99 protein-coding genes, 1 tRNA gene and 2 rRNA genes are annotated in these 114,358 nt (G+C 69.5%); 45 read left to right on the forward strand and 57 right to left on the reverse strand.

Annotation, left to right across the window (positions count from 1 at the left end; all coding sequences use genetic code 11):
* From rrf (QHF84_RS37395) to QHF84_RS37405, 3 genes are all read left to right on the forward strand, one after another.
* A 5S ribosomal RNA gene (rrf, locus tag QHF84_RS37395) occupies positions 1-88 on the forward strand; the annotation flags it as partial.
* A gap of 143 nt (positions 89-231) precedes the next feature.
* Positions 232-348 (forward strand): 5S ribosomal RNA (gene rrf, locus QHF84_RS37400).
* Positions 349-660: 312 nt separating this feature from the next.
* Entirely contained in the window at positions 661-2,946 is a 2,286-nt protein-coding gene (locus tag QHF84_RS37405) for a transglycosylase domain-containing protein (protein ID WP_281318326.1), read from the forward strand.
* On the opposite strand, the gene tadA is transcribed toward QHF84_RS37405, so the two are convergent.
* From tadA to QHF84_RS37420, 3 genes are all read right to left on the reverse strand, one after another.
* Positions 2,943-3,479, reverse strand: coding sequence for a tRNA adenosine(34) deaminase TadA (gene tadA, locus QHF84_RS37410; protein ID WP_281318327.1), 537 nt, complete (start codon positions 3,477-3,479; stop codon positions 2,943-2,945). The two genes, QHF84_RS37405 and tadA, sit on opposite strands and share 4 nt — an antisense overlap.
* Before the next feature lie 66 nt (positions 3,480-3,545).
* Positions 3,546-3,622, reverse strand: a tRNA-Arg gene (locus QHF84_RS37415).
* A 652-nt stretch (positions 3,623-4,274) separates the two neighbouring features.
* Positions 4,275-4,808: a hypothetical protein gene (locus tag QHF84_RS37420; protein WP_281318328.1), complete on the reverse strand. Its 534-nt coding sequence runs from the start codon at positions 4,806-4,808 to the stop codon at positions 4,275-4,277.
* An 82-nt stretch (positions 4,809-4,890) separates the two neighbouring features.
* Here QHF84_RS37420 and QHF84_RS37425 point away from each other — a divergent pair, with 82 nt between their 5' ends.
* The 4 genes from QHF84_RS37425 to QHF84_RS37440 are packed head-to-tail and all read left to right on the forward strand — an operon-like array spanning position 4,891 to position 11,206.
* Complete coding sequence (locus tag QHF84_RS37425; protein ID WP_281318329.1) at positions 4,891-5,712, forward strand: redoxin domain-containing protein; 822 nt, start codon at positions 4,891-4,893, stop codon at positions 5,710-5,712.
* 10 nt (positions 5,713-5,722) lie between these two features.
* Positions 5,723-7,123 (forward strand): VWA domain-containing protein, encoded by a 1,401-nt coding sequence (locus QHF84_RS37430; protein WP_281318330.1) that lies wholly within the window; start codon positions 5,723-5,725, stop codon positions 7,121-7,123.
* Positions 7,124-7,141: 18 nt separating this feature from the next.
* On the forward strand, positions 7,142-8,677 hold the full coding sequence (locus tag QHF84_RS37435) for an acyl-CoA carboxylase subunit beta (RefSeq protein WP_281318331.1): 1,536 nt from the start codon (positions 7,142-7,144) through the stop codon (positions 8,675-8,677).
* Positions 8,678-8,698: 21 nt separating this feature from the next.
* Positions 8,699-11,206 (forward strand): S8 family serine peptidase, encoded by a 2,508-nt coding sequence (locus QHF84_RS37440; protein WP_281318332.1) that lies wholly within the window; start codon positions 8,699-8,701, stop codon positions 11,204-11,206.
* Here the strand turns inward: QHF84_RS37440 and QHF84_RS37445 are convergent.
* On the reverse strand, positions 11,171-12,106 hold the full coding sequence (locus QHF84_RS37445; protein ID WP_281318333.1) for a CAP domain-containing protein: 936 nt from the start codon (positions 12,104-12,106) through the stop codon (positions 11,171-11,173). The two genes, QHF84_RS37440 and QHF84_RS37445, sit on opposite strands and share 36 nt — an antisense overlap.
* A gap of 148 nt (positions 12,107-12,254) precedes the next feature.
* Here QHF84_RS37445 and nagZ point away from each other — a divergent pair, with 148 nt between their 5' ends.
* Both nagZ and hutI read left to right on the forward strand, forming a co-directional pair.
* Complete coding sequence (gene nagZ, locus QHF84_RS37450; protein ID WP_281318334.1) at positions 12,255-13,364, forward strand: beta-N-acetylhexosaminidase; 1,110 nt, start codon at positions 12,255-12,257, stop codon at positions 13,362-13,364.
* Positions 13,365-13,366: 2 nt separating this feature from the next.
* Positions 13,367-14,620 (forward strand): imidazolonepropionase, encoded by a 1,254-nt coding sequence (hutI, locus tag QHF84_RS37455; protein ID WP_281318335.1) that lies wholly within the window; start codon positions 13,367-13,369, stop codon positions 14,618-14,620.
* Here the strand turns inward: hutI and QHF84_RS37460 are convergent, their stop codons facing one another.
* From QHF84_RS37460 to QHF84_RS37475, 4 genes are all read right to left on the reverse strand, one after another.
* On the reverse strand, positions 14,621-15,976 hold the full coding sequence (locus QHF84_RS37460; protein WP_281318336.1) for a sigma 54-interacting transcriptional regulator: 1,356 nt from the start codon (positions 15,974-15,976) through the stop codon (positions 14,621-14,623).
* Positions 15,977-16,085: 109 nt separating this feature from the next.
* A complete protein-coding gene (locus QHF84_RS37465; protein WP_281318337.1) occupies positions 16,086-17,945 on the reverse strand; it encodes an acyl-CoA dehydrogenase in 1,860 nt (619 codons plus the stop codon).
* A gap of 205 nt (positions 17,946-18,150) precedes the next feature.
* Positions 18,151-19,557, reverse strand: a complete 1,407-nt coding sequence (locus QHF84_RS37470) for a HAMP domain-containing sensor histidine kinase (RefSeq protein ID WP_281318338.1) — start codon at positions 19,555-19,557, stop codon at positions 18,151-18,153.
* Positions 19,554-20,225 carry a response regulator transcription factor gene (locus QHF84_RS37475; protein WP_281318339.1) on the reverse strand — a complete coding sequence of 224 codons (672 nt, stop codon included), beginning with the start codon at positions 20,223-20,225 and terminating at the stop codon, positions 19,554-19,556. The genes QHF84_RS37470 and QHF84_RS37475 overlap by 4 nt, the downstream gene beginning before the upstream one ends.
* Before the next feature lie 214 nt (positions 20,226-20,439).
* On the opposite strand from QHF84_RS37475, the gene QHF84_RS37480 reads away from it, so the two are divergent.
* Genes QHF84_RS37480 through QHF84_RS37490 form a run of 3 tightly spaced genes read left to right on the forward strand, consistent with a single transcriptional unit; the run spans position 20,440 to position 26,039 of the window.
* Complete coding sequence (locus tag QHF84_RS37480) at positions 20,440-21,765, forward strand: TolC family protein (protein WP_281318340.1); 1,326 nt, start codon at positions 20,440-20,442, stop codon at positions 21,763-21,765.
* Complete coding sequence (locus QHF84_RS37485; RefSeq protein WP_281318341.1) at positions 21,762-22,907, forward strand: efflux RND transporter periplasmic adaptor subunit; 1,146 nt, start codon at positions 21,762-21,764, stop codon at positions 22,905-22,907. Before QHF84_RS37480 ends, QHF84_RS37485 begins: the two co-directional genes overlap by 4 nt.
* 3 nt (positions 22,908-22,910) lie before the next feature.
* Positions 22,911-26,039 (forward strand): CusA/CzcA family heavy metal efflux RND transporter, encoded by a 3,129-nt coding sequence (locus QHF84_RS37490; protein WP_281318342.1) that lies wholly within the window; start codon positions 22,911-22,913, stop codon positions 26,037-26,039.
* Positions 26,040-26,059: 20 nt separating this feature from the next.
* Here QHF84_RS37490 and QHF84_RS37495 read toward each other — a convergent pair whose 3' ends face one another.
* Positions 26,060-27,676, reverse strand: a complete 1,617-nt coding sequence (locus QHF84_RS37495) for a RecQ family ATP-dependent DNA helicase (RefSeq protein WP_281318343.1) — start codon at positions 27,674-27,676, stop codon at positions 26,060-26,062.
* A 139-nt stretch (positions 27,677-27,815) separates the two neighbouring features.
* Between QHF84_RS37495 and QHF84_RS37500 the strand changes: the two genes are divergently transcribed.
* The 5 genes from QHF84_RS37500 to QHF84_RS37520 all read left to right on the forward strand — a co-directional run bounded on the left by QHF84_RS37500 (position 27,816) and on the right by QHF84_RS37520 (position 35,661).
* Positions 27,816-29,282 carry an amidase gene (locus QHF84_RS37500; protein ID WP_281318344.1) on the forward strand — a complete coding sequence of 489 codons (1,467 nt, stop codon included), beginning with the start codon at positions 27,816-27,818 and terminating at the stop codon, positions 29,280-29,282.
* Positions 29,279-29,953 (forward strand): YqiA/YcfP family alpha/beta fold hydrolase, encoded by a 675-nt coding sequence (locus tag QHF84_RS37505; RefSeq protein WP_281318345.1) that lies wholly within the window; start codon positions 29,279-29,281, stop codon positions 29,951-29,953. The genes QHF84_RS37500 and QHF84_RS37505 overlap by 4 nt, the downstream gene beginning before the upstream one ends.
* A gap of 174 nt (positions 29,954-30,127) precedes the next feature.
* The gene (locus QHF84_RS37510; protein ID WP_281318346.1) at positions 30,128-31,717 is read left to right on the forward strand and encodes a PAS domain-containing protein; all 1,590 of its coding nucleotides are present in this window, start codon (positions 30,128-30,130) and stop codon (positions 31,715-31,717) included.
* A 111-nt stretch (positions 31,718-31,828) separates the two neighbouring features.
* A complete protein-coding gene (locus QHF84_RS37515; RefSeq protein ID WP_281318347.1) occupies positions 31,829-33,415 on the forward strand; it encodes an Ig-like domain-containing protein in 1,587 nt (528 codons plus the stop codon).
* Entirely contained in the window at positions 33,412-35,661 is a 2,250-nt protein-coding gene (locus QHF84_RS37520; protein WP_281318348.1) for a hypothetical protein, read from the forward strand. Before QHF84_RS37515 ends, QHF84_RS37520 begins: the two co-directional genes overlap by 4 nt.
* Before the next feature lie 85 nt (positions 35,662-35,746).
* On the opposite strand, the gene QHF84_RS37525 is transcribed toward QHF84_RS37520, so the two are convergent.
* The 16 genes from QHF84_RS37525 to rpmH all read right to left on the reverse strand — a co-directional run bounded on the left by QHF84_RS37525 (position 35,747) and on the right by rpmH (position 54,334).
* Positions 35,747-35,950, reverse strand: coding sequence for a KGG domain-containing protein (locus QHF84_RS37525; RefSeq protein ID WP_281318349.1), 204 nt, complete (start codon positions 35,948-35,950; stop codon positions 35,747-35,749).
* Between the two features lie 215 nt (positions 35,951-36,165).
* The gene (locus tag QHF84_RS37530) at positions 36,166-36,873 is read right to left on the reverse strand and encodes an STAS domain-containing protein (protein ID WP_281318350.1); all 708 of its coding nucleotides are present in this window, start codon (positions 36,871-36,873) and stop codon (positions 36,166-36,168) included.
* A 10-nt stretch (positions 36,874-36,883) separates the two neighbouring features.
* Positions 36,884-37,453, reverse strand: coding sequence for a hypothetical protein (locus QHF84_RS37535; RefSeq protein ID WP_281318351.1), 570 nt, complete (start codon positions 37,451-37,453; stop codon positions 36,884-36,886).
* Positions 37,454-37,513: 60 nt separating this feature from the next.
* Positions 37,514-37,744 (reverse strand): hypothetical protein, encoded by a 231-nt coding sequence (locus QHF84_RS37540; protein WP_281318352.1) that lies wholly within the window; start codon positions 37,742-37,744, stop codon positions 37,514-37,516.
* A gap of 2 nt (positions 37,745-37,746) precedes the next feature.
* On the reverse strand, positions 37,747-38,820 hold the full coding sequence (locus QHF84_RS37545; protein ID WP_281318353.1) for a hypothetical protein: 1,074 nt from the start codon (positions 38,818-38,820) through the stop codon (positions 37,747-37,749).
* Positions 38,821-38,845: 25 nt separating this feature from the next.
* A complete protein-coding gene (locus QHF84_RS37550; protein WP_281318354.1) occupies positions 38,846-41,548 on the reverse strand; it encodes a TonB-dependent receptor in 2,703 nt (900 codons plus the stop codon).
* 4 nt (positions 41,549-41,552) lie between these two features.
* Positions 41,553-44,621 (reverse strand): FHA domain-containing protein, encoded by a 3,069-nt coding sequence (locus QHF84_RS37555; RefSeq protein WP_281318355.1) that lies wholly within the window; start codon positions 44,619-44,621, stop codon positions 41,553-41,555.
* A gap of 106 nt (positions 44,622-44,727) precedes the next feature.
* Complete coding sequence (locus QHF84_RS37560) at positions 44,728-46,107, reverse strand: protein phosphatase 2C domain-containing protein (protein WP_281318356.1); 1,380 nt, start codon at positions 46,105-46,107, stop codon at positions 44,728-44,730.
* Positions 46,108-46,158: 51 nt separating this feature from the next.
* Positions 46,159-48,408 carry an FHA domain-containing protein gene (locus QHF84_RS37565; protein ID WP_281318357.1) on the reverse strand — a complete coding sequence of 750 codons (2,250 nt, stop codon included), beginning with the start codon at positions 48,406-48,408 and terminating at the stop codon, positions 46,159-46,161.
* A 256-nt stretch (positions 48,409-48,664) separates the two neighbouring features.
* Positions 48,665-49,924, reverse strand: a complete 1,260-nt coding sequence (locus QHF84_RS37570; protein WP_281318358.1) for an FHA domain-containing protein — start codon at positions 49,922-49,924, stop codon at positions 48,665-48,667.
* 357 nt (positions 49,925-50,281) lie between these two features.
* Positions 50,282-50,638 carry a 50S ribosomal protein L19 gene (gene rplS, locus QHF84_RS37575; RefSeq protein WP_272422627.1) on the reverse strand — a complete coding sequence of 119 codons (357 nt, stop codon included), beginning with the start codon at positions 50,636-50,638 and terminating at the stop codon, positions 50,282-50,284.
* 176 nt (positions 50,639-50,814) lie between these two features.
* Positions 50,815-51,393 (reverse strand): R3H domain-containing nucleic acid-binding protein, encoded by a 579-nt coding sequence (locus QHF84_RS37580; RefSeq protein ID WP_272422626.1) that lies wholly within the window; start codon positions 51,391-51,393, stop codon positions 50,815-50,817.
* Entirely contained in the window at positions 51,380-53,149 is a 1,770-nt protein-coding gene (gene yidC / locus QHF84_RS37585) for a membrane protein insertase YidC (protein WP_281318359.1), read from the reverse strand. The genes QHF84_RS37580 and yidC overlap by 14 nt, the downstream gene beginning before the upstream one ends.
* A 112-nt stretch (positions 53,150-53,261) precedes the next feature.
* Complete coding sequence (gene yidD / locus QHF84_RS37590) at positions 53,262-53,621, reverse strand: membrane protein insertion efficiency factor YidD (RefSeq protein WP_276073558.1); 360 nt, start codon at positions 53,619-53,621, stop codon at positions 53,262-53,264.
* Between the two features lie 121 nt (positions 53,622-53,742).
* Positions 53,743-54,180 carry a ribonuclease P protein component gene (rnpA, locus tag QHF84_RS37595; RefSeq protein ID WP_281318360.1) on the reverse strand — a complete coding sequence of 146 codons (438 nt, stop codon included), beginning with the start codon at positions 54,178-54,180 and terminating at the stop codon, positions 53,743-53,745.
* Between the two features lie 4 nt (positions 54,181-54,184).
* Complete coding sequence (gene rpmH / locus QHF84_RS37600; protein ID WP_281318361.1) at positions 54,185-54,334, reverse strand: 50S ribosomal protein L34; 150 nt, start codon at positions 54,332-54,334, stop codon at positions 54,185-54,187.
* A gap of 305 nt (positions 54,335-54,639) precedes the next feature.
* Between rpmH and QHF84_RS37605 the strand changes: the two genes are divergently transcribed.
* From QHF84_RS37605 to QHF84_RS37615, 3 genes are read left to right on the forward strand one after another with little or no spacing between them, the layout of a single operon-like run.
* Positions 54,640-56,457, forward strand: a complete 1,818-nt coding sequence (locus QHF84_RS37605; protein WP_281318362.1) for an OmpA family protein — start codon at positions 54,640-54,642, stop codon at positions 56,455-56,457.
* Positions 56,435-56,746 carry a hypothetical protein gene (locus QHF84_RS37610; RefSeq protein WP_281318363.1) on the forward strand — a complete coding sequence of 104 codons (312 nt, stop codon included), beginning with the start codon at positions 56,435-56,437 and terminating at the stop codon, positions 56,744-56,746. Before QHF84_RS37605 ends, QHF84_RS37610 begins: the two co-directional genes overlap by 23 nt.
* Positions 56,747-56,798: 52 nt before the next feature.
* A complete protein-coding gene (locus QHF84_RS37615) occupies positions 56,799-57,455 on the forward strand; it encodes a PEGA domain-containing protein (RefSeq protein ID WP_281318364.1) in 657 nt (218 codons plus the stop codon).
* Between the two features lie 3 nt (positions 57,456-57,458).
* Here the strand turns inward: QHF84_RS37615 and QHF84_RS37620 are convergent, their stop codons facing one another.
* The 8 genes from QHF84_RS37620 to QHF84_RS37655 all read right to left on the reverse strand — a co-directional run bounded on the left by QHF84_RS37620 (position 57,459) and on the right by QHF84_RS37655 (position 69,017).
* Positions 57,459-59,543 carry a thioredoxin domain-containing protein gene (locus QHF84_RS37620; protein ID WP_281318365.1) on the reverse strand — a complete coding sequence of 695 codons (2,085 nt, stop codon included), beginning with the start codon at positions 59,541-59,543 and terminating at the stop codon, positions 57,459-57,461.
* A 53-nt stretch (positions 59,544-59,596) separates the two neighbouring features.
* Positions 59,597-60,838 (reverse strand): beta-ketoacyl-[acyl-carrier-protein] synthase family protein, encoded by a 1,242-nt coding sequence (locus QHF84_RS37625; protein ID WP_281318366.1) that lies wholly within the window; start codon positions 60,836-60,838, stop codon positions 59,597-59,599.
* A gap of 9 nt (positions 60,839-60,847) precedes the next feature.
* Positions 60,848-61,099, reverse strand: a complete 252-nt coding sequence (locus QHF84_RS37630) for an acyl carrier protein (protein WP_272422618.1) — start codon at positions 61,097-61,099, stop codon at positions 60,848-60,850.
* Between the two features lie 3 nt (positions 61,100-61,102).
* The gene (locus tag QHF84_RS37635; RefSeq protein ID WP_281318367.1) at positions 61,103-61,987 is read right to left on the reverse strand and encodes a class I SAM-dependent methyltransferase; all 885 of its coding nucleotides are present in this window, start codon (positions 61,985-61,987) and stop codon (positions 61,103-61,105) included.
* The gene (locus QHF84_RS37640; RefSeq protein WP_281318368.1) at positions 61,987-63,753 is read right to left on the reverse strand and encodes a fatty acyl-AMP ligase; all 1,767 of its coding nucleotides are present in this window, start codon (positions 63,751-63,753) and stop codon (positions 61,987-61,989) included. Before QHF84_RS37640 ends, QHF84_RS37635 begins: the two co-directional genes overlap by 1 nt.
* Before the next feature lie 206 nt (positions 63,754-63,959).
* Positions 63,960-67,340 (reverse strand): hypothetical protein, encoded by a 3,381-nt coding sequence (locus tag QHF84_RS37645; RefSeq protein ID WP_281318369.1) that lies wholly within the window; start codon positions 67,338-67,340, stop codon positions 63,960-63,962.
* Positions 67,337-68,506, reverse strand: a complete 1,170-nt coding sequence (locus QHF84_RS37650; protein WP_281318437.1) for a hypothetical protein — start codon at positions 68,504-68,506, stop codon at positions 67,337-67,339. Before QHF84_RS37650 ends, QHF84_RS37645 begins: the two co-directional genes overlap by 4 nt.
* A 73-nt stretch (positions 68,507-68,579) precedes the next feature.
* The gene (locus QHF84_RS37655; protein ID WP_281318370.1) at positions 68,580-69,017 is read right to left on the reverse strand and encodes a hypothetical protein; all 438 of its coding nucleotides are present in this window, start codon (positions 69,015-69,017) and stop codon (positions 68,580-68,582) included.
* A 289-nt stretch (positions 69,018-69,306) separates the two neighbouring features.
* Between QHF84_RS37655 and QHF84_RS37660 the strand changes: the two genes are divergently transcribed.
* From QHF84_RS37660 to QHF84_RS37670, 3 genes are read left to right on the forward strand one after another with little or no spacing between them, the layout of a single operon-like run.
* On the forward strand, positions 69,307-70,326 hold the full coding sequence (locus QHF84_RS37660) for an MBL fold metallo-hydrolase (protein ID WP_281318371.1): 1,020 nt from the start codon (positions 69,307-69,309) through the stop codon (positions 70,324-70,326).
* A 52-nt stretch (positions 70,327-70,378) separates the two neighbouring features.
* The gene (locus tag QHF84_RS37665; RefSeq protein ID WP_281318372.1) at positions 70,379-71,923 is read left to right on the forward strand and encodes a benzoate-CoA ligase family protein; all 1,545 of its coding nucleotides are present in this window, start codon (positions 70,379-70,381) and stop codon (positions 71,921-71,923) included.
* Positions 71,924-71,972: 49 nt separating this feature from the next.
* The gene (locus QHF84_RS37670) at positions 71,973-72,866 is read left to right on the forward strand and encodes a hypothetical protein (RefSeq protein WP_281318373.1); all 894 of its coding nucleotides are present in this window, start codon (positions 71,973-71,975) and stop codon (positions 72,864-72,866) included.
* Positions 72,867-72,869: 3 nt separating this feature from the next.
* Here QHF84_RS37670 and QHF84_RS37675 read toward each other — a convergent pair whose 3' ends face one another.
* A complete protein-coding gene (locus QHF84_RS37675; protein ID WP_281318374.1) occupies positions 72,870-73,649 on the reverse strand; it encodes a hypothetical protein in 780 nt (259 codons plus the stop codon).
* 106 nt (positions 73,650-73,755) lie between these two features.
* Between QHF84_RS37675 and QHF84_RS37680 the strand changes: the two genes are divergently transcribed.
* Positions 73,756-74,604 carry a metallophosphoesterase gene (locus QHF84_RS37680; protein WP_281318375.1) on the forward strand — a complete coding sequence of 283 codons (849 nt, stop codon included), beginning with the start codon at positions 73,756-73,758 and terminating at the stop codon, positions 74,602-74,604.
* Positions 74,605-74,620: 16 nt separating this feature from the next.
* Here QHF84_RS37680 and QHF84_RS37685 read toward each other — a convergent pair whose 3' ends face one another.
* The 4 genes from QHF84_RS37685 to QHF84_RS37700 form a co-directional block, all read right to left on the reverse strand.
* Positions 74,621-75,361 carry a TPM domain-containing protein gene (locus QHF84_RS37685; protein ID WP_281318376.1) on the reverse strand — a complete coding sequence of 247 codons (741 nt, stop codon included), beginning with the start codon at positions 75,359-75,361 and terminating at the stop codon, positions 74,621-74,623.
* A gap of 9 nt (positions 75,362-75,370) precedes the next feature.
* Entirely contained in the window at positions 75,371-75,994 is a 624-nt protein-coding gene (locus QHF84_RS37690) for a LemA family protein (protein WP_281318377.1), read from the reverse strand.
* Between the two features lie 81 nt (positions 75,995-76,075).
* A complete protein-coding gene (locus tag QHF84_RS37695; protein WP_281318378.1) occupies positions 76,076-78,790 on the reverse strand; it encodes an MYXO-CTERM sorting domain-containing protein in 2,715 nt (904 codons plus the stop codon).
* 48 nt (positions 78,791-78,838) lie between these two features.
* Positions 78,839-79,963 carry a glycosyltransferase gene (locus tag QHF84_RS37700; protein ID WP_281318379.1) on the reverse strand — a complete coding sequence of 375 codons (1,125 nt, stop codon included), beginning with the start codon at positions 79,961-79,963 and terminating at the stop codon, positions 78,839-78,841.
* A 107-nt stretch (positions 79,964-80,070) separates the two neighbouring features.
* On the opposite strand from QHF84_RS37700, the gene QHF84_RS37705 reads away from it, so the two are divergent.
* The 8 genes from QHF84_RS37705 to QHF84_RS37740 are packed head-to-tail and all read left to right on the forward strand — an operon-like array spanning position 80,071 to position 86,819.
* Positions 80,071-80,427 carry a hypothetical protein gene (locus QHF84_RS37705; RefSeq protein WP_281318380.1) on the forward strand — a complete coding sequence of 119 codons (357 nt, stop codon included), beginning with the start codon at positions 80,071-80,073 and terminating at the stop codon, positions 80,425-80,427.
* Positions 80,424-81,602: an FtsX-like permease family protein gene (locus QHF84_RS37710; protein WP_281318381.1), complete on the forward strand. Its 1,179-nt coding sequence runs from the start codon at positions 80,424-80,426 to the stop codon at positions 81,600-81,602. Before QHF84_RS37705 ends, QHF84_RS37710 begins: the two co-directional genes overlap by 4 nt.
* A 2-nt stretch (positions 81,603-81,604) precedes the next feature.
* Positions 81,605-82,285 (forward strand): ABC transporter ATP-binding protein, encoded by a 681-nt coding sequence (locus tag QHF84_RS37715; protein ID WP_281318382.1) that lies wholly within the window; start codon positions 81,605-81,607, stop codon positions 82,283-82,285.
* Positions 82,282-83,379, forward strand: coding sequence for a hypothetical protein (locus QHF84_RS37720; RefSeq protein ID WP_281318383.1), 1,098 nt, complete (start codon positions 82,282-82,284; stop codon positions 83,377-83,379). Before QHF84_RS37715 ends, QHF84_RS37720 begins: the two co-directional genes overlap by 4 nt.
* Positions 83,376-84,089 (forward strand): SDR family oxidoreductase, encoded by a 714-nt coding sequence (locus tag QHF84_RS37725; RefSeq protein WP_281318384.1) that lies wholly within the window; start codon positions 83,376-83,378, stop codon positions 84,087-84,089. Before QHF84_RS37720 ends, QHF84_RS37725 begins: the two co-directional genes overlap by 4 nt.
* Positions 84,086-84,646 carry a hypothetical protein gene (locus QHF84_RS37730; RefSeq protein ID WP_281318385.1) on the forward strand — a complete coding sequence of 187 codons (561 nt, stop codon included), beginning with the start codon at positions 84,086-84,088 and terminating at the stop codon, positions 84,644-84,646. The genes QHF84_RS37725 and QHF84_RS37730 overlap by 4 nt, the downstream gene beginning before the upstream one ends.
* Positions 84,619-86,079, forward strand: a complete 1,461-nt coding sequence (locus tag QHF84_RS37735) for a radical SAM protein (RefSeq protein ID WP_281318386.1) — start codon at positions 84,619-84,621, stop codon at positions 86,077-86,079. The genes QHF84_RS37730 and QHF84_RS37735 overlap by 28 nt, the downstream gene beginning before the upstream one ends.
* Complete coding sequence (locus QHF84_RS37740; RefSeq protein ID WP_281318387.1) at positions 86,076-86,819, forward strand: SDR family oxidoreductase; 744 nt, start codon at positions 86,076-86,078, stop codon at positions 86,817-86,819. The genes QHF84_RS37735 and QHF84_RS37740 overlap by 4 nt, the downstream gene beginning before the upstream one ends.
* Before the next feature lie 13 nt (positions 86,820-86,832).
* On the opposite strand, the gene QHF84_RS37745 is transcribed toward QHF84_RS37740, so the two are convergent.
* Genes QHF84_RS37745 through QHF84_RS37765 form a run of 5 tightly spaced genes read right to left on the reverse strand, consistent with a single transcriptional unit; the run spans position 86,833 to position 90,421 of the window.
* Complete coding sequence (locus tag QHF84_RS37745; RefSeq protein ID WP_281318388.1) at positions 86,833-87,237, reverse strand: phosphopantetheine-binding protein; 405 nt, start codon at positions 87,235-87,237, stop codon at positions 86,833-86,835.
* A 19-nt stretch (positions 87,238-87,256) separates the two neighbouring features.
* Positions 87,257-88,213, reverse strand: coding sequence for an aldo/keto reductase (locus QHF84_RS37750; protein ID WP_281318389.1), 957 nt, complete (start codon positions 88,211-88,213; stop codon positions 87,257-87,259).
* Positions 88,179-88,550 carry a divalent-cation tolerance protein CutA gene (gene cutA / locus QHF84_RS37755; protein WP_281318390.1) on the reverse strand — a complete coding sequence of 124 codons (372 nt, stop codon included), beginning with the start codon at positions 88,548-88,550 and terminating at the stop codon, positions 88,179-88,181. Before cutA ends, QHF84_RS37750 begins: the two co-directional genes overlap by 35 nt.
* 3 nt (positions 88,551-88,553) lie before the next feature.
* Positions 88,554-89,420, reverse strand: coding sequence for a hypothetical protein (locus QHF84_RS37760; protein ID WP_281318391.1), 867 nt, complete (start codon positions 89,418-89,420; stop codon positions 88,554-88,556).
* Between the two features lie 2 nt (positions 89,421-89,422).
* The gene (locus QHF84_RS37765) at positions 89,423-90,421 is read right to left on the reverse strand and encodes an aldo/keto reductase (RefSeq protein ID WP_281318392.1); all 999 of its coding nucleotides are present in this window, start codon (positions 90,419-90,421) and stop codon (positions 89,423-89,425) included.
* 91 nt (positions 90,422-90,512) lie between these two features.
* On the opposite strand from QHF84_RS37765, the gene QHF84_RS37770 reads away from it, so the two are divergent.
* The gene (locus QHF84_RS37770) at positions 90,513-91,055 is read left to right on the forward strand and encodes a GNAT family N-acetyltransferase (protein ID WP_281318393.1); all 543 of its coding nucleotides are present in this window, start codon (positions 90,513-90,515) and stop codon (positions 91,053-91,055) included.
* Between the two features lie 3 nt (positions 91,056-91,058).
* Here QHF84_RS37770 and QHF84_RS37775 read toward each other — a convergent pair whose 3' ends face one another.
* Positions 91,059-92,423, reverse strand: a complete 1,365-nt coding sequence (locus QHF84_RS37775; protein WP_281318394.1) for a M20/M25/M40 family metallo-hydrolase — start codon at positions 92,421-92,423, stop codon at positions 91,059-91,061.
* A gap of 111 nt (positions 92,424-92,534) precedes the next feature.
* On the opposite strand from QHF84_RS37775, the gene QHF84_RS37780 reads away from it, so the two are divergent.
* From QHF84_RS37780 to QHF84_RS37805, 6 genes are read left to right on the forward strand one after another with little or no spacing between them, the layout of a single operon-like run.
* Positions 92,535-93,104 (forward strand): hypothetical protein, encoded by a 570-nt coding sequence (locus tag QHF84_RS37780; RefSeq protein WP_281318395.1) that lies wholly within the window; start codon positions 92,535-92,537, stop codon positions 93,102-93,104.
* Between the two features lie 20 nt (positions 93,105-93,124).
* Entirely contained in the window at positions 93,125-93,331 is a 207-nt protein-coding gene (locus QHF84_RS37785; protein ID WP_281318396.1) for a hypothetical protein, read from the forward strand.
* Positions 93,328-93,840 carry a 4-vinyl reductase gene (locus QHF84_RS37790; RefSeq protein WP_281318397.1) on the forward strand — a complete coding sequence of 171 codons (513 nt, stop codon included), beginning with the start codon at positions 93,328-93,330 and terminating at the stop codon, positions 93,838-93,840. Before QHF84_RS37785 ends, QHF84_RS37790 begins: the two co-directional genes overlap by 4 nt.
* Positions 93,840-94,493, forward strand: coding sequence for a V4R domain-containing protein (locus tag QHF84_RS37795; protein ID WP_281318398.1), 654 nt, complete (start codon positions 93,840-93,842; stop codon positions 94,491-94,493). Before QHF84_RS37790 ends, QHF84_RS37795 begins: the two co-directional genes overlap by 1 nt.
* The gene (locus QHF84_RS37800) at positions 94,490-94,873 is read left to right on the forward strand and encodes a hypothetical protein (RefSeq protein ID WP_281318399.1); all 384 of its coding nucleotides are present in this window, start codon (positions 94,490-94,492) and stop codon (positions 94,871-94,873) included. The genes QHF84_RS37795 and QHF84_RS37800 overlap by 4 nt, the downstream gene beginning before the upstream one ends.
* A gap of 18 nt (positions 94,874-94,891) precedes the next feature.
* Positions 94,892-95,806, forward strand: a complete 915-nt coding sequence (locus QHF84_RS37805) for an STAS domain-containing protein (protein WP_281318400.1) — start codon at positions 94,892-94,894, stop codon at positions 95,804-95,806.
* A gap of 17 nt (positions 95,807-95,823) precedes the next feature.
* Here QHF84_RS37805 and QHF84_RS37810 read toward each other — a convergent pair whose 3' ends face one another.
* Complete coding sequence (locus QHF84_RS37810; RefSeq protein ID WP_281318401.1) at positions 95,824-97,971, reverse strand: ATP-binding protein; 2,148 nt, start codon at positions 97,969-97,971, stop codon at positions 95,824-95,826.
* A gap of 299 nt (positions 97,972-98,270) precedes the next feature.
* On the opposite strand from QHF84_RS37810, the gene QHF84_RS37815 reads away from it, so the two are divergent.
* Positions 98,271-98,642, forward strand: a complete 372-nt coding sequence (locus QHF84_RS37815) for a hypothetical protein (RefSeq protein WP_281318402.1) — start codon at positions 98,271-98,273, stop codon at positions 98,640-98,642.
* A 58-nt stretch (positions 98,643-98,700) separates the two neighbouring features.
* Positions 98,701-99,549 (forward strand): response regulator, encoded by an 849-nt coding sequence (locus tag QHF84_RS37820; RefSeq protein ID WP_281318403.1) that lies wholly within the window; start codon positions 98,701-98,703, stop codon positions 99,547-99,549.
* A 6-nt stretch (positions 99,550-99,555) separates the two neighbouring features.
* Here the strand turns inward: QHF84_RS37820 and QHF84_RS37825 are convergent, their stop codons facing one another.
* Genes QHF84_RS37825 through fabZ form a run of 7 tightly spaced genes read right to left on the reverse strand, consistent with a single transcriptional unit; the run spans position 99,556 to position 106,155 of the window.
* Positions 99,556-100,251, reverse strand: a complete 696-nt coding sequence (locus QHF84_RS37825; protein ID WP_348652913.1) for a nitroreductase family protein — start codon at positions 100,249-100,251, stop codon at positions 99,556-99,558.
* Positions 100,218-100,973: a 3-oxoacyl-ACP reductase FabG gene (gene fabG, locus QHF84_RS37830; RefSeq protein WP_281318405.1), complete on the reverse strand. Its 756-nt coding sequence runs from the start codon at positions 100,971-100,973 to the stop codon at positions 100,218-100,220. Before fabG ends, QHF84_RS37825 begins: the two co-directional genes overlap by 34 nt.
* On the reverse strand, positions 100,970-102,160 hold the full coding sequence (locus tag QHF84_RS37835; RefSeq protein ID WP_281318406.1) for a beta-ketoacyl synthase N-terminal-like domain-containing protein: 1,191 nt from the start codon (positions 102,158-102,160) through the stop codon (positions 100,970-100,972). The genes fabG and QHF84_RS37835 overlap by 4 nt, the downstream gene beginning before the upstream one ends.
* Positions 102,157-103,434, reverse strand: a complete 1,278-nt coding sequence (locus QHF84_RS37840; protein WP_281318407.1) for a beta-ketoacyl-[acyl-carrier-protein] synthase family protein — start codon at positions 103,432-103,434, stop codon at positions 102,157-102,159. The genes QHF84_RS37835 and QHF84_RS37840 overlap by 4 nt, the downstream gene beginning before the upstream one ends.
* A complete protein-coding gene (locus tag QHF84_RS37845) occupies positions 103,434-104,468 on the reverse strand; it encodes a beta-ketoacyl synthase N-terminal-like domain-containing protein (protein ID WP_281318408.1) in 1,035 nt (344 codons plus the stop codon). Before QHF84_RS37845 ends, QHF84_RS37840 begins: the two co-directional genes overlap by 1 nt.
* Before the next feature lie 20 nt (positions 104,469-104,488).
* A complete protein-coding gene (locus tag QHF84_RS37850) occupies positions 104,489-105,691 on the reverse strand; it encodes a beta-ketoacyl-[acyl-carrier-protein] synthase family protein (protein ID WP_281318409.1) in 1,203 nt (400 codons plus the stop codon).
* Positions 105,688-106,155: a 3-hydroxyacyl-ACP dehydratase FabZ gene (gene fabZ / locus QHF84_RS37855; protein WP_281318410.1), complete on the reverse strand. Its 468-nt coding sequence runs from the start codon at positions 106,153-106,155 to the stop codon at positions 105,688-105,690. The genes QHF84_RS37850 and fabZ overlap by 4 nt, the downstream gene beginning before the upstream one ends.
* A gap of 305 nt (positions 106,156-106,460) precedes the next feature.
* On the opposite strand from fabZ, the gene QHF84_RS37860 reads away from it, so the two are divergent.
* Positions 106,461-107,954: a radical SAM protein gene (locus tag QHF84_RS37860; protein WP_281318411.1), complete on the forward strand. Its 1,494-nt coding sequence runs from the start codon at positions 106,461-106,463 to the stop codon at positions 107,952-107,954.
* Entirely contained in the window at positions 107,951-108,694 is a 744-nt protein-coding gene (locus QHF84_RS37865) for a 3-oxoacyl-ACP reductase family protein (RefSeq protein WP_281318412.1), read from the forward strand. The genes QHF84_RS37860 and QHF84_RS37865 overlap by 4 nt, the downstream gene beginning before the upstream one ends.
* On the opposite strand, the gene QHF84_RS37870 is transcribed toward QHF84_RS37865, so the two are convergent.
* Positions 108,695-109,552 carry an STAS domain-containing protein gene (locus QHF84_RS37870; RefSeq protein ID WP_281318413.1) on the reverse strand — a complete coding sequence of 286 codons (858 nt, stop codon included), beginning with the start codon at positions 109,550-109,552 and terminating at the stop codon, positions 108,695-108,697.
* Positions 109,553-109,602: 50 nt separating this feature from the next.
* On the opposite strand from QHF84_RS37870, the gene QHF84_RS37875 reads away from it, so the two are divergent.
* Together QHF84_RS37875 and QHF84_RS37880 are read left to right on the forward strand one after the other, a co-directional pair.
* On the forward strand, positions 109,603-110,157 hold the full coding sequence (locus QHF84_RS37875; RefSeq protein WP_281318414.1) for a hypothetical protein: 555 nt from the start codon (positions 109,603-109,605) through the stop codon (positions 110,155-110,157).
* 27 nt (positions 110,158-110,184) lie between these two features.
* Positions 110,185-111,231: an arginase family protein gene (locus QHF84_RS37880; protein WP_281318415.1), complete on the forward strand. Its 1,047-nt coding sequence runs from the start codon at positions 110,185-110,187 to the stop codon at positions 111,229-111,231.
* 159 nt (positions 111,232-111,390) lie between these two features.
* Here the strand turns inward: QHF84_RS37880 and QHF84_RS37885 are convergent, their stop codons facing one another.
* The 4 genes from QHF84_RS37885 to QHF84_RS37900 are packed head-to-tail and all read right to left on the reverse strand — an operon-like array spanning position 111,391 to position 114,195.
* A complete protein-coding gene (locus tag QHF84_RS37885) occupies positions 111,391-112,137 on the reverse strand; it encodes a hypothetical protein (protein ID WP_281318416.1) in 747 nt (248 codons plus the stop codon).
* Between the two features lie 45 nt (positions 112,138-112,182).
* Positions 112,183-113,355 carry an iron-containing alcohol dehydrogenase gene (locus QHF84_RS37890; protein WP_281318417.1) on the reverse strand — a complete coding sequence of 391 codons (1,173 nt, stop codon included), beginning with the start codon at positions 113,353-113,355 and terminating at the stop codon, positions 112,183-112,185.
* A gap of 18 nt (positions 113,356-113,373) precedes the next feature.
* Positions 113,374-113,676 carry an antibiotic biosynthesis monooxygenase gene (locus tag QHF84_RS37895; protein WP_281318418.1) on the reverse strand — a complete coding sequence of 101 codons (303 nt, stop codon included), beginning with the start codon at positions 113,674-113,676 and terminating at the stop codon, positions 113,374-113,376.
* A 12-nt stretch (positions 113,677-113,688) separates the two neighbouring features.
* Positions 113,689-114,195 (reverse strand): hypothetical protein, encoded by a 507-nt coding sequence (locus QHF84_RS37900; RefSeq protein ID WP_281318419.1) that lies wholly within the window; start codon positions 114,193-114,195, stop codon positions 113,689-113,691.
* Positions 114,196-114,358 lie beyond the last annotated feature (163 nt).

The following is a 114,358-nucleotide window of genomic DNA, read 5'->3' on the forward strand; positions in this document are numbered from 1 at the left end:
CGATCCCATCCCGAACTCGGAAGTTAAGCTCCTTGGAGCCGATGGTACTGCTGGGGCGACTCAGTGGGAGAGTAGGACGCCGCCGGGTCTTTTTCTAAAGCCTGCAAGCTTTCGCTTGCAGGCTTTTCTTTTTTTGCAACCCTCTGCATCCGCCGTTGAGCGTCTGATGCCATAAGGGTGCGACCATGAAGACAACCCCACCGTAACGGGGCCTTCGTGGACAGTAAGTTTTCCGGTGGTGATATCGAGGAGGCCACACCCGATCCCATCCCGAACTCGGAAGTTAAGCTCCTTGGAGCCGATGGTACTGCTGGGGCGACTCAGTGGGAGAGTAGGACGCCGCCGGGTCTTTTCTAAAGCCTGCAAGCTTTCGCTTGCAGGCTTTTCTTTTTCCATCCTCCCGCATCCGCCGTCGGGCCTCGTCCGCGCGTCCGATGCCCGGCTGCCGCGGCCTCGGGCCAGCCGGCCCATCCGTCCGCACGCCGCCTGGCCGCGGCTCGGCGCGCTCCGTCGATCTGCAGCTCGGCTCGCTGATTTATTTTCCTGCGGACAGGCGTTGCTACCCTAGGCAAGGGTTTCGTGGCTTCACGGCGCGTCAAGCTGGCACTGGCAGGAGGCGCGGTCGCAACGCTGGCGGCCGTCGTTTCCTTCGGTCCGATCGTGCGCCATGAGGCCGCGCGGGCCGCGGAACGGTACGGAGCCGTCGTCGCCATCGACGAGGTTCGTCCCTCGCTGCACGGCGTGAAGTTACGCGGCGTGGAGGTCTCGCTTGCCGAGGTCCCCAGCGCGCACCTGCGGTTCGAGACCGTCGACGTCGCGGTCGGCTGGAGCGGCAAGAAGGTCACCCTGCAAGGAGGCGACGTCTCGGCTGTGGGGCCGCGTGAGGTCGTGCTCCGCGAAGCCGAGCAGTGGCAGAAGCGGTACCTCGCGAAGTCCTCCGCCGGAGGCGGGGAGAGCTCGAGCTCGGGCCGGACGGACGCCGAGTTCGAGGGGCTGCGGATCGCCTGGCAGGACCGCAAGGACGTACCGACCGAGTCGGTCCGCGCGAGTGACGTGAACTTCGCCCGCCAGGAGGGCAAGGTCGGGCTCTCGGCGGCCGAGGCGACGATCACCGTCGGCCCCGTGTCCGTGGCCGTACAGGGCGGACATCTCACGCTGATCAAGCAGCAGGAAGGTGGCTACCGTGTCGCCGCCCTTTCAGCGCGTTCGCTCGACGCGACCCTGACGCTGCCCGCTCCGCTCGAAGAAGCGAAGCCCGTCGAGGGCGCGTCCACGACGCCGAACGAGCCGCCGCCCCGCCAGCCGCGTGATCCTGCTCCCAAGCAAACCAAGGCCTCGCCGCGAGGCGCCGCCGTGCGGGCCCAGCTCGTCCGAGGCGCGACCTTGCTCGATACCGTCCTCGAACAGGGGGCGAAGGTCGAGCTCGACAGCCTTCACGCGCAGGTCCGTCGCGGGCGCGACACGCTGAACCTCGGCCCCGGGTCCCTCGTGGTTCGCCGCGACGCAGGCCGCATGCTCGTCGAGCTCTCGCCGCGCGCGCACGCTGAAAAAGAAGAGCAAGCGCTCACCTTCTCGCTGAGCGTGCCGCTCGGCGAAGCCGACGGCGAGATCGTCGCCGATGTGAAGGGCGGTCCCCTGTACCTGTCCACGCTGGGCATCCGCGACGGGGATTTCGGCCTCTTCGACGTGGCCAAGACATCCCTGACGACGCGCTCGCACCTCGTCCTCTCCGCCGACGGCAAACAGCTCCGCGTGGACGGCGACGGGCGCATGCAGAACCTCTCGCTCCGCAGCGACGCGCTTTCCGACGAGCCGATTGCGGGCCTCGAGATCGCCTTCCGGCTCCGTGGCGAGACCGCGCTCGACGGCTCGTCCATCCGCGTCGACGAGGGCGAGGTCGATCTCGGCGCCGTCCGTCTGCTCGCGCACGGACGTTACGATCGCGTGGGCGAGGGCCATCGCGTCCGCGCCGAGTTCGACGTACCGCTCACGGCTTGCCAGTCGATCCTCGACGCCGCGCCGCGTGGGCTCGTGCCGAAGATCGCGGGCATGCGCATGGCCGGCTCGTTGGCGGTCAAAGGGCATGCTCGCTTCGATACGGCGCGGCTCGATCGCGACTTCGACGTCGCGTGGGATCTCTCGAACACCTGCCGCATCACCGAGGTGCCGCCCGAGATCGACGCGGCGCGGTGGCGCAAGCCGTTCCGCCGCTCGGTGCTCGGCCCGGCCGGCGAGCGTGTCGAGATCGAGAGCGGTCCCGGCACGCCCGGCTGGGTGCCCTACAGCGTCATCTCCCGCTTCATGGAGACGGCCGTGCTCACCACGGAAGACAGCGGCTTCCGGCGGCACAGCGGCTTCGACAACGAGGCCATCCGGAACTCCATCCGGGAGAACCTGCGCAAAGGCCGCTTCGTGCGCGGGGCGAGCACGCTCAGTATGCAGCTCGCGAAAAACCTCTACCTCGACCGCGTGAAAAACCTCTCGCGCAAGCTCCAGGAGGCCGTGCTCACGACCTACCTCGAGCAGGAGCTCACGAAGGAGCAGATCCTCGAGCTCTACCTGAACGTCGTCGAGTTCGGCCCGATGATCTACGGGATCGGCCCGGCCGCGCGGTACTACTTCAACACGTCCGCTTCCGACCTCTCGCTCGGGCAGGCGCTCTACATCTCGTCGATCCTGCCGAACCCGAAGCAGCAGCACTTCGCGATCGGCGGCGCCGTGAGCCCGGGCTGGATGAACTACCTGCGCAAGCTCATGGACGTCGCGCATCGCCGGAAGTGGGTCAGCGACGAGGAGCTCGAAGAGGGGCTACGCGAGACCGTCGTCCGCGGGCAGCCCGCACCGGAGCGCGCCGCGCGTTCGCAAGAGCCCTCGGGGAGCGAGGGGCAGCCTTCGGGCGAGGGCAACGGCGACGCGCCGGAGCCGCCGGCGCCGCCCGAGGACTAGCGCCCGGGGTCGGCCTTTTCTTTGCGGCGGGGCGCGAAGAAGGCGCGCAGGAGCCCGGCGCACTCGTCCGCGAGGACGCCGCCCTGGACCTCGTAGCGGTGGTTCAGGCGCAGGTCCCGGCCGATCGTGAAGAGCGTGTCGACGGCGCCGGCCTTGGGGTCGGTGCAGCCGTAGACGAGGCGCGAGACGCGGGCGTTGACGAGTGCGCCTGCGCACATGGGGCAGGGCTCGAGCGTCACGTAGACCGTGAGCCCGGCGAGCCGCCAGGCGCCGCGTTGCTTGGCCGCGTCGCGCAGCGCCTCGACCTCCGCGTGCGCCGTCGGGTCCTGGAGCAGCTCGCGCCGGTTGCGCCCGCGGCCCACGATCGTACCCGCCGCGTCCACCAGCACCGCGCCCACGGGGACGTCACCGGAGTTGGCAGCCGCCACGGCTTCCTCGATCGCCGCGCGCATGAACGCCGCGTCGCGCGCGAGGGCCTGCTCGTCGACGGTCGCAGCGACCGCGAGCGCTGTGGGATTCTCGGAGCTCGTCATCGAAAGGCCCATCCGTCAGGCGAGCCGCTCACGAGCGGCCGAAAGGATGGGGGATTTGGAGAGGTTTGGCGCGCCCAGGAAGATTCGAACTTCCGACCCCCGGCTTCGTAGGCCGATGCTCTATCCAGCTGAGCTATGGGCGCAATCGTCGAGTTGTACCGCGGGATACACGAGTTCCCCCGCGGGTGCGTCGCGTATTGCTGCGCGACAACGAGGTGGGGCGTTTATAGGGCCCTTGCGGTTCTGTCAAGAAGAAATCGTCCGGCCCTTCGGCGACCCCTGTTTTTCGGGGCGTTTCGCGTGGAGATTTTTTTGCCCTCGCCCGGACGTGGGGGCACAAAAAGCAACGCGCGGCGGTCCAGGGGAGCCGCCGCGCGCTTTGTACGCTCGTTCAAGGCCGTTCAAGCGATGTCGAGGGAGAGAGGCAAAGCCAAGAAGTCAGACGATCAAGCCAAGCGTCAGCAAGCCAAGTGTCGTAAGCCAAGCAATCCGCCGGGCGTAGCCCAACACCCGGGGGATAAGCGAAAGCAGCGGCCGAGGCCGGGGCTCTCGAGGACAAGCGATCGTGCGGAGGAAGTTAAGCGGTCATCGCCGGAGGTCCGACGATGCAGCGACCTCGACTAGAGCAGCAGCCGTGCCATCGGATCCGGTTTCCCCCGTCCCGCACGCGCTCTCCAAGGAATGCGGGCGTTTCTCTGCGGGTTTCGTGCTGGAACGGGCGACGACGTTCCCGCCGGTCCGGGCATCGGTGTCGTGGTCCCTTTCCAGGGACGCAAAGTTTGCAGACCCCGCGGGTCAACGTGCGCGACCAAACACGTGGTCCTCGGGCGCCTCGACGTGGCAACGCTCACACAAGGCGAGCCGTCCACGTTGCTCGACCAGGCCGTCGGCACGTACGACGAGGTATTCCCATTCCCCACCCTGGGCCGGGGCCTGCTTGGCCATGGCGAGGTACAGGGCGACGTCCGAGCTGCCCGCCGTGTAGAGCGCTTCGACGAGGACCGCGCCGGCGCCGAGCGGGCGCTGCGGGCCGAGCGCCGGGTAGGCGGCGGCCGCGTCGTTCGTGAGGACCTCGGCGTCGTGCTCGCCCGAAAGGTGTTGCGAGCGCGCGCGGGGCGTGGCCTTGCGGAGCGAGCTCAGCCGGTCGGCGAGCTCCCAGCGGTGCGGAGCCTTGGCGACGGTCGGGGCGGAGGAGGGCGGGCGCGGGGCGGCGCCTTCGGTCGACCAGGCGGACGGGTCGGCGGCGGATGAGCTGCTCGTGTCGGCGGAAGGCGTGCAAGCGGCCGTGAGCGTGGCGAGCAGGGCGAGCGCTCGGCAGGAGCAGCGCATGGCCGCATGCTACACTCGAACGATGCAAAGCGCTGATTCCCGGGCGAAATCCCGCCGCGGACGGTCTCGGGCGACGGCAGCCGTGCTCCGCGGGCTCCTCGGGATCGGGGTCGTTCTGGGGATGACGATGGCCCCGGCGGAGCAGGCGTCGGCGGAGCATCGAGCCGCGCGGCGCGCCTGGATCGGGATCGAGCTCGCGCCGGGGCCGGCGGGCAAAGGGGTGCTCGCGAAGCACGTCGTGACGAGCTCGCCCGCGCGCTCGGGCGGGATCGCCGATGGAGACGTGATCCTCGCGGCGGACGGGGTCGCGCTCGACAAGCCCGAGCAGCTCATCGCACGCGTGGCCATCGCGGGGCCGGGCGCGACGATGAAGCTGCAGATCCGGCGCGGGACGGCCGAGCACGAGCATGTGGTGGTGCCGATCGAGCATCCCGGCGCGGAGGAGGTCCTGCGGCTCGACAAGGTCGGGACGTTCGCGCCGACGTGGAAGCCGCTCGAAAAGGTCGCGGGGAGCGTGCCGGACAACATCGGCAAGCTGCGCGGCCGCGTGGTCGTGCTCGATTTCTGGGCCTCGTGGTGCAAGCCCTGTCAGGCGGTCTCCAAGGAATTGACGCGGCTTCACCAGGCGTACGGCGACAAGGGGCTCTCCATCGTGGGGCTCACGGGCGAGTCGAAGTCGATCGCGGAGAAGGCGGCGACGGAGCTCGCGATGAGTTACTCCGTGGCCTCGGATCCCGGCGATGGAACGGCCGTTTTGTACGGGATCCGCTCGCTGCCCACGATGTTCGTGGTCGACAAGAAGGGGATCATCCGCGAGGTCTTCGTGGGATACGGGCCCGGTCAGGGCGCGACGCTGGAGAAGGTCGTCGCGCGCCTGCTTGCCGAGCCTTCGCCATCGGGCTGAGCGAACGAGCGTGTTACGCGTCCTCGACGAGCTTCTGTGGGTGCTGCGCCGCGAGGGCCTGCCGGTTTCGACGGCGCAGGCCATCGACGCGGCGCGCGTGGCCGCGCTCGTGGGGTTCTCCGATCGGCAGACGCTGCGCGACGGGCTCGGCTCGGTGCTGGCCACGAAGAAGGACGAGCTCACGCTGTTCCGGGCGTGTTTCGACAGGTTTTTCGCGGAGGAACGCGCGCACCTCGGGGATCTGTGGAGCCGGCTGCGGGTGCGAGGTTTCTCCGACGCCGAGCTCGCCGCGCTGCGGGAGCTGCTTTCGGCCGCGGCGCAACGTTCGTCGGGGGACGCGGCGGGGATGCTGGCGTTCACCGGTGAGGCGCTCGAGCTCGATCAGCTCCTTGCGTCGGCGGGGATCGCGCGTGCGCTCGCGCCGATGACGAGCGCGCTGCAAACCGGGTTTTTCACGCAGGAAGTGAACAAGCGGCTCGGGATCCCGGCGCTCGGGAGCGCGCTCGCGCGGATGCGGGACGCGCTGCGCGAGGCGCTCGGCGAGGAGAGGGGCGCGGCGCTCGCGGCGGCGCTGCGCGAAGAGCTCGACGCGATGAAGCGGCGCGTGCGCGCGCACGTGGAGGTGTCCCTCGCGCGCAAGCTCGGCGAAGCGGACGAGCAGGCGGCGCGGGCCGTGGATCGGCCGTTTTCATCGCTGTCGCCAGAGGAGATGGCCGAGGTTCGGCGCGCGCTCCGGAGGCTCGCCGAGCGTCTGCGAGGGGCCGAACGGGTGCGGACGAAACGCAGCAGGCGAGGTCGGATCGATCCGCATCGCACGCTGCGGCGAAGCCTGCGCACGGGCGGGATCCCGTTCCGGCCGGCGCGGCGCGTGCGTCGTCGGGACAAGCCGCGGCTCGTGCTGCTCTGCGACGTGTCGGACTCGGTGCGGCTCGCGTCGCGTTTCATGCTGGAGTTCGTCGCGGCGTCGCAGGAGCTCTTCGCGGAGACGCGCTCGTTCGTGTTCGTGAGCGACGTCGGGGAGACGACCGATCTCTTCCGGCGCAAATCGCCCGAAGCGGCGCTCGCGGCGATCGAGAGCGGGCGCGTGGTCGATCGGACGCGGAACTCGAACTACGGCCGAGCGCTCGTGTCCTTCGAGGAGCAGCTCGGGCGCGCTGTGGACCGGCGCACGACCATCGTGATCCTGGGGGACGGGCGTACGAATTTCCTGCCGGAGGAGGTTTCCGTGGTGGAGCGGCTCGTCCGGTGCGCGGGCTCGGTGCTCTGGATCTGCCCCGAGCCGCCTGCGACCTGGGGCACCGGAGACAGCGCGATGCCGCGGTATGCGGCCGTTGTGAGCCGTGTCCTCGTGGCCCGGACCGCGCGTGAGCTCGAGGGGGCGGCGAGGGAGCTTTTGGCGCGGCGAAAGTAGCGCTATGCCGCGCGGGTCATGTCGCTCGACGATCAAAAGCTCCGTGACCTCTCCGCGCGCGTGGAGCGCGGGGGGGCGCCCAAGTACCACGAGAAAAACCTCGAGCAGGGCAAGCTCTTCGCGCGGAAACGCATCGAGCTTCTGTTCGACGAGAACAGCTTCGTGGAGGACGCCGCGCTGGCGAACGCCGTCGATCCCGAGCTGCCCGCCGACGGCGTGATCACCGGAACGGGGACGATCGGCGGTCGCCTGGTCGCCGTGATGGCGAACGACTCGACGGTGAAGGCCGGGTCGTGGGGCCGCCGCACGGTGGAGAAGATCCTGCGCATCCAGGAGACGGCCGCGCGCCAGCGTTGCCCGCTGTTTTACCTCGTCGACTCGGCGGGCGCGCGCATCACCGACCAGATCGAGATGTTCCCGGGTCGCCGCGGCGCGGGGCGCATCTTCTACAACGAGGTGCAGATGAGCGGACAGATCCCGCAGATCTGCTTGCTCTTCGGCCCCTCGGCGGCCGGCGGCGCGTACATCCCCGCGTTCTGCGACGTCGTGGTGATGGTCGACAAGAACGCGAGCATGTACCTCGGATCGCCGCGCATGGCCGAGATGGTCATCGGCGAGAAGGTGACGCTCGAAGAGCTCGGCGGCGCGCGCATGCACTGCTCGGAGTCGGGCTGCGGCGACGTGCTCGTGAAGACCGAGGAAGACGCGATCGCCTGGGCCAAGCGTTACCTCGCGATGATGCCGCAGAACTGCGACGAGACGCCGGCGAAGATCGAGGCGAAGCCGCCGAAGCCGGGGCAGAAGCCGCTCGAAGAGGTGATCCCCGTCGACGAGAACAAGCCGTTCGACATGATGGCGGTGATCGACGCCGTCATCGACGAGGGCAGCTTCGTCGAGATCAAGAAGCTCTGGGCGAAGGAGATCCTGACGGGCTTCGCGCGCATCGACGGCCGTGTCGTGGGCATCGTCGCGAACCAGCCGAAACACAAGGGCGGCGTGCTCTTCGTCGACTCGGCCGACAAGGCCGCGCGGTTCATCTGGCTCTGCGACGCGTTCAACGTGCCGCTGCTCTACCTCGCCGACGTGCCGGGCTTCATGATCGGCACCGTCGTCGAGAAGCAGGGCATCATCCGCGCGGGCGCGAAGATGATCGCCGCCGTGAGCGAAGCGACGGTGCCGAAGCTCTCGGTCATCGTGCGCAAGGCCTACGGCGCAGGCCTCTACGCGATGTGCGGGCCCGCGTTCGAGCCCGACGCGTGTATCGCGCTGCCTCGCGCCTCGATCGCCGTGATGGGCCCGAGCGCGGCGGTGAACGCGGTGTACTACAACAAGATCCAGGCCGTTCCCGAGGGGCCGGAGCGCGACGCGATGGTGAAGCGGCTGCGCGACGAGTACCGTGAGGACGTGGATCTCGTGAAGCTCGCGAGCGAGATGGTGATCGACGGGATCGTGCCGACGACGGCGCTGCGTGACGAGATCGCGCGGCGGTTCTCCCGCTATGCCGGGAAAGTCGAGGCGCGGCCGCGCAAAAAGCACATCGTGCCGCCCGTCTGAGCCATGCGGTAGGATGGGCACGTGCGTGCCCGTCCGCTCTTCGCGTTCGCCGCGGCCCTGCCGCTGATCCTCCTCTCCGCCGCGTTTGCTCACGCCGAGGGGGCGCCTGCCCGCTCCCTCGTGCGCCTGCTGCACAAGCCCACGAAGGTCCATCCGCTCGCGGACAACTCCGGCCGTGTGGCCGTGAGCGTGGCGCTGCCGCCGGGCAAGGATGCGCGTTCGCTCGGGCTCTTGGAGGTTGCGCCGGGCGTGGGCGCGATCCGGCTCGCGCCCGATGAGATCGACACGTTTGCCGCGGCGCACCCGGATCTCGCGCTCACGGTCTCGCCGCCACTCACGCCGCTGCTCGACGTGTCGGGGACGTGGACGCGTGTCGAGGCGTTCCGCGCGGCGACGGGCCTGGGCACGGGGAGCGGCGTGGTGGTCGGGATCATCGACACGGGGCTCGACGTCGCGCATCCGGACTTCCGGACCGCGACCGGCAAGACCCGCGTCGCGTGGATGCTGCAGGCGGGGAGGGATCCCGTGGGCTTGCACCCGGAGATCGAGGAGCGGTTCGGCTGCACCGCTTCGACGCAATCGAAGTGCGCCGTGTTCTCGGGCGCGGATCTCGACGCGATGATGAGCGGGCAATCGAAGGTCGATCTGCCGCGTGATCCGGCGGGCCACGGGACGCACGTGGCGGGCATCGCGGCGGGCAACGGCGGGCTCATGGACGGGGGCACGCCGAAGTACGTGGGGATCGCGCCCGAGGCGACGCTCGTCATCGCGAGCCCTTCGGCAGAAGGAAAGTTCGACGAGACGGATATCCTCAACGCCGCGCGGTTCATCTTCGAGGTGGGCGAAGAGCTTGGTCTTCCAACGGTCGTGAACCTCAGCGTCGGCGGGGATTTCGGGCCCCACGACGGTACGAGCCCGTCCGAGAAGGGCCTCGCCGCGCTCGTCGGCGACGACAAACCGGGCCGCGCGATCGTGGTCGCCGCAGGCAACAGCGGGACGCTGTACGGGCGTGACGATCGCGGGCCGTTCGGCATCCACACGGAGGTGCGCGTGACGCCGGGCGCCGAGGTGCGCGTGCCCATCGCGACGCCCGCATCGAAGAGAGGACACGGTTACGTGTGGATCACGTTCCGGCCCGGCGACGAGGTGAGCGTGGGGCTCGAAGGGCCAGGCGGATCGAGCTGGATCAGGCTCGTCGATCCGGGCGACGAGCTCGGCTATTCGGGCGACGACAACACGACGGCGGCCGTGATCAACCGCCTCGTGAACGGCAAGACTCCGATGACGGCCGAGACGAACAGCGCGGTCGTGGCGTTCTCCGGCGCGTGGGACGAGGGCGCGTTCACGATCCGGCTCTCGGGGCACGGCGACGCGCACCTCTGGGTGACGGGGCAAGGGGACGTGTCGCCGTCGGGTGGGTCGGGCCTCGCGTTCGAAAAGGCCGTGCGACAAGGGACGATCGCGATCCCCGCGAGCCACCCGAACCTGCTCGCCGTGGGCTGCACGTTGAACCGGATCGGCTGGGATCCGCTCACCATCGAGCCGATCGAGCTCGTGCCGGCGAACGGGATCGACTGGAAGCCCGACGACGTCTGTTACTTCAGCGCGGCCGGGCCGACGCCGTTCGGCGTGGCGAAGCCCGAGATCAGCGCGCCGGGCGGGTTCATCGCGGCCGCGATGAGCCGAGACGCCGACCCTCGTCTGGTTCCGGGCGGCCTCTTCGACGGCGCCGGTTGTCCGAAGGGCGAACCTTGTTACGTCGTCGACGAGAGGCACGCGGTCACCGCGGGAACGTCGATGTCGGCGCCGCACGTCGCGGGCGCGGTCGCGCTCCTCTTCGAGCTCGACCGGAATCGCAACGGAGGGCAATCCACGCTGACGCAGGCGCGCGTGACGGAGCTGCTCCAGGCCGGCGCGCGGTGGCCGACGGGGACCGTGCGGCACGAGACGCAGCTCGGCGTGGGCGCGCTCGATCTCGAAGGGGCGAGGCGTGCGTTCGAGGAAGAGCAGGGACCGTCGGGACCGCCGAGCGTCGAGAAGAGCTGGTGGGTGCTGTCGAGCGCATACGCGCGGCCGGATGAGACGTGGCCCGTGTGGGGGACGATCGAACTCCGGCGCGAGGACGGCGAGATCGCGAGCGGGATCGCGGGCACCGAGCTCGAGCTCTCCGTGACGGGCGGGGTCGTCTTGCAGCCGATCACGAAGGTGCGGCACGGGCTCTTCCGCTTCGCGGTCGCGGGCGAGCGCGGGAGCGCGGGCTCGAAGATGGTCGTCGACGTGCGGTTCGCGGGCCGCTCGATCGAGTCGCCGCGGGAGCTCGCGATCGGCGAGGATGTTTGGAGGGCCAACGGTACGCTCGACGCGACCTCGGGCGGCTGCGCTTGGGCGGACGAGGCGCGCACGTCGAGCCGGAGCCCGCTTGGGCCTTCGATTGGCGTGGCGCTCGCGGGGATCGGACTGTGGCGCAGGCGCTCGCGGAAGAACGAGGGTTCGTCAACGCGCGCGCGGAGCGACCTCGATCGTGCGTAGCGAGACGAGGCGCTCCTCGGCCGTGCCGGGAAACGTCGCCCAGATGCTGATCTCGTAGAGCCCCGGTTTGCCCTCGTCGTCGAGGTAGGTCCCGAGGGAAAACGTGCTCCCGAGCAGCGAGAGCACGCCCCGGGGACGCGGGAACGGCGTCTTGAGGCGTCGCGGCAAGTAGGCCTCGTAGGCCTCGGGGACGAGGTAGTCGTTCGTCTGGTTGAGGTGTTCCGGCGCGCGCGGCGTCGGTGGATCGATCCGCGCGATGCCGACGACGGCGAGCTCGGCAGGCTCACGAAGCTCGCCGCGGATGTCGACGAAGGCGCCGACCGAGACCTTCGGGGGCAGGCTTTCGTACGTGCCCCAATCATCGACGAACTCCTGCGCCACGCAGGGGATGCGGCTGCCTTCGACCTGCGCCACGCCCACGCCCACCGCCGTGTGCCACCGCGAGAGGATGTTCCGGCGATGGCCATCGTGCGGGGGCACTTCGTCCATGAACGCGCGCTGGAACCGATCGAGCCCCTCCGCCATGTACGGCGCGTCGAGCGCGAGCGGCGAGGCGTTCGCGTCCACGAAACAGCCGACGTTCTCGAACGCGACGTCCTCGCCGCCCGCCTCGGTGTACCGCTGCTCCGGCACCGAGCCGTCCGAGCCCCAGTGTGCCGTGAATCCGCGCGCGGCCATGTCCTCGGCCTGGCGCCTGGCCGCGCGGGCCGCCGTTTCGTCCCAGGGCAGCGCCGCGAGCCCGTGCGCGGCGCGATCCCGGTTGATGAGCTCGAGCATGTAGTGCTCGGCGTCCGCGCGGTTCATGGGACGGCCGGCGATTGCGCTGCGGATCCCGATCGAGCGCTCGCCACCGTTCACGTCGAACGCGGGCGGGCTCCCGCAGCCGGCGACGACGGCCACGAGAGCGAACGCCGATCGACGTCCTTGCGCCCTTCTGCTCGTTTGTTCGCCTCGGATCGCCACCCGCCTCGTGCCTCAGCATAAGCAATCGCGCGCCCCGTGGTAGCGGCGGGCGCCTCGCTCGGCTAACCCTCGCGCCGAACCCCCGATGCGACCCTCCGACCTCTCCCTCCCGAAGCTCTGCGGCCAGCTCATCGTCGGCGGATTTCCCGGCACGACCTTGCCCGACGCCTACGCGGAGGCCCTCCGCGCAGGCTTGCGCGGCGGCGCGATCCTGTTTCGGCGCAACGTCCCGGATCTCGCCACGACACACGCGCTCTGCTGCGCGATTCGCGACGCTGCCGAGCCGGACCTTCCGCCGTTCATCGGCGTCGATCAAGAGGGCGGGCGCGTCGCGCGGTTGCCGAGCCCGTTCCCGAAGCTCCCGCCGATGCGCTTGCTCGGCGAGCTGGGCGACGCCTCGTTCGTGCGGCGCGTCGGGCGGCTCCTCGGCGAGAGGCTCGCCGCGATTGGGTTCAACCTCGATTTCGCACCTGTGCTCGACGTCGATTCGAACCCGGACAATCCGATCATCGGGGATCGATCGTTCGGGCGCGAGGCCACTCGGGTCGCGGAGCTCGCGGTGGCATTTGGTCTCGGTTTGGAGGAGGCCTCCGTGCTCTCGTGCGGCAAGCATTTCCCGGGGCACGGCGACACCTCGGTGGACAGCCACGTCGCGCTGCCCATCGTGCATCACGGAATGGAGCGCCTCGACGCCGTCGAGCTCGTGCCGTTCCGCGCCGCCGCGCGCGCGGGCCTCGGGACGATGATGACGGCGCACGTCGTGGTCACCTCGATCGACGCGAGCGTGCCGGCGACGCTCTCGCGCGCCGTGTGCACGGACCTGCTCCGCAGCACGGTCGGCTTCCACGGTGTGCTCTTCTCGGACGATCTGGAGATGGCCGCCGTCGCCGCGCAGTATTCGGTCGAAGCCTCGGCCGTTGCCTCGATTCGCGCAGGCTGCGACGTTCTGCTCATCTGCTCGAACATGGAGTGGCAGGAGCGTGCGCACGCGGCCCTCGTCGCCGAGGCCGAGCGGGATCCCGCGTTCCGCGAGCGTTGCGTGGAGTCCGCGGGGCGTGCGCTGGAAGCGCGCCGGAAGATGCCGCCGAGGCCCGTGGCCGACGCAGAAACGCTCCCCGCGCTCATGGGGCGCGCCGAGTGGGTCGCGTTGTATGACGAGATCAAGCGGCGCGCCGCGGACCTGGGGGGCGTGTGAACATGCGCTCGTTCGTCCTCTTCGCGCGTCGGATCGTGACGTGTGATCCCGCGCGTGCCACCGAGGCCGATCCGCTCGGCGTGATCGAAGATGGTGCCATCGCCGTCGAGGGCGGCGTGATCGTCGAGGTCGGCCCGCGCGAAGAGGTGCTCGCGCGCCGCAGCGCGCTCCCGGTCGTGTCCGGCGAACCCGCGCCGCTCGTCACGCCGGGCCTCGTCGATGCGCACACGCATGCCCCGTGGGTCGGCTCGCGCGACGCGGAGTACGCCCTCCGGCTCGCGGGCGCGGGGTACGAGGCGATCGCCGCGGCGGGCGGCGGGATCGTGTCGAGCATGCGCGCCGTGCGGGCGGCGAGCCCGGACGAGATCGACAGGACGCTCTCCGCGCGGCTCCGGCGTATGGCCTCGCTCGGCGTCACGACCGTCGAGGCGAAGAGCGGCTACGGCCTCGACGAGGCGGGCGAGACGAAGCAGCTCGAAGCCCTCGAACGCGCCGCCGCGCGCCTCGATCTCCCGCGTGTCGTGCCCACGTTCCTCGCGCTCCACGCGATCCCGCCCGAGGCGCGCGCCGATCGCGCCGCGTACATCGAGGCCGTCCGCGAGCGCACCCTGCCCGCCATCGCGGCGCGGCGCCTCGCGCGGTTCGTCGACGCTTACGTCGATCGATCCGCGTTCTCCGTCGACGAAGCCCGTCCCGTTCTCGCGCGCGCAAAAGCGCTCGGGCTCGGCGTGCGCGTGCACGCGGGGCAGTTCGCCGACGTCGGGGGCGCGGAGCTCGCGGCCGAGTTCGGCGCCGCGTCCGCCGATCACCTCGAACAGGTCGGCCCCGAGGGCGCGCGGGCTCTCGCCGCGGCCGGCGTGCGCGCCGTGCTCCTGCCCATCGCGAGCTTCACGCTGCGGCAAGATCCGCCGCCGATCGCGGTCCTCCGCGCCGCGGGCGTTCGGCTCGTCGTGGCGAGCGACGCGAACCCCGGCACGGCGCCCACCGAGAGCCTGCCGCTCGCGCTCGCCCTCGCGGCGCGGATGTACGGCCTCACGGTGCCCGAGGTGATCCTCGGCGCGACCCGCGAAGCCGCGACCTCACTCGGGCTCGGCGACGTGGTGGGCGTGGTTCGTCCGGATGCACGCGCCGACCTCGTCGCCTGGGATCTCCCGCACGAGAACGCGCTCGTGCAGCCGTGGGGCGTCTCGCGCGCCCTCCTCGTCCTGCGGGACGGCGCGCCGATCGCCGGTGAAGCGCGCTTCTCCCCCGGCTGATCACTCCGTGTCGATCGTCACGTGCCCGTCGGCGCCGTCCGTCGCGACCGCCTGCGGATAACCACCTCGACGCGCGAGCCACCGCCGGAGCTGCGTCCGGTGCATCCCGAGCGCGCGCGCCGCGGCCGACACGTTTCCATGCTCGCGTCGGAGAACCTCCGCGATCCGCTCGTCGCTCGGCTTCGACGAGTTCTGCGGCCCCGACTCGCTCTCGTCGGCGAGCGCGAGCCCGGCCGATGGATCGAGATCCCCGGCCTCGACGACCGTCCGACCCGCCGCGAGCGCGTTCTCCGCGGCCTGCCGTAGCTCGTGCGAGAGCTCGCGGACGTTGCCGGGCCAGACCCGCAGGGCGCAGGCCTCGACGAGCTGCGGATGCGGCTCCAGCGCCGCGCCCGATTTCTGGAGCGTCGCGCGGATCAGCCACGGCATCTCTTCGAGCCGCTCGCGCAGCGGCGGCAGGCGCACCTCGGGGTTGCCGATGCGATAGTAGAGATCCTCGCGGAAGCGGCCCTTCGCGGCCTCGGCGCGCAGGCTCTTCAGCGTCGCGCCCACCACGTGGATGTCGACCTTCACCGGCCGGCTCGCGCCGAGCGGCAGGATCTCGCCCACTTCGAGCAGGCGCAAGAGCTTCGGCTGCACGCCGGTCTCGAGCTCCGCGATCTCGTCGAGGAAGAGCGTGCCGCCGTGCGCCGCCTGCGCGTAGCCCTCGGCGTCGTTCGTCGCGCCCGAGTACGCGCCCTTGCGCGCGCCGAAGAGCAGGCGCTCGGCGACGCCGACGGGGATGGTCGCGCAGTTGACGGCGACGAACGGACCGTTCGCGCGGGGCGAGGCCGCGTGGAAATGGCGCGCCGCGAGCTCCTTGCCCGAGCCGCTCTCGCCCGTGACGAGCAGCATGCTGCCCAGCGTGGCCGACCGGGCCACCCGCGCGAGCGCGTCGGCGAGGCGCGGGCCCACGATCATGTCCCCGCGCGTCGTGACGGTGCCTTGCTGGTAGGGGCGCACGTCGGCGACGAACGTGAAGAGCGTCCGGCCGATGCGGAGCAGGCGGGGCGCATCGAACGTCGCCGCCTCCTGCACGCGCGTGCCGTCCACGTACGTACCGTTGCGGCTCCCGAGGTCCGTCACGACGAACCGCCCATTCTCGTGCTCGACGCGCACGTGGCGCCGGGAGAGGCGGTCGTCGTCGAGCAGGGCGTCATGCGTGGTCCGGCCGAGCTCGAGCCCGCGCGCGAGGGCGAGCGGCACGAACTGCGGAGCCTTGCACGAGAAGATCCCGACGAGACCGGGGACGGGCTCGCCCGCGGGCACGAGCGGCTCCCCCTGCTCCTCGATCGTCTCGTGAACCAACTGCCTCATGACAGCCGGAAGCATACGGCTGCGAAGGGGGCTTTTATAGGGCGGAGAAGAGGGGAAGCGGGGGCCAGGCCCGGCTCGTCCGAGCGTGGCCCCGCGCATCGAAACGCGTTCAGAGCGAGGCGAACGCGTCGGTGGGGATGTCGAGCGGCGAGCGATCCTCGCGGCCGAGGATCTCGGCGTGGGAGCGCACCTCGGGCAGGACGTGACGCGCGTAGTAGGCGGCCGCGTGGCGCTTGCCCTCGTAGAAGGCACGGTCGCGCGCGGACGACTCGTCGTTCGGCAGCGACGCGGCCTTCTCCGAGGCGAGCACGGCGCCTTCGAGCAGGAGCCAGCCCACGGCGACGGCGCTCATCATCTCGAGGAAGCGGTTCGCGGCGAGCGGCACCATCGCCATGCGGCCCGTCTGGAACCACGTCAGCATCCGCATCGCCGTGCCCGCGAGCGCCTCCTGCGCGGCGCCGAGCTCCGCGAGGTAAGGCCCGACCGTCGGGTGACCCTGGTTCTTCTGCACGAACGCGGCCACGTCGCCGAGGAACTCCTGCAGGTTCTGCCCGCCGCGCTGGGCGAGCTTGCGGCCCACGAGATCCATCGCCTGGATGTGGTTCGTCCCCTCGTAGATCGAGAAGATCTTCGCGTCGCGGCAGTACTGCTCGACCGGGTAGTCCTTGATGTACCCGGCGCCGCCGTACGTCTGGATCGCCATCTCGCAGACGCGGAAGGCCTGATCCGAGCCGTACGCTTTCACGAGCGGCACGAGCAGATCGACCTGGCCCTGGTGGTACTGGGCCTTCTGATCGTCCGAGCCCTGGTGCACGTGCACCATGTCCTGGTGCAGCGCGAGCTTCACGATGAGCGCGCGGATGCCCTCCACCTTCGCCTTCATCTCGAGCAGCATCCGCCGCACGTCCGCGTGCTCGACGATCGCCACGCGCGGCGCCGTCGGATCCTTCCAGTGGTCGATCGACGGGCCCTGCTTGCGATCTCGCGCGTACTCGAGCGCGTTGAGGAACGCGCTCGACGCGACGGCCACGCCCTGCACGCCGACGGCGATGCGCGCGCCGTTCATCATCTTGAACATCTGCGCCATGCCGTGGTTCTCGACCTCGCCCACGAGCTCGCCGATACACCCGTCGTTCTCGCCGAAGTTGAGCACGCACGTCGCCGAGCCGTTGATGCCCATCTTGTGCTCGATGCTGCCGACGGCGACGTCGTTCGAGCCCTCGATGGTGCCGTCGTCCTTCACGCGGAGGCGCGGCACGATGAAGAGCGACAGGCCCTTCGTGCCGGGCGGCGCGCCTTCCACGCGCGCGAGCACGAGGTGCACGATGTTGTCGGCCATGTCGTGATCGCCGCCGGAGATGAAGATCTTCGTCCCGCGGATCTGATAACGGCCATCGGGGAGCTTCTTCGCGGTCGTGCGCGACGAACCCACGTCCGAGCCCGCGTGCGGCTCCGTGAGGCACATCGTCCCGCCCCACTGGCCGCCGTAGAGGCGCGGCAAGAACGCAGACTTCTGCCGGTCCGTTCCGAAGAGCTGGATCACCTCGGCCGCGCCGTGCGCGAGGCCGGGGTACATGTTGAACGCCGTGTTCGCGCCCGAGAGCAGCTCCTCGACGAGCGCGAAGAGCGCGTGCGGCGCGCCTTGGCCGCCCCAGTCGGGGTTCACCGAGACGTTCTTCCAGCCCGCCTCGTAGAGCTTCGTCCACGCGTCCTTGAAGCCCTCCGGCGTGAGGACACGCCCGCCTTCGAGGCGACACCCGGACTTGTCACCCGTCGAGTTCAGCGGCCCGAGCACCTCGCACGCGAACTTGTACGTCTCGTCCAGCACCATCGAGGCCTCGTCGACCCCCCAGGCCTCGAACGGCGCGCGTCCGAGGACGTCCCCCAGACGGAATTGCTCGAAGAGCAAAAACTTCATCTCGCGGAGGTCGGCTCGATAGCGATTCTGGCTTGCTTGAGGGTTCGACACGGGGGCCTCCTCGGGGGCGCGTTTTCTCGCCGATGAGCTCGACAGGCGCGCGCAGCGAACGGTCGATCGGCTCGTGTCCGCGTAGCATGTCAATGCGTTGCGTCAATCTTCTTCGTGCACGAAACATCATGCTGCGAAAAGATTTCCGGAAAGGGCCGCTTTGCGATCGTCCCGACATACCATTGCAGCGGACGATCTCATCCGCTCAAGCGTCGGCATCGGAGAGCGCGGGGAGCGACAGGACAAACCGCGCGCCGCCTTCGTGGCTCCGGTCGAGCGAGACGTCGCCGCCGAGGTTTCGCGCGATTCCACGCGCGATGGCGAGGCCGAGCCCGGCGCCGGGGCGGTCGTCGCCGCGGTCCCTCGTGCCGCGATAAAACGGCTCGAAGATGTGGGGCTCGTCCTCCTTCGCGACGCCCGGGCCGCGGTCGATCACGGCGATCTCCACGGAGGCGTCGCGGCGCGTGATCGTGGTGAGGACGGGCGCCTCCGCGGGGCCATGCGCGACCGCGTTGTCGACGAGGTTCCGGAGCGCGCGGATGATCTCGCTTCGATCCCCGCGGACGAAGAGCGGCGCGGTGCCCGTGTTCTCCGGGGCCTGTTCGAGGGATACGCGCCGCGCCTCGGCCGGGCCGCGCGCAAGGCGGAGCGCGTCGGCGACGATATCGCCGACGTTCACGACCTCGGTGCCGAGCGAGCGCGGCGCCTGCACGCGCGCGAGCGTGAGGAGATCCTCGGAGAGGCGCGAGAGCGCTTCGACGTCGACGAGCGCTTCCTCGATGGTGCGCTGGTAGCCGGCGGCGTCGCGGGGCCTGCGCAGCGCGAGCTGGAGCTCACCGCGCAGCGTGGAGAGCGGGGAGCGGAGCTCGTGCGCGGCGTGCGAGACGAAGAGGCGCTGCGCGGCGACGAGCGCGCCGAGGTGCTCGATCATGTGGTCGAGATCGGCCGCGAGCGCGCGCGTCTCGGTGCTGCCGCGGGCGCCGTCGCCGACGCGAGCTTCGAGGTTGCCGCGCTCGACCTCGCGCGCCACGCGGGCGATCGCGTGCACGTCACCCGCGAGGCGACCGCCGAGCCAGCGGGAGAAGAGCGCGGTCGCGACGGTCGCCGAGAGGAACAGCACGCCGAGGATGCGGTGCAGAAAGCTCGCGTCCTCGTCGACGGTCCTTCGCGACGCGGCGTAGAGCAGCGCGGCGCCCCCGTCCCCGACGGGCACGGTGACGCCGCGGAGGGCCTTGCCGTTCACGCCGAGATCGACCGGCACGCCCTCCGTGGGCACCGCCGTCGAGGCGCCGAGGCTTTCGAAGGTCGGCACCTCGCTGCCGAAGTTCATCGTCGCCGAGAGGAGCACGCCGCGCTCGTCGTAGACCGCGATGTAGCGCTGGGTCGGGCGCAGGCTCTCGGGCACCTCGGCGACGCCGTCGAGCACCACGGGCCGGCCCGGGTTTTTCGCGTCCGCGATCTGCGCGAGCGCGTGCGCCTGCGCGACGAGGGCGAGGTCGAGGTCGCGCGTCTCGTCGCGGCGCACGAGGACGTAGACCGTGAGGAACGAGGTGAGGAGCGTGGCGGCGCTGACGACCGTGACGGCGAGGCTCAGGCGGTTCTTGAGCTTCATGGCCCGCTCGGCGGCGAGAGGCGGTAGCCGATCCCGCGCACGGTCTCGATGAGGGAGGCGTTCGGGCCGAGCTTCTCGCGGATGTTCTTCACGTGCACCTCGACCACGTTCGAGCCTGGATCGAAGCTCGTCTCCCAGACCTTCGCGAGCAGCTCCGTCCGCGGCACGACGCGGCCCGCCTCGCGCGCGAGGTAGGCGACGAGCGCGAACTCGCGCGGCGTGAGATCGAGCTTTCGCCCGTCCAACGTGGCGCGGCGATCGGCGCGATCGACGACGAGCGGGCCCACGCGCAAGACCGTGTCGACGAGGGAGGCGCGTCGCCCACGCGCGCGGACGCGGGCGAGCAGCTCGCCGAGATCGAAGGGTTTTGCAAGGTAGTCGTCGGCGCCGGCGTCGAGCCCGGCGATGCGCTCGGGGACTTCGGCGCGCGCCGTGAGCATGAGGATCGGCACCTGGCAGCCGCGCTGCCGTACGGTGCGACAAACCGAAAGCCCGTCCATCTCGGGGAGCATCCAGTCGAGGATCACGAGATCGTACGAGAGCGCCTGGATTTGCTGGATCGCCGTGGCGCCGTCGGCGACCACGTCGACGGCGTAGCCCTCTTCGCTGAGCGCTCGAGACAAAAAGCTCGCGAGCTTCTTGTTGTCCTCCACGACGAGGATTTTCATGAGGGTTCGAGCTTAGCCCGGAGCCGCGCGAGCGCCCCTCGCGAGCGCGCCGCGGTTCGCCTCGATCCCGCGCTTTTCCAGCGTCGACGCGAGCGCGCGCATGAAGACTTCTTCATCTGCGCTTCATCTTCCGCCCAAAGCACACGAGGAGCCTGAAGGAATCTTCATCGGCCGTTCATGCTCGGCCGAGCCGAGGGCCTTACACGGTACGTCGATGAGCATCGCCCATCGGAAACCCTGGCCCTGCGCGGCGCTCGCGCTCGCTGCGTGCCTGTCTTTCGCCCCCGCCGCGGGCGCCGCGAGCGCGCCGGAGAAAGGCGCGCTTCGTCCCAGCGCCGAGCTGGATCTCGGATCGCTGGAGGCGCTCGTGCGCGTTCGTGCGCGAGGCGTGGAGAGCGCGGCGCTCGAAGTGGATCTGGCGGCGGCCGAGGTGAAGAAGGCGCAAACCTTGCCGAACCCCACGCTCGAAGCGAGCTGGGGGACGATCCCGATTGGCCCGACGAACCCGGCGGGGCTCTCGTCGCCGATGACGCAGGTGCCGAACTACGGCGTCTCCCTCGCGTACACGTTCCCGATCGGAAAGCGCGGGCCGCTGCAGGATCGGGCGCAGGCGCTCGAACGCGCGGCGCGGGCGGGGCTGTCCGCGGACGTGCGCACGCGGGCGCTCTCGCTGGCGCGGACGCTCGGCGTGCTCGCGGCCACGACGATGCGCCTCGAAGGCCTGCGGCGCATGGCCGACGAGGGGCGCAAGCAGGCCGAGCTCGGCGCGACGCGCCTCGCGGCCGACTTCGCGTCGGGCCTCGAAGTCGAGCGGCTGAAGGTCGAGGCGAGCCGCCTGGAGCAGGACGTTCGAGCCGCCGAAGCCGAGGTGAGCGCGGCGGTCGCCGACTGCACGGCGACGCTCGGCGCGCCTTGCGAGCCCTTCGCGGACGCGGGCGAGGCGCGTCGCTTCCTCGCGCGGTGGATCGAGCGCGCGGGGTCTGTCGGTCGCGTCGAGGACCGGCCCGACGTGCGCGCGCTCGCGGCGTACGGCGAGGCCGCGTCCGCGGAGGCGCGCTGGGCGCGGGCGCAGGCGATCCCCGATCCCACGGTGCGCGTCGGCTACCTGCGTGATCAGTTCGTGATCTCGGGCAACCAGGTGAACAGCCTGAACCTGAGCGTGAGCATCCCGCTGCCGATCTTCGATCACGGGCAGGCCGAGCTCGCGGCCGCGGAGGCCAAGCGCGCGCGTGTCTCGGCCGAGCGGCAGAAGACCCTGGAGACGAGCCGCTCGCGCCTGCCCGTGCTCGAGCAGCGCCTCTCCGCGCAGAAGAAGCGCCAGCGCTCGCTGTCGGAGGAGATCCTGCCGCGCGCGGAGGGGACGCTGAAGGAGCTCGCGCGCGCTGCGGAAGGACGGCTCTTGCCGCTCACGGACGTGATCCAGGCCCGGCGCACGGTGAGCGAGCTCGTCGTCGCCGAGGCCCAGAGCTTCGCCGAAGCCTTCGATGCGGCGCTCGAGATCGCCGCCGAGCTTGGAAAGACGAACGAGGACCCACGATGAACCGATCTGCACGAAGCCCCCGACGAACCCTCTCTGCCCTCTCGCTCGTGCTGCTCTCTGCGGCGGGCGTCGCGTGCCACGGGACCCCGCAGGAGAAGGCGCGACCGCCGTTCTCGGCCGCCGAGGACGTCGTGAAGCTCGATCCGGCCGCGCCGGGGCCGATGAAGTTCGCGACCACCGAGGCCGCTTCGGGCGAGCCGTTGCCGCTGCCGCCGGTGACGGCGCGTGTCTCCACGGTGGAGAGCCTGACGGCGCCGAGCTTCGCGCCGCTCGCGGGGCGCGTGGTCACGGTCAACGTGCGGCTCGGCGATCGCGTGGCGGAGGGCGATCGGCTGATCGAGGTCCGCACCGCGGATTTGCCGACACTCCAGCACGAACGGCGCGCCGCGGAGCTCGCGATCAAGACACGCAAGGCCGTCGTCGAGCGGCTGGAGAAGCTCGTCGAGGCGCGCGCGGCGTCGCAGAACGAGCTCACGGTGGCGCAGAGCGAGCTCGACGAGGCGAGGCTCGCGGCGCAGGCGGCGGCCGAGAAGATCCGCAGCCTCTCGATCAAGACGGCCGGCGCCACGTCGTACTGGGTGCTTGCGAACCGGGCCGGGACCGTGGTGCAGCTCGACGCGACGCCGGGCAAGCAGGTCGGGCCGGACGGGGACAAACCCATCGCCACGGTGGCAGATCTCGGCGAAGTGCTGGTGCTCGCCGACGTCGCGCAGCGGGACGCATCCGCGCTCACGGCGGGGCGCACGGCCGCGATCCGCTTCCCGGACGGAGCGGAGGCCGGGATCAGCGGGACCATCGAGTCCGTGTCGGACGTGGTCGATCCAGACCGACAAACCGTGCCCGTGCGTGTTCGCGTGAAGAACGATCGGAAGACGCTCCGGCCGAATGCCTTCGTGAGCGTGCTCTTCAAGCCGCCCGGTGAGGCGCAGGTCGTGGGCGTCCCGACCTCGGCGATCGTGAGCGACGGCGCGCGGTCGATCGTGTTCGTGGAGACCACGCCGGGCACGTTCCAGCGGCGCCCGGTGGAGGTCGGACGCCAGTCGAAGGAGCGCGCGGAGGTCCTCTCCGGCGTTCGTCCGGGCGAGCGCGTGGTGAGCAGCGGCGCGCTCCTCTTGCTCAACGCGCTCGACGTCGAGGGGTGAGCCGTGTTCGAGAAAATCGTGGCCGGGGCGCTCCGTCATCGCGGCGCCGTCCTGCTCGTGACTTTGATCGTGGCGGCCTTCGGGGCGTGGGCGTTCTCGGGGGTCACGATCGAGGCGTTCCCCGATCCGACCGACACCCAGGTCAACGTCATCACGCTCTACGCCGGGCAACCCGCGGAGGAGATGGAGCGTCAGGTCTCCGTCCCGATCGAGCGCGCCGTCAACGGCACGCCGGGGCTCGTGCGGGTCCGCGCGATCAACCTCTTCGGTTTGTCCTTCGTGACCCTGACGTTCGGCGATGGCGTCGATCCGATCTTCGCCCGCGCGCAGACGACGGAGCGGCTCCGCAACGCCGAGCTGCCCGAGGGCGTGCGGCCCGAGCTCGGCTCGCTCTCCACGCCGATCGGCGAGATCTACCGGTACACACTTTCGTCGGAGAAGCGTGATCCTCTCGAGCTGCGCACGCTGCAAGACTGGGTGGTGCGCCCGCGCTTGCTCCGCGTGCAGGGCGTGGCCGACGTCGTGAGTTACGGCGGCCTCGTGCGTGAGATCCAGGTTCACCCGGACCCCGGGGCCATGGCGGCCAAGGGCGTCAGCATGAGCGAGCTCGTGCACGCGCTCGAAGCCTCGTCGGAGAACGCCTCCGGCGGCATCGTGGAGCGGGGCGCCGAGGCGCTGGTCATTCGCAGCGAGGGCCTGTTCGCAGGCCCCGCGGACATCGGCCGGATCGCGGTGGCGACCCGCGGCGGCACGCCGATCTACCTCTCGGATCTCGCCAGCGTGCAGGAAGGGTGGACGCCGCGGCAGGGCATCGTGGGGCGCGCGGACGATCCGGACGCCGTCGAGGGCATCATCCTCATGCGGCGCGGGGAAAACCCGAGTGAAGTGCTCTCCGCCGTGCGGGCGAAGATCGACGAGCTGAACGGCAAGGTCCTGCCGCGCGGCGTGAAGATCTGGACCTTCTACGACCGCACCGAGCTCGTGTCGAAGACGCTCGAGACCGTGGCGCACAACCTCGCCGAGGGCGCCGTGCTCGTCGTGCTCGTGCTCTTCGTGGTGCTGCTCGATCTGCGCGCGGCGCTGATCGTGGCGAGCGTGATCCCGATGTCGCTGCTCTCGGCCTTCATCTACCTGAAGGCGCGGGGCATGAGCGCGAACCTCATCTCCATGGGCGCGGTGGACTTCGGGATCATCGTCGACGGCGCGGTCGTGATCGTCGAGTCGATCGTGCACCGCATGTCGCACCACGGGCCCTCGGAGCCGCCCTCGGGCGCGCGGGAGCGCATCGAGCGCGCTGTCGGGGACGTGGTTCGTCCGACCGTGTTTTCGCTCCTGATCATCATCGCGGCGTACCTGCCGATCTTCCTCCTCCAGCGCGTGGAAGGCCGGATCTTCGCGCCGCTCGCGCACACGGTGGTCGCGGCGCTCGTGGGCAGCCTGCTCTTCTCGATCACGCTCGTGCCCGTGCTGGCGACGTTCGCCTACCGTAAACCGAGGCCGCACCGCGAGTCGCCCGTGCTCCGCTGGGCGACGCGGGTGTACGTGCCCACGCTGCGCGCGTCCTTGCGGCGACCGCTCGCGGTCCTGCTCGTCGCGACGGCCTCGCTCGGCGCGAGCGGGGTCATTCTCGCCCGGCGGGGGAGCGAGTTCTTGCCTGAGCTCAACGAGGGGGCGCTCTACCTGACGTTCACTTTGCCCTCCAACGTTTCGCTCAGCGAGGGGCGCAGGCTCGCGCCGATCATCGCCCGGATCGTCGACGCGTTTCCGGAGGTCGAGGCGCGTGTGAGCCAGCTCGGCCGGCCCGAGGACGGCACCGATCCGACGATGTCGAACAACCTCGAGATGTTCGTGAAGCTCAAGCCCGCGACCGAGTGGGGGCCGGACGCGCCCACGCTCGGAGCCCTCATCGCCAAGATGCAGGCCTCGCTCACGGTCATCCCCGGGCTCGAAGTGAACTTCTCCCAGCCCATCCGCGACAACGTGAACGAGAACATTTCGGGGCAGTTCGGGCAGGTGGCGCTGAAGATCTACGGCGATGACATGCCGAAGCTCCAGGAGGCCGCGGAGAACGCGAAGCGCGCGCTCGCCGACGTGCCGGGCATCGCCGACCTCGGCATCGTCAAGAGCGGCGAGGTCCCGCAGGTCCGCATCCGGCCGAGCCGCGAGGCGCTCGGGCGATACGGTTTGTCGATGGAGGACGTGCAGGGCTTCGTGTCGACGGCGCTCGGAGGGCGCGCGGTCGGCAAGCTCTGGGAGGGGGATCGATCCTTCGACGTCGTGATCCGCTTCCCCGAGGCCTCGCGGGATTCGCTGGAGCAGATCGAGAACTTGCGGGTGCCGACGTCCTCGGGCGCGCTCGTGCCGCTCTCCTCGCTCGGCGAGATCGGCGTGGATTACGGGCGCGCCTCGATCAACCGCGAGAACGGGCAGCGGTACATCGGCGTGCGCATGAACGTGCGCGGGCGAGACCTCGGGTCGTTCGTCGATGACGCGCGCAAGGCGGTGGAGGCGAAGGTGCCGCTCGACAGCGGGATGAGCGTCGAGTGGGGAGGGGAGTTCGAATCGAAGGAGCGCGCGATGCGCAGGCTCGCGCTCGTCCTGCCCGTGGCCCTCCTGATCACGCTGGGGCTTCTGTTCAACGCCTTCCGGTCCATGCCGCTCGCGGTCCTCGTGCTGCTCAACGTGCCGTTTGCGCTCGTGGGCGGGGCCATCGCGCTCTGGGCCTGCGACATGCCGCTCTCGATCGCGGCGGCCGTCGGGTTCATCGCGCTCGTGGGACAGGCCTCGCTGAACGGCGTGCTCGTGCTCTCGGCGATCGTCGAGCGCAGGGCGCAGGGCCTCGGCCTCGACGAGGCGGTGATGGAGGGGGCGAAGGATCGTCTGCGCGCGGTGGTGATGACGGCTGCGCTCGCGGCGCTCGGGCTCTTGCCGGCGGCCGTGTCGAAGGCGATGGGCGCGGAGACGCAGCGGCCGATCGCGGTCGTCATCGTGGGCGGCACCGTGTCGGCCGCGCTGCTCTCGCTCGTGGTCTTGCCCGTGATGTACAGGCTCGCCGTCGAGCTCTCCGATCGGGCGCGTCGCGCATTTGCCCTGCGCCCGGCGCACGTCGAGGCCTCGGGCGACGCCGAGTAGCCCAAGCCCGCCGCGCGAGATCACGCCTCGACGGCCTCCCCGCCGATCACCCGCAAAAAACCCTGTCCATGCGCCGCGACCCGGCCCTTTCCCATGCCGCGGATGCCGAGCAGCTCCTCGGCCGAGGCCGGCCGCAGCATCGCCATCTCCACGAGGGCGCGGTTCGGCGCGACCACGTACGCGGGGACGCCGAGCGCGAGCGCACGCGCCCGCCGGTAGCGGCGCAGCGCCTCGAAGAGCTCCGGAGGCACGCCCGCGGGCACGGGGAGGCGCAGCGGCTTCGTGGGCGAGGCAGGCTCTCGTTCGGGGTCTCTCGGCGGCAGCTCGGGTTCGTCCTCGAAACGCGGCGGATCACGCACCGTGTCGGGAGGTTCGGCCTCGACGCAGACGTCGCAGCGCCCGCAACCGCCGTCGATCACGCGTGGATCATCGCCGAAATGCCGGAGCAGGATCCGGTGGCGACAACTCTTGCCGTCGATGTAACGCACGAGCTCCGCGAGGCGCCCGAGCGCGCGGGAGGTTTCCGCGCGTGTGGCGGGCGCGCCGTCGGGGCCGAGGCGGCAGAGCCTGCGCCGGAGCGCGAGATCCTTCGGCGTCACGAGGAGCACCCCGCGCGCGTCTTGCCCGTCGCGACCCGCGCGCCCGACCTCCTGGTAGTACGCCTCCAACGATCCGGGCGTCTCCGCGTGTACGACGATCCGTACGTCCGGACGATCCACGCCCATGCCAAACGCGTTCGTCGCGACGAGCACGCGTGTCTCGCGGGCCGCGAACGCCGCGGAGATCCGCGCTCGCTCCAGCGCGGCCGTCCCTCCATGGTAGACGGGCGCGTCCCAGCCATCCGCGCGCAGCGCCGTCGCGAGCGACTCGGCCGACTTGCGCGTCGCCGCGTACACGATGCCCGCGCCCGGACCGGCGAGCGCCTCGGCGAGCACGCGCCGCACCTCCGCGAGGACCTCGCGCGGCGACCGCACCCGCACCACGCAGAGCGAGAGGTTCGGTCGGAAAAACCCCCGCAGCACGGTGACGACCTTGCGCGGATCCCAGCCGAGCCGCCGCACGATCTCCCCGCGCGCGGCCCGCGTCGCCGTCGCCGTGCAGGCGATCATGCGGGCCTTGCCGCGCAGGGCGAGGGCCTCGCCGATGCGCAGGTAATCGGGCCGGAAGTCGTGTCCCCACTGCACGATGCAGTGCGCCTCGTCGATGGCCACGAGCGACGTCCCCGCCGCGGCGAGCGCCGCCCCGAGCCCCGCGTGGCCGAGCCGCTCGGGCGCCGCGTACACGAGCTTGAAGGCGCCCCGGCGGAGCGCGGCGAGGCGGCGGCCGTTCTCCTCGGCCGGGAGCGTCGACGCGAAGTACGTCGCCGGGATCCCGCGTGCTTCGAGGCCGCGGACCTGATCCTCCATGAGCGCGACGAGCGGCGAGACCACGAGCGCGGTGCCGCGGAGCGCGAGCGCGGGGAGCTGATAACAGAGCGACTTGCCTCCTCCGGTCGGCGCGACGAGCAGCACCCGGCCGCCCTCGTGGTCCGCGAGGAGCGCGTCGATCGCCTCGCGCTGGAAGGGCCGCAGCTCCGCGAAGCCGAAGTGGGCCGCGAGCAGGGCATCGAGATCCGACAGAGGGGCTTTGGCGTTCACGAGCGCTTGGCAAAGCGAGCGCCGTGCCGCGCGGGATGGCCCTGGATTTCGCGGGGTTCGTCGAGAGAATCGTTCGTCGCAGGGTGGCGCCGCCATGGCGGACCCTGGCGGCCGCCATCTGCTCTAGAATCCCGCCTCCATGTCGTTCGCCGGATCCGACGAGCTGCTCTCCGCCTCCACCCTGAAGCTCGCGTCCCTCGTCCGCGAAGGGAACCTCTCGCCGGTCGATCTCGTCGACCTCTACATCGCGCGCATCGAAGCGGAAAACCCCGCCCTCAACGCGGTCGTCGCCGATCGGTTCGCACACGCGCGGCGGGAGGCGAGGGAAGCCGCGGACAAACTCGCGCAGAGGAGCGCCGAAGAGCCGTTGCCACCGCTCTTCGGCGTGCCTTGCACGGTGAAGGAGGGCATCGCCGTCCTTGGCATGCCGCACACCGCGGGCGTCTTCGCACGCAAGCATCTGCGCGCCGAGCAGGATGCCCGCGTCGTGCGACGCGTACGCGATGCCGGCGCCATCGTCCTCGGCGTGACGAACATGCCCGAAGGCGGCCTCTGGCTCGAGACCGACAACCGCGTCTACGGCCGCACGAACAACCCGTGGGATCTCTCGCGCATCCCCGGCGGATCGAGCGGCGGCGAGGCCGCGATCCTCGCGGCAGGCGCCTCTCCGTTCGGCATCGGCTCCGACATCGCCGGCTCGATCCGCATCCCCGCCGCGATGTGCGGTGTGTTCGGCCACAAGCCCACGGGCGGCCTCGTCTCGAACCAGGGCTACTGGCCCGACGTGCCCGGCGCGCTCGACACATTCCTCTGCACGGGCCCCATGACCCGCCGCGCCGAGGACCTCTGGCCGTTGCTCGGCCTCATGGCCGAGCGAGCCCTCGAAGACCAACCAAGCGCGATCGATCTGCGCGGCGTCACCGTGTATCCGCTCGAAACGACGGGCGCGGCGCGCATCCGACCGAGCAAGCGGCAGGCCGTGCGGCGCGCGGCGGCCGCGCTCGAAGCCCGCGGCGCGCGGATCGCCGAGCTTCGCACGCGCGGCCTCGAAAAGGCGCTCTTCATCTGGACCGCGATGATGGAGGAAGAGGCCGGCGCGCTGACGTACGGCGAGGTCCTCGGCAACGGACGCCCGATCCGCATCGCGCGTGAGCTCCTCCGCGCGCCGTTTCCTTCTGCGCCGCACACGGTGCAGGCCCTCATCGTCGCGGGCGTCGAGGCGCTCCTGAAGAGCGTGCCCGCGCCGATCGCGACATGGTCCACCGCGGGCAAACGCCTGCGCGAGGAGCTCGAAGCCGAGCTCGGCCCACACGGCGTGATCCTGCACCCGACGTACACGCGCTCGGCGCCGCGCCACTGGGAGCCGCTGCTCACGCCCCTCGACTTCGTCTGCACCGCCCTCTTCAACGTGCTCGCGTTCCCCGTCACGCAGGTGCCCGCGGGTTTCGACGACCTCGGCTTGCCCCTCGGCGTGCAGGTCGCAGGCAGGCGCAACGCCGACGCCCTCACGATCGCCGTCGCGCGTGCCCTCGAAGAAGACCTCGGCGGCTGGACGAAGGCGCGACGAAAGACGCGGGTTCCGAGCCGCGCTACGATCTCCCCGTGACGAGTCCGCGTTTCCTCTACCTGCACGGCTTTGCCTCCGGTCCCCGCTCCAAGAAAGGCGTCGCCGTCGCCGAGCACTACGGCCGCCGCGGCATCGAGATCGACTGCCTCGACCTGCGTTTGCCCTCGTTCGAGCACCTGCGCGTCTCCGCGATGATCACCGAGGTTCGTCGCCGCATCGGCGGCGAACGTGATCGCGCCGTCCTCTTCGGTTCGAGCCTCGGCGGCCTCGTCGCGAGCCGCGTGGCCGAGATGGATGCGCGCGTCTCGGCCCTCGTGCTCCTCGCCCCTGCGTTCGACCTCTCGCGACGCTGGCGCGCGCGCCTCGGCGAAGCGGGCATGGCGCGCTGGGCCGAGACCGGATTTCTCGAGGTCGACGATCACACGACGGGCGGCAAATCCCGCGTCGACTACGGGTTTTTCCAGGACCTCGAAACCGTGGACGGCACCGACGGCGCGCTCCCCGACGTGCGGGTCCCGACGCTCGTTCTTCACGGCACACGCGACGACGTCGTCTCGATCGATCGCTCGCGCGATTTCGCCGCGGAACGCCGCCATGTCACGCTGCACGAGCTCGACGATGGGCACGAGCTCGTCGCGTCGCTCCCGCACATCCTCTCCGCGTCGGAGTCCTTCCTCGCGCCGTTCTTCGGCTCGGTCGCTCGCTCCTGAGTTGCCGCTTCTTCAATCCTCCATCATGCTTGACCTTCCTTGCCCGCGAGGGCGATCATCAACGCGCGCGGCGCACGCTGTGTCGCGGGGACCCCTTCATCCAACCATCGCGTGCGGCCAGCGGGGGGCACGCGGCGAGCTCGTCGACGTCATGCACGTTCGCGCCATGGAGCCATGAACGACGGTCGCCTCTCCGATGCGGCGCTCGGCGTCTTCCCCGAGCCGATCGCCATCGTCGACCGAGCCCTCTTGGTCCAGAAGGCCAACGCGGCCTGGACCACGACGTTCTCCGATTCCCCGCTCACCGAGCCCGCCCTCGCCGCCGCCCTCGCGAAGGTCCTCTCGGGTGAAACCACACAGGCCGAGGTCACGCTCGAGACCCGCCCCGCGCCGCACGTCGTGACGATCGTGCCCGTGCCCGACGGCGATTCCCGCGCCGCGCTCGTGCACGCGCGCCCCATGCAACCCACGCGCGAGCCCGCACCTCGATCACGAGACGAGCGGATCCCCGCGACGCTCCTGCGCCGCATCCTCGATCGCCTCCCCGTGACGGTTTCGCTCGTCGATGCCGAGGGCCGGAGCATCTTCTCCAACGAGACGCGCGCTCGTTTGCTCGGCGCCGCCGCCAAGCAGGAGCGCGAGAGCGGCACGCGCGCGCTCTTGATCGACCCGGCCGACGCCGACTTCGCACGCGAGGTCGAGGCGCGTGTCCTCGCCACCGGCACCGAGGAGATCATCACGAGCGACGTGCCCACCGCGCTCGGCACGCGCTCGATGTTTTTCCACCTCGTCCCCGTCGAGGGCGAGGCGCCCGAGGAGCGCCTGGTCCTCTGCGTGGGCCAGGACGTCACCGAGCAGCTCCGCGCCGAGCGGGATCTGCGCGAGCAGCAGGACTTCATCCGTCAGGTCATCGACAGCAATCCGAACCTGATCTTCGTCAAGGACGACAACGGCGTTTTCCTCCTGGCGAACAAGGCCTTCGCCGACATCTTCGGCAAGACCGTCGACGAGATCGTCGGCCAGCACGAGCGCGAGCTCAACGAGCACAAGCGGGCCAACGGCTTCCTGAGCATCGATCAGCAGGTCTTCGCCACGCTCGAGGAGCGCACGGTCGAGGAGGAGATCCACTGGCACACGGGCGAGGATCGCTGGTACCAGACGACGAAGCGCCCGCTCGTCCGGCCGAACGGCGAAGTGAACGTGCTCGGCTGCAGCGTCGACATCACCACGCGCCTCGAGACGCAGCGCAAGCTCGAAGAGGCCGCGACGGAGGTCGAGCGGCGCGCCGTCGAGGCCTTCCGGCAGGCCGAGGCCAAGGCCGCCCTCGTCGAGGAGCTCGACCAGAAGCTCGGCATCATCGAGGCCCAGCACCAGGAGATCCTCACGCTCTCCGCGCCGCTGCTCGAGGTGGCCGAGAGCGTGCTCGCGGTCCCCGTCGTCGGCGGGATGACCCAGGCCCGCGCCGAGGAGATCATGCACCGCCTGCTCGCGGCCATCGTCGATCGGCAGGTCGCGAGCGTCGTCCTCGACCTCACGGGCCTCGAAACGATCGAGACCCACACCGCCGATCACCTGATGAGCATCGTGCGCGCCATTCGCCTGCTCGGCGCCGACGCGATCATCAGCGGCATCCGCCCCGCCGTCGCGCAGACCATCGTCGAGCTCGGCATCGACCTCTCCGGCTTCGTCACGAAACGCACCCTGCGCGCGGCGATTTTCTCGCGCGAGGTGGCGCGGGGCGCGACCTCGTCCCGTCGGCGTTGATGGGCTTCGGGGGCTCGGCCGACACCGGGCCCCGCCCCAAAGCCCCGATACACGATTGACGCCTCCTGCCCATTCCGATGTTCTCGCCGGGGGAGCTTCGGAGGCAGAGGCATGCAAAAATACGATGTCATCGGATGGGCGCGCCGGCTTTGGCCCGTGCTCGGCGTGATCGCGCTCGCCGGCTGCGGCGGGGCCGAGTCGAAAGAGCCCGAGGGGCTCGTCTGCGCGGCGCCTGCCACGACCCCGCTCCCTGCGAGTCCGGCGAGCCCTCTTTCCTGGAAAGGGCCGGGCGGCCCGGCGCAGACGTATTCGACGGAGGCCCTCGGGGTCAATTGCGCGTTCCTCGACGGCGGCCCCGAGGACGATACGGATCACCACAACACCGTCACCATGCTCGACGGCCACCTCGTCATGCCCTGGGCGCCCGAGTGGGGCGGCGGCGGCCTCTCCACGTATCGCTTCGACGACCCCTGCAAGCCCACGCAAGTCGGCACGAGCTTCTCGCCGCTCATGCGCGAGACCCACGCCGCCGGGTTTGCTCGGATGAACGGCTGGAAGGCCGTCGTCAATGGCGTGAACGGCATTCAATTCTGGGATCTCGCGAATCCCGAGGCGCCCGCGGTCACGAGTGATCTCACGTTCCGGGGCGTCTTCTGGCCCGACGCGTACGCGCGCGTGGTCCTCTCGGTCTTCTGGCAAGCCCCGTACGTCTACGTCGCCGCGGCCGACAATGGCATCTTCGTCGTGGACGCGACCGACCCCGCCAAACCCGTTCCCATTACAAAATTCAAATTCGACCCGCCGCTCCGCGCCGGCGCCATTTTCGCGGTGGGCAACCTGCTCGCGGTCATGGCCGCCGAGGGCTCGCGCACCGTGCTCCTCGACATCGGCGATCCCGCGCGGCCCACGCCCATCCCGGGCGGCACGTTCGAGATCCAGGACGGCGCGGGCGTCCGGCAGGAGGCCTATCACGCCCATTTGAACGGCGACAAGACCTGGTACGCCCGCAAATCCAATGGCGGCGGCGTCATCATCTACGATATCTCGAACCCCGAGGCGCCGAAATACGTGGGCGATTACCACGCGCCCGACGGGAACGGCGGCTACGTCTTCCTCAAGGAGAACGTGGCGTTCGTCGGCGAGAGCCATTTCGCCGAGGCGGTCGACGTCTCCGATCCGACGAAACCCACGCTGCTCCGCCGCTTCAACCTCACGGGCGACCTCGATACGATCATCCCGATCGGCAACGTCGTGGTCCTCAGCGTCGACGACAAGGCCGACGAGAACCAGGGCAGCGCCGTCGCGCCGTTCCTCGAAGCTCCCGATTCGCGTGGGCCCGAGGTGACCATGGTGAACCCGCGCGACGGCGCCACGGCGCAGCCGCTCACGACCCGCATCGGCCTCACGTTCGGGGAGTTCGTCGACCTCGGCTCGCTCTGGGAGGGCTCGTTCATCGTCCGCAAGGTCGGCACGAGCGAGCCGATCAAGGGCCAGTATTCGGGGCAGGAAGGCATCGTGAATTTCTGGCCCGCCTCGCCGCTCGAGCCCGATACCGAATACGAGGTCGTCGTGCCGGCCGGCGGGGTCGTCGATTTCAACGGCAATCCCACGGCGACCGAGTTCCGCTCGACGTTCAAGACCGGCTCGTGTTTCCTCCCGCCGCCGCCCCCGCCCTATTCGGAGGAGGAGGAAGAATGAGGACGAGACGCGCGCGCGCCGCCGTTCCCCTCGGGATCGCGTTCGTCGGGGCGGTCCTCGCGTCCTGCGGCGACGAGGGCTCGCAAAAGCCGCCGGCGCCCGAGCCGTTCGCGCTGAGCCCGATCGAGGGCCCCGCCGTCGCCTACGTCGGCGACAACACCTGTTTTTCGCTCACGGTCACGGGCGGGCCGACCGCGCAGGTCGCGTGGAACCTCGGCGACGGGACGGCCATTGCCCCGGCCATGCTGTTCACGAAGGTTTGTCATACCTATACACAACCCGGCCGTCGGCTCGTCGGCGCGACCGCGATCTACGAGGGGCAGAAGCTCGTCGTCACGCGCGGCGTGGCCGTGGTGCCGAAGCCGATGGCGATACGGCCGAATACGTCGAGCACGATCGTCCATGACCGCGAGCGCGGGGCCCTCTGGGTCGCGAATACCGACCACGATCACGTCGCGCGGCTCGGGACGGAGCTGCCGGCCTCGCCCCCCGAGGCGCGCGTGGATTGTGATGCGCCGCGCACGCTCGCGATCTCGGGCGCGATCCTCGCCGCGGCTTGCCAGGGCGACGGCGCCGTCGTGTTTTACGACCTCGACAAGCAAGAGACACGCGGGAAGGTCGAATTCGGTCCGGGCAGCGCGCCGTTCGGCGTCGTCGCCGATCCGCGTGGCGATGGCGTGTTTTTCGTGGCGCTGTCCGGCACGGGCGAGCTCGCCTCCGTCCGCGCGGAGGGGAACCAGATCCTGTCGAGGATTCCGGTTTTTCCGGACGTACGCGGCGTCGCGGCCATCGCGAACGGGACGGTGCTCGTCACGCGCTGGCGCGCGACCGCGGACGGCGCGGAGGTTGCCGTGGTCGACGCGACGGATCCGGCCGCGCAGAAGGCCGGTGAGCCGCTTTTGCTCCCGCCGGACGTCGGGCTCGACAGCGATACGAACAACAGCGGCGTGCCGAGCTTCCTGAACCAGATCGTCCCCTCGCCCGACGGAGGCCGCGCCATCGTGCCCTCGCTCCGCGCGAACACCGTGACGGGATTGTACCGGACGGGCAAACCGCTGAGCTTCGAGACGACCGCGCGCGCGATCCTCACCGAGGTCGAGCTCGGCGGGCCCACGGAAAAACCGTTCGAGCGCCAAGCCGGGCGTTATGCGTTCGACGATCTCGATTTCGCCTCGGCGGCCGTCTTTTCGCCCGAGGGCGACGTGATCTACGTGGCGATCCAGGGCGCCGAGCGGGTCGAGGTGCGTGATGCCGTGAGCTTCGACGTCGCCGGCTCGATCGACGATGTCGGCCACGCCCCCGACGGTCTCGTCCTGAGCGAGGACGGCAAGACCCTCTGGGTGCACGCGTCGCTCTCGCGCGAGGTGCGCGTCTACGACGTGAGCGATCTGTCGAGCCCACCCGTCCCGCTCGGCAAGATCGCCACCGCGAACGCCGAGCCGCTGTCCGACGAGGTTTTACGAGGCAAACAGATCTTCTACAGCAGCCGCGACCCCCGCATGAGCCGCACGAGCTACATGTCCTGCGCGACGTGCCACCTCGACGGGGAAGGGGACGGCCTCGTCTGGGATTTCACGCAGCGAGGCGAGGGCCTGCGCAACACGATTCCGCTCGCCGGGCGCGCGGGCACGGCGCACGGGCCCTTGCATTGGACGGCCAATTTCGACGAGGTGCAGGACTTCGAGCACGACATCCGCGGCCCCATGGGCGGAGCGGGATTCTTGCCGGACGACGTATTCCATTCCGGGATGATCGACCAGACGCTCGGCGCCCCGAAAGAAGGTTTGTCCCCGGAGCTCGACGCGCTCGCCTCCTACGTCGCCTCGCTCGGCTCGTTCGGCAAGAGCCCCCATCGCTCGAACGATCCCGCCGCCCTGGCCTCGCGCCAGAAAGGCAAGGACATCTTCTTTTCGGCAGAGGCCGGCTGCGCGACGTGCCACGCGCCGCCCCATTTCACGGTCAGCGCGCTCGTGGCCGACAAGAACTACGTGCTCCACGACGTGGGCACGCTCGGGCCGGGCTCCGGTTCGAGGCTCGGGGGCCCGCTGCCTGGGCTCGATACACCCACGCTGCGTGGGCTGTGGAAGAGCGCGCCGTACCTGCACGACGGCTCCGCTCCCACGCTGCGCGCCGTGCTCCGGGATCGCAATGCCACGGATCAGCACGGCAAAACGAGCCACCTCGACGACGCGGATCTCGACGATCTCGAGCGATATTTGCTCACGATCGACGACGACGAGCCCTGAACACGAAAAAAAGGCCGCGGCCGGACATCGTTTGCATGCCCCTGCCGCGGCCCTGCTTCAACGGCCCGTATCAGCTCGGCCGGATTCAGCTTTTGTTCGAGCTGCCGCCGCCGCTGCTGCCGCCCTCTTCGGCCTGCTTGCCTTCCTCGATGAGCTCGCGGACGCGCTGGCCGCCCTTGTGGCCGATCTCGGAGTAGAACTCGGAGCCACGCTCGTCACGGACGGTCTCGCCGCCCTTGCGCCCCGCCTCCTCGACCGTCATCTGGCCCTTCTTCTGCTCCTGTGCCATGACGCACTCCCTTTTTCGAGTCGAAGATGGTTTGTCACGGTGATCCACGACGGACGGCCCGTCCGCACCGTCGCGTCCCCCGCGCCACCTTCCACACGCGGTTCTCTGGGGTGGGGTCCCTCGAACGTCGAGCGGTCGCCCTACAGATTCGTAAGGTCTTCGAATGGTCGCAGCGGGCCGGTCGGTTTGTCCGCGGACGCCCGGGCTTGCTTGCCCTAGATTCCGCGCGTCCTGCGGAGCTCGGCGCCAATCGCGGTTTCGAGCGCGCTGCCGAGATCGGCGCGCAGGATCGCCGGCGCGAAATCGAGGCCCTGCTGCACGGCCGTACGAGCCGCAGCCGCCGAGACGCCGCATAGCACGACCCGTGCCCCGAGCAGCGACAAGGCCTGCGCCATCCGCACGAGGCCCTCCGCCACGACGGGATCGATCACCAAAGCCCCCGTGATGTCGAGGATCACGGTGCGCGCGCCCGCCGCGGCCACCCGCGCGAGCACGCGCCCCTCGGCCTGCGTGAGCATCACAGCGTCGAGCGCGCCCGCAATCGGGACGAGCAGGACACCACGATACACCTCGAGGACGGGCGCCGAGAGGTCCCGCACTGCCGCGAGCAGCCGCTCCTGCTCCGCGCGCGCCTCCTCGAGCTCCTTCACGCGCTCTTCGAGCTCGCGCCCGCGCAGGACGAGCTCCTCCCGCCGCGCCTCGTCCCGCTCGCGGCTCCGGCGCAGCTCCCGCGCCACGCGCGCGACCATGTTGGCCACGATTCCGAGCGCGTCCGTGCGCTCGATGAAAGGCAGCTCGTCGTACTGGCCGCGCAGGACGCGGCTCATGCGTGAGCCAATCCAGCGGAGGAGCTCCATCTCCTCGTCGAGGAGCCGCGCGGCGAGCGGCTCTTTTTGCTGCACGTCCCCTGCCTCGTGGCTCATCGGACGGCGCTCATTCCTGCCAGCGCGTATCGAGCGTGCAGAATGGATCCCCTCTACGGACGCACGTCGAATGCTCGATCACCACGTCGTATCCATCGAGCGCCTCGATGAACCCACGCAGCCCGCCGGCCTCGAAGTGGCAATTGAAGGGCTGGTGCGACTCGACGACGGCGTGCCGCTCGCCCTTCATGGCGGTGCGCCACGTGCCGCTGTCGCCGCGCGTCGCGAATTTCCACATGGCCGGGAGCTGGGCCACGAAATCGGCGGGCGTCTTGATCCCGAGGCCGTGGAGCTGGGTGCGGAACATGAAATAAATGTTCCGGCCGATGAACTCCGGGAGCTCGGGATCCCGGTCTTCGAGCACGTTGAGAATGGTCTCGAGGTCCTGGCCGAGATACCAGGCCTCCGGCTCGATGTTTCGACACGCCGCGACATATTCGGGCGGTACGTCATCCCCGCCGACGGTCACCAGCATGGTGAACAGGCTGCCCAGCGTCAGCGTCGGCCCGGAGCGATCTTCCATTCCGGGATCGGCGTGGGGGCGCAGCTCCAGGGGCGCATGACGCGAAAAGCGATCCATGCGCCCGATCCTTTGGCGCACTGGATCGGGCGTCAAGGAAAATGCGTCGTTCCGGCCGGATCAGTAATGCAGGTCGAGGATGGCGGGATCCGTCGTCACGGAGAACACTTCATTGCAACGACGACAGCGGTATTTCACCTTCGTCGGGCGCGCCGAGATGCCGAAGAAGAGGCGGAGATAGCCGGACAGCGTGTAAACGCCCTCGGGGCTCACCATGTGGTGCTCGCGGCCATGGCCGCAGGAACAGGTGCGGGCCTTCGGAGCGGTGTCGGTCGTGGGCTCTTGGGTCATGATCACTCCACCCGGATATAGCGCTGCACGAGAGTCGAACCACCCCGCGTGTCGCGGACGACGCCCCAGATCTGATAAAGGCCGGGCTCGGCAGGCGGCATCCATTTCGTGCTGTGCTCGTCCTTGTAGCCCTCGGTCACGCCGCTGATGAGCGAGATGCCGCCGCCCGTGAGGTCGCCCGCTTCGACCAGCCAGTCGACCCAGACCGCCTCGTAAATCTGCTTGCCGTCGACCATTTCGCCAGGATCGACCTCGGCGATGTCGGGCTCGACGACGAGGTCGAGCTCGTATTCGGTGCAATTCTCGTAAGGGTCGCCCGCGAAGCAGCCGACGTCCCGGCGCTCGTCGACCGTGGAGGGGCAGGCCTTGACCGTCGGGGCCTGGCTGAAATCCTCGGGGATGGGCTCGCCGTTGAGCGTCATTCCGGAGACGGGCGGGTTCTGGTTCGTGCGGCCGTCCTCGAATGTGTAGATCTGCGTGAACCCGGGGACGAAGCTGTCGGCAGCGAGGCGATTGCCCTCGGGATCGAAGCAGCCGAACGGGAAGAAGCCCGCTTTGCCCGAAGGGTCGAGCTCGATCGGCTTGATCTCGCCGGCGCACGCGAAGAAAAACACGAATTGCAGGCCGTATTTCGAGCCGCCGTCCGGCGCCGGGCGCTCGGCGAGGATGTCCTCGGGAATGGTGGTCGTGAACGTCGGCCCGAAGCCGATGAGGCCGGGCGGGAGGTTGCCGCCGCTCTCGCCGAGGCTCTGGAAGGTCTGGAGGAGCTGCGGGAAGCAGCCGTAATAGAGGTCGCCCGGCGGGTTGTAGCAGCCGCCGATCCAGAGGATCTGGACGGGGCGCGGGCCGTCGCCCTCGGGGTCGGGGTAGCCGTCGTAGAAGGTCATGTCGAAGCGGACCTCCTCGCCCGGCTGCGCGTAAGGTTTGTCCGCGGTGACGGCAAAGACGCGCAGGCCATTGACGAGGTTCGACGATACCCAGCCGGGCGAGCAGCCCGCCGACACGATCGGAGCGGCGAGCGTCGCGGCCGCGAGCGCCCCGAGCACGTGACGTCGGAAGGAGCGTGTCTGCTTCATCCCATTCCCTCCTCGTTCTGCCGGCCTAGAAATCACCACGAAGGCCGAAGCTCGGCAGGATCGGCACGCCCGTCACGAACTCCCGCGCGGTGTAGTTGAAATTGTAATTGATGCCCTCGACGTTCTGGCTGTTGTAGACGTTCTGGACGTCGAGGTAGATCGAGAGCTGCCAGCTCTTGAAGCGGAATCGTCGATCGACGCGGATGTCGAGCTGGTGGAACATGGGCAGTCGCTCGCTGAAGGGGCCGCTGTACGGGATCGGCACGTAGGTGCCGACGGACGCGTTGTAAATGGCGTTCGCACGATTCGGGATGCAGCCCTCTTCCTCGAAGTTGCAGACGTTCGGCGTGGTGAGGTTGCCCGTGACGAGGCGGAAGCGCGCGCCAATCTCCCAGCCGCCGCCGAGGCGGTAGCTGCCGAGGGCGGTCAGGATGTGCGTCTGGTCGAACGAGACGGGCTGCTCCTCGGCGCCAGGGAGCGGCGTGCGGAGGCTGCGCGAGAGGGTGTAAGCGACCCAGCCGAAGAAGTTCGCGTCGGCCTTGTATTTGAGCAAGAACTCAGCGCCGAAAATGCGGCCCTTGCCGAGGTTCCCGCGGACGGTGCCGCCGCCGACATCCGCAGGCTGCTGCGAGACGAGGCGATCGAGCTGCTTGTAAAAACCCTCGACGCTGAGCTCGATGTTGCGCGTGAACTCCTGCTCGGCGCCGATCGCATAATGAATGGCGCGGTTCGAACGGAGCCCGGACGAGCCGAACGGAGGGATCGTCTCCTGCGGCTGGGGCGGTTGGGTGTACGCGCCCACGCCGCCCTTGAGCGTCGAGCGCGGGAACTTGGAGGTGAGGTCGATGCGACCATTGACGCGCGGAGAGACGTCGACGCCGTCCACGCGATTGTTGCCGTCGATGCGAATGCCAGGGACGAGCTTGGCCCGGCCCGTCGGCGCGATCTCGAGCTCGACGTAGCCGGCCGGGCTGACGATCCAGCCGTTGAACTCGGACTCGATGAGCGGGCGCGTGGAGAAGGGGCCGCCGGAGGGCTCGCCAGGCCGCGGGGGCGCAGGGCCGCGGTACTTCGCGTCGGCGTAGTTCGTGAACACGTCGAGGCCCGTGTTCAGCGTGATGCCCTTGCTGATGCGGCGCGTGTACTCGGCGCGCCCGGTGATGCTGTAGTTCGAGAGGTTGAAGAAGAAGGGGCCGACGCCGAAATCGAGCTTGTCGATGCCAGCCGCGGCAACCGCCGAGAAGCGGTTCTTGTCGTCGATGTCGTTGTCGTAACGGAGCTGGATGCGGTGAAAGCCCGTGTGAAACCCGGCGTTGCCGCTGATCGCCGGCTCGCCGGGCGGAGGCTGGTCCGCGACGAGCGCGATCGAGTCGTCCGCGCCGAAGAAGGTGATGCGCGCGCTCGAGCTCGGCGTGGGGTTCGCCTCGAGGCCGAGCTGATAATCCCAGTAGACGGGGAGCTGCGTGATGCCCGCGCCGGCCGCGTCGAGGGCGAGGCCGAGCGTGGCGTCGAGGTAGCTGCGCCGCGCGCCCGCGATGAAGCGGACCTTGTTCTTCGTGCCAGGCACGGGGCCCTCGGCGATGAAGCGCGCGTCGACGAGGTCGGCCTGCGCCATGCCGTGGTACTTGCCGTCGTTCTTGGGCGCGCGGACCGCGACGTCGACGATGCCGCCCATGACGCGGCCATACTGCGCGCTGAAGTTGCCCGGGAAGAAGTCGATGCGCTCGATCATCTCGGTCGGGACGACCGAGGACAAACCACCGAAGTGGTAGATGAGCGGGATCTGCGTGCCGTCGAGGAACGTCTGCGTGTCCTGCGGAGCCGAGCCGCGCACGAGGAGGATGCCCGCGATGGCAGGCGGGCGCGCGACGCCGGGCAGGTTCTGGAGCGCGCGGAGGGCGTCGCCGTTCGTGCCAGGGATGCGGAGCATCTCGCGTTGTTCGAGCGTCCGCTTGGTGACCTCGCGCGGAGAGCGCGCGCCACGCACGACGACCTCGAGGCCGTCACTCGCCGCGACGAGGCGGTACTTGACCTCGATGGCCTCGCCAGCCGCGATCTCCTCGGTGACGTCGAGCGTGTCGTAGCCGGGCGCCGTGATGATGACGCGGTACTTGCCAGGCCCGAGCGCGTCGAAGCGGAAGCTTCCGGCCTCGTCCACGGTGGCCTCGCTCTGGCCGGAGGGGCCGCTCAAGAGGACCGTGGCGCCGGCGAGCGGGACGTCGCCGCCGCTCGCGAGCACGAGGCCGCGGAGCGACTCGCTCACCTGCGCAGAACCGGGTTTGTCCCCGGAGGTCGCGTCGGACGGAGGCTCGGCCTTCTTCAGTGCGAACGAGTAGCGGTAGAGGATACGCGCGGGGACGGGCGTGCCGTCGGCCTTGCGCGCAGGATCGAACTCGAGCTTCTTCGCCGCCTCGACGGCCGACTCGTCGAAGCCGTGCCCCGCCGGCTCGATGACGGCGACGTTCTTGACCTTACCGGTCCTGTCGATGTCGAGCTGGAGGGTGACGGTGGCTTCGAGCCCAGCCTTCTCGGCCTCGGGTGGATACACCGGCGGCTGGTAGTTCAGCGGCCGGGGCATCGCGGCGCCGGTGGGCGCGGCAGCGGGTGCGGCTGGAGGAGGCGCGTCGCCGGGTGCGGCCTGCGCGAGGGCAGGCGCGGAGGATGTCCCGGCGACGAGCCCCGCGAGGACGAGGGCGAGGGCGCTCTTCTGGCGAGGAAGCAAGTTCACGTGGTCATACCGGATCGCGGCGCTTCAAGATGACGCAAAGGACGACGACGAGGGAGATCGTGAAGCCCCCGAGCACCGCGAAGGGCAGCCACGTGCTCTCGTAGTTCGTGAAGCCCCAGCCGCCCGCGAGGTTGTCGGAGGCCATCTGCGCGATCGAGCACTTGAACTTGCCGGCTTCGATGAAGTCGGCAGGCGCGCTCTCGGTGCGGCCGAGGTCGATGACCCACGAGGGATCCTCCTTGAGCGCGAGGCGCTCGTGGACGATGGAGCCCTCGAAGCCCCAGCGGGCCGGCATGATCATCATGAGGGGCTTCAAGTGCGGCACCGTCGTCATCGGGACCATGAGTCCCCCGAGGACGACCTGGGGGATGAGCGCGATGGGCGTCAAGGCCATGGCCGCCTCGGAAGAGGTGACGACGGTCGATAGGAGGAGCCCGAGCGCGACGGCCGCGAGCGAGGTGGCCACGAGCGAGGAGAGCTGCATCAAGAACGCCGTGGGGCCGCCGTGGAAGCCGAGCGTGAAGAACACGATCGCGAGGAGGATCGTGCACTGGATGATGCAGAAGAACGCGAGCAGGATGTACTTCGAGAGGACGTAGTTGAGCAGGCCGAGGGTGACCATGCGCTCGCGCATGTAGATGGCCCGCTCGCTGACGATCTCACGCGCCGCGTTGGAGGTGCCGAACCAGACGGAGGCGACGACGAGGAAGAAGATGGCGCCGGTGTTGTCGGCGGTGGCCGTCATGCCCTTCAAGATGTCGCCGGTGTTCGTGTTGCCGCCGAACTTCTTGCCGAGCTCCTGGAGCGCGCCGAGGCACCACGCCGGGACGGCCTTCTCCTGCCAGCCGAACACGATCGCGAGCAGGACGCCGATGATCGGCGCCTGCGCGAGCATGATGACGGTGCCCGCCGTGTCTCGCATCTTCGTCTTGAAGTAACGCGAGAGCAAAAGGCCGAGCTGTCCCTTCGTGGTCGCGCGTCGTTCGGGGATCGCGCGTTGTCCCTGGCCGGTGCCTATCTCGCGCCGGCCCGTGTACATCTTGCGGTACGTCGGGTTCTGATCGCTGAAGTACTCGCGGCGCCACTCGAGCGCGGCGGTCTTGCGCGCATGACCACGCGGCACGTTCGGATCCCGCGAGCGCATCTGGTCGTAGATGGTCTTCTCGCGCGAGGCGATCATCTCGAACATGTCGCGGGGGTTGTCGATGTCGTTGCGCTGGCCCTGCCGCTCCTTCCACGAGCCGAAGAACCGGTACGACTCGCCATGCGTCGAGCCGAAGAACATCGGCACGCCGCCGTAGCCCATGATCAGCGCGTGCGAGAACTTCTCGTACTCGTCCTTCGCCGGCTGATGGATCGTCATGATGATCGTCTTGCCCGTGGCCTTCGTGAGGTCGTGCAAGAGCGTGATCAGCGCGGTGGTGTCGTCGGCGGCGAGGCCGGAGGTGGGCTCGTCGAGGAAGAGGATGACGGGGTCGGTGACGAGCTCGAGCGCGATGTTGACGCGTTTCCTCTGACCACCCGAGAGGATCTTCTTCTCGGGCTTGCCGATCTGGAGGTTCTTCACGCCCTCGAGGCCGAGGTCCTTGATCGTCTGCTCGACGCGCGCGTCGATCTCCTCCTCGGAGTAGTCGGGGGGGAGCCGGAACTTCGCGCTGTACTTCACGGCCTCGAAGACCGTGAGCTCGGGATGCACGAGGTCGTCCTGCGGGACGTAGCCAATCGAGCCGCGGAGGTTGTCGTAGATGTTGTAAAGGTCCTCGCCGTTGATGCGGACGACGCCGCTCGTGGGCGGGAGGTAGCCGTTCAACGTGAGCAAGAGCGTCGTCTTGCCCGCGCCCGAAGGGCCCATGAGCGCGATCATGTCGCCCGGGAGCGCCTTGAACGAGACGTCGTCGAGCAGGCGCTTCATCTCGCTCGGGTTGTCGCGATCGGGGACCTCGAGGACGAGGCTCCAGGCCTCGATCTCGTAGAGCGGTTTGCCCGCCCAGCGATCGGCCGAGTACTCCTCCTGGACGACCTGGACCGCGCCCGATGTGCCGAGCTCGATCTGGAGCGGCATCGGGCCGATGAAGAACTTCTCGCCGCTCTGGATGCCGATCTTCTGGCCCGGCGGGATGCGCTGGCCGCGGACGTAGGTGCCGTTCGCGCTGCCGCGATCCTCGACGAAGAGCTGCCCGTTCATCTGGTGCACGAGCGCATGGCGGCTCGAGACCTGCGGGTGCTGAATGACGATGTCGTTGTCGGGCGTGCGGCCGATGCTCTTCTGTCCGCCGCCGCTCGGGCCCGCGAAGTCGAGCTGGCCGAGGACGGTCTTGTTCTTTTTGCCCGGCGCACCTGCAGCCGGCGCCGCGCCCGAGACGGGCGGATACCCTTGCTGCGGCTGTTGCACCGAGGGGTAGCCCTGCTGCGGCTGCGCAGGCGGGTAGCCCTGCTGCGGCATCGCGATGTTCGTCTGCGGCATGGGCGCCGCGGGCTGCTGGGCATACGCGCCGCTCACGACGGGCGCGCCGCCACGCGCGGCCTGCGCGAGGCGCGCGAGGAGCTCGACAGGGACGGGCACGGGGCCAAACGCGACGACGCCGTTCGGATCGATCGGCGCGGGCTGAGCCGCCTGGATCTTCGTGGTGCCGACGTACGTGCCGCTCGTCGAGCCGTTGTCGACGACGAGCATGCGATCGAGCATCACGGTGGCGTGCTGGCTCGAGACGCTCGGATGCTGAATGACGAGCGAGGCGCGCGCCGGATCGCGGCCGATCACGAGCTGTCCCGCAGGCGCAGGCGCGCTGCCCGTGGTCATGATCGACAGGATGATCGCGGGGTGGCTGAGCGGGACGGGCGCGCGGCCCACGACGAACTGGGTGCGGAAGTCGAAGGGGACTTCTTCACCCGGGGCGAGCTGACGGTTGTTCGCGAACGAGGGCGCGGCGCCGCCGCCGATGAACACGAGCCTGCCGCCGCCCTGATGGACGAGGCGCGCGTGCTCAGGCGCGACGCTGGGATCCGCGATGACGACGTCGCACGTGGGAGCGCTGCCGATCGTGAGGGTCTGCTTGCCGAAGCCGGGGACCATGCGGGCTACCTTTCACCACGAACGTCCGCGGAGAGCAACGGGGACGGCCGCGCTTCGCGTGACGCGAGCAGGATAGGCGCGCCGGGGCGGCGTTCGCCAGCGGTGTTCAGCGCAGGAAAAGAGCCCAGATGAGCAGGAGCAAAAGCACGGCGATCACGGCCGACATGCCGATGATCACGTACACGATGCCCGCCTGGGAAGGACGCGCGCCGGCCGGCGCGGACAAGGGCGCGGACAAGGGCGCCGAGGCGACGGCCTTCGGGGTCTCCGGCGGATGCGTGGGAGAAGGGCCCTGGCCCGTGACCTGGGTGGCCTGCGGGGGCGCATAACGCGCCGAGGGCGGCGGCAAGGGGAGCTGGGCCGCGTAAGGCGCGAGGCGCGGCTGCTCGGGCATCGTGGGCGAAGGCGCGACGGGACGATCGACGGCCGTCGGCTGCACCGGCGCGAAGCCCGGCGACGAGGGCGAAGGCGGCGGCAAGGGCAGGCCGCCCTGCTCGGGCGCGGTCGGGGCCGCGGAGGCGGCGTTCGGCGAGAGCAACGTGGGGACCGGCACGGGCGGGGGCAAACCGAGCTTCGTCCCCGTCGCGATCTTCGCCGGGTCGACCGCGGTCATCGGCCGCGTCTCCTGCGGAGGCGCAGGCCGCGGGCCCGCAGGATCCGGCGCGATCGCCGGCGCTTGCGGGATCGTGTGCGACGCGCGCGGCGCGAGCTCCACGATGCGCACCATCTGCACGGTGATGTTGTCGTGGCCGCCGCGATCGTTCGCGAGGTTGACGAGCTGGTTGCAGGCGTGCGGGAGCGCGCCGGAGGCGAGGGCCTGGCGCACGGCGCCGAGGATGTCGACGCCGAGCACGAGGTCGGTGAGGCCATCGCTCGACTGGAGGAAGATGTCACCCGGGAACATCTCCATCGGCTCGGGCCGGACCTCGACCTCGACCTCGGGGCGCATGCCGAGCGCGCGCGTGATCTTGTTCGCGTCGGGATGCCCGATGGCCTCGGCCTCGGTGAGCATGCCGGCGTCGATCATGCCCTGCACCATCGAGTGGTCGCGCGTGAGCGGGTAGATCTGGCCCGCGCGGATGCAGTACGCGCGGCTGTCGCCGACATGCGCGACGTCGAGGCCGCGATCGCCGATCAGCATGGCCACGACCGTCGAGCCGGGCCGCCCGCGGTTCTCGGGCGGCCCGCCGAGCTGGTAGACGCGACGCCCGGCCTCCTCGATCGCAGCCTTGAGCGCGGCCTGGGCGGTGGCGCCAGGCGGCGCTTGGTCGATGACCTCGAAGATCGTGGCGATCGCGGTGCGGCTCGCCTCCCGGCCTCCGTAATGCCCGCCCATGCCGTCGCAGAGGACGACGAGATGGCCGAAGCGCGTCTCGGCGTATCCGCACGAGTCCTCGTTGACCTGCTTGTTCGGATCGCGGCCAGGATCGCTGGCCTGGGCGAACTCGATCCGGACGCGGGTGCCGAGGGCCTGGGGTTGGCTCATCGCGGAAGGGCCGGGGGGTGGAGGCCGGGACGACGATCGTTCGAGCGTAGACTACTCGAAACGGACGTTGAACTCGATGGGGCCGAAGCGAAGCATCGCGCCGGGCGAGACGGGCGTCCACACGAGCGGCGGGATGCGGTTGCCGTTGATGCTCGTGCCGTTGTTCGAGTTCTCGTCACGCACGAAGAGCTGGCCGTTCTCGAACTTGACGACGGCGTGGCTGCCGGAGACACGCGGCTCGTTCACCACGATCTGGCAGGTCGCGGCGTCGCGGCCGACGCGCATCTCCGTGCCCGGGTTGAACGTGAAGATGCCGAGTGATCCGGAGAGCACCGCGCGGCCGGCGGATCCACCCGCGGGGCCGCCGCCCATCGGAGGAGGACCGTAGCCGCCGCCGAAGTCGGGACCGCCCATGCCGGGCACGCCGCCGCCCATGGGCACGGCGGGCGCGTAGCCGCCGGCCATCGGGCCGGGCGGACCACCACCGCCGGGGCGCGGGGCCGTCGTGGGCGCGGCGCCGGCGCGGCGCTTGTTGCCGCCGCTGCGGAAGATCGAGACGACGAGCAGGACGAGGACGACGCCGCCGAAGGTGATCGCGCCGATGAGCAGGTAGGGCAGCGGCGCCTCTTTCGCCTTCACCGTGATGATCTTGTCGGCGGTGATGGCGCTCGTGCGCTTCGCCTGATTGTCGTAGATGACGAGGCGCGCCGTCATCTGATCACCCTTGCCCGAGAGGAACTTGTCGCTGTTCGGCACCTCGAACTCGACCATGCTCTCGCCGGCCGTCGTGGCCTTGCCGCGCATGCCTTGCTCGATGAGCGTGCGCTGGGCCTTCTTCGCGTCGTCGATGCTGCCGCCCTGGAGCGACGCGGGCGCGGGCTGGTTCTTGGGGACCATGTAGAGCTCGGCCCGCTGCGTGTTGCCACCCCAGCAGAAGTTGCCGAAGACCTTCACGGTTCCGCCCGGATAAACGGGATCCTGCGCCGCGGCGCGCTCGGTGGCCTCGCGGTCGATGTCGAGCGGCCACTGCGAGGGATCGATGCCGACGGGAACGTTCTGGAACGTCGCGTCGCCGGCGATCGGCGGATCGGTGTTGAGGAACGCGAGGCGGATGGTCTGCGTCAAGCTCAGCGCGACACACGAGACGCGCCACTTGACGATGTGCATCTTGTTGAAGCGCGAGCGGACGGCGTTGACGATGTTGACCGCGCGCGCCTCCTGCCTGTCGCGGAGGATGCTGTAGAAGCCACCGATCTCGGGGTTCGCGAGTCCTTCCATGAACTCGCGCGAGTTCGCGGTGAACTCCTCGACGAGCTTGCTCGGGAACCAGATCGAGATGACCGGCACGGGGGTCTTCGGGAGGACCTCGTTGTTCTCCGGGAAGCGGCCCTTCGTGAGGTAGTCCTTGAGCAGGTTCGAGGCCGCGGCCGTCGAGCTCGGATCCGCGCCGGCCGCGCCGTTCGAGAGCACCACCATGGCCTGGTGCATGGGCACGACGACGTTCGTGCCGACGTTGCCGAGCTCCCGGAAGCCGTCGGTGGCCGCCGTCTTGATGATGTTGAAGAGCGGGCGCGTGCGGCCTTGCGTGGGGAACGTGTTCTTGACGCTCGCGATCGTCTGGAGCGCCGTCTGCTTGTTGTTCACCCACTTCGAGTCTTCGACGACGCTCTTGTCGTTGAAGAACATCACGTCGACGATGTCGTTCGGGCCCATCGCGTTGACGAACGCGGTCGCCACGGACTTCGCCTCGTCGAAGCGCGTGCCCATCGACGACGCGGCGTCGATGAGGATGAGCCACGCGGTGCCCACACCGGGCTGGCTCGTGCTCTCGCCCCAGCGCGCCTTCGACTCGAACCGGGCCGCGGTGTCGGAGCCGTCGACGACGACGCTGAGCACCGCGTTCTTCTCGGGGAAGTCGAACGACGAGTAGAGCGCGTTCGGCTGCTCGAGCGCGTTCGCCACGCAGTCGTTGAACGCGTCGCCGTTCAACGCCGCGCAGGGCCGCGTCGCGTCCGACAGGCGCTTGTTCTGGACGAGGTCGATCACGGTCGTGAGCACGGGCGAGCCGTCGACCGTGCTCGTGCGCGGATCGATGCGGAGGATCCTCGCCTCCGGAGCGGCGAAGGAGGGCGCGGCGGCGAAGAGGATCGCCGCGAGCGCCGCGAGCGCGGGGAGCGCGAACAGGGGGTTCTTGGGGGCATAGCTCGACTTGTTCGAGCGGAGCCCCCAAGCGGCGGCGAGGGGAGCCTTGCGCGCAGATCGAGCGACTGCGCGGGCAGCTCCGTGGGGCAACGGGTTCATGCTTGAGCCTCCAACATTGGGGGTCCTCGGCGGGCCGGCGCAGGCGCGGGGTGACGGACACTTTTGCGCGCGCGCGTGGTCCTCGAGCGTGGCCGCCGCGTGCTCGCGTGCGTCGAGGCAGTGAAGCGCGTCCGCCCTGCGCAGAGTGCGCGGGGGACGGCTGCCTCGGGCGACGCGAGCGCGCGGGGGCGTCATCTCGTCGAGGAGCTGGGTAAGGTGAAAAGGGCGTTTCGCACGGGGCTTCTCCGCGCGACCCCTAGGTCCGAGCGGTCACGATGATGGTGATGACGCTGAAGCCGCCGAAGCGGATCTTGTCGCCGTCACGCAGCTCGCGCCTGCCCTTGAAGCCGATGGCTTCCTCGTTGTGGAAGGTGCCGTTCGTCGAGCCGAGATCACTCAGGATGAACCTCCCACCTTCGCAGTCGATCGTCGCGTGATGCGTGGAGGTCGTGCCGTGCGCGATCTCCACATCGACCTTCTGACCCGTGTCCGCGCGGCCGACCGAGTTCTTGCCCTGCCAGAGCGGCCAGAACTTGCCGAGCGGATCGTCCTGGTAGCTCACCAGGAAGCCTGCGAGCGCGCGGCGGCCCTCCGGGCTCGGCGCGACTCCTTGCCGACCGGGCATCGGCTGAGGATTCCCCGGGACCGCCGTCGCGGCGTTGCCGCGCCCAGGCGCCCGCGGCGGCTCGAAGCCACCTTCGGGCTTCGGCGGCGGCGCGTACCCTTGGGGTTTGTCCGGCATCGGCGGCGGGCCGAACGGCGGAGGTCCCGGAGGCGGCGGATACCCACCGGGCGCGGGCTCCGGCGGCGGGCCGAAGCCGGGCGGCGCGGGCGGCGGGCCAAACCCGGCCGGGGCCGGGGGCGGGCCGAATCCAGGCGGCGCAGGCGGCGGGCCAAACCCGGCCGGGGCCGGGGGCGGGCCATAACCCGCGGGCGGCGGCGGCTCGGGGGGCGGACCAAAGCCCGGGGCCGGCGGCGGCGGGCCGAAGCCCGGCGGCGGCGGGGGAGGACCGAACCCGGCCGGCGGCGAGGGCGGCTCGGGAGGCGGGCCGAATCCAGGAGGCGCGGGCGGCGGGCCAAACCCGGCCGGCGGCTCGGGAGGCGGGCCGAATCCGGGCGGCGGACCGAAGCCACCGGGAGCTCCCGGTGGAGGCCCGAACGCGGGGGGCGGCGGAGGCGGACCAAAGCCACCCGGCGCAGGCGGCGGCGCGCCGAACGCGGGGGGAGGCGGAGGCCCGAACGCGCCGGGGCTCGCCGTGGGCGAGGGGGGCGGCCCGAAGCCGCCGCCGAAGCCGGGGGGAGCCGGGGGCGGTCCGAAGCCCTGCGGCTCGGGGGGCGGCGGCCCGAAGCCCGGCGGCGGGCCTGGCGGAGGCCCGAATCCCGGCGCTTGCCCGAAGGCGGGAGGGGGCGGAGGAGGACCAAAGGCGCCGGGCGCCGAGGGCCCGAGCGGAGAGGCACAGATCGCGCAGAACTTGTCGGCGGGTGTGGCAGGCGCGCCGCAACGCGGGCAGTTCATAGTGTCCTTCTCGTGTTGACGGACCAAGACCTCGTCCGCCGGCGGCAGCATACCGTGGGGGCCGGACCGAGGATCAAGAAGAAGTGCTCTTTCCCTCGGCGGGGGTCACGAGGCACCTCGAATCACGACGCAGCGCAGCACGTCGAAGGGGCCGCGTGAAGGCTCTCGGGAACGGCGAAGGACCGCCGCCGGCGCGCGGAAGGAAGCGGGCCCCGGCGCGGCGAGACGCGAGGCCGGAGCCGTGAGTGGCTGAAACACGAAAGGGTGTCCTGGGCTGGATTGGCCCTGGGACACCCTTTCGTAATGAGAGAGCGAGAGAGAGCGGAAGCGGGAGGCCCCGAGGTGGGGCCTTCCGGATCAGCCGTCCTTGGCGTCGCGCACGCGGGCGGCCTTGCCGGCCAGCGAGCGGAGGTAGAACAGGCGCGAGCGACGAACGACGCCGCGCGAGACCACCTCGATCTTGTCGATGCGGGGGCTGTGCGTCGGGAAGATACGCTCCACGCCCACGTTGAAGCTCACCTTGCGGACCGTGAAGGTGCTGCGCGCACCGGCCCGACGCTGCTTCAAAACGACGCCCTGGAAGACCTGGATACGCTCCTTCTCGCCCTCGACGATGCGGTAGTGGACCCGGACGGTGTCGCCGACCCGGAACTCCGGGAGCCCCTCGCGGAGCTGCGGGGTTTCGATCTTCGCAAGTACGTTCGAGGTGAGCATGTCGCGGTCCTTCGACTGGGGATGGTCCCGGCTGTTGGGGCAAACGGCTCCACGCCTGCCGGAGACGACGAGGGAGCGGCATTATGCATACCGTCCCCACGCTGTCAACCGATCATGGAGCGTGTGGATGCGGTGGATCGCGGGGCGACGAACTCACCGCCCCGCACGATTCCGTGTCAACGACGAACGGGGATGATCTGCACGCGGCGCGCGTCGCCTTCGCCGTCACTCTTCGTGACGACGCCGGGGAACTTCGCGAGCGCGAGGTGCACGACGCGGCGATCCTGCGGGTTCATCGGTTCGAACGTGATGATCTTGCCCTCCTCGACGGCCTGCTTGCCGAGGCGTCGGGCCATCGAGGTGAGCGTCTCCTCGCGGCGCGCGCGGTAGCCCTCGGCGTCGATGATCACGTGGCGGCGCTGCTTGCCGGGCCGGTTGATCACGCGGTTGGCGAGGAACTGCAGCGCGGCGAGCGTCTGGCCCTTCTTGCCGATGATGCGACCGGCGTCCCTGCCCTCGATCTCCAGCCGGATCTCCTCGGGCGGATCTTCCGGCTCGTTCTCGAGCAGGTCCACGGTGCAGTCCATGCCCATCGCGGCGAGCGTATCGATGACGAAGTCGAGCGCTTGATCGGCGCGACCATCCTCCTCGAACGGGACTGCTGCCTCGGCGGCGCGCTCGTCGCGCTCGTCGTCGTGCCGGGTGCCTTCGGCGTTCACGCTGGTCTTCCCGGGAGCTCCATTATCCACGGACACGTGCCTTTCCCTTTCCAAGAGCAGGCGCCGACTTGGTCTCGTCGCCCGAAGATTTCTCTGGCTTCTCGCGCACCTCGATGCCGGCGGAGCCTTGCGTCTTGCGGCTCAGGTAGCGCTCGACCGCGACCTGCTGGGCGATGCCGAGCCACGTGTTGGTCAGCATGTACACGCCGAGGCCTGCGGGCAGATAGAGCATCATCACCACGAAGATGCCCGGCAGCATGTACTGCATCATCTTCTGCTGCATCGGGTCGCCCTGCGGCGGCATGAGCTTCTGCTGGAAGAAGCTCGACGCGCCGAGGATCGCGGGGATGACGAAGTATTCGCCCCGATCCGAGAGATCCGGGATGATCCGGGCCGACAGGAAGGGCACGTGGTAGAGCTCGACCGCCGTCTGCAGGGCCTGGTAGAGCGCGAACCACACGGGCATCTGCAAGAGCACCGGGATGCAGCCGAGCACCGGGTTCGTCACGCCGTGCTTGCGCCAGAGCTCCTGGAGCGCGAGGCCACGCTGCGCCGGATCTTCCTTGTAGCGCGCGTTGATGTCGTCCATCTCCGGCTTGAGCCGGCGCATGGCCGCGCTGCTCTTGATCTGCGAGATGCTGAGCGGGAAGAGCAGCATGCGCACGGTGATCGTGAGCAGCGCGATCGCGAAGCCCCAGCTCCCCACGGCCTTGTGGAGGATCTTCAGGTAGCCGACGAGGACCTTCGCGATCGGCGAGAACGTGCCGAGATCGATCACCTCGGTGATGCCCGGACCGACGGCCGCGAGCACCTCGCGCTCCTTCGGGCCCGTGAAGCTCAGGACCTTGTACGTCTGCGTCGCCTGCGGCGCGAGCTCGACCTCGGGGTACGCGAGGCGCGCGCGGTAGACGTGACCGTGCGTGTCCTTGTCCTTCTCACGATTCGCCGCGCTGAACTTGTCGCGGTTCCAGTCCTCTTCGATCTGCGTCTCGGCGAACGGCGCGGGCCCCTCCTCCGGGATCGCGGCCTTCGTGAAGTAGACGCTGCTCACGGCGACCCACTTCGCGGCGCCGGGGCTCCTCCGCCAGTACTCGTTCGTGAACTCCTTGTCCTTGAAGTCCTTCGGCTCGAACGCGTCGACGTGCAGGCGATCGACCTTCTCCGTCGTCGCCGCGACGACGTCCGTCATGTGCTCCGAGATGCGGCCGAGGCTGCCCTTCGTCTCTTCGTTCGTGCGCCACGAGGTCTGCTCCACCGTGAGCCTGTGCTTGAGCGGCTCAGCGGACAGGTTCTTCACCTCGAGCGACATTTCGAGTTCGAAGGGTTTGCCCGTCTCGCGCACGACCTTCGTGAGCTTCGACGTCGCGTCCTCGTAGACGAACGTGCACGACTTGCCGTCTTGCGCGGTGAGCTTCCAGTCGAGGTTGTCGAAGGGCGTCTGCTGCTTCTCGACCCCGGGCAAACGCAGGTCCGTTCGCAGAGGCTGGCGCCACTCCTGCGAGGTCGTCACGAGATCGATGGGCGTACCGTTCTTCGAGTACTTGCCTTGATCGGTGAGCCGAAGGTGGCGCAGCGATCCGCCACGCGAAGACAACTCGGCCTCGAAGCGCGGGCCGTTGATCGTGCAAATCTGCTCGGGCTGCCTCTGCGCGTCCGGCAGCCGGTTGGCATCGTAGAACGTGTTCGGTTGGACCTCTTCGTTCCCCTTGCCGAACAGGTTGCCGCCGAACTGCCAGAACAAGATGGCAGCGATGCCGATGAGCACCCACTGAGCGATTTTGCCGCGTTCCATGAAATCCTTCGGCAATCTCCTTGCCGTGAAACCCTACTGGTCCTTGCCCCGCCGCGTGACCGCCTGATCCCCCCGGATGGGCTCGCTCGCTTGGCGAGGATGCGAGAGGAAACTAACCAGCCTCATGGACCGCGCCACTGCTCCACGGGGAAAGTCGAGCGTCGTGAGAAGAAAGGTTCGTACCTTCCACCCTCTGATCCGGGCCGTGCCGCGCGGGCTCTTCCGTACGCGAGCGGCCGATCCGTGGAGGCGGCGGAGGATCGTAGCCGCCCGGATGGAACGGGTGGCACTTACACAGGCGTTTCACTGAAAGCAAGCTCCCGCGCAGCGCTCCATGGCCCGCGATGCATGCGGCGGCATACCGCGAGCACGACGGTTCGAACCGACAGACAGGTCCGAAGAGCGCGAGCAGCACCTTCGAGAGCGTCAGTTGGTAGACGCGGATGAGCAGGAGGAGGAGCTTGGCCAGCATGATGCAGGGCGAGGCGCGCGACGCCGGAGGGGGCGAGGTGTGGCGAGACAGGGCGCGTCGGCCGCGGCTCCCATCGCGAGATCGCGACGAAGCTTGGGGGCCCGCGTCCCCGCTTGCAAGGTCAAGGGCTGCCTTTGCGCCCGTCGCCAGAGCGGTTTCTCGGGTCCGCCTGCGTGCTCGGGTTCGGCTTGCCGCTCGCGCGTTTGCGCACGAGGGGGAGCACCGCCTGCATCTCCGCTTCGAGCTCTGCGCAGGCGAGCTCGTCCACGCCCGGACGCACGATCACCACGACGTCCACGCCTCGCGGAAACGACGCCACGTTCCGGCGAAAGACTTCACGGAGCAGGCGCTTGGCCCGGTTGCGCTGCACGGCGCACCCCACCTTCCGCGATGCCACCACGCCGAAGCGTGTGGTCGAATCGTCGGGACGGGGTGCGATCAGGATCAGGAGATGGCGCGTCGTGACCCGGGCGCCGCCCTCCTGAACACGCAGGAAATCAGGGCGACGCCGTAACCGCTGCGCTCGCGTGAATGTCTGTCGAGGGCGTGGCTCGCCCACGACTTCACTTCTTGTAGATCGTCGGGGCGAGACGCGCGCGGCCCTTACGCCGGCGGTTGTTGATCACCTTGCGGCCGCCGCTGGTGGCCATACGCGCCCGGAAGCCGTGCGTACGCGCGCGGCGGGTGTTGTGGGGCTGGAACGTGCGCTTCATCGTAGGACCCTTCAGAACCCTTCGTTTTTCGGGGCGCGCAAAGAAAGCACAGGTCCGCCTGCTGGTCAAGACCGCGAAACGGCCTGGATCGCGCGTCGTCTGTCTGACCTGATCCAGGCCCCTCGGCAAGGGAGGAGACGGGCTCGTGCTTCGAGGCTCCTCCCTACATCGCAAGACGTTCCATGCGCCCGCACGCCTGGTGTAGCCTCCGCTTGCACGGGGGGGCCCGGTGATCCACCGCGCGCAAGCGCACCCGGGCCTCTCGCTTCCGCGCGCAGTTCGCGCGCCGAGGAGACGCCGAAGACATGGCCCAAGTCGACCATCCCCGAGCCCGACCGTCCGCCGGAGACACCGCGGCGCGAGGCACATCCGACGAGCGCGCGGCCACGCCCCGTCGCCCGTCCCTCCTGCGCCGCATCGCCTCGGCTTGCTCGGCCGCCGTCGCGGCTGCGGCGTGCCTCCTCGCGCCTGCCGAGGCCGACGCGCAGCAGTCGACGATGTACCTCGATCGCCTCTTCATGGGCGGCGCGCCCGAGGACGCGATCGGGCTCTGGCGCCCGCAGTTCAACCCGCAGACGCGGTTCTTCGGCCAGCTCGGCATGGGCTTCGCGCTGAACCCGTTCCGCATCGAGAACCACCAGGACGATCCGCGGAAGGCCGGCATCTTCAGCCAGCGCAGCAGCGCGCCCGTCGGCCCGCAGCTCATCAGCTACCTCGACGTCGGCATCGAGGTCCTCGAGCGCTTCTCGTTCCAGGCAAACCTCCCGGTCATCCTCTTCCAGGACGGCGGCACGACGTACCTCGCGCAGGTCTCGGGATCGCAGCCGGTCAGCATGAGGACCGTCGCGCCCATGGATCTGCGCCTCGATGGGCGCGTGCTCCTCTGGCGAAACACCACGCGCTCTTTCAAGCTCGGCCTCGAAGGCGCGATCTGGGTACCGACGGGTGACAACGACTCGTTCGGCGGCGATCAGAGCGTGAGCGGCGGCTTCCAAGTCGCGGCCGAGTACGATCTCAAGAGCTTCTTCGTCGTCTTCAACACGGGCGTGCAGTTCCGGCCCGCGGGCGGCGTGAACGACTTCAAATCCGGCTCCGAGTGGCGCTGGGGCTTCGGCGGCTTCTTGCCGCTGCGCGGCGGCGCGCTCCGCCTCGGCGCGCAGATCTTCGGCTCGACGGGCATCACCGACGACACCTTCTTCGACGTCGACAACACGCCGATCGAGTGGATGCTCGAGGGACGTTACGCCTTCGATCAGAAGAAGCGCGCGTGGCTCGGCGTCGGCGGCGGCACGCGCATCACGCCTGGATACGCGCCGGATTTCCGCCTCGTCGCGACCGTCGGCTACGCGTTCCCGATCAAGGACACGAACCCGCCGTCGCCTGGCAAGCGCTTCAAGACGGGCCGCTGGGCCGAGCACGGCGCGGACACCGACAAGGACGGCTTGCCGGACGACGTTGATTTGTGCCCGACGGATCCCGAGGATCACAAGCCGCCGAACACGGACGACGGCTGCCCGCAGCCGCCCGATCGCGACGGCGACGGCATCCCGGACAACGTCGACAAGTGCCCCGACACGCCCGAGGATTTCGACAAGGTCGACGATCAGGACGGCTGCCCCGAGGACGATCCCGACAAGGACGGCATCGGCGACGCGAAGGACGCTTGCCCGAAGGAGCCCGGCGACGCGAACCCCGACGCGGAGAAGAACGGCTGCCCGACCTTCATCCGCAGGGTCACCGGCTCGAACGAGATCCAGATCCTGAAGAAGGTCGAGTTCTTGACGGGCAAGTCGACGATCCTCCAGCAGAGCTACCCGATCCTCGACGAGGTCGTGCGCCTCCTCAAGGTGAACCCCGAGATCCAGCACCTCGCGATCGAGGGCCACACGGACAACCGCGGCTCGGATGAGCTCAACGAGAAGCTCTCGTCCGATCGCGCGAACGCCGTGATGGAGTACCTCATCAAGAAGGGCGGCATCGCCGCGGATCGTCTGAGCGCCGCCGGCTTCGGCCCGCGCAGGCCCATCGCCGACAACAACACGGCCGCCGGACGGCAGACCAACCGGCGCGTCGAGTTCCACATCCGCGAGAAGGCAGCGGATGCCACACCGCCGAGCCAATGACGGCCTCGCCGCGCTCCTCTTCGCGCTCGTCGCCGTCCTCGGCGCAGGGTGCGAGAAGGAGCGCGGCTCGCCGTACGCGTGCACCTGTACGTTCCTCACGGACTTCGACGACAACTCCGGGAGCGAGGTGACCGTGTGCTCGCCGTCCGCGGAGCGCGCCCCCGATTTCGCCCGGGGCTGCGCGCAGTCCGGGGCGCCGGCGCCGGTGGAAAAGTGTGCCTGCAAGCCGGAAAAAGGGTCCGGGACGTGTGAGGTCGGGCTCTGTCGGAATCGGCCTCGCGGCGAGTGAAATCTGCGTGCATCGCGGCTCCACGTGGGCCGTCGAAGAAGGCACAATGGTCATGATGAAGCTCGGATCCGCCCTGGTGCTCGCCCTCGTCGTCCCCGGCGTCGCGCTCGCCGCCGAGCCGACTCGCCCCGAGAAGGCCCCGCAGCCCGACGCGTCGAAGGCGAGTGGTTTCGTCACCATCGCTTGCAACCCGGGCTGCGAAGGCATCTTCGTCGACGGCAAGTCGCTCGGGCCTTCTCCGATCGTGCGTGCCGAGCTCCCTGCGGGGACGCACAAGCTCACGCTGCGCCGCAAGGGCTACGACGAGAAGAAGCTCGAGGTCGTGGTGAAGCCGGGCGAGACGGCGCTCCTCAACGTCGCGCTCTCGCAGCAAGCGGCGCCTCCGGCCGAACCTCCGCCGGACATCGCGGCGCGTGTCGCGGCGAAGATGATCAAGGCCGACGGGTTTCTCTCGGTCGTCTGCGATCCCGCTTGTGATCAGGTGATCGTCGACGGCAAGCGCAAGCTCGGCCCCGCGCCGCACACGAACGTGTCGCTGCCCCCGGGCAAACACGACATCACGATCCAGCGCAAGGGCGCGCCCGACAAGGTGATCACCGTGAACCTGATCCCCGGACAAACCACGGCGTTCAAGGTCGCGATGCAGACCGAGGCCGAGCGCACCGTCATCCCCGCGAAGGCGCCCGCCCAGCCCCAGCCGAAGCGCTGATCCTCATCCCCTGTCGAGCAAACCTTCGAGCGCCGTCACGTCCGACACGGGCGCCGAGCAGGTTCGATTCCGACAAACGTACGCCACGGTGTCGTCGCCCCGCGCGGCCTTGCCCTCGGCGAGCACCTTCACCGCCTCGGCCGTCTCCGGCCTTCGCGGATCCACCCACACCACGTTCCTGTGCGGCAAGTAGCGGCGGAACACCGCCTTCGCGAGCGCCTGCGCGCGCTCGCTCGATGGATCTCCCACGAGCACCACGTCCACCGTCCCGCGCACGAGCCGATCGAGCACGGCGACGGCCTTGCCGAGGCCGAGCGGGTTGTCGATCGCGGTGGGGCCGATCGGCTCGATCTGCCGCCGCCCGTGCTCGATGTACGTCTCGTCCGTGATCTCGCCGAGCCGCAGGCAAAGCTCCGCGGCCATGGATGCGCCGGAAGGCACGGCCTGATCGAAGACGTCCTTCGTGCGAGCGATGAGCGCGTCGCCGTCGTCGGGCGCGAAGAAGAAGCCGCCCTCGTGTTTGTCCTCGTGATGCGTGATCATCGCGTCGGCGATCGCGCGGGCCACGGCCACGTACCGCGGATTGCCCGTGACTTCGTAGAGATCGAGCGCCGCGTTGCCGACGTACGCTTGATCATCGAGGAACCCGCGCCGCGCCTCCGGCGCCTCGCTCTCGCCCGGCATGTAGTACCGGCGCACGCGGCCGTCCTTCACGAGCCGCTCCTCGATCGCCGCGAACGCGACCTCCGCCGCGCCGATCCACGAAGGCTCGTCGAGCGCGCGGCCGGCCTCGGCGAGCGCGCCGATGAGCAGCGCGTTCCAGCTCGCGAGGATCTTGTCGTCACGCGTCGGACGGGGCCGCTGCTCCCGCGCCGCGAGCATCTTCGCCCTCGCTCGTTCGAGCGCGCGCTTCGCCACGTCCGTCGCGAGATCCACGATCGCCGCGGTCCGCTCGATCGAGCGCACCTCCGACAGCACCGTCGCGCCGGTCTCCTCGAAGTTGCCTTCCTCCGTGATGCCGAAGTGGACCCGCGCGACCTCGTACGCCTCGTGATCGTCGCCCAAGGCCGCGCGCAGATCGCCGAGCTTCCACACGAAAAACTTTCCTTCTTGGCCCTCGGAGTCCGCGTCCTGCGTCGCGTAAAACGCGCCCGACGCGTCACGCATCTCGGCGAAGAGGTACGCGACGAGCGCGCGCGCCGTGTCTGCGAACCGCGGGTTTCCGAGCGCGCGGTAGCCATCGACGTAGAGCCGGAGCAAGAGCGCGTTGTCGTAGAGCATCTTCTCGAAGTGCGGCACGAGCCAGCGCGCGTCCGTCGAGTAGCGGTGGAAGCCGCCGCGCAGGTGATCCCAGATCCCGCCCTTCTGCATCTTGTCGAGCGCGAGCTCCACGCTCTCCTTCGAGACCGCGTCGCCCTCGAGCGCGCCGCGCAGCAAGAGCACGTCGAGCGACATCGTGTTCGGGAACTTGGGACGCGCGCCGAAGCCGCCGTTGTGGCTGTCGAAGCGCGCGAGCAGACGCCGGCATGCCTTGCGCAGGAGGTCCTGTCCGATCGCACCTTCGCCCTGCGGCAATGCGCCCACGCGCCCGATCTCCTGCGTGATCTCTCCGGCCTGCGCGAGCACCTCGCCGCGGCGCCGCTTGTACGCGTCTGCGACCGCTTCGAGGATCGCGGGGAAGCCGGGCACGCCGTACTTGTCCGCCGGCGGGAAGTACGTTCCGGCGAAGAACGGCTTCTGGTCGGGCGTCAGGAACACCGTGAGCGGCCAGCCGCCGCTCCGGCCCATGAGCTGCACCACGAGCTGGTAGACCTGATCGAGATCGGGCCGCTCCTCGCGATCGACCTTCACGTTCACGAAGAGCTCGTTCATGCGCTTCGCGATGGCGTCGTTCTCGAACGACTCGCGCTCCATCACGTGGCACCAGTGGCAGGCGGCGTAACCGATCGAGAGCAGGATCGGTTTGTCCTCCCGCTTCGCGCGTTCGAGCGCCTCGGCGCCCCACGGATACCAGTCGACCGGGTTTCGCGCGTGCTGCAGGAGGTACGGCGATTTCTCCTGCGCGAGCCTGTTCTCGTGGGCGCTCATGGGAGAGCACCTAGGGCATCGCTACCCCGGCGGGAAGGCGGATTTCCCTGATCTCAGGCCTTGCCGAGCACGAGCGCGCAGTTGTGCCCGCCGAAGCCCGCCGAGCATTTCGCCGCCCAGCCGACGGGCGCAGGCCTTCTGTCCCGCACGACGTCGAGCGCGCCGAGCTCCGGATCGAGCTCGTCGATGTTGATCGACGGATGCAGCACCTGATCACGCAGCGAACACACGACCGCGATCGTCTCGGCCGCGCCCGCGCCGCCGAGCAGGTGACCGATCATCGATTTCGTCGCCGAGATCGGGATCTGCGCGAGCCGCTCGCCGAAGACGCGGCGGAACGCGAGGATTTCGGCCATGTCGCCCTGCGGCGTCGAGGTCGCGTGCGGGTTGATGTAATCGATCGCCTCGGGGCCGATGCCCGCTCGCTGGATCGCGCGTTCGAGCGCGAGCGCGAGGCCGAGGCCTTCGGGGTGCGGGCGCGTGAGGTGCTCGGCGTCCGTGGTCATGCCGAAGCCGCCGACGATCGCGAGCGGCTTTACCCCGCGCCGCTTGGCATGTTCTTCCTCTTCGAGCACGAGCACGCCCGCGCCTTCGCCCATGACGAACCCCTGGCGCCGTTTGTCGAACGGCCGGCTCGCGCGGGTCGGATCTCCCTCGAACGCCTTCGAGAGCGCGCGCGCATTGCCGAAGCCCGCCACGGTGTTCATCCGCGTCGCCGCCTCCGCGCCGCCCGCGATCATCACGTCGGCCTCGCCCGCCTCGATGAGGAGCGCGCTCGTCGCGATCGAATGCGTGCCCGTCGCGCAGGCGCTCGCCAGGCTGTAGGACGGGCCCATGAAGCCGTAACGCATCGAAATGAGCGCGGCCGCACCGTTCGGCATGACGCCCGGCACGAAATACGGCGACACCGCGCGCGGGCCGCGCTCGTTGCTACGCGCGATCTGCTGCTCGAAGATGTCGACCGATCCCATGCCGGTCGACATGAGGCAGCCGACGCGCGAGCGCTCCGCGGCGGACTCTTTGTCGAGCCCGGCCATGATCACGGCCTCGACGGCCGCGCCGAGGCTGAAATGCGTCACGCGGCCGTAGACCTCGGCCTCCTTGGGGGACATGTACCGCGAAACGTCGAAATCGGAGACGCTCGCGGCGATGTCGCTGCGGAGTTTGTCGGTGGGGAACTCGCGGATGTACGAGACGCCCGAGCGCCCGGCGAGCAGGCTCTCCCAGAAGGTCGGGACGTCGGAGCCGACGGGGCTCACGATTCCCATTCCGGTCACGACGACGCGGCGGGGCATGGAGGGGAATCAGCCGCCGGCGGCGAGCCGGGCCTCCACCTTCTTGCAGAGGTCGCCGACCGTGACGAGCTCGACGAGGTCCTCGTCCGGGATCACGATCCCGAGCTCGGTCTCGAGCTCCCCGACGATTTGCATCACGGAGAGCGAGTCGATGCCGAGCTCGCTGATCTTGGAGGCAGGCGTCACGTTCGGAAAGGGGCGCTTGTCGACGCGCGCGGCCACGGTCTTGAACATCTCGAGCAGATCGCGCTTCTCACTCATGTCTCAGCCAATCCTCTCGAGCTCCATCTGGACGAGGGAGCTGTAGTGGATGTCGAATGCGCGGACGCAGGTGGAGAGGTACCGGTCGTAATCCTCGAAGACCTTGTCCCCCCACTTCGCCCGGATCGTCGTCTCGTTCAGGCGGAGGCGCCGGAGCCACTCCGCCGTCGTGCGCTGGTAATGCTCGCGCCGCGTGTGGAGCGTCTTGACCTCCCACCAGGGATTGATGGCCTGGATCAGCTCTTCGAGCCGCGGATTCAGGCCGTTCGGGAAGATCTCCTTCGACGAGAACGAGAAATCTTCGAGGTCCTTCCGCGTATCGGCGGCGAGTGCGCCCCAGGGACGCATCTTCGGCGTGCGATTGCGCAAAATCGCCTGGAAGCCGAACGAGGAGCCCGGCTTCGTGAGCTTCCAGCATTTCTCGAAATAACGCCGGTAGATGTCGACGGCCTTGCCCTGCTGCGCCTCCTGGGGCGAGCAGAGGTGGTCGATCATGCAGATCGAGACGAGGCCGTCGAATTTCTCGGCCGTCTCCCATTGCATGAAATCGGCCGCGACACACTCCACGCCCGGGATGTTCCGGAGATTGACCTCCGCGGCCATCGCGCGCGAGAGCGTGATCCCGACGGCCCGGTCGACCTTGCGCGTCGTCGCGAGGTACTCGACACACGCGCCCCAGCCGCAGCCGATGTCGAGCACGGTCTTGCCCGGGCCGGCTTTCGCGAAATCGCTGAGGATGCGCAGCTTGTTGAGCTGCGCGGCTTCGAGTGATTGATCGGGCGACTCGAAGACGGCGCATGTGTAGTTCATGCGCTCGTCGAGCCAGAGGCGGAAGAACTCGTTGGAGACGTCGTAGCTGACTTCGACGTCCGCTTGGCTGGATCCCATCAGAGAGCTCCTCGGGTTTCGGTCTCCCGGGCGGGTGTGCGGGGAGAAGGGACGGCAGGGGAATCGAACGATGCGTTCGGGTCCTCGCCCGGCTCCCCCACGAGCTCGAGCTGCCCGTTTTCGAGACGCATCTTCGTTTCGCGGCGGCGCACCTTGCCGCTCGACGTCTTCGGCAGCGTGCCGCGCTTGATCAGCACGACCTCGGCGAGCTGCACGCCGAGCTCGGCCCGCACCGCGTGCGTGACCGCCTCGATGAGCGCGCGCTTGGCCTCGCCGAGGCGCCGCGACTCGGCCACGAGCACGGCTTCCTCGGCGCCGCTCGCGCCGCGCCGCGCGAAGGCAACGCATTGCCCGTCGCGGATGCCGTCAACCGTGGAGGCCACGCGCTCGATGTCCTGCGGGTAGTGGTTTTTCCCGTTCAGGATGATGAGGTCCTTCGAGCGACCGCAGATGTACACATTGCCGTCGGCACGGTACCCGAGGTCGCCGGTGCGCAGATAGCCCCCGCCGAACGTCTCGGTCGTCGCCTCGTCGTCGCCGAAATACCCCGCGGTCACGCTCGGCCCGCGCAGCCAGATCTCGCCGACCTGGCGCTCGCCGAGCGGCGCGCCGTCGGGCCCGACGATCGCGAGATCGTGCCCGGGGAAGGGGCGCCCGCACGAGACGAGCTCGAGCGCCGGCGCCTCGTCCTTCGCCGGCTCGGCCGTTCCGGCTTTCATGGTCGCGAGGTCGATCCGATCGGTCGTGAGGGGTTTTCCGAGGTCGTGGAACGTCACGGCGAGTGTCGCCTCGGCCATGCCGTAGCAGGGCAGGATGCTCTCGGGCGAGAGGCCGTACTTCTCGAACCGCGCGAGGAAGGCGCGCAGCACGTCGGCCTGGATCGGCTCGGCGCCGCAGCCGAGCGCGCGCATGCACGACAGATCCCAGCCGCCGGCCTGGTTCTCCGTCACGGCGCGTGTCGCCAGCGCGAAGGCGAAGTTCGGCGCGAACGTGATGGTGCCGCGGAAGCGGTGGATCGATTCGAGCCAGAGCGAAGGCCTGCGGATGAAGGACATCGTCGGCAGGAACATCACCTGCACGAGCGCGTAGACCGGCGCGATCACGAAGCCGATGAGGCCCATGTCGTGGTAGAGCGGCAGCCACGAGACGCCGCGATCCTCGGGCGTCGAGCGCAGCCCGTCGAACATGATCGCGTGGCTGTTCACGCTCAGGTTCTCGTGCGTGACCATCACGCCCTTGGGGCGCGAGGTCGATCCCGAGGTGAACTGGAGGAACGCGAGATCCTCGCCGCGAACGTCGGGCAGCGTGGTGTGCGCCGAGCCCGGATCGATCGTCCCGAGATCACGTTCGAGCACGAGGCGCGTCTCCGCGCTCTGCGAGCCGAGCAGGTGCTCCTGGATGAGTGGGCGCAGCGCGTCGTTCGTGACGACCACACGCGCGCCCGACGCCGCGAGCACATGACGCACGGTGTCGCCGTAGGCTTCGAGCTTGGCGAGGGTCGCGGGCGGGTACATCGGCACGGCGACGAGGCCTGCCGTGAGTGCGCCGACGAAGGACAGGACGAACTCGTCGGGCTCCGGGAGGATCAGCGCGACGCGATCGCCCTTCGACAGGCCGAGCGCCTGAAGCGCGCGGGCGCGGCGGCTCGCCTCGGCCCAGAGCTCCGGGTACGCGACGCGGCGCTCCTGGCCGTTCGTGCGCACGAAAGTGACCGCCCGGTCAGCATGGACCGTGTTGTCGCGGAGGACATCGATGAACGTGCGCATGGCCCCGGAAGTACGTCCTGGCTACCGGGTCAAGAACGCCGGAAAGCCGAGACGCAGGCATAAGCGAATCCCGGACCAAATCAACCAGAAACGATAAATGCTGGAAATGGAAAGGAATTCCGGCGGTCGTTCCGGGTGGGTGTGTCGGATTTTCGACAGGTGCGATGCGTCAGAGAAAATCTGTTCGCGTGTGCTGGAGCACCGGTTCAGGGGGCCCAGACGTAGGTGCCGGGCTGGCTGTCGATGCCTTCGGGCGCCTTGGCTCCCGGATCGAAACGGCAGGACATCGGGCGGTATTCGATCGCGAGGGTCTGCGGGGGCGCGGGCTTGCCGGCGGTCGGGCTCGGCGGAGGTTTTGGGGTTGCGGGGCGGAAGATCCAGCTCTGCGCGAGGTTGCCTCCGAGGACGGCGACCGTCGGGACGCGACCGAGGCCGAGCGCCTCCCACGCCGCGACACACGGGGATTCTTTGGTGCCGTGGAGGACGACGCCGGCCGTGAGCAGGGTCATGGGCTCGGTCAGCGGGGGTTTACGTTCCGGGGATTCGCTGACGAGGACCGGGTGACGTCGACCCGGGTACATGGGCTCGCGACCGAGGAACGCGTGCGCGGCGAAGCGGGGCGTGGTGCGGCGTTCGTCGGGTTTGCAGGCGCGCGGCGCGTCGGGGAGATCGAACGGCGTGGGGACCACGACGGCCGGGCCGAACGTGCCGTCGCCGCGGAACGCGTGGAACGAGGCCGCGGCGAAGCCCACGCGTGGCTCGCTGTAGACGACGAGATCGCCGAGCGTCGTGCTGCCGATGTAGCTCCAGTCGCTCCGCGCGAGGCGCTCGCCGTCGGCCGACGTGCCCGGCGCGAGGGACATGCCGTTCGCGGACCAGGCGCCGCCTTCGCCCTGGTGCGCGAGGAGGAAGGTGAGGGGACCCGCGTCGTCGTCGGAGAGCGTGGCGACGGCGAGGGGCTTGCCGTCGGCGAGCACGGCATCCATGCGGAAGTCGGTGACGCCCTTCGGCAAAAACGTGGACCAGGTGGGATAGGGAAACGTCTTCTGTTTGCCCTTCGCATCGAGCAGGAACGTGAGGTCCTGCCGTGACTCGGGGGCGTGCGGCCGGAGGAACAGCGCGCCCGGCGTGACGGAGATGAGCGCCGTGTCGAGCAGCCATCGCGCGCCGTCGGCCTTGACGTCGGCGTGCGTGAACGCGCCCGCGTCGGGCAGGCGAACCTTGGCGGTCGTGCCCTCCATGAAGTTCTCCCACGCGAGCTCGACGTCGCGCATCGGGCCCGCGGCGCGCGGACCGTCCGGCGATTTCGGCGGCGGCAGGCGCACGCGGGCGACGGCGTATCCTTCCGTCTGGTGCGAGACCTCCATCGCGACCTCCGCACCCTGGGGCGCAGGTCCGAGGAGCGGACGCGTGATCACGCGCGCCTCGCCGTCGCCGCGCTCGGGGCCGAGTGCGGTCGTCACGGTCACGGCGTGCGTGCGCGGATCGAACGAGAGCACGGACCAGAACGAGCGGCCCCGCGCGAGCTGATCCACGCCGGGAAGCCCGAGCGCGTGGATCGGATCGACGTCCTCGATGCGGGTCCAGTTCACGCGTGGATCGAGCTCGCAGACGATCGGCGTGCGCGGCGAAGGCACGCGGCGCGGCTCGGGCGGGCCCGCGGGCGGAGCGATGAAGGGCTCGGCCTGCCCATTCCAGCCGACGCGGCTCATCGTGTCGCCGACGAGGCAACCGGCGCCGCTGCACACGAGCGTCAGCGGGCCCGCGGCGATCTCGCGCGCGAGGCTCTGCGTCGCGGGGATCTCGGTCCACGTCGCGCCGCCGTCGAGCGACTCCCAGGCGCCCATCGGCTGCTCGCCGAGTGGCCTCTCGGGAAGGACGGAGAACGCGACCGCATGCCGGCCCGCGCCGCCGACGAGCCCCGGATCCACGGGCGGACGCGCCACGCCGAGCAAACGACCGTCGTCGTCCGTCGTGACGTACGCGAGCCCGCGCGGCGTGAGCAGCGTGAGCCCCACGGTTCCATCTTCGCCCGGACGGAGCGCGGTTTGATCCCGCGGATCGAGCTCCGCGTCAGCCTCCTCGGCGGGGACCTCGTCGCTCTCCTCGAACGAAAAACCCTCCTCGCGACGCGCGCGCGACACGTCGAGCGTGCGCTCGCTGAACGTCTCGCCGCCGTCGTGCGACACGTAGAGCGCGAGCCGCTCGTCCTTGCCGCGCCGCGCGAGGAAGTACGCCGAGCGGCCGTCGACGGAGAACGCGGGCGAGACCGGCGCGCCCGAGAGCGAAGGCGTCTCCGCGACCGTGGCCACGAGCTTTCCGCCCTCGCGGCGCACGAGCAGCGGAGAAGCGCCCGTGCATCCGCTCGATGTGGCCGCGGCTCCGTGGGCCTTGCACGCGCCCGTGACGAGCGTGCTCCCGTCGTTCGACACCACGAGCGAGGTGAAGGACTCGCTCGTCAGGAGCATCAGCGGATCGCTGAAATGCGCGCCATCGTCGTGGCTCACGCGCACCTCGACGACGCCGCTGTCGTCGTCGCTTCGCTTCATGCAACCGAGCGCGACGTGTTTCCCGTGCGCGCCGAGCTTCAAGCTCGTGCATCCGCTCGTGCCGGGCAGGCGCTTCTCCACGAGCGGGCCCTCGAGCGGGCCCGTCAGCAGCGCGTAGTCCTCTCCATCTTCGGGGACCACCACCTCGAGGTAACGATCGCCGTCGAGCACCGCGCGACCTTCGAGCACCGAGCTCGCCGACGGCGCGTACGAAGTCTCGAGCGCGATCGAACCCGGCCCCACCTCGACGGACGCGTCACGCCGCGTGAACGTCGCGCTCTTTCGTGGATCCCACACGAGCGTCCCCGTCATCCCTTGCGCGGCGAGGTGTCCCTCCGCGGTGCGGCCGACGCGACGCGCGCCGATGGGCGTGGCGGCGCTCGCCCGCTGAAACGTCTTCCCATCGTCGCTCGTGAGCAGCGCCTCGGGCAGCGCGAGCGCGAGCGCCTGGCTGTCGTCGGACACGGCGACGTCGAACACACGCTCCACGATCGCCACGCGCTTCCACGTCGGCCCCTCGTCGAGATGGAAAAGCTCTCCGCTCGCCGTCGTACCGAGCACCATGCGACCACCGCTCGCGACCTGCACGAACCGCGCGGGCGCGGGGATCGTTCGCTTGATCGGCGCGAGTGGCCCTTCGGCTTCGTAGATGCGCCCGCTTTGCCCCACGAAGAGCCACGAGGCGTTTCCTTGCGACGTGATCCCCACGATCGCCTCCGGGGCCACGTCCGGCGCGGCAGCGGCGCGCCCGCGGCACGTCGTCGTGGCGCCGTCTTTCGTGGCCTGCGCCGCGCGGAAGCGATGCCCCTCCGCGGTGGCGAGCAGGCAGCCGCCGTCGTCGAGCGCGAGCGTCGCCGTGGCCGACGAGGGCATCGGCGGGTGGAACGACCATCGCGCGGGAGAGACGATCGGCGGCGGCGCTTCGGCGGCGGGCGGTGGGGATTTGGGGATCGCGGCGGGCGTCGGCTCGCCGGCTCCGCATCCCGCGGCGAGGAGGCTTCCGCCGAGGAACGTGAAGGCGCGCGAGCGGACGGTCATTTCTCGGCTTCGACCCAGCGGGCTACGAACACGTTGGTCTCGCCGGGCGTCGTGCCGAAGCGGTTCGAGGCGAACACGAGGTACTTGCCGTCGGGCGAGAACATCGGGAAGCCGTCGAACCCGTCGTAGAACGTGATCCTCTCGCTCGCGGGCGCGCCCGTCGAGGTCGCGGGCCCCTCCGAGTCGACGACGTAGAGCTCGAAGTTCGGCGCGCCGCGCAGCTCCGGCGGCGAGTCCATGTTCGACGAGAAGATCACGCGGCGCGAGTCGGGCAGGAAGTACGGCCCGAAGTTGGCGCGACCGTTCTTCGTGATGGCGCGCGCGTTTTGCCCTTCGAGGCCGCCGACGTAGATCTCGAGCTTCGTCGGCCGCACGAGCCCCTTCGCGAGCAGCGCGCGGAAATCTTCGAGCTCCTTGCCTTCGGGCCGGCTCGCGCGCCAGACGAGCTTCGTCGAGTCCGGCGAGAAGAACGCGCCGCCGTCGTAGCCGGGCGTGTTCGTGATCCTTCGGACGTCGGTCCCGTCCGGCTTCATCGTGTAGAGCTCGAGATCGTTGTCGCGGCTCGACGTGAACACGATACGCGAGCCGTCGAACGCCATCGTCGCTTCGGCGTCGTAGCCCGGTCCGCCGAGCAGGAGCTTCAGATCCGAGCCATCGGGGTTCGCGACGTAGATGTCGTACGGATCGAGCGGCCAGACGTAGCCGAGCGAGCGATCGGGCTTCGGCGGGCACGCGGCGCCTGCGGCCTCGGTCGTGCTGTAGAGGATCTTGTCGCCCTTCGGGTAGAAGAAGTACCCGCACGTCGTCCGGCCCTTGCCGCTCGACACGCGCTTCGTCTCGCCCGTCTCGAGGTCGAGCACGTACTCCTGATCGCAGGCCCCTCCGTCGCGCGTCGACTGCAGGATCAGCTTCTTGCCGTCGGGCGACCAGTACGCCTCGGCGTTCTCGCCCCCGAACGTGAGCTGCCGGAGGTCGGCGAGGTGTTTTTCGCGAGGATCGCCCTCCACGGGTTTTCCTGCGCGGATCGCGAAGGGGATCCACTCGGGCTTGGCCGTCGTGGTCGCGCTCGGGATCTGGCCGAGCGGCTCCTTCGGCTGCGGCTCGGGCGTGCAGGCCGCGGAAAACGCGAGGGTTACGGCGAGGAAGGGGAGGAGGGATCGGATCATCGAGGTCACGGCGGCGCGCACTCTAGCGCGCTTTCGTGACGAAGGTGGGTGAGGATCGTGCGTCCACGCCTCGTCACGACGCGTGCGCCTGGACTTTTAGGCGCGCGGAATCCACGGCGCTCCGGAGCTGGTGGGCGGCGATCTCCGGCGCGAGCCACGCGCCGGCCACCTCCACGGAATGGAACACCCGGTGGGGGAACGGCAGCTTCGCCATCAGTTGCAGGCCCGTCGCCACCCCACGCACGAGCGCCCCGCGGAATCCTCCCCCTTCGAAACATACCGCCGAACGCCGCAGCCGTTTGCCTGCGGCGCCCGTGGCCAGCGCGGCCAGCGCGTCGCGCGCCTCTTGCGACGGCAGCGGCGCGTTCTCCGCCACGATCGTGAGGCATGCGATCCCGTCCGGGTATTTGCGCTCCAGCAAATCGAGCGCCCGCCGGCACGCCGCCACGGCCGAGAGGGTCGTCTCGCGTTCGAACACGAGGATCAGGATCCGGTTGAAGACGGCGACCACGTGATCCTTCGTCGCCTCGACGGTGATGACCGACAGCCCGTCCCGCATGAGGTTTGTCTAAGCGTATCCGCTGCGCGCGGCAATACCGACCTCGATTCGCGCGGCGCGGATCGCCAAGGAGGCACGATTTCGACCGTGACGACTGGCAACTCCACGCACCAGGGTCTCGCTGCTGGCGTTTTCCCTCACCTTCGCGCAAGATCCTGACATCCCTATGCCCCGAGCTTCCCTTCCGGGCGAAACGACCTCCGCCCTCTCCCACGAGCGAGCCTACGCGCGCCGGGCGCGCATGGAACGAGCTCCCCACTTCATCGACGGCCGCTTCGTGAACCCGGCCGTCCTGCGCTCGCCGCGCGTCGAGTTCGGCGTCCTGCGCGAATTCCTCGCGCCCCGCGTCTCCCGCCGGCCGCCCGCGCCTCTGCCCATGGTCTCGCCCCTCGACGGCTGGCGCGACCCGCCGCGGACCGGCCTCCGCGCCGCTTGGCTCGGCCATTCCACCGTCCTGCTCGAAATCGACGGCGCGCGGATCCTCACCGATCCCGTCTGGGCCGATCGCGCCTCGCCCACGCGCCTCGCCGGCCCCAAGCGCTTCCACGAGCCGCCCGTCGCCATTGCCGCGCTCCCGCCGATCGACGCCGTCCTCGTCAGCCACGACCATTACGATCACCTCGACGCCGCCGCTGTCCGCCTCCTCGCGGGCACCACCCAGGCGCATTTCGTCACCGCGCTCGGCGTCGGTGCCCGCCTCGAAGGGTTTGGCGTGCCACACGATCGCATCACCGAGCTCGACTGGTGGGAAGAGGCGGCGATTCCCGGCACCGACGTCACCGTCGCCGCCACGCCCGCGCAACACTTCTCCGGCCGCGGCCCCTTCGATCGCAATACCACCCTCTGGGCCAGCTACGTCTTCCGCGGCCCTCGCCACCGCGTCTTTTTCTCCGGCGACACCGGCCCCGAGCCCACGCTCCCGCTCATTCGCCAGAAATTCGGCCCGTTCGACCTCATTCTCCTCGAAGTCGGCGCTTTCCATCCTGCCTGGGGCGACATCCACCTCGGGCCCTGGCAGGCCATGGAGGCGCACCGCGCGCTCGGCGGCGGCCCCTTCTTGCCCGTCCACTGGAGCACGTTCGATCTTGCGCTGCATACGTGGGACGAACCCATTGTCGCCCTCGAAGAGGGCGCGCGGGACGGCGCCTCCGACCTTCCCCTCATCGCCCCGCGTATCGGCGAGGTCCGCGACGTCTTCGACCCGGACGACATCCGCCGCTCGCTCGCGCGCCTCGACGCGTGGTGGCGCGAGGTGCGGTAGCGCAAGCGAAACCGCTTGCTTGCCCGCGCCCCCTCGTCGCACCATCCCGCGCATGGAGCGACCCTTCGAGATCCCCGAAGACCTCAACATGGCCGACTGGTTCCTCCGCGCGCGCCTGCGCGAGGGCCACGGCGATCGTGTCGCCATCCTCGCGGGCGATCGGCGCCTCACGTACGCCGACGTCGATCGCCTCGCGGCTCGTTTCGGCCATGTCCTCCGGGGGCTCGGCGTTCATCCCGAAGAGCGCATCATCGTCGCTCTCCCCGACATCCCCGAGTTCGCCGGCGCCTTCTTCGGCACGCTCGCCATCGGCGGCGTCGTCGTCATGGTGAATTGCCACCTCAAGACGGACGAAATTGCCTATTTCTACGAATACTCCCGCGCCCCCGTCGCGGTCGTCCACGCCGAGCACCTCGAAGCGTTCGTCGAGGCCTCGAAAGGCGCGCGCCACCTCCGCCGCATCCTCGTCGTCGGCGCGGAAAACCCGGCTCCGCATGCCTCGTTCGAGGCCCTCGCCGCGGGCGTGCCGGACACCATCGACCTCTTCCCGAGCCACCGCGACGACGCTGCGATATGGATCTTCTCCGGCGGCACCACCGGCCGGCCCAAGGCCGCCGTCCAGACGCACGCCTCGTTCGTCAACACGACCGAGCTCTTCGGCAAGCGTGTCCTCGGTTATGGCCCGGACGACCGCACCCTCTCCGTCCCGAAGCTTTATTTCGGGTACGCCACCGGCTGCAATCTCCTGTTTCCGTTCTCCGTCGGCGGGAGCTGCATTCTTTTCCCCGATCGCTGCACGGCCGAGGCCCTCTTCCAGCAGATCCAGAAGCACCGCCCGACCATCTTGATCAACGTCCCCACCATGATCAACCACATGGTCTCGCACCCCGACGCGGCCGCGCAGGATCTCTCCTGCCTGCGCGTCTCCACCTCCGCCGGCGAGGCCCTGCCGATCGAGCTCTACGACCGCTGGAAAAAGGCCTTCGGCGTCGAGCTCTGCGACGGCCTCGGCACCGCCGAGATGTGGCATATTTTCCTGACGAACCGCCCCGGCGACGTTCGTCCGGGCACGCTCGGCAAGGTCGTCCCCGGCTTCGAGGTCAAGGTCGCGGACGACGACGGCCGCGAATTGCCCGCCGGCGAGGTCGGCTGGCTCTGGGTGCGCGGCCGATCCCGCGCGATCGGCTACTGGCACGAGATGGAAAAGACCATGCGGTCCTTCCGCGGCGAATGGTACGTCTCCGGCGACATGCTCCGCAGGGACGCCGACGGATATTTCACGTACTGCGGCCGCGGCGACGACATGCTCAAGGTCGGCGGCAAATGGCTCGCGCCCGCCGAGGTGGAGAATTGCCTGCTCCGCCACCCGGCCGTCGCGGAGTGCGCCGTCGTCGGCGTCGCCGACGAGAATGGGCTGACGAAGCCACACGCGTACGTCCTCCCGCGGGAAAAACGGCCGGGGCTGGAGGAAGAGCTCAAATCGTTCGTCAGGGAAAAACTCGAACCGTACAAGGCCCCGCGTGAGGTCTTCCTCGTCGAAACCTTGCCCCGCACCCACCTCGGCAAGATCGATCGCGGCAAGCTCCGCCGCGCCTGAACGCGTCGTTTCCTTCGCATCAGGGGTGTGTTACAGCACCCCCGCCCCGATGACGCTCGTCTCCTCCGCATACGGCCGCCCGCTCAATCCACGCTTCGCGCCGCTCGCCTCGCGCCAGGCGCTCGACACGCTCGAGCCCGGTGCGCGCCTCGCGCTCGCCGCGACGATTGCCGAGGGCCTCGGCTCGGCATTTGTGCCCGGCGAGACGCTCGTGGGCGCCGCCGGCTTGCCCACGGTCCTGCACCGGCCCACGAACATGCGATTCGTCGCCATTCCCGGCGGCACGTTCGGGATGGGTTTGTCCGAGACCGAGATAGAAGAGATCGCCGCCCTGTACGCCCCCCTCGGCCGCGCCGACGAGGCGCGCGATTTCGTCCGCTGGTCGACCCAGCCGCCGCGCCGCGTCCGCGTCCTGCCCTTCCTTTGCGCGCTCGCGCCCGTCACCGATCACCTCGCCCACGCGCGGCTCGCGGACATGTACCCCGGCGAGGACGAGGGATACGCCCCTTCGGATGCGCCCGTCCCCTTCGCGCCGCGCCTCGCGGCCGAGCTGCGCGGCGTGCTCGGCTTCCGTCTGCTCTCCGAGGCCGAATGGGAATGGGTCGCGCGTGAGGGAGGCGCCCGGACCTGGCTCCGCGATCCCCCGCAATCCATTTCCCTCGCCCTCGATCCCGCCCGCGAGCCCTCGCCGCGCCCCAATGCCTTCGGGATCGACCTGCTCGAGGCCGGCCTCGAATTCGTCGCCGACGCCTGGCACGAGGGCTACGCCGGCGCGCCCGCGGACGCGATCGCCTGGCAGCCGCGCGCCATTCCCGACAACACGCGCGGCTGCCATGGTGGTTTTCAGGACGAAATCGAGGCCGTCCGCCTCCACGCCGGCGTCCGCGAGGGCCGGCACGGCGACGACCCGGCCGCCGTGCGATTCGCGATCGACCTTCCCTGACGCTCAGGGCTTCACTTCGAGCGCCTGCACCATCCCGTCGAAGAACTTCTCCGGCGTGCACTCCATCCCCGTGTAGAACTCGACGAACGTCGTCTTCACGTGGTGGATCTTCCAGTCCCCCACCTGCGTCGTCCCGCCGCTCGGGATCAGCGCCTCTTCATTCCCCGAGACGGCGTTCACCGAATACAGCGTCCGGTACTCCGTCTCCGGACAATCTTTCTTCTGCTGATTCACGCATTCGACCACGATCGACAGCTCCGGTCCGCCGCCCGGGACCGCCGGCAACATCGCGGGGACCATGGCATTCGCGTACCGCATCGCCACGGCTTGCCCCTTCGCGCCGCTCACGAGATACGATTGGTTGTCCTGCTTCGCCGTCACCACGTCCCCCACGGCGAACACCTCCCCGAGGTTCGCGCCCTCCCAGGCGAACCGCGCGGGCATTCCTCCCGCATCGAATGCGAGCTCCATTCCGAGCGCATCCACCGCCGCCACCGTCGCCTGCGCGCCGCTCGTCAGATCCGGCGTCGGATCCTCGAACCCGAGCCACGGCCACGAGCCGAGCACGAACTTGTCCTGGTCCATCGTGCACGCGGGCCCCGGCCCTCCGCCTCCGCCTCCGCCCGCGCCGCCGCTCCCGCCCGCGCCGCCGTTTCCGTCGCCGCCCGCGCCCCCGCTTCCGCCTGCGCCGCCGCTGCCGCTCCCGCCTCCGTCTCCGCATGCCGCGAGGCACGCGGCCATCGCAATCACGAGCCCTGCTGCCCAAGAAAATCGTCGTTCCATGACCCATGAAGGGCATGCAATACAATCGGCGTCAATCCCTCAAAACTCCACCGAAGCGCCACCGTCTCTCCCCCGGGCTTCCCGCGGCGCGTGGTCTCCTCCACGCATGCACTTCGCTCCCGCCGGCCGCGGCCTCCATTACTCTGCCGCGCGTGGAGTCGTGGAATCGGCGCTCCGCGTCCTCTTCCGCGACGATTGGCCCGCGCGCGCCTGGGGCCGCTTGCCCGTCGCCTCCTCCGTGCGTGTCGTCCACCGCCGCATTCCGCTCCCCGCGCCTCGCTCTTCCCCCTTGCGGATCGCATTCGCCTCCGACCTCCATCTCGGCCCCACCACCTCGTCACGCACCCTCGACGAGGCCTTTCGCCTCCTCTCCGCCGCTCGGCCCGACGTCCTCGTCCTCGGCGGCGATTACGTCTTCCTCGACGCCACGCCGGCGCGCGCCCGCGAACTCGAAGCCCGCGTCCGCGACGTCCCCGCGCGCCTCAAGGTCGCCGTCCTCGGCAATCACGACCTCTGGACGCACCATTCCCTCCTCGAAGACGCCCTCGCCCGCGCCGGCGCGACCGTCCTCGTCAATGCCGCCGCGCGCCTCGACGACCTCGCCATCGTGGGCCTCGACGACCCCTGGACCGGCGTTCCGGATGGCGATCGCGCCTTTGCCGCGGCCGAGGGCGCCTCGCTCGTCATCGCCGTTTGCCACGCGCCCGGCGGCTTCCGTCATACCCGCGGCCGCGGCGTTTTGCTTTACCTCTGCGGCCATACCCACGGCGGCCAGGTCGCGCTCCCCGGCGGCATTCCCCTCATCGTCCCGGGCGGCCGCCTCGCGCGCCGATTCCCGCATGGCGTCCATGAGGTCGAAGGCACCACCCTCTTCGTCTCCCGCGGCGTCGGCGGCGTCGAGATCCCTTTCCGTGCCTTCGCGCCCCCCGACATTGGAATCTTCGACATCGGCTGATTCTCCACGGACTCTTTCACCAACCTCCCCGCGCCCCGCCGCCCCCCGAGCGACCTCCGCCGCCGGAAAAACCTCCGCCGTCCCCTCCGCCGCCGCCGCCCCCGCGCCCTCCGCGCATGATGAACCACAAAATGGTGAGCGCGAGCGACGGATTCACCGCGAACAGCACCAAAAACACCGCGGCCGCGATACCGAGCCAGACGAGCTCGTGCCCCCGCCTCGCCTCCGGCTGCGTCGTGTGCCCGGGGCCGGGCGCGGGCACGAATGCGCGCCCCTCGATGGCCTGCAGCAATGCGGACACGCCCGCGTCGACGGCACCGTTCGGATCACCTGCCTGAAGCCGCGGGGCCATCACCTCCCGGATGACCCGCGAGGCGATCGCGTCCGGCACCCGATCTTCCAGCCCATACCCCACTTCGATGTCGATCTTCCGATCTTTTGCCAGGACGAACATCACGAGCCCGTCGTCGAGCCCCTTCTGCCCGACCCCCCACGCCGCGAACGTCCGCACCGCCCAATCGTCGAGCGCCGCGTCTCCGATCGTATCCCCGATCCACACCACGACCTGGTGGCCCGTCTGCCGCTCGTATTGCGCCAGGCGATCGTCGAGCCGATCACGCGTCTCGGGCGACAAAAACCCCACGGTATCCGTGACGTGGCGGGTGGGCGCCGGGGGAATGGGCGCGGCCTGGCCACGTGCGAGCCCGACGAACGCGAGCCACGCGGCGAGGACGAGGAAGGTGAGGGCGCGAATCATGTTCGCCGATCAAAATTGCACGGCGGGCGGTCGCTCGGCGCCGCCCGTGGCGCGGAAATACGTCTTCACGGCGAAGCGATCCCCGAACATGTCGGCGACGAGGCTCGTCGGGAAACGACTCCGCGCGGTATTGAACTCCCGCGCTGCCTCGTTGTAGCGCATTCGCTCGACCGCGATCCGGTTCTCCGTTCCTTCGAGCTGCGCCTGGAGATCACGGAAGTTCTGCGTCGCCGAGAGCTCCGGATATCGCTCGACGACCACGAACAGGCGGCCCAGCGCCGACGAGAGCTGATCCTGTGCGGCCTGGAATTGCGCCATCGCGGCGGGATCCTCCGACGCCTTGGCGGCGCTGGCCGCAGGTTGCGCCCTGCCGCCCGTCACCGCTTGGGCGCGGCTCCTCGCCTCGGCGACCTGGATGAAGGTATCCCGCTCGAAATTCGCCGCGCCGCGGACGGTCTCGACGAGGTTCGGCACCAGATCGAGGCGCCGCTGGTAGACGTTCTCGACCTGCGCCCATTGCTGCTCGACGGCTTGATCGAGCGTGACGAGCCGATTGTACGTGCCGATGCCTGCGCCCGCGACGACGAGCAACAGGATCAGCACGCCTGCGAGGACGAAGAGCGCCTGCTTCATCGATACCCCCGTGCACGGCGAATGCCGCGCCGCGCGGGGGGATGCACGGACCGTGCTGGGCACCCTCCTCGAAAGACCCGGTCAGCCCCTCCGCCTGCGCCGCCGGAGCGCCGTCAGCGCCATTGCGGCGACCACGCCGAGCCCGCCCGCCGCGCCCGCCTCGCGCCCGGCGGCCCGGCATCCGCAGCCCTCCTCGTCCGGCGGATTCGAGGGAACGGCGCCGCCGCTGCCCCCTGCGCCGCCATTGCCGCCGGCGCCGCCGTTTCCGCCTGCGCCGCCGCTGCCGCCTGCGCCGCCGCTCCCGCCGCTGCCGCCTGCGCCGCCGCTGCCGCCCGCGCCGCCGCTCCCGCAATCGGGAATCGGCACGTACTGGCAGCCTGCCTGCGAATCACACGAATCGACCGTGCACGGATCGCCGTCCACGCAGACCTTCGGTTTGCCCGCGCAAACCCCGAATGCGCAGACGTCGTTGAGCGTGCAGGCATCCCCGTCCTCGCATGCGGCCGCGTTCGCCGTGTGCGTGCATCCGAGCTGCGCATCACACGTATCGTCCGTGCAGAGGTTCCCATCGTCGCAGCTCGTGGCCATTCCGCCCGCGCACGCGCCGCCCGTGCACGTCTCGCCCGTCGTGCACGCGTCGCCGTCGGCGCAGGGCATTCCGTCGCTCGCGCCGGCGTCCTGACAGACGTCCTCCACCACGACCTCGGCCCGCGTCATCTCGATCGGCGCGGCGCCCGGCACGTCCTTGTTGTGCTCCCAGAGCTGCCAGATCGTATCGCCCCAGGCGCGGAGCTGCGCGAAGAACGGGTCCGTCTGCACGATGTACGCCTTCTCCTCGCCCGAGGGCGTCGGGCTCGTGAGCGTCGTCGCCCCGGTCCCGAGGATCTCGTCCCGCAAGAACTCCACGTATTCGCGGCTCGTCGTCTGATAATAGAGCCGCACCTCCACGCGGCTCCCGCCGGCCGGCAGCGTCAAGCTCACGTCGTCGTAGCCCCCCGTGTACTCCTCCGCCGAGAACAGGTTTGGCGAGACCGACCCGTCCCAGACAGGCTCGGCCATGCGCTGTCCCGCCTCGGCGATCCGGAATCCCTTCGGCGGGATGCGGTTGTCCTTCGAGCGCTCCGTCCCGAGGATGAAGTGGAACGATTTCGTTTGCCCGGTGAACGAGCTCGCCATCTTCGCCTCGTAGACGAGCGCCTCGTCGTGCGTCTCGTTCGCCCCGAGCGGCGGGCTCGACGGCGCGTGCGCGGGATCGAGCCCGCGCAGCGTACCCACGGCCTGGTCGTACGGGTTCACCTCGTGGAGCAGTTGGTCCCCGTCGAACACCCGCACGTTGAGGAACATGCGTCGGCCCTCGGGATACCCCGTGATCAGCTTGTGCCCCGTGTTGTTCCGCACCCGGAACGACGTCGCGCCGCTCAGCGGATCGTACGAGAGCGAAAGAATCGTCGCCGCGCGGCCGAGCGTCCATTTCGCGCGGTTCGACCCTGCGAGCAGCGCCGCCGCGTCGAGCTTCGTCCCCTCGTCGAGCGAGAGCGTCAGCGCCGCCGCGCCTTGCCCGAGCAGCGCCGCGTTCATCGCGTCGTAGTTCGGCGACGACGGCACCGTGCTCGCGAGCAGCCACGGCACGAATGCATTGCCGCCCGTGAGATCGTGCAAGGGCTGCCCGCTCGAAGGGTGCTCCATGCTGTCCGTCGGCCGGATGACGGACCCGATGATCGACGCCCCCGCGCCCACGCCGTCCGGCATGTGGCAATCCTGGCACGACGCGATCGCATTGCCCGGCTGCCCCGTCTCGAACGCGCCCGGCGCATACGGCCCCACGCCCGGCGCGCCGCCGGGCAAGCCGTAATCGCTCAGCATGAACTCCGACCACGTGCGCTCGACGTGGAAATACTCCGACGGCGATTTCGTCTCCGTGGGCAGCACCGTCGTCCCGTCGTTCGGCATCGTCCCTTTCGCCGCCATGTTCGCCATGACCGGGTTCGACACGTCGTGGCAGGTCCCGCAATAATACTTGCTCTTGTGGTAGCGGCTGTACTGCATCGGGTGGAACGCCTGCGCGTCCGCGAACGACCCACGCCGCTCCGCCTTGTCGCTCACGTAATACTGCCCCGCCCCGTTCTCGTGGTAGGTCGCGTTCACGGGCCTGTGATCCGCGCCGTACATCGGGCTGCCATTGAAGAGCGTGTGCGACTGCGACTGCAGGATGTCCGCCTCGCGCGTCTTCTCCGCTGCGACCGAGGACATCGTCCCGCTCATGTTCGTCTCGTCCCAGTACCCCGCCCAGTCATTCCCCTCCCGGGTCCCCTGGAACGTGTCCTCGAAGAACGGATCCACCATGCGATGGCAGAAATCGCATTGCACGCCGTCGAAATCGGCGTCGCCCATCGCCTGGCCGTTCGTCGGATCGCTCCGTAGCTCGAGCCACCCCTTCGGCATGTGACAACGCAGGCAGATGTCCGACCCATTCGGGTTCCCGACCGCCCATATCGAGTCCTGCGCGGCCACCGTGAGCGCGGCCCAGAAGAACGGGTCGCGCGCGGCTTGCCCCATCATCGACCCTTTCCACCCGAACCCCGGCTCGATCGCCGGCGCATACCCCGCGTGACAGCCGAGGCACTGCGAGGGCGGCTCGATCGCGTTCTCCGCGCGCGGCTGCGTCCCCGGCATGCGGATCAGCGGATCGTATTGCACGATCATGGGCTCCCACGCCCACGCGAGGGCGGGCGCGGCGGCGAGCGCGAAGGCGAGGAGGGCAGGCGTCTTGATCCGGGGGCGAGCGCGTTTCGTCATGGCCAAGCTCCGATGCCGGCCATTCTCGCACGACGCCGCCCCTTTCCGCTACCGCGAAGGCTTGCGCCGCCGCTCCACGTAGAACGCGAGGTTCTGCGCGAGCCGCGCGTCGTTCGGCCGCGCCTTCACGGCCTTCTGCGCGGCCGCCTCGCCGACGGCGAACTCCCCGAGGAAGTATGCGGACGAGGCCACGAGATCGGCCATCCTCCACGTGTACACTTCCTCGTCCACGAACAGCCGATCCTTCACCGGCAGCGGCAACTCGTAGCCGCGGCGCGCGTAGAGGAACGTGAGCGCATGCTCCTTGCGCGTATCGTGATGCAGCGCGATCGCGTAAAGCGGCTCGGCCCGGTGCGGCGCCGCGAGGTGCGCGTCGAGCCAGCGCGAAAGCACCCGCGGCCACGGCAGATTCAGCCCCACCCCGCACCGCGCGATCCCCATTTTCGACTCGTACACCTCCTCGGCCCAACCCCCCATCGCGATCCGCCGCGCGAATGCGGCCTCGGCCTCCTGGAATCGACCGAGCCAGAGCAGCGTCTCGGCCAGGTAAAACGCCGCGCGCGAGTTCGCCTTGTCCTCGGCGAGCGCCCGCTCGAGCAGCCCCACGTCGCGCTCCCAGCGCTTCCGGCTCCGCTCGGCCGACGCCTCGCCGCGGTGGTGCCGGATCAAAACGTCGGGCACGCGCAGGCTCGGCGGCGGACGATCGTCGTGCGTCAGCACCTCGTGCACCACGCCGCGGAACCGCCAGCCCGCGCGGCTCCGCACGATGCGCGGCGAATCGAACTGGATCCCGAGCGCCACCCGCACGTAATACGCCTCGCGCTCGGGCCCCTGCGCTGCCCGCTCGCGTTCGAGGAAGGCTCGCAGCGCCTTGCCATTCTCGATCTCGTCGTCCGCGTCGAGCCAGAGGACGAACTCCGTCGCCTCGCCCGCGAGATCGAGCGCGCGATTGCGTGTCGTCGCGAAATCGACGAACGGCTCCTCGAAGAGCTCCCCGGGGACGCCTTCCATTTCGCGACGAACCACCTCCTGCGTCCCGTCGGTCGAGCCCGTGTCGAGGATCACCCAGCGATCGACGAACGGTTTGGCGCTCCTCAGCGTGCGCGCGATCGTCTCGGCCTCGTCCTTCACGATCATCGACAGCGTGAGCAGGCTCCCCGGCTTGTTCGGCATGGCGGACCCATGAAAGCCTTCCGAGCGGGGGGCTTGTCAAGCGGGAGGGTGGGGGCCCCTGCAAACGGGCTCTTGTGGTCCGGGGCAGTTTCTGCTTTCCTCGCCGCATGCGTAAATTCTTGTTTGTCCTGGGTATCCTCGCGCCGCTTGCTCTCTCCCTGCCCGCCAGCGCGGACCTGCCCCCCGCGACCTCGTCCGGCACCGGCGGCAACGGCGGCAACGGCGGAACCGGAGGCAACGGCGGCAACGGTGGCAACGGCGGCAACGGCGGCAACGGCGGCAGCGCCGGCGCAACGAGCTCGACGGGCGGCACCCCGACGCCGCAACCGCAACCGGAGGAGGGCTGCTCCGTGGCGGCTCCCGGCGCGATGACGTACGGCGCCACGGGCGCCTGGATCCTCGGCCTCGGCGCGCTGCTCTACAGCCGCAGGGCCCGCCGAAGCGCGCCTCGTCGCGGCTCGTGAGGGTCCTCCTTTACCTCGCCTTTCGCACGCTCGTCCGCAGCCGGATCTCGTTCGTCCTCCTGCTCGCTGCGGTGACGGCCGGTCTCGGCTTCCAGATCCCGAACACCGCCAACATCGAAGGTTACACCGCGGAGCTCCGCGAAAAGGGCCTCTCGCGCGACACGGGCCACGTCCGCGTCACGGCGAAGTCCGGCGGCACGTTCGAAGGCGCCGAGGCCCTCGCCGCGCGGATCACCGCGGAGCCCTTCGCCCGCGCCGCCACGATCCGGCTCGTGCACGTGGGCTCCTTGTTCCACGGCGAACGCACGACCTCCGCGAGCGTCTCTGGCATCGACCCCGTCGCGGAAGATCGCGCCGCCGGGTTTTGCCAGGAGCTCGCGGAGGGCCGCTGCATGGCGGCGGGCGACGAGCGGCCCGCCGTCATCGGGGCCAAGCTCGCCGAACAGCTCGACGCGCACGTCGGCTCCTCGATCAAGGTCGCCTTGCCATTTTCGGTCGGCGACGACGTTCGAATGGTCTCCGCCGTCTTCCGCGTCGTCGGCGTCCTCCGCGGCTCGGGCGGCTTCCGCGCCGACTACGAGCTCTTCGTCCCCATGGGCGCCCTGCGTGACCTCTTCGGCAAACCAGGCGTCTCCAGCGAAATCCGCGTCTTCTCGACGGACGACGCCCGCGCCGGCGAATGGGCGAAGCGTATCGCCGAGCTCGCCCCCGATCAGAAAGTCGAGACCTGGTGGGAGGCCCAGACGTTCGTCAAGAACGCCATCGACGGAAACCGCGCCCTCTCCGCCATTTCGACCACGATGGTCGTCGTCGCGGTCATGATCCCCGTCCTCGCGTTGCTCTACATCCACGTCCTCCACGAGCGCCGCCGCATCGCCACCATCGCCGCGCTCGGCTTCAGCCGCCGCGAGATCTTTCTCATTCACCTCTTCGAGGCCCTGCTCGTCGGCGGAATCGGCACCGTCCTCGGCAGCGGCCTCGGGTATGCCCTCTGCCGGTATTTCCAGGGCAACCCCATTTTCTCTCACCAGGGGTTCGTCGTCCTCCCGAGCATCACGCTCCGATCGTTTTCGATCCCGGCCCTCGTCCTCTTCGCCACGACGCTGCTCGCGGGCATCGTCCCGGCGATCCTCGCCTCGCGCGCCGAGCCGGCCGTCGAGCTTCGGAGGGAATGACCTTGGCGCATGCGCCCGTGCTTTACGAGCTCGCCTCGGTCACGCGGACCTTCCGCACGCCGGCCCTCGACGTCCGCGCCCTCGACGACGTCTCGTTCACGCTCGCCGAGGGCGAGCTCGCGGCCATCGCCGGCCCGAGCGGCTCGGGCAAGAGCACCCTGCTCGCCGTCCTCGGCCTGCTCGACGCGGAGGTATCGGGCGAAATCACCCTGCGCGGCCAGAGCGTCCGGCGCATGACGAGCCGCGAGCGTGCCCGCGCGCGCCTCGAAGGCATTGGCCTCGTCTTCCAGACCTTTCACCTCCTGCCGGCGCTCGACGTACGCCACAACGTCGCGCTCCCGCACTGGAAGCTCCACGGCCATCACGGCCGGGCCCTCGCGCGGGCCGAGGCCCTCCTTGCCGAGCTCGGCCTCGAAGCGCGCATCCGGCACGACGTCACGCGCCTCTCGGGCGGCGAAATGCAGCGCGTCGCCATCGCCCGCGCGCTCGTCAACGACCCGGCCGTCGTCCTCGCGGACGAGCCCACGGCGAACCTCGACGAGGCCAGCGCCGCGGCCGTCGTCTCGCTCCTGCGCCGCGCGAACGCCCGAGGCGCGGCGGTCGTCGTCTGCACGCACGACACGGAGCTGCTCGCCTCCTTCCCGCGCGTCCTCCGCCTGCGGCATGGTAGAATGGTCCCGTGAAGGCCGGATGGATCGGGGGTCGCCGCTTCGACCTCGCGTTTTTTTTCGGCAGCGCGCTCCTCGCCGCGCTCGTCGGGGCCTTCGCGCTCGCCGTCCCGCGGGCGATCGTGCCGCTCTTCGTGGCCTTCCTCGTCCTCGTCGACGGCCCGCATCTCGCGGCCACCTGGGCGCGCACCTACCTCGACCCGGGCTTCCGCGCGCGCCGCGGCCGCCTGCTCGCCGGAAGCCTCGTGTGGCTCCTGCCGGGCCTCGCCGCGTGGTCGATCACGCGCGTCACGGGCCTGCGCGCGCCGATGGATCTTTTCCTCCTCGTCGCGGCGCTCTGGAGTTTTCACCATGCCGTCCGGCAATCGTACGGCGTCCTCGCCATCTACCAGCACCACGCGCGCACCGCGCTCCCGGCACGAAAAACCGATCGCCTCTTCTTGCACGGCGCCCTCTGGCTCGCGTTTGGCCTCTTCTCGTTTGGTCACCCGCAGAATCGCGTTTTCCTCGGTTTGCCCGCGGATCCGCCGCGTTTCCTCGCGATCCTCGGCCTCGGCCTGCTCGGCCTGCTCCTCGTCGCGACGATCGCATATGGCATGTACCGACGAACCCGGTTCCGCGGCGAGGACGCTCGTCCCCTCCTGTATTTGCTCGGCCCTGCGCTCGGCCTCCAGCTCTTCGCGCTTTTCGTCGTCGGCTCCTTCGAGCCTCTCGTCCCGCGCCCCGAGGACCCCGAGCAGGCGTTCATGGCTTCCACGATCGTCGGGGGAATCGTGCACGGCGCGAATTACCTCGGCATCGTGGCGGCCGTCTCACGGCGCCGTTTCGAGCGGAACGACGAGCGCTCGCTCGCGGCCCTGTTCGGCCGCCGCCCGCTCGCGGCGTATGCCGCGTTCGTCCTCGTCTCGCTCGGATACCTCGCGCTCAATGCCGCGCGCGGCGTCCTCCCGAGCCTCGCGCCCGCCCCGCGCGGCGCCGCGCTCCCCGATCTTTTCCTCGTGATGTACTGGGGCATCTTCTTCCACCATTACTACATCGATCAAAAGATCTGGCACGTGCGCGAGGACCAGACGTTGCGATATGAGCTCGGCCTGGAGGCCGCCTCGTGACCGACGCTCGGCGCGCGCTCGTGCTCGGGGGCAGCGGATACGTGGGCCGCGAGGTCGTGCGCGCGCTCGCGGCTGCGGACGTGCGGGTCGCTTTCACGTACCAGCGCGCCGCCGCCGTCGCGGAATCCCTCGCCGCCGAGACGGGCGCACGGTCTTTCCGGACGAACCTCGCCGAACCCGCGGCGATCCGCGCCCTCTTCGACGCGCTCGACGCCGAGGACGCCGCGCCCGATCTGCTCGTGCATGCCGCCGTCATCTCCGATGCGAGCGCGCTCGCGGATGTCACCGATGCGCTCTTCGACGAGATGCACGCGGTCAACGTCCGCTCCGTGTACGTCGCGATGCAATCGTTCGCCGCGCGGCTCGCCGGCAGGCCCGGGGACGTGGTCCTCACGGCGGCGCTCGACGGCATCGCGAAGATCCCCTCGGCCGTGCATTTCGCCGCCACGCAGTCCGCGCGGCTCGGCATGACGCAGGCCCTCGCCAAGGAGCTCGGCCCGAAGGACGTCCGGGTGAACCTCGTCCTCCTCGGCGCGCTCGGCGGCGGCATCTCGGAGAGCCTCGATCCGGCCCGCCTCGCCGATTACAAGCGATACAGCGCATTCCAGCGCGTCGGCACGCCCGTGGAGGCCGCGCGCGCCATCACCCGCCTCGCGCTCCACAATCGCTGGATGACCGGCTCCATCCTGCCCATCACGGGGGGCTTGTGACGCCGCGCTGGGTCGGGCTCTTGCTCTTCGTCGTCCTCGTGCTCCACGCGGTCATCGAGAAAATGCCGCACGGGCTCTTGCCCGAGATGCTCTACGCCTGCCACGTGGCCACGGCCGTCCTCGCCGTCGGCGTGCTCCTCCGCAAGCCCGCGCTCGTCCTCTTTGGTTTTTCCTTCCATATCGGCGCCGGCCTCTGGGGCTACCTCTTCGACCTCTGCGAGACCCGCACGACCACCTGGACCTCGGTCCTCGTGCACGTTTCTCCGCTCATCGTCGGCGCGCTCGAGGTCCGCCGCTCGGGCCTGCCGCGATGGGCGCCGTGGGCCTCGTTCGTGTTCCTCGCCTCGATGGTCGTGCTCGCTTATTACGCGACGCCGCCCACGCTCAACGTGAACCTCGCGCACCGGCCGTTCCCGCCTGTCGCGCGCTACACCCCGGCCCTCTGGGCCACGTGGGTGACGAACCTCATCTTCGGATTTTTCCTCATCCACACGACCGATTTCGTGGTCCGGAAATGGCTGAAGCAGCAATGGCGGACGGAACAGACGAAGGCGTGATCCTCGGCGCCACGACGGGCCTCTGCGGGACGTGCAAGCGCACGATTCCGGCCGAGACCGTACGTATCGCGGGCAAGATCGTCCTGCGCAAGCGCTGCGAGCTGCACGGGCCGGAAGAGGTGCTCGTCTCGAGCTCCGCGGACTGGTACGAGGACACCGTCCGGCACGCCTCCGTCCTCGAACGCCCCGCCTCGCCGCGCCCCGTCTCCGCCGGCTGCCCCTACGATTGTGGCCCCTGCGAGCAGCACGAGCAACGCAATCACCTCCCGGTCGTCCCGATCACCTCGAAATGCGACCTCGATTGCCCCATCTGCTACACGCACAACAAAAACGAGGGCGCCTACCACATGTCCGAGGAGGAGCTCGCGGCGATCCTGCGGCACCTCGACCACGTCGCGCCGGACCGCCGTATCATCAACATCACCGGCGGCGAACCGACGCAGCACCCCGATTTCGAGCGTATCGTCGAGATGTGCGTCTCGGCCGGCGTCCGGCGCGTCACCATCTCCACGCACGGCCTGCGTTTCCTCCGCGACGAGGCGCTGCTCGAACGCCTCGCCCGTATCGACGCCCGCGTCATTCTCTCGTTCGACTCCTTCGAGCCCGAGGCGAACAAGAAAATGCTCGGCGGCCACCACCTGAACGCCAAGCTCAAGATCCTCGATCTCCTGGAAAAACACGCCGTGGCGACGACGCTCCTGCCCGTGCTCGCGCGTGGCGTGAACGACCACGAGGTCGCGGCGTTCATCGATCTCGCGCTCTCGAAGGATTTCATCCGCTCCGTCGAGTTCCACCCCATGACGTTCACGGGCCAGAGCGGCGTGAGCTTCGAGCGCAGCGCGCGCTACACCGCGTTCGACGCGCTCTCCGACATCGAGCGCCAATCGGGCGGCCGGATCGCGGTCCGCGATTTCGTCCCGTCCCCGCTCGCGCACCCGCTCTGTTATCAGATTGCATATCTCTTGCGCTTGAAGGACGGCCGCTGGCTCCCGTTCACCCGCTTCATGAGCCGCGACGATCTGCGCAGCCTCCTCTCGCAGGAGCTCTACATCGTGCCCGGCCCCGAGATGGAGCAGATCCTCACGGACGTCCTGAATCGCCTCTGGGCGGGCGACATCGAATGCGAGGAGGCCGACGCGGTGCTCGCCGCCCTGAAAGACCTCGTCGAGCGCATGTTCGCGCCGGGCACGGACGAGGCCATTCGTATGCGGATCGCCGAGATGCACACGAAGGCCATTTACGTGCACACCCACATGGACGAAGAGACTTTCGACACGGACCGCATTCGCCGCTGCTGCGTCGGCATGCCCGGCCCCGACGGCTCGAACGTCCCCTCGTGCGCCTACAACGTCCTCTACCGCGAGCGCGACGCGCGCTTTTCCCCGCGTCCCGCGACGCCGCTCGTGCAGCTCGGCCGCGGGAGGACCCGATGAGCGCGCGCCTTGCCGGAAAACGTTGCCTGGTGACGGGCGGCTCGCGAAACCTCGGCCGCGCGATTGCATTGGCCTTCGCACGCGAAGGGGCGCGCGTGGCGTTCACGTACCGCGATCGCGACGACGCGGCCGAGGAGACGCGGGCGCTGCTCGAAGCCGCGGGCGCCTCGCCGCTCGTGCTCAAAGGCTCGGTCTCGGACGCCGCGCACGTGACGGCCGCCGTGAAGGCGGTGGAGGTCGCGTACGGCGGCATCGACGTGCTCGTGAACAATGCGGCGCTCACGCAGGTCCTCCCGATCGCGCTCTTGGAAGAGTCGGAGTGGGACGCGGCGATGGATACGAACGTGAAAGGTCCGTATCTGTTCTCGCGCGCGGCGTTGAAATCGATGATCCGGTCCAAGAAGGGCCACATCCTGAACGTGGGTTCGTTCGGCGCGGACCGCGTCCTCGACGCGCCGGTCCATTACGCGGCCTCGAAGGCGGCGCTCGTCGGGTTTTCTCTGGCGCTCGCGAAGGAGATCGGCCGGTACGGAATCGCCGTGAATTGCCTCGTACCGGGCCTGCTCGAAACGGGCTTGTCCGCGCGATTGCCGAAGCACCGCGTCGAGAGTTACGTGGCGCAAGCAGCGCTCGGCAGGCTCGGCACGGCGGAGGAGGTCGCGGATCTCGCGGCGTGGCTCGTCTCGGACGAGAACTCGTTCATGACGGGCGGGCAGGTCGTGATCGACGGGGGACTTTGATTCTCCCGGTTTGTCAGACCACCACACCCCGCTTCTTCGCTTCCACCATGTTCACGAACGTCTGCACCGAGAAGAGCCCGAGGATCTGCACGGGCCGGAGCCCCGGCACGATGCGGTCCTTCGCCTCCGGCATCAGCTCGCGCAGCCGTTCGAGGCCCTTGTCGCTGACGACGCCGCCCGGCGCGAACTCCTCCTCGCTCATGTCTCCGCGCGCGGCTTTTTGCATCTCGCCCCGCGTGATCTGGATGCCGAACGTCCGCTCGATCTTGAACACGATATCGAGATAATCGAGCGACTCGGCGCCGAGGTCGGCCATCAGGAGCGACTCGTTCTTCACCGTGGCCGGATCGAGGGCGAGCGCCTCGGCGACGATGTGGCGGACCTTCTCGGCGATCTCGGGGTCGTTGGCTTCGGACATCACGCGCGATCCTACAAGATCACCAGTCCCACATCAATCCGGGCGGCAGCGAATCCGAGACCACCCGCCCGATCCGGTCGATCTCCGCGAGATCCGCCGCGCCGAGCGTGACATCCCCCGCGCGTGCATTCTCCCGCGCCTGCGCCTCGTTCCGCGCGCCCACGATCGCGCACACGCCCTCCTGCGCGAGGAGCCACGCGAGCGCGAGGTTTGCCAGGGTCACGCCGTTTCTCGCGGCGATCGGCCGGAGCTCATCGAGCGCCGCGAGCGCCTTTTCGAACGTCTCACCCTTGAAGAGCCGGTTGTCCACGCGGTTGTCGCCCTCGGCGAACACGTGCCCGCGCCCGAACTTGCCCGTGAGCAGACCCTGGGCGAGCGGTGAATACGCGAGCACCGAGATCACGTTCTCCTGGCAATACGAGAGCGTGTCCTCCACCGCCTTCCGGAAAAACAGCGAATAACAGGGCTGCAGGCTGTCCACCCGGCCCACGCGGCTCGCGGCCTCGATCTGCGCTCGATCGAAGTTCGAGACGCCGATCGCCCGGATCTTCCCCTGCGCCTTCAGATCCACGAGCGCGCCCATCGTCTCCTCGATCGGCACGACCTCGCTGCCGAAGCTGCCGGCGGGCCAGTGAATCTGGTAAAGGTCGATCCGATCCGTCCCGAGATTCCGGAGCGAGCGCTCGCACGCCTCGAACACCTTTTCTCGACGCAGGTTGTTCCACGACACCTTCGTCAAGATCACGATTCGCTCGCGCTCGCCGGCGAGCGCCTTCGCGAGGATCCGCTCGCTGTGCCCGGCCCCGTATTCTTCGGCCGTGTCGAACGTCGTCACGCCCGCGTCGAGGGCCGCCCGGTGCGCGGCGATCTGCGCGTCGTCGTCGATGCCGACCCACGACTCCTTGCCCGCCTGCCAGCCGCCGAAAATGACGGCGCTCACCTCAATCGATGTCGTCCCGAGCTTCTTGTACCTCATCGCTCCCTTGCTCCAGCGCGCTCGTGTTCTCGTCGATCCAGGAGAGAAACTCCGGCAGGCCCAGGGAAATGGGCGTCGCGACGATCTGCGGCAGCTCGTAGGAATGGTTCGCCCGGACGAACGCGACGATCGCGTCCCAGAGCGCCGCGCGCGAGAAGAGCGTCACGCGGTGCTCGGGGTGGGCGTGGATCGCGCCTTTCCATCGGTAATGGCTGGTCGTGATCGGCTCGATCTGGGCCGAAGCGGCGAGCCTCTGCGCGACCGCGGCGGCGCCGAGCGCCTCGGCCTCCTCGGGAGACCGTGTCGTGACGTGGACGAGGATGTGCCCGGATCGCATGGTTCAGCCTCCGAAGCCCGGATCCCAGCAGATCCCCTCGATGCAGTAATTCGTGGCGCAATCGGACGCGGCCATGCAAGGCGCGCCGATCCCGCAGCCGGGGCAGCCGCCGCCGCAATCCAGGTACGTCTCGCCGTAGTTCTGCTGCCCGTCCGTGCAATGGTTCACGCACGTCGTGCCCACGCAGACCATCGTCCCGCCGCCGCAATGCGTGCTGTCCAAACATCCCACGCAATTGCCGCTCCCGTCGCAGACCCCGCCGGTGCAAGGCGTTCCAGCATTGCGAGGCCCGCTCTGCGCCACGCCCTCCATGCACACCGTCGCGACGCAGGGCGACGGGGGCTCGGGTGGATCGGCCGCGAACACCGTCGTGACGATGCCATTCGCGCTGCACGCGGGCGCCATGCAATCACCCGGCGTCGGATCGGGCAAGAGCGTCCCGGCCGTCACCGTGTTCGTCACGCAAATGCCCTGCTGGCAGGTGACCGGCGCGCACGGGTTGGCGGGGCCGCTCTGGCACGAGGCATCGTCCATGCAGCCCTGGCATTTGCCCGCGCCGTCGCAATGCAAGAGCCCACCGAGGCCGCAGGGCGAATCCGCGGCGCGCGGCGCGTTCATCGGCGTCGTGCCCTCGCAGACGTCCTCCGTGCATTCGTTCACGTCATTCGAGACATCGTCCGGATCCGGCTCGGTCACGAGCGCGCCGTCCTTGCAGACCTCGCGCCGGCAATCGGCGGGCGTCGTGTCGTACACCTCGCCTTCCTCGCAGGTCGCGAGGCGCAAATCGGGTTCGATCCCGAGCACGACCTGACAGCCGCCGAGCCAGCCGAAGGCGACGAGGGGCGCGAGACGGGAGAAGCTCGGCTTCATGGTCATGCCTTGAAATACGAATATTCCGCGGCCCGCGGCGCGAGCCTCCGCTCGAGCGCCGCGAGCGCCTCGTTCGAGGGGGACGCGAGCGCCCGGCCAATGGTGAGATTCTGCCGTACCTCGGCCGGGCTCCGCATGCCCACGATCACCGTGTCCGCGTGATGGGCGCCGTACCCGATGAGCTCCTCGGGCGTGGCCGTGCCGTCCGCGAGGATCCGCCCCGCGGCCATCACCTTCATGCCGATCACGCCCATTCCGCGACGCCGCGCCTCGGGCACGACCGTCGTCAGGAACGGCAGCCGCGCCGGATCGGCCGGGTTGATCGCGCAAAGCACCGTGTCGAAATCGTACCGCCGCATCGCCTCGACCAGAATGGCCGGATCGTGATGCCCGGTGATCCCCACGAACCGGATCCGACCGTCCTTCCGCGCCGCCTCGACGGCCTGGATCGCGCCTCCCTTGCCGAAGATTTCGTCGAGATCCTCGCGCGAGCGCAAATCGTGGAGCTGCCACAGGTCGAGGCGGTTCGTCCCCAAACGTTTCAGGCTCTCGTCGAGCAGGCGCAGGCTCCCGTCGCGGCTCCGCTCGTGGGTCTTGGAAGCGAGAAAGACCTGATCCCGCGCCCCCGGGGGCGCCTGCCGGAACGCCTCGCCGTAATAATCGAGCGAGCCTGCATAGGCCGGCGCGGTGTCGCAATACCGCACGCCGAGCCGCAAGGCTTCGAGGATCATCGGCACGGCCTCGCGCTCGCGGTTCCACGTCCGCAAGATCCCCTCGCCGCCGAGCGATACCGCCTCGACGAGCGCGCCCGTGCGTCCGAGCGTGCGCGTGGCCGCCGCCGCCGGCGCCGCGGGGACGGGCGGCGATGCCGGGGCCGGCGGCGCTGCGCTCGTCTCGCCTGCGCCTGCCGTGGTCCCGCTGCTCGTGGTTTTGCAACCCGCGACCGCCGCCGCAGCAGCCACGACCTTGAGCACGCCCCGCCTCGAAAGTTCGTCTGCCATCGTGTTTCGCTCCCCGAAAAAGGATGGACCGGAACGACCGCCGCGGGAAGACCTTCTCGACGGCCGATCTCGCGCGAGGCACAATATCTTCATGACGTTCGAGACGTCGAGGCTCCTCGCGCGGCCGTTCGAGGTGAGCGACCACGAGGCATTCCACCGTATCTGGGGCGACCCCCGCGTGATCTGGTGGGGCGCCACGCCGGACGCCGCCGCGAGCACGCGCAAGCTCGGCGAGGTCCTCGAGCGCGTCCGGCACCTGCCCGCGGGGCAGGGGTGGTTCGCCGTCGTCGAGAAGGCCTCCGGGGTCATCGTGGGCGATGTGGTCCTGATCCCGTACGTGACCGAGCCCGATCTCGAGCTCGGCTGGCATTTCGCCTTCGATTCCTGGGGCCAGGGGTATGCGACGGAGGCCTCGCGTGGGCTCGTGCGCTACGCCTTCGCGTGCGTGAATGCGACCCGCCTCGTGGCCGACATCGTCCCGGACAACCTGCGCTCGATGCGCCTCGCGGCGCGGCTCGGCATGCGCCGGATCGGCGACCGCGTCCGGGCCACGTTGCCGCACGTCGTGCTCGCGCTCGAGCGCGCCGAAGCCGAGGCCGCGTCGTGGTGGCCCGGCGCGCTCGTCTCGCCTTGAGTTTTACAGGCAAAACCTGCGGACGACGTCGAAGAGGACCTCGGTCCCCCATTTCAACCCGTCGACCGGGATGCGCTCGTCGTGGCCGTGGAAGAGCTCCGCGAAGCGCAGGCCCTTCGGCATCTTCACGGGGGAAAACCCGTACCATTTCGCGCCGAGCCTCGTGAAATACTGCGCGTCCGTGAAGCCCGGGATCATGTAGGGCACGACCGTGGCCCCGGGCTCGCGGTCGAGGATCGCCGCGCGGATCGTGTCGAAGAGCGGGGAATCGACGGGGTCGGTCGCGGTGGCCGGCGCGCTCCTCACGACCTCCAGCGAGACCTCCGGCCCGAGCACCGCGCCGAGCTCGCGCAGGAAATCGGCCTCGGTTTGTCCGGGCAGCGTTCGCCCGTCGATCTCGGCCTCGGCGAAGCCGGGGATCACGTTCACCTTCGCGCCCGCGCGCAGGATCGTCGGCGATGCCGTGTTCGAGAGCATCGCGCCGACGCTGCGCGCCATCGAGCGATCGGGCAGGGCGCGCAGGACGTGCGGCGCGATCGCGGGGTGCAGGAGTTTGCGCAAGAGGGCGCGGAGCGGCGCGGGCTGCTTCGAGGCGAGGCCGTCCACGAAATCGCGGATGTAGGGCGTCACGTGCACGGGCAGCGGTTTTTCGCCGAGCCGCGCGATGGCCTCCGCGAGCTTGATGACGGCCGAATCCTCGCGAGGCATCGAGCCGTGCCCGGGCTCGCCGCGCACGCGCGCGCGCACCCAGCAGATGCCCTTCTCCGCGACCTGGATCGGATAAAACGTGGCCTTGCCGAGGTGTAGCGTGTAGCCGCCGCTCTCGCCGATCGCGTACTCGGCGCGCACGAGATCGGGGTGGTTCTCCACGAGGAAACGCGAGCCATGATCGCAGCCCGCCTCCTCGTCCGCGACGGCGGCGAAGATGATGTCGCGGCGCAGGCGCGGCTTTTCTCGGGCGAGGCGCGCGAGGATCGCCACCGACATCGCGGCCATGTTCTTCATGTCGATCGCGCCGCGCCCCCAGAGGCAGCCGTCCGCGACGATGCCCGAGAACGGCGGGTGTTTCCACGCGGAGGCCTCGGCCTCGACGACGTCGAGGTGCGCCGTGAGCAGGATCGGAGGCAGCTCGCCCGTGCCGCGCAGACGCGCGACCACGTTCGTGCGCTCGGGCGCGCTCTCGATCGTGCGCGGATCGAGCCCCGCGGCCGCGAGCTCGCCGGCCACGACCTCCGCGGCGGCGCGCTCGCGGCCCGGCGGGTTCGTGGTGTCGATGCGGAGGAGCGTCTGGCAGAGTCGGAACGCGTGCTCGCCGAGCTCACGATCCGGCGTTTTCGTGGAGGGATCCTGCGCGGTGACGGACGTCATGGCGGGGCGCATCCTATCAACCACGCGGCGCGAGGGTAGTGCTTTTCCGACGGCCGCCTTGCCGAGGCCGTGCCCGAGCGCGTATCCTCGAACGGCACGAGGCGCGAGGTCATGCACGGCAAGAAATGGCGCATCAGCACGCTTTCGGACGTCGTATGGATCGTGCCGCGGCTCGGCGCCGGCGCCGTGCCCGAGGACGCCTCGCCCGTCGCCCGGAGCTTCGCGGCGTGGCTCGTCGACGGATGGTTCCCGGACGAACCTCGCATACGCCCCCTCGTCGCCGACATCGCGGCCTTCCTCGCGGGCCCGCTCGGCGTGCGGGAGGGCGCGTCGTTCGCCGCGCAGCGGGCGCAGATCCGGCGGGCGCTCGAGAGCGGCGAGCTCCGCGCGTTCAAGATGGAGATGCAGTTCGTCCTCGCGGCTGGCGGACGCAAGGAGGAGCCGAAGGGCGAGAAGGTCGCCGCACGCGAGGAAAAAACCTGGTTCGGCATCGAGCTCGTGGACGACGACGATCCGCCGAAGCCCGTGCCGTTCAAGCGCTACCGTATCGAGCTGCCGGACGGAGCGACGCGCGAGGGCATGCTCGACGCGAATGGAAGGGCGCGCATCACGGGGATCGATCCGGGCACGTGCAAGGTCTCGTTCCCCGATTTCCACGGCGAGGATTGGCGCCGGCTCTAGCCGGCATACGGAGACATGGCGTGGGCAAAGAGCTCGTGCAGGTCGTGGAGTTCGTGCGCGGGCGCGCCCGCGGCAATGCCGTCGTGGAGCTGGCGCGCCTGAATTTGCTGGTCGGGCGGGCCCTGTCACGGAACGCCGAATCGATCCCGGACGAACCGGAGCTCGTGGCGCGCGCGTGGGCGTGTGCGCGCGAGATCCTGGAACACGAAAGGAAGGCAAAACGATGAGCTTTCACCTCGCTCCGAAGGCGGACCTCGAGCGCGGCATCACCACGGTCGGCGGGCGCCGGCTCGTGTTCCATTGCCACCATTACAACGTCTTTCTCCAGCGCACGATCGAGGACGCCCTGCAGGAGCGGGCCCCAGCGCTGCTCGTGGCGGCGGGGATGGAGGCCTCGCGCTCGATGTTGCAAGGGCTCGAGAACGACGCGAAGAGCGCCGCGGACGCGCTCGAGCTTGCGGCGGACACGTTCGCGGCGCAGGGGTTTGGCCGGCTCGACGTGCGCGGGCTCGGCGAGGGCGGCGGGCGGGCGACGCTCGATCATTCGCATTATGCGGTCGGCTGGGTCTCGCGCTGGGGCAAGCGGCCCACGCCGGGGTGCTTCTTCGTCGCGGGTTTCCTCTCCGGCGCGGTCGCGGTCGCTTACCGCCTCGCGCCCGAGCGCGTCACGAGCCGCGAGACCGAATGCGTCGCCGCCGGGGACGAGCGGTGCTCCTTCCGCGTGGAGGTGTGGTGATGGCCATCGACGAGCGCGTCATCGTCGAAACCGTGGCCGGCATGGGCCTCGCTGGCAACGAGGAGGGCCTCATCCCGGCCTTCGGTCTGTACCTGACGAACCATTACGCGGATTTTTACAACCGCATCTCGTTCGGCGTGCTCCGCGCGCTCGTCCGGGAAAACCCCGAGCTCACGGAGGACGCCATTGCGCTCCTCACGGAGGCGGCGCACGTCTGCGCTTTCCACACGTTCGGCGGCATCATGGCGTCCGTCGAGTGGGATGGCCTGGTGCAGCCCATGATCGAGAGCCGCGAGGACTGGGTGCACGGCATGATCGCGGTCGTGAACGCCTTCGGCTGGGGCCGCTTTCGGGTCGCCGAGCTTTTGCCCGGCGAGCGGCTCGTCGTCGAGCTGCGTGACAGCTACGAGTCGTCCGGGTACCTCGAATCGTATCCGCGGGCCGACGGGCCACGTTGCTTCCTCGCGAACGGCGGGATGGCCGGGCTCATGAACCTCCTTTACCAGGGCGACATCACGCGCAGGCCCGCGCTCACGGAGGAGCTTTATCGCGAGGTGTTCAGCCACCCGCGATCCTTCCGCTCCCGCGAGCGCCTTTGCGCCGCGAAGGGCGATTCGCACTGCGAGTTCGTCGTGGAGCGAATGCAGGGATGAACGTGGAGGCCTCGGAGGACCGGCGGAGCTTCGCTTCGTACGGGCAGGTCCTCGACGTGGTGGATGTCGGCCGCGTGCGGATCACGCGGCGTTACGGCTGCATCCGGCGTGATCAGTTCGAGATCGTAACAAAGGAGCCGTTTCCTCCGGCTTTTCGTGATTGGCTCACGTCGCGCGGCGAGCTTCGCGAGCGGCCCGCGCTGTACGTGATCGAGGTCCCGGGTGCTTTTCAGCTCACGGTCGCGCCGCGCGCGGGCCGCGCCATTTTGATGCCTCGCCTTGCAACGGACCTCACGTGGCAAGCGAAGGCCGCGCGCGAGATCGCGGAGACCCTCGACAGCATGTTGGACCAGGGCTCCTGCCTGGCCATCCCGCCGTAAGCGGGGTAGAAGGCCAGCGTGGACCTCGTGGAAATGCAGGCGCGGATCGCGGCGCTCGAGGCGCGGCTCGCCGAGGAGATGCTGGCCCGGCAAAAGCTCGCCGAAGAGGTCGACCTGCTGCGGGCCGTGCTCGACGAGATGCCCGTGGGGGTGATCGTCGAGGATACGTCGGGCCGGCATCGAATCTACAACGCGCATATGCGTGCCATCGCGGGCGAGCCCGGGTCGCGGGGCATATTCGTCTCGGATGGCGTTTCACCGGCGCCCCCGGAGCGTGATCCGACACGGCGGGCGCTCGGCGGCGAGGTGGTCGACAACCTCGAGAGCCTGCTCGCCGCGACCGACGAAGAGGGCCGCGGCACGTGGATCTCGCAGTCCTCGCGCCCGCTGCGCGACGCGAAGGGCGTGGTGCGCGCGGCCGTGACGGTGACGCGCGACGTGACCGAGCACAAGGACATCCTGCGCGAGCTCGACGAGGCGATCGTGGCGAGCGACGACGAGAAGCGCGCGCTCATCGATCGGCTGGAGGCGGGGATCGACGCGCTCTCGACGCCCATCATCGAGGTATGGGACGACGTACTCGCGCTGCCCGTCATCGGCGCAGTGGACGATCGGCGCGGCGCGGAGATCACGTCGCGGCTGCTCGACGCGGTCGTATCGCGGGGCTCGCGCTTCGTGATCATCGACTGGACCGGCGTCGACACGATGGACACGAACAGCGCGCGCCATTTGCTGGATCTCGTCCGCGCCGTGGAGCTCGTGGGCGCCGAGTGCATCCTCACGGGCATTCGCCCGGCCGTGGCCGTCTCCTTGCTCCACCTCGACGTGCGGTTCGAGCACCTCCGGCTCTTGCGGAACGTGAGATACGGCCTGCGGCATTGCTTCGCCCGGCTCGGCCGTCGCGCCGGAATGCCCGGGCGCGGCGCGGGGTGACTCGAGCGCGGCGGAGATCAGCGGGGCCGCGTCGTCGGCCGCGCCGTCGTCTCCGCGAACGGCAAGCGCATGACGAAGGTGGCTCCCTTGCCAGTACCCTCGCTGTGCGCCGCGATCGTGCCGCCGTGCAGCTCGACCAGGTGTTTGACGATCGCGAGGCCCAGGCCGAGCCCGCCGTGCGTGCGGGTCATTCCGCTGTCGGCCTGCCGGAACTTGTCGAAGACGTGCGGCAAAAAGGCGGGCGTGATGCCTTGCCCGTCATCGGTGACCGAGAGCTCGATCGACCCCTCCACGCGGCGGAGGTGCACGCGCACCGAGCCCCCCTTCGGCGTGAACTTGATCGCGTTGCCCAGCAGGTTCGTCACGATCTGGAGCAGCCGGCCCGGGTCGCCGTGGACGCGGCCCTGCGTTTCGACCAGGCTCTCGACGCTGATCGTTTTGGCCTCCGACGCCGGGCGGACGGCGTCGATCGCCGATTCGACGATGCCCGCGAGCTCGAGCGACTGGACGCTGTTGAGCTGCAGTTTGCCCGCGACGATACGCGAGACATCGAGCAGATCCTCGATGAGCGCGACCTGCGCGCGGATGTTCCGCTCCACCGTGGCGAGCGCGCGCTCGCGCTTCTCGGCGGGGAGGATGTTGTCGCGGAGCATCGTGGTCCAGCCGAGCGAGGCATTGAGGGGGCTGCGCAGCTCGTGGCTGAGGAGCGCGAGAAACTCGTCTTTCGCGCGATTCGCGGTCTCCGCCTCGGCGCGCGCCCGGGCCTCGGCGTCGTAGAGGCGCGCGCGCTCCATGGCCTGCGCGCAGAGGCGCGCGAGCGTCGTGAGCTGCGCCCGGTCCGAGTCGCTGAACCTCCGGCGCTCGTCGAACGAGAGGACGAGGACCCCGAGCCCGCGTTCCTCGAACAGCAGGGGCACGGCCGCCAGGGCCTCGTGGCCGGGGGAACGTGACGACGCGATCTGGGGATATCGCTCGGCTGCGGCGGCCGCCGACTCGAAGAAGAGCGGCCGCTGCTCCCGGACCGCGTCCGTCATTGGGAGCGGGTGGGTGATCGGCACGTAGGGCCACGGAGAGGGCTCCGCTTCCTCGTTCCCGACCGATTGCAAGATCGCGAGCTCCGTCCCGTCTTCCGTCAACATGCCGAGGACGGCCCGCTTTGCGCCGAGGCTCACGCGACCCTGCGCGACCGCGATCTCGGCGACCTGCATGCTCGTGTGCGCCTCCGACAGGGCCGCGGCCACGCTCATCAGCCGGTGCAGGTTCTGGCGCTTCGTGGCGGCGCGCGCCTCGGCCGCGCGCAAGGCCGTCACGTCGACGACGGTCATGGCCACGCGCGCGACGCGGCCGTCCACGCGCACGGGAAAGTAGCTCGTGAGCGAATATCGATGCCCAGATCCCCCGGGAATGGGCCGGGCGACCTCCAGGTTGAGGAGCGGCTCGCCCGTCTCGAAGACCCGCTCGAGGCGCTCGATTGTCGTGGCCGTCTCGGCGTCCTCGGGCAGCGCCTCGGCCAGCGTGTGCCCGACCTGGGCTTCGGAGGGCAGGCCGTGCATCTCGGCGAGCGCGGCGTTGATGCGCTCGCAGCGCAGGTGCACGTCGAAGATCGCGATCCCGATGGGCGCGCCGGCGATGACGGCGTCGAGGACCGCGGCGCTGCTCGCGGCCTCGGCCTGGGCGCGTTTTTCACGGGCGACGAGCTCCGCCCGCTCCCTTTCGAAGAGCATGGCCTCGCGGACGCGGAGGTTCTCGGCGCGGCGCCAGAGCTCGGCGAACGCTGCGACCTTCGCGCGCAGGATGTCGGGATTGAAGGGTTTGGGCAGGTAGTCGACGGCGCCGTGGGCATACCCCTTGGCTTGATAGGCGTCGTCGCGGTGAAACGCCGAGATGAAAATGATCGGGATCTCCCGCGTGCGTTCGAGCCTCCGGACCAGGGCGGCCGTCTCGAAGCCGTCCATGTCCGGCATGTTGACGTCGAGCACGATGACCGCGAACTCGTTGCTGAGGAGCTGCCGGAGCGCGTCCCTGCCCGAGCCTGCGCGCATCAAATGCAGGCCGAGGGGCTCGAGCACCACCTCCAGGGCGAGCAGGTTCGCGGGGTGGTCATCGACCAGGAGCACGGAGGGGACAGCGGAGGGGGAGGACGGCGGGCAGAATTCCTGGCTCATGAGGTCAGGGTCGGCACACGGGGTGGTACGTCGTCGCGGCCCCGAGTGTAAAACGTTTGGGAATTCGAATGGTAACCGATTCGAAAAAATCTTCGTTGGTGGCGAGATTGTCGCGGGGAATAGTATGCCAATCCAATGTTCTGGAGGGTTGCGTCCGCGACGAAGACCGGCTTTGCCGGGAGGATCATGCGATATCTGAAGGAACGCGGGAAACTCCCGACGCACGACTGGGGCACGGTCCGCATGGATCGGACGTGTGTCCGTGGCTTATCGTCAGTCCTGGAATGAAGGTGCTTCCCGTGGGCGACGGGTCTCTCACGAGTGGCCTCATGCGCGTCATCGAGGCGTCGCTCACAGGTCCGCTCGCGCATGCCTTTCGCAATACGCGTGTCCCCGATCCCGTGGTGCTGGTCTTGTGCAAGGGAAGCGGATCGGATGCGGGGAGCATCGAATGCGCCGTCGAGTCGACGGAGCGCGCCGCCAAGGTGCTCGTCGATATGGCCGCCGCGCGAGGGGACGACCAGCCTGCCCGGGTCGCTCGGGTGCTCCGCACCCTGGACAGGCCTCTCGGGTTCGTCCCCTGCGTCGCGGGCGCCGACGACAAGATCGTGCTCGTGCTCCTCGAGCTGGCCGCCCTCGAAAACAGAGGCGCGAACAACAATGCTTTGTGATGAGCCTCCTCGAACGCATGCGCCGAAGGGTCAATCATGAGCAAGGAACCGAGCCCCAATGACACCGCACTCCGTGGTCCCCAGCATCCTGCTCGTCGATGATCATCCCTCGAACCTGCTCGCCCTGGGAGCCGTGCTGGAGCCTCTCGGAATGCACCTCGTGCGGGCGAGCTCGGGCAAAGAGGCGCTCACGCACCTGCTCCGCGAGGAATTCGCGGCCATCGTGCTCGACGTGCAGATGCCGGACATGGACGGTTTCGAGGTCGCCGCGCTGATCCGAAGGCGCGAGCGCACGAAGGAAGTGCCGATCATCTTCATCTCGGCGATCCACCGCGACGACAATTATCAAGCCAAAGGGTATGCGCACGGCGCGGTCGATTACATTCCGAAGCCGTTCAGCCCCGACGTCCTGCGCGCCAAGGTCTCGGCGCTGGCCGATTTCTGGCGCCGCGGCGAGCTCACGCGCATGCGCGAGGCCATGCAATTCGAGCGGGAGCGAACCGAGCTCGTCGCCCGCGAAAAACGCGCGCTGGCCGAGGCCGCGAGGAGCGCCGCGGTGCTCGAAGCGGTGGTCGGACGGTCGCCGATCGGCCTCGCCATCATCGACGCGGATCTGCGCTGCGAGCGCATCAATGCCACGCTCGCCCGGACGATGAACTGCGCGCCCGCCGAGGCGCATCTCGGCCTCCCGCTGGCCGAGATTCTCCCCGAGGGGCCGGATACGGTGGCCCTCGCCGAGCGCCTTCGCCAGGTCTTCACCACGGGCGAGCCACTCCTCGACGTGGAGGTCGCCTGGCAGGCGCACCGCCGCGCGCTCGCGAGCCTCCATCCGGTGTGCGTGGAGGGGCGCGTCGAGCGGGTCGCGTTGACCGTCGTCGATAAGCTCAGCCGTCACGCCGAGGGTTGAGGGGCCTCAGTCCTCCACCCATTGCACGACGCGATCGATCGGCTTTCGCCCGGGCGGCGGCGCGTCGCCCACGGGGTATCCGATCGCCACGGCGCCCACCATCCGGAACGGCTCCCGGATGCCGAGCAGCGCCTCGATTTCGGGCTTCGCGATCATCGGGCCCGCCATCCAGCAGGCGCCGAGGCCCTCGGCGTGCGCCTGGAGGAGCATCGCCATCACGGCCGCGCTCGTCGAGCAGAGCTCGGCCTGCATGCTGCGGGCCGTGTGGTACTGCGAAGGATCCCCGCCGCCCGAGGTGATGAGGTCGGCGATGAGATCGGGGTAGTCGCGCCATTGCGGCACCACGATGGCCGCCGCGCTCTCCAGCGGCTCGTGAAAAAAATCGCCGTAATTCGCGAAATCCTCGGCGTGGTGCCCGCGGTGGATGATCGCCTTGATCTCCTCGGCCCGCGCCCGCACGGCTTCGGCAATCTGCTTACGTTTGTCCGCGGCCGTCACGACCGTGAACCGCCACGGCTGCCGGTTCGTGTTCGAGGGCGCGGTGATCGCGGCTTGTACGAGCCGGGCGAGCACCTCCTTCGGCACGGGCGTGTCCTCGAAAACGCGGCGCGATCGCCGTGTTTCCAGCCACGCCAGCATTCCCGGTCCACCGACCCCGCCCGGACCGCTCATTCCAGCTTGAATCCGCCGTCCACGTTCCATATCTGTCCCGTCACGTAGCTCGCCTCGTCCGAGACGAGGAAGGCGACGACCGCCGCGATCTCCTCGGGCCGGCCGACACGCTTGAGCAAGATGCGTTTCGCGAGCTCTTCCGGGGCCACGGCCCGGAGCTCGGCCGTCATGTCGGTCTCGACGAGGCCGGGCGCCACCGCGTTCACGCGCACGCCGCGCGGCGCGAGCTCGACCGCGAGCGCGCGGGTGAACGACTCGACGGCGCCCTTCGACGCGGCATAAAGCGATTGCCCGCGGCCCGGTCGCTGCGCGGCCACGCTGGAGACGTTGACGATCGCGCCGCGCCGCCGCGAGATGAAGCGACGCGCGGCCTCGCGGCAGCAATGCACCACGCCCGCGGCGTTCGTATCGAAGACGTGATCGTAATCGTCCTCGGTGCTCGCGCCGAGGAGGCCGTCGCGGGTGACGCCAGCATTGCAGACGAGCGCGTCGAGCGGTCCGAGCGTGGCCTCGGCCTGCTCGAAGAGGGACACGACCTCCGCGGGGCGCGAGACGTCGGCGCGGAGAGCGACGGCCCGCGCGCCGAGCGCCTCCACGGCGGCCACGGTCTTCCGGGCCGCGTCCTCGTCGTGGCGATAATCGACGGCGACGGCATATCCACGCCGTCCGAGCGCCTCCGCGATGGCGCGCCCGATGCCACGCGAGGCGCCCGTGACGAGCGCGACGCGGGATCGCTCCTTGGTTTCGCTCATGGAACCTCCACGCGTAGCACGCCCGCGAGCCCTGGCATGCCGGCCGAGAGGGCCAGGGCCGAGCGGGCGCGGGTCTCTTCGGCGCGAACGAGCGGGCGGAGCGGGCCTTCGGAAGGACGTTCGAGGCCCGCGATGGGCGGCAGCGCGCCCGCGCGGAGCGCCTCGCCGAGCAGGATCGCCTGCACCACGGCCGTCGCGCCGCCGAGCTGGCCCGTGGAAGCCGTCAACGCGAGGAGCGTGGCCGAGGGGCCGAGCACGTCGGCGAGGGCCGCGCGTTCGGCCGCGTCGCGCGCGGGCGAGGCGAGCGCGGCGCCGTCGACGATCGTGTCGCCCGCGGAGAGAGCGGCCGCGAGGGAGGCGCTCGTGCGCGGCAAGGGAAAGTCCACGGCGCCGTCCGCGGTCGCCGCGGCCGAGACGAACGAAATCGCTCGATCGCCCGCGTCGTCGGGTCGCTCCAGCACCACCGCCGCGGCCGCCTCGCCGGGCACGATCCCCGCCGCGCGCTCGTCGTACGGGGCCACGACCGCCGCGGGCGTCGGCGCGTTCGTCGCGGCGCCGGACATGCCGAGCGAGAGGAGCGTCTCCGGCTCGACGAGCGAGTCGTAGGCGAACACGAGCGCCGCATCGACGCTCCCGACGGCGAGGGCGACGATGGCCGCCCGGAGCGCCTGCGCCCCTGCATTCGAGCCCGCCGTGGTCGTGCCGTCGCCCTTGCCGCCGACGTCGATCGACAGGAGCGCGTGCGCGTTGTTCGACAGGTGAAACAACATCCAGAACGGGTGCAACAAGGAAAAACCCTGCGTCCATGCGCCCGTCGCGCGCTCGTCGCCTGCCTGCTTTTCGAGCACGGGCATCAGATCGTCCCAGTGCGCGCGCAGGCCTCCATACCCGCAAAAAAGTCCGAGCCGCGCGCCGTTTGCCGGCGTGCCCGAGCGGGCGAGGGCCTCCGCTCCGACCTCCATGCCGAAGAGCCCCATCCGTTTGACGAATTTGCGGTGCTTCGTCGGACGCGGAGCGCCGGGGATCGTGGCGGCGAGGCGGCAGGTGTAGGTGCTCGCGTCGAAATGGGCGTTCGGGGCCGCGGCGCGCTCGCCGGCGAGGAGCCTCCGGAGCACGGCGCCGGCGTCGTCGCCGAGCGGGGTTCGCAGGGCAAACCCCGTGACGGCCATCCGGCCCGCGTGCGTCATCGGGGTCTCCCGAGGAGCACGCTCACGTTTTGCCCGCCAAACCCGAACGAGTTCGAGAGCACGTAATCGACACGTTTGGCGAGGGGCTTCGGGCCGATCACGTTGATCGGGCACTCCGGATCCGGCTCCTCGAAATGGGCGGTCCCGGGGAGCAGATCCCGCGTGAACGCGAGCAGGCACGCGGCGAGCTCGATCGCGCCCGCGGCGGCCATCAGGTGGCCGACGGCGCCCTTGATGCTCGACGTGGGCACGTCGCCGAAGAGCGCGCGGATCGCCTTCGCCTCGGCCGGGTCATTGAGCGGCGTCCCGGTGCCGTGGGCATTGACGTATCCGACGTCCGCCGGCGTGAGGTTGGCGCGACGAACGGCGCGCTCCATGGCCGCGAGCGCGCGGGATCCGTCGGGGCGGGGCGCCGTCGCGCGGTAGGCGTCCTGCGTGGTCGCGTAGCCGGCGATGACCGCGAGCGGCTCCGCGCCGCGCGCGCGCGCCCGGGACTCCTCCTCGACCACGAACATCGCCGCGCCTTCGCCGACGACGAGCCCGTCGCGACGCCGATCGAACGGTCTGCACGCCGAGGGCTCGGCGCGCGGCGAGGGGGCGCCGAGGCGCGACATGCCGCCGATGCCGAGCGGATTGACCATCGAGTCCGCCGCGCCGCAGAGGACGGCGTCGGCCGCGCCCCGCTCGATGAGCGAGGCCGCGTGCGCGACCGCCATGCCGCCCGCCGCGCAAGCCGAGGCGTGCACGGCGACGCGGCCCGAGAGGCCCACGACGCTGCGGATCTTCTCGGCCGTGAGATCGACACGCGAGCGGAACCGAACGCCCTCGCCGCCCGCGAGATCGCCGGCGCCGACGCGGATCTCGCCCTCGTCGAGCTCTTCCGCCAGGTCCTCCAGAAACGCCTGTTCGAGCCCGAGGCCGATGGAGAGCGCGCCCTTGCGCTCGGCCGTCCCGCATCGCGCATGCCGCCACGCCTCGGCCGCCGCGACGAGGCCGAAGCACACCTTGCGGTCGCGGAGGAGGCCCGATTCTTCCCATGTCCCGGCCTCGCCGACGTGGAGCAGGACGCCGCGGTGTTTTTCCAGGAAGAGCGCGTTCGTCTTCTCGATCGGCACCTCGCCCGCGACACGCGTGGGGAAGGTGCGCGCGTCGAAGCTGCGGATCGGGCCGACCGCGCTGCGGCCCGCGGCGAGGCCGTTCGCGAGCGCCTCGTACCCGACGCCGAACGCGCTGACGGCGCCGACGCCCGTGATCACCGCGCGACGCGCGCCCATCACGCCCCTCCTTTTCCGAGCACGACGGCCCCGAGATCCCCGTCCGGTCCCGCCGAGAGGACGAGCGCGCGGGGTTTGTCGAGGTGCACGAGCAGATCGAGCGCGAGCGCCCAGGCGAGCGCCGGCGCAGCGGCCAGGGATTCGCCGAGGGAGAGCGAGGCGTCGACCGAGAGCTCCGCTTCGAGCATCTCGGGCAGATCCATGAGCGCCTCGCGCGCGGGCGCGCCCCAGGGCGCGAGCACGACGACGTCGCAAGGCTGGTCCTCGAGCGCGTCGAACGCGGCAGGTACGGCGGCGTCGCGCAGCACGCCCGTGCGAGGCACGAGCGCGCCGCGGGGGCGATCGACCGGAAACACCCGCACCGCCTCCACGTAACCGAGCGGCGCTTCGGCCGTGGCTGCGATCGCGAGCGCGGCCGCGCCCTCGGCCGGCTTGAGCCCTTGCCGCAAGAACCCTTCTCGTTCCAGCTCGGCCATCGTGACCGGGTGCAGGGCCGTGTCCGCGCCGCCGACGAGCGCGCGCTCGCACGCGCCCGCGTTGATCGAGGCGCAGGCTTCTTCGAGCGCCGTCACCGTGCCCGAGCCGCGCGAGAAAAACGCGGCGTTCGGGCCGCCGAGACCCTCGAGGATCGCCCCGTGGCAGAGGGTGAAGTTGTTCATGATCTGGAACGCGAACAGGGGATTGCACGCGTCGAGCCCCTCGCGGCCGCACCGCGCGAGCGAGAACCGACCGTCCTCCATGCTCGCCGCAACGAGCCGCGCGACCTCGTCCATCTCCGCGCCCGAGGCGCCCACGCCGAAAAACGCGCCGATCTCGGCGCGCCCTTCGTCCCAGCGCGCCTCGGTGAGCGCGCCGCGCATGACCAGCGTGGAGAACCACGCGGCGCGTGACATGAGCTTCCTCTGCCGGACGTCCTCGGGTCGCGACGGCGCGGGCGCGTCGATCTCGCTCGGCAAAGGGTGGTTGCTTTCGAAGACGCGGCGACCGAGGCCGCGGCCCGAAAGGCCCGCCGTCGTCAGGGTCGAGACGGCCACGATGGGGAGGCCTTTTCCGTCTAGGCGCATCGGCTCACCACGAGGCTCGCGTTCGCGCCGCCGAACGCGAAGGCGTTGACGAGCGCCGCTTCCACGGGTTTTCGCAAGGCCGCGCCCACGACGTGTGGCAAGACGCACGCGGGATCGGGCTCGGTGAGTCCCGCCGTCGGCAGGCAAACGCCCTCTTCGACGGCTTCGAGCGCGCACAAGAAACCGATCGCCCCCGCGCCCGCGATCCAGTGCCCGAGCGCGCCTTTCACCGCGCCGACGTTCACGTCCGGGAGCGCGTCGCCGAGGACCCGCCGGATCGCCGCGGCTTCGACGGCGTCGTTGAGCTGCGTGCTCGTGCCATGCGCCTGGACGTACCCGATGTTCACGCGGCCCGCGTCTTCGATCGCGCCGCGCATGGCCCGCTCGGCTCCGTCGCCCGTCGGATCGGGCGCCGTGAGGTGGTGCGCGTCGAGCGTGCGCGCTGCGCCCACGATCTCGGCGCGCGTATCACCCGGCTCGGCCGCGAGCACCACGAACGCCGCGCCCTCACCGACGACGAACCCGTCGCGCCGCACGTCGAACGGGCACGAGAGGCCACGCGTGCTGAGCGCGCCGAGCAGCCCGAATCCTACGAGCATGAACGGATCGACGTCCGCGCCCACGCCGCCCGCGAGCGCGACGTCGCAGAGCCCGAGCCGGATCGCCTGCGTCGCCGAGACGATCGCGGCCGCGCCCGACGCGCAGGCGAGCGAGATCGTCTCCACGGGCCCCTCGGCGCCGATCCGCGCCGCGAGCGCCGAGGCGACCGCGGCAGGCGAGACCGCTGCCGCGTGCACGGACGTCGCGAGGCCCCGCGCCTCCTCGCCGAAGCGCGCATGATCGAAGCGCGCGCCGCCGCCCGCCGCGCGTGAGAGCGCGAAGATCGTCCCGTACGTGGCCCGGCCGCTCTCGGCGCCGACGAACACGCCGATCCGCTCTGGCGCGGCGCTCACCTTCGCCTCGGCCCACGCCTCGTCCGCGGCGCGCCGCGCGAGCGCGAGGCGGCGATCCTCGGCTTCTTCGAGCGGGAAGGGGACACGCGCCGCCACCTGCGAGGGATATCCTTCGACGTCGAAATGACGGACGGGGCCCACCGCGGATCGACCCTCGGCGAGCGCGTCCCTCGACGCGGGCCAGGTCTCGCCGAGCGGCGTGATCGCGCCTCGACCGCGCACGAATACGCGTCTTTTCAAGGCTCCTCCGCCGCTCCGGTCAGCCATACGTCGAGCACCTCGCGCCGCCGCGCGAGCACCTTGGGGTTCGTCACGCGCGCGAACGCGAAGCCGAGCTCGGCCGTCGCCACGACCTCGCCGTCGACCCGCGCTTTCCCTTTCACCTGCCCGCCTTCTTCGCGCGCGAGGATCGTCTCTGCTTCGAGCTCCAATTTGTCTCCGGGCCTGACGATGCGCCGGAAGCGGGCGCGATCGATCATCGTGAGCAGCGCGTGCACGTCCTCGTACCCCTCGGCGCGCCGGCTCGCTTCGAGCAGCACGCCGCCGAGCTGCGCGAGCGCCTCGATCACGAGCGCGCCCGGCATCACGGGGTGGCCAGGAAAGTGGTCGGCGAAGGTGTCGTCCGAGAGCGACACGCACTTGACACCAGTCGCGAGGCGCGGCGGTTCGAGCCGCGTGATCCGATCGAGGAGCAGGTAACGCACGTGCGGCCGAGAATAGCAGTTCGAATTGACGGCAAACGTGCTCCGAGTGGAAGATGCGTGCTCACGAGGGGAGCGCCATGGATTGCGTTAGCTGCATCACTCCGACACGACAGGACCGTCCGCATACGTTTTTCCACCACGAGCGGGCGGCGTGTCCGACGTGCCGCGAGACGCACGAAGGGCGCGTCGTGCTGCGCGGCGAAAGCCCGGTGCGACTCCTGCTTTGCCCCTCGTGTGGACCTTCGGAAGAAATTCTTCCCGGTACTGCAAAGGATTATGTCGACCGTTTCCTCGCACGTGGCGAGGTGCCCGAGGGGTTCGAGGGGGAGATCGAGTTCAAGGAGACGACGTCCACGTGTCCGGGTTGCCTTTCGCTCTTGCCCGCGAAGGTCGTGATCCGCGAAGGACGCGTGTATTTCAAGAAAAACTGCGCGGCGTGCGGGCCGTCGGAGGCGCTCGTCTCGGAGGACGCGAGATATTACGTGCGCGCCTATGCGTTCGCGCGCGCCGGCACCGAGCCCTTGAAGTTCGCCACGAAGGTCGAGCACGGTTGTCCGACGGATTGTGGGACCTGCAATGATCACGAGCAGCACACTTGCCTGCCGATCATCGAGGTCACCGACCACTGCAACCTCGAGTGCCCGATCTGCATCGTCGACAACCAGTACTCGAACCACATCGATCTCGACACGTTTACGCGCATGATCGACACCCTCGTCGTGAACGAGGGGCAGTGCGAGTCGGTGGCGCTCTCCGGCGGCGAACCCACGAGCCACCCGCAGATCCTCGACCTCGTGCGCATCGCGAGCCGCCCCGAGATCGGCCGCGTCGTGGTGATCACGAACGGCATCCGGCTCGGCAAGGACAGGGCTTTCGCGAAGGCGCTCAAGGAGAGCGGCGCGTACGTGGGCCTGCAGCTCGACGGCTTCACCGCCGATACACACGAGAAGATCCGCGGCCGCGACCTCGTGAAGGAGAAGGAAGCGGCGCTCGCAACGCTGCGCGAGCTCCAGATCCCGACGCAGATCATCTTCGTGGCGACGCGCGGGGTGAACGACGATCAGATCGGAAAGGTCGTCGAGCTTTTCCTCTCGGAGGACCATTTCCTCTCGCTGAACTTCCAGCCCGCCGCCTACACGGGCCACGGCGGCGGCCTCTTCGGCCACGATCCGCTGGATCGGCTCACGATCCCCGGCGTCGTGCGGCGCGTCGACGAGCAGACGGGCGGCAAGCTCAAGGTGGAGGATTTTTTCCCGCTGCCCTGCTCGCACCCGCAATGTGTCTCGCTGACCTACCTGCTCCGCCTGGAGGACGGGACGTTTTTGCCCTTCTCGCGGTTCGTCGATTTCACGAAGCATGGCTCGCTCCTCCGTTCGAGCGCGACGCTGCCGGCGACGCCCGAGATGGAGCAGACGCTCCAGGACGTGCTGTACGACGTGTACGCGCGGCAGGACGAGATCGAGCGGGGGCCGGAGATCCTCGCGGCGCTGAAGCGCACGCTGAAGGTGATGTTCCCGGATCGGCCGATGACGCAGAAGGAGAGCCTGCTCATCGGCGAGCAGCAGGCGAAATCGATCTTCTTGCACCATTACATGGACCGGCACGATTTCGATCTCGAGCGCCTGCGCAAATGCTGCCACCATTATCCGCAGACGGACGGGCGGATCATGCCGGCGTGTGGCTTCAACATGTTCCACCGCGGCGCGGCGAAAGGGCCGGGGACCGTGACGCCGTCCTGGGGCAAGAAGCCCTGGGTGAAGGAAAACGGGACGACGCGTCTATCCATCGTGGGTTCATGACGAAACTTTGTGAAGGGCACATCGCCCTGGTGACGGGCGGATCCAAGGGCCTCGGGCGGGCGATCGCCGTGACGCTCGCCCGCGAAGGGGCGCACGTCGGCTTCAACTGGACGAAATCGGAGGCCGAGGCGAAGGAGACGCTCGCCGAGATCGAGGCCCACGGGGTGCGCGGGTTTTCGTTTCGAACGAGCGTGCTCGACAAACAGGGCCTCGCCGCGGCCGTGAAGGAAATGGAGGCCGCGGTCGGGACCGTGGACGTGCTCGTGAACAACGCGGGCGTGTCCGACGTGGTTCCGCTCGCCTTGATGGACGAGGAGGACTGGGACCGCGTGATGGATACGAACGTGAAAGGCACGTTCCTCGCCACGCAGGCCGTCCTTCGAGGCATGGTGAAACTCCGGCGCGGGCGCATCCTCAACATCGGCTCGCTCGCCGGGGTGAAGATGATGCAGGCGCCGGTGCATTACTGCACGGCCAAGGCGGCCATCAAGGGTTTCACGGAGGCGCTCGCCAAGGAGATCGGTCGGTACGGGATCACCGTGAACAACCTCGCGCCCGGGGTGCTCGAGAGCGGGGTCAGCGTGAATTTGCCGAAAGGTCGGCTCGAGGATTATCTCCGGCACACGGCGCTCGGGCGGCTCGGCACGTTCCAGGAGGTCGCCGAGATGGCGGCGTTTCTCGTGTCGGATCGCGCGTCGTACGTGAATGGGGCGACCATTCTGGTGGACGGCGCGGTGTAATCATCGCCGCGCGCCGAGCGCGTGGGCCACGCCTTGTTTCAGCGTGGCGAACGTGACGAGGCTCGCGAGATCATGGCCGAGCGTGACGAGCGTCCGCGCCACGTCCGCGCGAATGCCCGTGAGCAGGACGCGTGCGCCGAGAAGCGCGGCCGCGCGCGCGCCCGAGACGATGAACTCCGCGACGTGCGCATCCATCGCTTCGACGCCCGTGACATCGAGGATCACGAAACGCGCGCCGTGCGCCACGATGCCTTGCGTGAGCGCGCCGAGAACGCTTTGGGCGCGCGCCTCGTCGATCGCGCCGATGAGCGGGAGCACGAGCGTGCCCTCGGCGATGGGCAAGAGCGGGGTCGAGAGGCGCGAGAGGAGCGCGGCCTGGATCCGCACCGTCTCCTCGATCACGGCGGCCTTGCGGATCGCCTCCGCGGCGAGCCTCTCCGCGGTCGCGTCGGTGAACGCCGAGATCCGGATCGTGCGGCCGTCCCGCTGGAAGTTCTGCCCGCGGATGCGCGCGACGAACGTGGAGCCATCCATCCGCACGAGCGTGGCCTCGTAGGGTTCGGCGAAGCCTCGGAGCTGGTTCTCGGCGACGAGCGCCCGCGACTCGGGCGCGACGAACTCGATCGCGTGCTTGCCAATCGCCTCCTCGCGTTTGCCCCGGAACATCACCTCGAACTGCGGGCTCGTGTCGATCACGAAGCCGTTCTCGAAGACGGTGAGCGTCTCCTGGGTGACCTCGAGCATGGCGCGAATGCGCCACGCATCACCTTCGAGGCGTGTTATCGTGGCCTGCGCCTCGGCGAGGTTCCGCTCGAGGGCCTCGAAGCGTGAAGGATCGAGTGCAACGCCGTTGCCCACGGCGCCATCGTAGCGTGGCCGAGGGCGCACAAAGAGAGGAAAAACGAGCGGTGGAGCCCGAGAAGACGAAGCGCAAAAAACGAAGCGACGCGAAGATCCAGATTCGGCTGCGCAAGCCCTACCGGCAGCTCGTCCCCGGCCTGCTCCTCTTCGGCGTCTGCGCCGCGTTTTTCTTCCATCGTTCGATCACCAACGATCGGGGCCTCATCCTGAACGGCATCATCCACTTCGGGCCCGACGGGGCGGACGTATTTTACGCGGTGATGGGCTTGCTCTCCGCGGGCCTCAGCGTGATGGCCCTGCTCGGTATCGTCCGCTTCTCGAAGCTCGAACCCTTCGAGCTCGTCCTCGGCGCCAAGTCCTTGTCGCTGCCCGTGGGGCGCCCCATGGGGATACGGATGATCACGGTGCCGGTGCGCGACATCGTTTCCGTCGGGATACATCCGCCCGAGGCGCCGAAATGGATCGTCCTGCAGGTCGGTGCGGAGAGGTACTCGATCCCGGGAAACTGGCTGCCGGAGGGATGGACCGTGCAGGACCTCGACAGGGAGCTCGTGGCGCGGCTCCGTCGGACAGGAGAAGAGAGCGCGGCCGGCGGCAAATGAGGTCGGCGCGTGCTAGAGGCTGCCGTCATGACCGTTTCGTTCGATCCCAACGCGCCCGCGGCCGCGGACTCCGGCATTTATGGATTGCCTTTCACGGAGGACGACGCGGCCGTCGTGCTCGTGCCCGTCCCCTGGGAAGTGACGACCTCGTACGGCGGCGGCACCTCGGGCGGCCCCGCGGCGATCCTCGAGGCGAGCCGGCAGGTGGACCTCTACGACCTCGACGTGGAAAAACCTTATGCGCCCGGCATTTTCATGCAGGAAGAGGCCGAAGAGATCGCCCGGTGGAACGAGGAAGGGCGGGCGCTCGCGCAGAAGATCATCGAGGTAGGCGGCGTCATCGAGACGGACGAGCTCCGCGCGGCGCTCGCGCGGGTGAACGAGCTCGGCGGGAAGCTCAATGCGCGCGTCGAGGCCGAGACGGAGCGGCTCGTGGCGAAGGGGAAGATCGTTGGAATCGTGGGCGGCGATCACGCGGTGCCGCTCGGCGCGATCGAGGTGCTCGCCCGGCGGCATCCGGGGCTCGGCGTGCTCCATTTCGACGCGCATTCGGACACGCGCTGCGCGTACGAGGGTTTTACGTTCTCGCACGCTTCGATCATGTACAACGTGCTGTCGCGCGCGGCGGGCGTGGGAAAACTCGTCCAGGTCGGGATTCGCGACGTGTGCGAGGAGGAAATGGACTACGTCGCCGCGCAGGGCGAACGCGCGCGGGTGTTTTTCGATCGTGATCTCGCGCGGCGTAAGCTCGGGGGCGAGACGTTCGCCGCCGTGGCGCGGGAGATCGTGGATGCGCTGCCGCGCGAGGTGTGGGTGTCGTTCGACGTCGACGGGCTCGATCCGCGGTATTGCCCGCACACGGGCACGCCCGTGCCCGGCGGGCTCGATTTCCACGAGGCGGTGTACGTGATCGGCGAGGTGGTGCGGTCCGGACGAACGATCGTGGGATTCGACCTCAACGAGGTCGCCCCGGGGCCGGATGGCGACGAGTGGGACGCGAACGTGGGGGCGCGGCTGCTCTACAAGCTGATCGGATTCACGCTCGCGAGCCAGGGCAAGGCCAAGCTGCGCTGAGAGGTATTCCACAAGCGTCGCGAGTGGAAATCCATACGCCTGTGCATCGACCGCATCGCGGTCGATGCATCAGAGGTCCAGGGCTGGCCCTGGTCCGGGTCGAGGGGTGGACAACCCCTCGTCGGGTCCGGGGTGAAACCCCGGCGCTACGCTGTGGAATCAGGGGACCTTCGAGGGCTTCGGCACGGTCGTGCCGGTGCGCACGGCTTCCACGACGAGATCGTTCAGCGCCTTATCGGCCTTCTCGCATTTCGCGGAGACTGCGCCCATCGTCGCGCCCTTGCATTCTTTCTTGCGCTCGATGGCCACCTTCCCGAGCGCCTCGTTTTGCTTGAGCGCTTCCTGGGTCGCGTCTTCGAGGATACGCCACGGAATGATGGCGTGCTTCGGCTTGGGCGGCGCCTGGAAGCGGACCTCTTCGGTCGAGAGGGTCGCGCAGGTGCCGTCCCAGCGGAGCACGTCGACGCTGCCCGACGCGCCGCTCACCTGCATGCCGCCCGTGTCCGCCTTCATCTGGCTGAGCACGAGCAGCTCCTCGTCGAGCGTGAGTTTTTCCTCGGCGCTCGGCCCGCCGAGCCCGTTGAACGGCGCGACCTCCTTCGCGGAGACGTAGGCGCGGCGCCAGGGCGAGCCCTTCTGGAAGAGATACAGCGCGAGCTCCGGGTAGACGCCGCTGCAGAGGCGCTTGACGAAGCCCTTCGGCATGACACACGCGGCCTTGTCGTCGCCCGCGCAGGCCTCGGGGATCCCCTTCGGTTCTTCCTCGGCCTTCGGCGCCTCGGCAGCGTCGGTCTTCGTCTCCGCGGTCGCCTCGCCTTGGGTCTCGGGCTTCGGCTCCTCGGCTTTCGGGGCGCTCGATCCACAACCGGCGAGGACGAGCAGAATCAGGGCCATCGACTGTCGCATGGCCGAACCCTACCAAAGTCCGGTGGCCGACGTGAAGCCCGATGATCAGCCGAGCGAGCGCGCGAGGATGGCTTCGAGCTCGGCGTCCGTGAGCTCGATCGGATTCGATCGCATGCTGCCCGCCCGCGAGCCGGCGATGATCGAGGCGAGGTCGGTCTCTTCGACCCCATACGATCGGAGCGGCGGGACGCCGAGTTTGTCGCGTAAACCTCGAAACGCGTCGGCGGCGCGCTCGGGGCTGCGATCGGGCGCGTCGGGGGGCAAGAGGAGATCGGCGACCTCGTGGGCGCGGGCGAGCGCCGGGTGCCCGGGCGCGCGGGCGCGCAAGGCGGCGACGTTCATGGCAAAGGTGGCGGGCAAGAGGCAACCGCAGCCGGCGCCGTGCGGGACGCCGCAAAGCCCGCCGAGCGGCGCGACGAGGCCATGCACGGCGCCGAGGCCCGCATTGGCGAGCGCAATGCCACCCCAGAGCGCCGCGAGCGCCATGGCCTCGTGCGATTCGTCCGTGGAACGATCCTCGGCGAGCGCGACGAGCGCGCGATATGCGAGGGTGATGCCGGGGACGACGAGGACGTCGGTCATTGGCTGCGCGCCCTTCGAGAGATACGCCTCGACGAGGTGCGTGAGCGCGTCGAGCCCGGAGGATGCCGCGACGCTCTTCGGCGCGGTGGCGATGAGGGAAGGGTCCACGATCGCGACACGCGGGACCATGAGATCGCTGCGAATGCTGCGCTTGACGCGGAGCTCGGGGACACGAAGGACGCTGTTTTTCGTGACCTCCGAGCCGCTGCCCGCGGTCGTGGGGACGGCGACGAGCGGCAAAGGCGCTTTTTCGATGCTGCGGCCCGCGCCCACGGCCTCGACGTAATCGATTGCCGCGCCCTCGTTCGTCGCGAGCGCGGCGGCCGCTTTGGCGGCGTCGATCACGCTGCCGCCGCCGATCGCGAGGACGACGTCGTGGCCACCTTCGCGGGCGATACGAGCGCCTTCGTCCGCGATCGCGAGGTCGGGCTCGCCGTCGATGGCGAACCGCGCCATGGAGACGCCTCGCGCGCGGAGCCCCTCCTCGATCGCGGCGAGCTTACCGGAGCGCTCGAGGGAGCTCTTGCCGGAGACGAGGAGGCAACGCTTGCCGAGGCGGGCGACGGCGGCCGGCGCTTCGCCGAAGGTGCCCGCGCCAAAGTGGATCTCGGGCGCCGTGCGGAACGAGAACTTCACGGGATCACGTGGCGCTTGTCAGGCCCAGGGCTCGGGGAAGACGGAGGAATATTTTTCGCCGACGCGGGGAGCGGCCATCATCGGCGCGACGCGCTCTTTCCAGCGGAGGTAATGCGCGGTCTGCTGGTGCGCCTTGAAATCGGCCTCGGTCTGGTAGACCTCGTACAGGAAAAACCGCGTGGGATCGTCGCTCGCCCGGAGGACGTCGAAGCGGACGTTGCCCGGCTCGGTGCGGGTGCCGCGGGCGTTGTCGAGCGTGGCCTCGAGGAAGGCGCCTTCGTGATCGGCGAGCACGGAGACCTTGACGCAAACGACGTACATGAGGTGCTCCCTTTAGCGTTGCGGTGCGACGAGCAGGGGCATGAGGCCGTCGAGCTCCGCCGGAGAGAGCAGGGGGCGGAGGGCCTTGATGAGCTTCTCGGCGATGACGGGATCGTCCACGCTCGAAGAATCGAAGCTGCGGAGGTTGACGCCGGTCACGAGGATGAGGCGCGAGATGAAGAAGGATCCGTGCTTCTGATCGAGGAGCCGCACAGCCTGGTAGATGCCACCCTTGGTGCGCCGAACACCCGAGCTCGGTTGGCCCGACGCAGGGGTGCCCGAAGACGGGCCGCTCGTCGGCACGGTGCCTGACGAAGGCGGGAGGCGACTCGACGGGACGCTCGGCGGCGGGAGCCTCTCCCCCCGCACCGAGATGGGCACGGCGTCGAAGCCGCGCGCGATCACGCCCGAGAACGATGTGGACGTAGGAGGCTGGCTGTCCGGTCCCGTGCGCGGATCATCGACGCCCGGATCGCTCCGGCGAGGGCCACGATCCGGGGGTCTTTGTGGATTGCTCACGGCTGCGATTTTCGGACAACACGAGACCAAAGTCCATGAGGAAGCGAAGGATCGTGTGCGTGAGGGGGACCACGCATCACGTCGGGGGATGTCCGGGCCGCAGGGCGGTGGGGGTGGGGGGCGGGGACAAACCTAGAGGGGACAAACGGTCGTGGAGAGGATG

It is taken from the genome of Polyangium sp. y55x31, from assembly GCF_029946505.1.
In the GTDB taxonomy this organism is placed as follows: Bacteria; Myxococcota_A; Polyangia; order Polyangiales; family Polyangiaceae; genus Polyangium.

What these genes read in the sequence shown, in the direction of transcription:
- QHF84_RS37680 (WP_281318375.1), top strand. Translation starts at nt 73,756, where the DNA reads ATGCACTTCGCTCCCGCCGGCCGCGGCCTCCATTACTCTGCCGCGCGT.
- QHF84_RS37775 (WP_281318394.1), bottom strand. Translation starts at nt 92,423, where the DNA reads ATGACGTCCGTCACCGCGCAGGATCCCTCCACGAAAACGCCGGATCGT.
- QHF84_RS37615 (WP_281318364.1), top strand. Translation starts at nt 56,799, where the DNA reads ATGATGAAGCTCGGATCCGCCCTGGTGCTCGCCCTCGTCGTCCCCGGC.
- QHF84_RS37660 (WP_281318371.1), top strand. Translation starts at nt 69,307, where the DNA reads ATGGAACGAGCTCCCCACTTCATCGACGGCCGCTTCGTGAACCCGGCC.
- QHF84_RS37835 (WP_281318406.1), bottom strand. Translation starts at nt 102,160, where the DNA reads ATGACGCACGCGGGCCGGATGGCCGTCACGGGGTTTGCCCTGCGAACC.
- QHF84_RS37705 (WP_281318380.1), top strand. Translation starts at nt 80,071, where the DNA reads ATGCGTAAATTCTTGTTTGTCCTGGGTATCCTCGCGCCGCTTGCTCTC.
- QHF84_RS37535 (WP_281318351.1), bottom strand. Translation starts at nt 37,453, where the DNA reads ATGGATCGCTTTTCGCGTCATGCGCCCCTGGAGCTGCGCCCCCACGCC.
- fabG (WP_281318405.1), bottom strand. Translation starts at nt 100,973, where the DNA reads ATGAGCGAAACCAAGGAGCGATCCCGCGTCGCGCTCGTCACGGGCGCC.
- QHF84_RS37565 (WP_281318357.1), bottom strand. Translation starts at nt 48,408, where the DNA reads ATGAACCCGTTGCCCCACGGAGCTGCCCGCGCAGTCGCTCGATCTGCG.
- QHF84_RS37665 (WP_281318372.1), top strand. Translation starts at nt 70,379, where the DNA reads ATGGAGCGACCCTTCGAGATCCCCGAAGACCTCAACATGGCCGACTGG.
- QHF84_RS37625 (WP_281318366.1), bottom strand. Translation starts at nt 60,838, where the DNA reads ATGCCCCGCCGCGTCGTCGTGACCGGAATGGGAATCGTGAGCCCCGTC.
- QHF84_RS37510 (WP_281318346.1), top strand. Translation starts at nt 30,128, where the DNA reads ATGAACGACGGTCGCCTCTCCGATGCGGCGCTCGGCGTCTTCCCCGAG.
- QHF84_RS37690 (WP_281318377.1), bottom strand. Translation starts at nt 75,994, where the DNA reads ATGAAGCAGGCGCTCTTCGTCCTCGCAGGCGTGCTGATCCTGTTGCTC.
- QHF84_RS37840 (WP_281318407.1), bottom strand. Translation starts at nt 103,434, where the DNA reads ATGGGCGCGCGTCGCGCGGTGATCACGGGCGTCGGCGCCGTCAGCGCG.
- QHF84_RS37515 (WP_281318347.1), top strand. Translation starts at nt 31,829, where the DNA reads ATGCAAAAATACGATGTCATCGGATGGGCGCGCCGGCTTTGGCCCGTG.
- QHF84_RS37650 (WP_281318437.1), bottom strand. Translation starts at nt 68,506, where the DNA reads ATGATCCGATCCCTCCTCCCCTTCCTCGCCGTAACCCTCGCGTTTTCC.
- QHF84_RS37645 (WP_281318369.1), bottom strand. Translation starts at nt 67,340, where the DNA reads ATGACCGTCCGCTCGCGCGCCTTCACGTTCCTCGGCGGAAGCCTCCTC.
- nagZ (WP_281318334.1), top strand. Translation starts at nt 12,255, where the DNA reads ATGCGACCCTCCGACCTCTCCCTCCCGAAGCTCTGCGGCCAGCTCATC.
- QHF84_RS37770 (WP_281318393.1), top strand. Translation starts at nt 90,513, where the DNA reads ATGACGTTCGAGACGTCGAGGCTCCTCGCGCGGCCGTTCGAGGTGAGC.
- QHF84_RS37610 (WP_281318363.1), top strand. Translation starts at nt 56,435, where the DNA reads ATGCCACACCGCCGAGCCAATGACGGCCTCGCCGCGCTCCTCTTCGCG.
- QHF84_RS37820 (WP_281318403.1), top strand. Translation starts at nt 98,701, where the DNA reads ATGACACCGCACTCCGTGGTCCCCAGCATCCTGCTCGTCGATGATCAT.
- QHF84_RS37780 (WP_281318395.1), top strand. Translation starts at nt 92,535, where the DNA reads ATGCACGGCAAGAAATGGCGCATCAGCACGCTTTCGGACGTCGTATGG.
- QHF84_RS37525 (WP_281318349.1), bottom strand. Translation starts at nt 35,950, where the DNA reads ATGGCACAGGAGCAGAAGAAGGGCCAGATGACGGTCGAGGAGGCGGGG.
- QHF84_RS37795 (WP_281318398.1), top strand. Translation starts at nt 93,840, where the DNA reads ATGGCCATCGACGAGCGCGTCATCGTCGAAACCGTGGCCGGCATGGGC.
- QHF84_RS37560 (WP_281318356.1), bottom strand. Translation starts at nt 46,107, where the DNA reads ATGAGCCAACCCCAGGCCCTCGGCACCCGCGTCCGGATCGAGTTCGCC.
- QHF84_RS37640 (WP_281318368.1), bottom strand. Translation starts at nt 63,753, where the DNA reads ATGCGCACGTTCATCGATGTCCTCCGCGACAACACGGTCCATGCTGAC.
- QHF84_RS37545 (WP_281318353.1), bottom strand. Translation starts at nt 38,820, where the DNA reads ATGAAGCAGACACGCTCCTTCCGACGTCACGTGCTCGGGGCGCTCGCG.
- QHF84_RS37555 (WP_281318355.1), bottom strand. Translation starts at nt 44,621, where the DNA reads ATGGTCCCCGGCTTCGGCAAGCAGACCCTCACGATCGGCAGCGCTCCC.
- QHF84_RS37745 (WP_281318388.1), bottom strand. Translation starts at nt 87,237, where the DNA reads ATGTCCGAAGCCAACGACCCCGAGATCGCCGAGAAGGTCCGCCACATC.
- QHF84_RS37620 (WP_281318365.1), bottom strand. Translation starts at nt 59,543, where the DNA reads ATGAGCGCCCACGAGAACAGGCTCGCGCAGGAGAAATCGCCGTACCTC.
- QHF84_RS37500 (WP_281318344.1), top strand. Translation starts at nt 27,816, where the DNA reads ATGTCGTTCGCCGGATCCGACGAGCTGCTCTCCGCCTCCACCCTGAAG.
- QHF84_RS37470 (WP_281318338.1), bottom strand. Translation starts at nt 19,557, where the DNA reads ATGAAGCTCAAGAACCGCCTGAGCCTCGCCGTCACGGTCGTCAGCGCC.
- QHF84_RS37435 (WP_281318331.1), top strand. Translation starts at nt 7,142, where the DNA reads ATGTCGCTCGACGATCAAAAGCTCCGTGACCTCTCCGCGCGCGTGGAG.
- QHF84_RS37670 (WP_281318373.1), top strand. Translation starts at nt 71,973, where the DNA reads ATGACGCTCGTCTCCTCCGCATACGGCCGCCCGCTCAATCCACGCTTC.
- QHF84_RS37750 (WP_281318389.1), bottom strand. Translation starts at nt 88,213, where the DNA reads ATGAGGTACAAGAAGCTCGGGACGACATCGATTGAGGTGAGCGCCGTC.
- QHF84_RS37825 (WP_348652913.1), bottom strand. Translation starts at nt 100,251, where the DNA reads ATGGAACGTGGACGGCGGATTCAAGCTGGAATGAGCGGTCCGGGCGGG.
- QHF84_RS37810 (WP_281318401.1), bottom strand. Translation starts at nt 97,971, where the DNA reads ATGAGCCAGGAATTCTGCCCGCCGTCCTCCCCCTCCGCTGTCCCCTCC.
- QHF84_RS37475 (WP_281318339.1), bottom strand. Translation starts at nt 20,225, where the DNA reads ATGAAAATCCTCGTCGTGGAGGACAACAAGAAGCTCGCGAGCTTTTTG.
- QHF84_RS37480 (WP_281318340.1), top strand. Translation starts at nt 20,440, where the DNA reads ATGAGCATCGCCCATCGGAAACCCTGGCCCTGCGCGGCGCTCGCGCTC.
- QHF84_RS37630 (WP_272422618.1), bottom strand. Translation starts at nt 61,099, where the DNA reads ATGAGTGAGAAGCGCGATCTGCTCGAGATGTTCAAGACCGTGGCCGCG.
- yidC (WP_281318359.1), bottom strand. Translation starts at nt 53,149, where the DNA reads ATGGAACGCGGCAAAATCGCTCAGTGGGTGCTCATCGGCATCGCTGCC.
- QHF84_RS37695 (WP_281318378.1), bottom strand. Translation starts at nt 78,790, where the DNA reads ATGACGAAACGCGCTCGCCCCCGGATCAAGACGCCTGCCCTCCTCGCC.
- rpmH (WP_281318361.1), bottom strand. Translation starts at nt 54,334, where the DNA reads ATGAAGCGCACGTTCCAGCCCCACAACACCCGCCGCGCGCGTACGCAC.
- QHF84_RS37800 (WP_281318399.1), top strand. Translation starts at nt 94,490, where the DNA reads ATGAACGTGGAGGCCTCGGAGGACCGGCGGAGCTTCGCTTCGTACGGG.
- QHF84_RS37570 (WP_281318358.1), bottom strand. Translation starts at nt 49,924, where the DNA reads ATGAACTGCCCGCGTTGCGGCGCGCCTGCCACACCCGCCGACAAGTTC.
- yidD (WP_276073558.1), bottom strand. Translation starts at nt 53,621, where the DNA reads ATGCTGGCCAAGCTCCTCCTCCTGCTCATCCGCGTCTACCAACTGACG.
- QHF84_RS37540 (WP_281318352.1), bottom strand. Translation starts at nt 37,744, where the DNA reads ATGACCCAAGAGCCCACGACCGACACCGCTCCGAAGGCCCGCACCTGT.
- QHF84_RS37885 (WP_281318416.1), bottom strand. Translation starts at nt 112,137, where the DNA reads ATGCGACAGTCGATGGCCCTGATTCTGCTCGTCCTCGCCGGTTGTGGA.
- QHF84_RS37735 (WP_281318386.1), top strand. Translation starts at nt 84,619, where the DNA reads ATGGCGGACGGAACAGACGAAGGCGTGATCCTCGGCGCCACGACGGGC.
- QHF84_RS37865 (WP_281318412.1), top strand. Translation starts at nt 107,951, where the DNA reads ATGACGAAACTTTGTGAAGGGCACATCGCCCTGGTGACGGGCGGATCC.
- QHF84_RS37420 (WP_281318328.1), bottom strand. Translation starts at nt 4,808, where the DNA reads ATGCGCTGCTCCTGCCGAGCGCTCGCCCTGCTCGCCACGCTCACGGCC.
- hutI (WP_281318335.1), top strand. Translation starts at nt 13,367, where the DNA reads ATGCGCTCGTTCGTCCTCTTCGCGCGTCGGATCGTGACGTGTGATCCC.
- QHF84_RS37895 (WP_281318418.1), bottom strand. Translation starts at nt 113,676, where the DNA reads ATGTACGTCGTTTGCGTCAAGGTCTCCGTGCTCGCCGATCACGAAGGC.
- QHF84_RS37530 (WP_281318350.1), bottom strand. Translation starts at nt 36,873, where the DNA reads ATGAGCCACGAGGCAGGGGACGTGCAGCAAAAAGAGCCGCTCGCCGCG.
- QHF84_RS37685 (WP_281318376.1), bottom strand. Translation starts at nt 75,361, where the DNA reads ATGATTCGCGCCCTCACCTTCCTCGTCCTCGCCGCGTGGCTCGCGTTC.
- rplS (WP_272422627.1), bottom strand. Translation starts at nt 50,638, where the DNA reads ATGCTCACCTCGAACGTACTTGCGAAGATCGAAACCCCGCAGCTCCGC.
- QHF84_RS37740 (WP_281318387.1), top strand. Translation starts at nt 86,076, where the DNA reads ATGAGCGCGCGCCTTGCCGGAAAACGTTGCCTGGTGACGGGCGGCTCG.
- QHF84_RS37460 (WP_281318336.1), bottom strand. Translation starts at nt 15,976, where the DNA reads ATGAGGCAGTTGGTTCACGAGACGATCGAGGAGCAGGGGGAGCCGCTC.
- cutA (WP_281318390.1), bottom strand. Translation starts at nt 88,550, where the DNA reads ATGCGATCCGGGCACATCCTCGTCCACGTCACGACACGGTCTCCCGAG.
- QHF84_RS37485 (WP_281318341.1), top strand. Translation starts at nt 21,762, where the DNA reads ATGAACCGATCTGCACGAAGCCCCCGACGAACCCTCTCTGCCCTCTCG.
- QHF84_RS37700 (WP_281318379.1), bottom strand. Translation starts at nt 79,963, where the DNA reads ATGCCGAACAAGCCGGGGAGCCTGCTCACGCTGTCGATGATCGTGAAG.
- QHF84_RS37760 (WP_281318391.1), bottom strand. Translation starts at nt 89,420, where the DNA reads ATGAAGCCGAGCTTCTCCCGTCTCGCGCCCCTCGTCGCCTTCGGCTGG.
- QHF84_RS37605 (WP_281318362.1), top strand. Translation starts at nt 54,640, where the DNA reads ATGGCCCAAGTCGACCATCCCCGAGCCCGACCGTCCGCCGGAGACACC.
- tadA (WP_281318327.1), bottom strand. Translation starts at nt 3,479, where the DNA reads ATGACGAGCTCCGAGAATCCCACAGCGCTCGCGGTCGCTGCGACCGTC.
- QHF84_RS37635 (WP_281318367.1), bottom strand. Translation starts at nt 61,987, where the DNA reads ATGGGATCCAGCCAAGCGGACGTCGAAGTCAGCTACGACGTCTCCAAC.
- QHF84_RS37790 (WP_281318397.1), top strand. Translation starts at nt 93,328, where the DNA reads ATGAGCTTTCACCTCGCTCCGAAGGCGGACCTCGAGCGCGGCATCACC.
- QHF84_RS37520 (WP_281318348.1), top strand. Translation starts at nt 33,412, where the DNA reads ATGAGGACGAGACGCGCGCGCGCCGCCGTTCCCCTCGGGATCGCGTTC.
- QHF84_RS37880 (WP_281318415.1), top strand. Translation starts at nt 110,185, where the DNA reads ATGACCGTTTCGTTCGATCCCAACGCGCCCGCGGCCGCGGACTCCGGC.
- QHF84_RS37765 (WP_281318392.1), bottom strand. Translation starts at nt 90,421, where the DNA reads ATGGCAGACGAACTTTCGAGGCGGGGCGTGCTCAAGGTCGTGGCTGCT.
- QHF84_RS37675 (WP_281318374.1), bottom strand. Translation starts at nt 73,649, where the DNA reads ATGGAACGACGATTTTCTTGGGCAGCAGGGCTCGTGATTGCGATGGCC.